Below are 113,416 nucleotides of genomic sequence, written 5' to 3' on the forward strand. Positions count from 1 at the left end.
CCCGGCTCACTCCTCGCGCTCACCGGGCACCCACCCTTGGGGCCGTCGCCAGCCGGGCCACGTCCCGCAACACCTGGTCCAGGCTGCCCGCGCCGGCCCAGCGCACCACGGGCACACCGTGCTCCCGGAGTTGCCCGATCATCGTCTCCCGGTCCAGTCGCCACAGGCGGTACGCCACCTCGGCCCACCCCCGGTCCTTCGGCGGAGTCAGGTCGGCCGGCAACGTGTCGACCGCCACCACGAAGCGGCCGGCGCGCGCCAGCCGTGCCAGCATCTGCGCCGACCGCTCGTCCAGCAGCGGGGTGAGGACCACCACCAGCGCGTCCGAGGAGAGCAACTGCGGACCGAAGACCTGGTCGTATGGCTCGTGCTGAGCCGCCTCGGCGCGTACGTCGAGCAGCCATTCCAGCACCGTCAGGTACTGCCGGCGGCCGGCGCCGGGGCGCAGTCGGCGGGCGCCCGGCCCGTACTCGAGCAGCGACACCCGGTCGCCCCGGTGCAGGTAGTGCTCGGCGATCGCGGCGGTGGCCCGCACGGTGGTGTCCAGTACGGACGCGGCGCCGTCCACACCGCCGGAACGGCCCGCCTCGGCGAGCAGGTCGAGCAGCACCACCACCTCGGCGTCGCGGTCGGACAGCGTCGCCGCGACGTGCAACTGCCGGGCGCGCAGCGACACCCGCCAGTCGACGCGGCGGAGTCGGTCGCCCGGGGCGAAGACCCGCACTCCGGCCAGCTCACCGCCCTCTCCGGGACGGCGGGAGTGGTGCGCGCCCACCAGACCGGCGGCGCGGGGCATCGCCTCCACCGCCTCGAACGGCTCGGTACGCGGGTAGACCCGTACCCCGACCGGTTCGGTGATCACCGCCCGGGACACCAGCAGGCCGCCCGCCGCGGCGACCCGCGCCCCGGCCGGGCCGACGGGGTGCCGACCCCACCGCAGAGCCCGCCCGGCCAGTTCCAGGTCCACCGCCGCGCCGCTGGGCACCGAGGTCACGAACGGCCGGTCGGCGGCCGAGCGTCCCCGGCCGGGGGCGGGCGAGGTGGCGGTGGCTGGCGGCGCGGCGACGGGTTCGACACCGGCGAAACCGGCACGGGCGATCCGCAGCCACGGCGAGACCCGCGACCGAACCACCACAAGGTCGTAGTCGACCGTGTCCGGGTTGCCGACACTCACCGCCGCCGCCACCTCACCGCCCTCGACCAGCGGTCCGTCCTCGGCACTGGTGATCCAGACCTGCGGCAGCGCGGTGGGCCGGCGACGCAGCGCGTACGCGGTACCCAGCGCGAGCGGCGCCGCCAGCACGACGAGGTCGACCCGTCCCAGCAGCACCCCCGCCACCAGCAACAGGCCGGCGAGCAGCACGGCGCGGCCGAGCGCGGGGGTGGGCGCCCAGCCGGCGCTCGATTCCGGCTCGGTGGATCGCGGCGCGGACGCGGTCGGACCGGTCATCAGTGCCGGGGCCCGCCGGCGGCGTAGCTGGGCAGGGCGCCGCTGGCCGGAGCCGGCGTCCCCTCCAACACCTCTCCGACCACGAACGCCGGGTCGACGCGGCGCAGCCACATCTCGGGGCGCAGGGTGATCCGGTGGGCGAGCGCGGGGGCGGCGACCGCCTTGACGTCCTCCGGCACCACGTAGTCCCGGCCGTCGAACACCGCGCGTACCCGGGACAGCAGCAGCAACGCCAACGAGCCACGCGGCGAGGCGCCGACCAGCACCGACGGGTGTTCCCGGGTGGCCGCCGTGAGCGCCACGATGTACCGGCCGATCGAGTCCTCCACCACCACGTCCTCCAGGGCGGCCTGCATGGCCCGCAGGGTGGCGGCGTCCACCACCGGTTTGATGTCCGCCTCCTCGCGGCGGCGGCCCATCCGGCGGCGCAGCACCTCCCACTCCTCCTCCTGGTGGGGGTAGCCGAAGGAGACCCGGAGCAGGAACCGGTCGAGCTGCGCCTCGGGCAGCGGGTACGTGCCCTCGTACTCGATGGGGTTGGCGGTCGCCAGCACGTGGAACGGCTCGTCCAGTTTGTACGTGACGCCCTCGACCGAGACCTGCTTCTCCTGCATGGCCTCGAGCAGCGCGGACTGGGTCTTCGGCGGCGTCCGGTTGATCTCGTCGGCGAGGAGCAGGTTGGTGAAGACCGGCCCGGCCCGGAAGGTGAAGTCGCCGTTGCGCTGGTCGTAGAGGAAGGAGCCGGTGACGTCGGCGGGGAGCAGGTCGGGGGTGAACTGGAGGCGGCGGAAGTCCAGCCCGAGCGCCTGCGCGAAGGAGCGCGCGGTCAGCGTCTTGCCGAGGCCGGGCAGATCCTCCAGGAGCACGTGCCCACCCGCCAGGATGCCGGCGAGGACCAGTTCCAACGCGTCGCGCTTGCCGACCACGACGGTGCCGACCGCGTCCAGGACGGCCCGCGCCAGGCGACCGACCTCGGTGGCGGGCATGCTCCGGTCCACGTCGTTCATCAGATCTTCTCCAGTTCGGCGACGATCACCGCGAGATCGCGCGGCGACGGGGGGCGTCGGGGCGGGGTTTCCAGGAACGTCCACAGCCGGTCGCCCAGCAGGGCGCGGGCGCGGACCGGATCCGACTCACGGGTCACGGAGTGCTTCAGGCGAAGCCGCTCGTCGGCCAGTTCCGCGAGCCGGGGCAGGATCACCCCGGTGAAGCGTTCGGGTCGCGTGGTGGACCAGTCCAGCGGCAGTTCCCAGCCGTTGATCGCGGCGCGCAGCGCGTCCCGGGCACCCCAGTTCCAGGTGCCGTCGTCGTCCTGGGCGAGCCGGGTGCGGGACCTCGCCGCGGGTGGCGGTGCGAGCGCGGCGGCGACCCGGCGTACCGCGGACACGGCGAACACCCCGGCGATCAGGATCGCCAGGGAGATCTGCAGGCCGACCGCCCGCAGACCGACGACGAGGACGGCGACCAGGGCCGCGTTGCCGAGAAGGGCCCGGAACACCCGCCCGGCCCGGCCACCGGACCGCCCGTCGTCGTGCCTCGGCCGCTCCTCCTCGAAGGTGAGCAGGTCGTCGATGCTGGCGCTGCCACTCATGCCGGCACCTCGGGCGGGCCAGTCGTCACGATGGTGAGTTCGCCACGCAACCGCCGCAGCGCGGCACGGGCCTGGTCGCGGGTGCCCGCGCCGACCTCACGCGTGGCGTACCGGGCCTCGCGGTAGACGTGCGCGAACTCGGCCAGCACGTCGGCGCTGACGATCGCCGGGACACCTGTCGACTCGTCGCCCCGCAGCAACCGGGTGACCAGGTCGGTCGGTGTGTCGCCGAGATGCCGGGGCACACCGGCGGCGGAGGCGGCCTCCTCCAGACGTACCCAGCAGGCGATGACCGCGACCCGCGGATCGGTGGACTGGTCGTCCAGCTCCACCAGGCCGGCGTCCAGGGCGGCGACCACCTCGCGGGCCGTGCCCTCGGCCGTACGCCGGGCCCGCTGCGCCGGTAGGACCCGCGAGGTACGACGCAGCGCGCCACGCAGCAGGATCCAGGTCAGGTAGCCGAGCACCGCGAGGATCGCCAGCCCGAGCAGGGCCATCGCCACAGTCGCGATCCACTGCGGGATGTGCGCCTGGGTGGCCTCGCCGGCGTCCCTCGGTTCGACGGGGATCGACGGCGACGGCACGTCCGTCGGGTATTCCGGTACCCACGGCACGTTCGAGGCGGCCGGCGGGATCCGGCTCGCGCCGATCGACGAGTGGGCGGACGCGAGCGCGGCCGCCGCGAGCAGGGCCGCCACCACACCCACCGGCCACCAACGGCGCAGCAGGCCGAGCACCGGGCGGACCACACCCGATCCGGCGGGCGGCGACGGCGCGGGCGGGCGTGTTCCGGTCGTCATCGCCACCACCCCACGCGTCCTCAGTCCACTTCGGCCAGCTGCTTGGCCCGGCCGAAGACGTCGTCCAACATCCCCGGTGTCAGCCGCCCGGTGAAGGTGTTCTGCTGGCTGACGTGGTAGCAACCGAGCAACTCCGGCACGGCCGCGCCGGACCAGTGTGCCCCATGGCCGAACGCCGGTCGCGGGCTGGGCGGGCGCTGCCCGTACACGTGGCGGAGCACCGGCCACCACGCGGCCCAGGCGAACGCGCCCAGCGCGACCACGACGCGCAGGGTGGGTCGGATCAGCGTGACCTCACGGTGCAGCCAGGGCGCGCAGGTGTCCCGTTCGTCCGGGGTGGGCTTGTTGTCCGGCGGCGCGCAGCGGACGGCCGAGAAGATCCGGGTGTCCCGCAGGGTGAGCCCGTCGTCGGCGGCGACGCTGGTCGGCTGGTTGGCCAGGCCGGCCCGGTGCAGGGCCGCGAAGAGCACGTCGCCCGAGCGGTCGCCGGTGAAGATCCGGCCCGTGCGGTTGCCGCCGTGCGCGGCGGGCGCGAGGCCCAGGATGGCGATGCGCGCGTCGCCGGGCCCGAATCCGGGCACCGGCCGACCCCAGTACTCCTGGTCGCGGAAGGCCGCCCGCCGGGTGCGGGCCACCTCCTCCCGCCACCCGACCAGCCGGGGGCAGGCGAAACAGTCGCTGACCGCGGCGTCGAGATCGGCCAGGTCCGCCGCCCGCGCGGCACGGGCGACGACCTGATCGGGGGTACGGGACTCAGCCAAGCTTGGCCCGGAAGAGTTCGAGGGTGCGCGCCCACGCGCTGGAGGCGGCGCGCTGGTCGAACGCCTCCGGCCGGTCGTCGTCGAAGAACCCGTGCGAGGTGCCCGGGTAGTCGTAGAGCTGGCAGGTGCCGCCGGCCTCTTCGACGGCGCGACGTACGGCCTGCACACCCTCGTCGGTGGAGGTGCCGTCCTGATCGGAGCAGTGGACGATGGCCGCCTTGCCGGCGTAGTCGACCCAGTCGGAACGCATCGACTCCCCCGACAGGGCGGGATAGAAGCCCGCGGTGGCCACGATCCGCTCGGAGCGGGTCGCCGACTTGAGAGCCAGGCTGCCACCGGCGCCGAACCCGACCGCGCCGACCTTGCCGGTGACCTCGGGACGCCCGGCGAGGTAGTCGGCGGCGTCCGCGACGTCCTTCGCCGCCTCGGCCACTCGCGTCGCCAACTCGTGCTGCGCCTCGGCCGCCTGGTTGGTCTCCGTGTCGTGCCGGAAGTTCGGGACGAGGGCGACGAAGCCGGCCTCGGCGAACCGGTCCGCGACCGACCGGATGTGCGGGACCAGGCCCCACGACTCCTGCAGGACGATGACGGCCGGGCTGGCCGTGCCGCTCGCGGGTATCGCGAGATACCCCTCGCTCGTGCCCCCGTTGCTGCGGTAGCTCACCATGTCGCCCATCGGCCGTCCTCCTAGCGGTCAGTCATCGTTGGCTGGTCGCCCAGTGGTCCTACGTGCCGGTAGCCTGCCACGCCGTGACCCCGGCCGGGAAGACGTCGGAACAGTGGCATTTACCTCCCGTTCGCCGGGCGTTGACTGCGGGTACGCCGACGGCGGCGGGGAATGTTCCCCGCCGCCGTCATCGGTGCTTCAGGCGTGTTATCAGGCCTTCTTGGTCAGGCAGAGCACGTAGCCCTTCTTGCCCGACTCGATGCTGTAGAAGACGTACCCCTCCTGGCCTTCCTTGAAGAACTCGTTGCAGGTGGTCTCGGACTTGGCCTGGGTCTCGGTCTGCCCGTCGAGCCGACCGACCACGTTGTATGCGGCGTCGGTGGAGGTGCACTCGACGACCTTGGCGCCGTCGACCTTCTCCTCCTTGTCCCCCTTGATCTCGGGCAGCTCGGCGATGCAGTCGCCGGCCTTCGCGTCAGCGGTCTCGTCCTTGTTCACGAAGTTGCCGATGGCCGTGCCGAGGCCGAACTTCAGGCCGGCGATGACGAGGAAGATGACGATCGCGCCGATGATGCCGAGCGCCTTCTTACCGCCGGACTTACCCTCCGGCTCGGCCGGCGGCGGCGTCTCGACGGCCGGCTGGGCCGGCGTGCCGACGGCCGGCTGGGCCGGCGTCTCGGCGGCCGGCTGGGCCGGCGCTGCGTCGGACGCGGGGGGCGGTGCGACCTGCTCTGACACGGGGGTTCCTTCCGAGGGATGAATGAGCAGACGACACCGTAACGATCATTGATTTCCGGTGCCGTCCCGCTCGCCTCGTCCGTTCAGCTATTTCCCAGCATCGCGTGCATGATCTGGTTCACATCGCCCCTCAGCTCGTCGGGGTCGGGGTCGGCTCGTCACTCGGCGTCGCGCTCGGGCTTGCCGGCGCTGCGCTCGGGCTTGCCGGCGTCACGGTCGGGGTCGGCGTGCCGGTGGGTGACTCGCTGGCCGACGGCGTGCTGGTCGACGCCTCGGGCAGTCGCGGACCCCGGGGCCCGAACGGCGGCCGGTCCGGGCAGTACGGGTACGGCCGCAGCAGCGGGTTGCCGTACTCGTCGACGCGGCCTTCACAGTCCGGGTAGCCCAGCCGGATCGGATTGCCGTTCTGGTCGAAGAGCCGGGCGTTCTCCACCAGCCGACCCTCGCTGTCGTAGACGAAGACGTCCCGCACCTGGCTGTACGGGTCGTTGATCGACGTCGGATCGATGCCGTAGTCGCCGTACCGCATCCGGTCCTCGGCCTGCATGAGAGCGGAGAGCGCGAAGACGACGAGCACCGCGCTGCCGACCTGCACCGCCGAGCGCGGCCAGCGGGTGAGCTGGGCCGAACGGCGGCCGAGCCAGATCGAGGCGAGCACGAAGCCCACCAGCATGATCAGACCGGCGAGCAACTCCCCACCGAAGCGGGGCAGCACCCCGAAGCTGCCGCCGGTGCTGATCACGGTGAGCAGCATCGCCGCCAGGTAGCCGCGCAGCACCCACCAGGCGGGGCGCAGCAGACGGAGGAATTCGCTCGCCGTCGCGTACCCCAGGGGTGGGCCGAGCCGGGAGTCGAGCGCGCGCAGGCGGCTGCGGACCCGGACCACGGCGGCGGCGACCCGGTGGTCCAGGTTGCGACCGCCGCCGACACCGACGCCGGCAGCGGCGCGCAGCTCGGCGGCGTACGCCTCCGGCTCGCCCAGCCGCTCGACGAGGGTGCCCTCGGCCTCGGCGGCGACCTCCGTGAGGTGGTCGGCGAGGTCCTCGGTCAGCTCGGTGCGGCGATCCGGCGGCAGGTCGGCCAGTGCGGCCCGGACCCGCGCCACGTAGTCGGTGATCTCCTGCTCCATGACGGTCATGCCGCCAGCCCCCGATCGTCGAGCAGCGTGTCCATGGTGGTGGCGAACGAGCGCCAGAGCTTGCCGGAGCGGGTCAACTGGTCACGCCCGGCGGCGTTGAGCGAGTAGTACTTGCGGTGCGGCCCGGTCTCGCTCGGCACGACGTAGGTGGTGAGCAGACCGGCGGCGAAGAGACGGCGCAGGGTGCCGTAGACCGAGGCGTCGCCGATCTCCTCCAGGCCGGCCTCGCGGAGCCGGCGCAGGATGTCGTAGCCGTAACCGTCCTCTTCGCGCAGGACGGCCAGGACGGCCAGATCGAGCACGCCCTTCAACAATTGTGTGGTGTCCACGCATTGCACACTAGTGTGCAATGCGAAGTAGCGTCAACGACTCGCCGATGTGTGGGTGTCGATCAGCATCAGACGGGTTGGAGGCTCCAGGCGATGCCGTCGAGGATGTCGTGCTCGGACGCCACCACCGAGGGCATGCCGGCCCGCTCCATGATCACGCGCAGCACCAGCGCCCCCGCACCGATCACGTCGGCCCGTCCCGGATGCATCACCGGGATCTCCAGCCGCTGCGCGCTGGTCCGCTCCAGCAGGTCCGCAGTCACCCGCGCCACCGCCTCGTACGACACCCGGGCGTGGTGGATGCGCTCCGGGTCGTACTCCTGAAGGTTCTGAGCGATGGCGACCACGGTGGTGACCGAACCGGCGAGGCCGATGAGGGTGGCCGCCTCGCGGCCGGGCACCGCCGCGAGCGCCCGGTCCACGACGGCGGCGACGTCGGCCTCCGCCGCCGCGACCTGCTCCGGCGTCGGCGGGTCACCCGCCAGGTGCCGTTCGGTCATCCGGACGCAGCCGATGTCCACCGAGATCGCCGACCGCACACCGGCCCGGTCACCGACCACGAACTCGGTCGAGCCGCCGCCGATGTCGACGACGAGGAACGGCTCCTCGGCGTCGGCCGGCAGCCCGCGCACCGCCCCCGTGAACGACAGCCGGGCCTCCTCGTCGCCGCTCACCACCTCGGGCGCGACGCCGAGGGTCTGCCGCACCATCTCGGTGAAGTCGGCGGCGTTGGCAGCGTCCCGCGAGGCGGAGGTCGCGCACATGCGCACCCGCTGGGCGCCCAACTTCTCGATGTCGGCGGCGTACGACGCGAGCGCCACCCGGGTCCGCTCGATGGCCTCCGGGGCGAGCCGGCCCGTCCGGTCCACCCCCTGACCCAGCCGGACGATCTCCATCCGCCGGGTCACGTCGGTCAGCGGGGCCTGCGGCCCGGCCGACTCCTCCGGCAGGTCGGCGACCAGCAGTCGGATCGAGTTGGTCCCGCAGTCGATGGCCGCCACACGCGTCGTCACCCGGCAACCCTACGACAGCCCGCCACCGACGCCGGGGAGCCAGTCTCCGATGAGCGTGATGCCGGTGAGTCATCTTGATGACTCACCGGCATCACGCTCAACCGAGCGGTCGGCGCCCGACATCTCGACGCCGACATCTCGGCGTCGACAGCTCGGGGTCGACGGTGACTACAACCGCAGCAGCATCCGGGTGTTGCCCAACGTGTTGGGCTTGACCCGCTCCAGGTCCAGGAATTCCGCGACACCCTCGTCGTACGAGCGCAGCAGCTGCTCGTAGACCGGCTGCGGCACCGGCGCGCCGTCGATCTCGCGGAAACCGAACGAGCCGAAGAACTGGGTCTCGAAGGTCAGCACGAAGATCCGTGCCACACCCAGCTCCCGGGCCGCGGCGATCAGCTCGCCGACCAGCCGGTGCCCGATGTGCTGACCTCGACAGGACGGATCCACGGCCACCGTACGGATCTCGGCCAGGTCCTCCCACATCACGTGCAGCGCCCCGCAGCCCACCACGACGCCGTCGTCGGCCCGGACCGCGACCCGGAACTCCTGCACGTGCTCGTACAGGGTCACGGTGGCCTTGCTCAGCAGCCGCCGGTCGTTGGTGTACGTGTCGACCAGCCGACGGATACCCCGCACGTCCCCGGTGCGGGCACGCCGCAGCAGGATCTGCCCCTCGGCCTGGGTGGTCATTCGCTGTCGGGCACGTCCACGCACGGCCCCGCCGTCCACCAGGGCTCGACCAGCGCCAACGTCTCGTCGCCGAACGGGTTCACGCCGGGGCCGGCGCCCAGGGCGTGGCCGAGGTGCACGTGCAGGCACTTCACCCGGCCCGGCATCCCACCGGCCGAGATGCCGGCGATCTCCGGCACCTCACCGATCGCGTCCCGGCGGGCGAGGTAATCCTCGTGCGCCGCCCGGTAGTGGGCGGCCAGCTCCGGATCGGTCGCCAACCGGTCGGCCATCTCCCGCATCAGCCCCGCCGACTCCAGCCGGCTGCACGCCGCGGTGGCCCGGGGGCAGGTCAGGTAGAACAACGTCGGGAACGGGGTGCCGTCGGCGAGGCGGGGCGTCGTCTCCACCACGTCGGGCAGGCCGCACGGGCAGCGGTGGGCCACCGCCCGGGTGCCCCGGGGCGGGCGGCCGAGCTGCGCGGCCACCGCGGCCAGGTCGGCCTCGGTCGCCGGTTCCCGCTGCGGCAGGGGTACGGAATCCGCCGCCGACTCCGACGGGGGTACGACAGTCACGGTGCTCGTCTCTCCTGGTGTGCTGGTCGGTGGATCACTTGCCCGGCTGCTGGCTGTCCGCCGCGCGCACGCTCGACCAGAGGGTGTCGTACCAGGTCGAAGGCCCGGCCGGGGCACCCGAACCGGCCGGCTTGCCGGCGTCGCGGGCCGCGCCCTCGGCGTCGTTCATGACCACCATCATCTTCTCGCCCGGCCGGCCCATGAAGAACCGCTCCCGGGCCTTGGTCTCGATGAACTCGTCGTCCTGCCACTTGGCGGCCTCGGCGGCGAGTCGGGCGATCTCCTTCTCCTGCGCCGTCTGCGCGGCCTCCATCCGTTCGATGTCGGCCTGCTGGTCGAGGTAGACCCGCACCGGGTAGGTGTACGCCAGGGCGAGCGCGATCAGCACCGCGAACAGGACGGTGGCCCGCCCGGTGAAGCGACGGGGATGGGGTGCGGCGAGCCGCTTGACGGCACCGCCACCGGCGGCGGTACGCCGGGCGGCGGCCGGACGACTCGCGGAGCGTCCACCCTCGGCGCCCCGGACCGTGCCCGGTGCGCGACCGGCGGCGCCGCGCGGTTCGGCGCGTACGCCGGCGTCCCGGAGCGACCCGCGGGCGGCCCGCCCGGCACCCGGCCGGCCAGCCTGACCCGGTCGGCGGGCGGGCCGTTGACCACCCGGTGTGCGGCGCTGCATCGTCACACCCCTCCCCCGAGGCTACGTCTGTCGCGTACGTGCGCCGGGAGGCCCCACCTGGGGCCTCCCGGCAACCCCACTCAGGCCGAACGGTAACGCGGGAAAGCACCCGCGCCCGCGTAGCGCGCCGCGTCGGCCAGCTCCTCCTCGATCCGGAGCAGCTGGTTGTACTTGGCGACCCGGTCCGAGCGGGCCGGAGCGCCGGTCTTGATCTGACCACAGCCGGTGGCGACCGCCAGGTCGGCGATGGTGGTGTCCTCGGTCTCGCCGGAGCGGTGGCTCATCATGCACTTGAAGCCGGCCCGGTGGGCCAGGTCCACCGCGTCCAGGGTCTCGGTCAGCGAACCGATCTGGTTGACCTTCACGAGGACGGCGTTGGCGGCCTTCTCCGCGATGCCACGGGCGATGCGCTGCGGGTTGGTCACGAACAGGTCGTCACCGACGATCTGCACCCGGTCGCCGATCGACGCGGTCAGCGTCTGCCAGCCGGACCAGTCGTCCTCGGCCAGCGGGTCCTCGATCGACACGATCGGGTACTCGTCGGCGAGCTTGGTGTAGTAGGTGCTCATGTCCTCGGCGGACTTCGCGGCGCCCTCGAAGGTGTAGGTGCCGTTCTCGAAGAACTCGGTGGCCGCCACGTCGAGCGCGAACACGATGTCGGTGCCGAGCCGGTAGCCGGCCTTCTCGACCGCCTCGGCGATCAGGTCCAGGGCAGCCGCGTTGGTGGGCAGGTTCGGCGCGAAGCCACCCTCGTCACCGAGCCCGGTCGACAGGCCCTTCTTCTTGAGCACCGACTTCAGCGCGTGGTAGACCTCCGCGCCGGAGCGCAGCGCCTCGCGGAAGGTGGGCGCGCCGATCGGCGCGATCATGAACTCCTGGACGTCGACGTTGGAGTCGGCGTGCGCGCCACCGTTGAGGATGTTCATCATCGGCACCGGCAGCAGGTGCGCGTTCGGGCCGCCCAGGTAGCGGAAGAGGCTCAGCTCGGCGCTGCTGGCGGCGGCCTTCGCCACCGCGAGGGAGACCCCGAGGATGGCGTTCGCGCCCAGCTCCGACTTGCTGTCGGTGCCGTCGATGTCGAGCATCTTCTGGTCGATGAGCCGCTGCTCGCTGGCCTCGTAGCCGATGAGCTGGTCGACGATCTTGTCTTCGACGTTGGAGACCGCCTTCTCCACGCCCTTGCCCTGGTAACGGTCGGCGTCACCGTCGCGCAGCTCGATCGCCTCGAACGCGCCGGTGGAGGCGCCGGAGGGCACCGCGGCGCGGGCCACCGTGCCGTCGTCCAGGCCGATCTCGACCTCGACCGTCGGGTTGCCCCGCGAGTCGAGAATCTCCCGCGCGACGATTCCCTCGATGGTTGCCACTGAGTCGCTCCTCGTTGTTGTGATCCGGTCCGTGGGTGGGCCGCGACGGTGCGGCTGAGGCAGGTGTTGAACGCAGCGTATCGGGCGACGAGATCGGGCACGGCGTCGCCCGCACACCCGAGTCGCCCCGCAGTGACGGACATTCCCGTATTTCCGGGCGTCAACCGGCAACGGGTTTGCGCTGCGCGGACTAGATCCACCAGGCTGGTCGCCATGCCCGCCGCCACGACCACCCTCCGCATGCTCGCCGTGTCGGTCATCGCGTCGCTCACGGTCACCGGCTGTCAGACATTCGAGGACGCCGGCAGCGCCATGGGTCGCTCGGATCTCGTCAACGACCTCGCCGCCCGCCTCGACCGGGCACTGGAGTTGACCTACACGGCCGACTACCAACTGCCCGGCGGCCAGACCGCCGCGATCGTCCAGGCGCAGGACCCGGCCCGCTCCGCCTACACCTACCCGGGTGGGCGGCTCACCGTCACCCCCGACGCCGTCACCCGCTGCACAGCGACCGGCGGTCGGATGGCGTGCACGCTCGTTCCGCCACCCACCCCCGGCAGCAAGCCCACCGTGGCCCTGTTCGACGAGGCGAACCAGCAGGGTCTCGTCACCCCGCCCGTGGTGGTCGGCCTGCTGACCGCCGCCGCCCTCGACCCGCAGGCGGTGATCAAGCAGAGCGACACCACCGTCGCCGGGCACCACGCCGCCTGCGTCGAGGTACAGCGCTCGGACGGCGACTTCAGCGCCTGCGTGACCACCGAGGGTGTGCTCGGCAGCTTCCTCGGCTCGGTCGACGGCAAACCAATGGAGCTGGCGTTGAGCGACTACTCCGAGTCGGTCGAGAAGGACGCGTTCGACCCGCCCGCCGGAGCAGGCGTCGTCGACAACCGCCCCGGCGGCTCCTGACGTCGTACCCCCGGCTCCTGCTGGCTGTGCCGGCGCGACGGGTGACCGTCCGACGGCCCGGCGGGCGTCAGACGCCGAGCAGGGCGCGCAGGTGGCGCGGCGGCGGGCAGTCGTGGGCGAGCATCGCGTCGTGCCAGTCGCGCGCCGACACCCCCTGCGGGCGGGCGGCGGCGATCTCGGCCACCTCGCTGTACCCGACGAAGTACGTGGAGAGCTGCGTCGAGGTGAGCAGGGACCGGCGCCACTTGCCGGCGGCCTCCCCCTCCTCCTGGAAGCCACGACCGGTCATCAACGCCATGGCCTCGGCCTCGGGCAGCTCCTCGGCGTGCACCAACTGGTCGAGCAGCGCGTTGATGGTCATGCGGAGCTGCATCTTGAGCTGCTGCATCCGCACCGGCAGACCGCCGAAGCCGAGACCGGCCATCAGCTCCTCGGCGTACACGGCCCAGCCTTCGACGAACGGGCCGGAGCGGGCCAACGCCCGCACCCGCGTGCCGCCGACGTGCCGCCGGGCGTGGGCGAGCTGGAGGAAGTGGCCGGGCATCGCCTCGTGCACGGTCAGGTTACGAACCATGTGATCGTTGTACTCGCGGTAGAAGGAGTCGACACGCTGCGCCGACCAGTCCGCCGGGGTGGGCGCGATGCAGTAGAACGTCGGCACCGCCGCGGTCTCCAACGGGCCGGGCGAGTCGCAGTACGCCACCGCGACGCCCCGCGCGAACTCCGGCATCTCCTGGATCACGCACCGGTCGTCGACCAGGGTGACCAGGTCGTGCAGCCGGACGAAATCGGTCGCCTCGTCCAGGGTCACACCGGCCAGCTCGACGATCGTCGAGTCGTCCGGGTGCTCGGCGGCCAACAGGTCCAGCGCCCGGCGTACCGTCTCGTCGTCGGCCGGACCACCGACCAGCTCGACGGCCGCCGCGCGGATCTCCTCGGTGACCCGGTCCAGGTTGGCCCAGGCCCGGCGCTGGATCTCGGCGGCCCCCAGCTCGGTGTCGAGGGTGTGCCAGAGCCGCGCCTCCCAGCGGCGGCGGCCCAGGCGCGGGTCGCGGCCGGGCCCGGCGTCGGCGGCCAACCGGACCCGCAGCCAGGCGACGAACTCGTCCAGCGCGGCGATCGCGGCGGTCGCCGCCGACTCGACCCGCTCGAAGCCGCCCGGCACCTGCGCGATCAGGCCCGGTAGCTCGTCACGGATGAGCGCGGCCGTGCCGGTGAACTGCCCGACCGCCGTCTCCGCGTGGATCCGCGGCATGTCCCGCAGCGTCGCGCGTGCGGTGGCGAGGGCATCCGGTACGGCGGCGAGCCGACCGACGAGCTGGGTCAGGCGCACCTCGGCCGGGGCGTACGGGCGGGCCAGCAGGGGGTGCAGCAGCGGGCCGGGGTTGTGGAACAGGGGGTCCCACTCGTGCGACCGGATCTCGGTGAGCTCGAACAGCTCCCGGTCGACGAAGGAGGTGAGCAGCGCGTGGTCGACCTGCTCGTCGACGTCGAGCGCGTCCGGGTCCAGTTCGGAGAGTGCGTTCGCCGCGTCGGTGAGCATCACCCGGTCGGCGGCCAACGCGTCGGCGGACAGGTCAGGAAGCCGATCGTCGAACCGATGATCGCCAGCCGAGGTGGCAACCCCCGGCCGCGCCTCCAGCAGTGCCTCGACAACCCGCTCAGCCAGTACCCCAAACGCTTCCACCGGACAACCCTACCGACCACCCCGCACCCAGCCGTGTTGATCAAGAGGTTCGCGTCAGATACGAGCCGGATCCTGACGCGAACCTCTTGATCAACCTCGTTCGGCGGCGCGGATGGATTCGGCGTGGGTCAGGGTCGCGCGGCGCAGGGCTGCCTCTGGGTCGAGGTTGGCCCTGCGGGCTTCTGAGACCAGGGTCAGGAGGGTGGCGCCTAGGCGCTCCTCCTCGTCCAGCCCCGTGTCGGGGGACGGGGTTTCGACGGTCAGGTTGGCGCGGTCGGCGCGGTCGAGGATCTGCGCGGCCAGGGACAGGGCGGGTTGGCTGAACGCCACGCCGTCCAACACCGAGTCGCGCGCCTTCTCGACCCGCTTGATCCGCTCCCAGTTGGCGGTGATCTCCTCCAGCGTGCCCGCCTCCGCACCGGCGAAGACGTGCGGATTGCGCCGGATCATCTTGTCGACCAGGCCACCGGCCACGTCGTCGATGTTCCACCGCTCGCCCTCGGGCAGCTCCTCGGCGAGCCGCGCGTGCAGCACCACCTGGAGCAGCACGTCGCCCAACTCCTCGCGGAGCGCGTCGGTGTCGTCGGCGCTGATCGCGTCGTACGCCTCGTAGCTCTCCTCCAGCAGGTAACCCGCGAGGCTACGGTGCGTCTGCGCCCGCTTCCACGGGTCACCGCCCGGCGAGGCCAGCCGGTCCAGCACGGCCACCGCGTCGAGCAGCCGTGCCCCCGGCGGATCCCACGAGCCGTACATCAGCTCCATCTCGGCGAGCCCCGGCTCCCGGGCCAGCCGCAGACCCAACTCCCTTGCCAACGACTCGTCCCCGGCCGGTCCGGCCAGCCAGACCGCCGTACCGTGCGCCGCGACCATGTCCAGCAACGCCTGCGTGGCCGGGCCGGCCACGACGGTCACCTCGGCGCCCGCCTGCCGCACGGCCGTGGTCAACTCGCTCTCCGCGCCGGTCAGCACCGGATGCTGGCGTACGACGTCCCAGGCGGCCGAGGTCAGCAGGCCGGCCGGCAGCCGGGGCGAGGTGACCAGCAGGACGATCTGTGCCGTCATGCTCAGCTGGCCGTACCCTCGGCGTCCGGGTTGGGGCTCGACGGCGACGGCGACACGTCCGGGGTGGAGACGTCGGTGACCGTGCTGCTGGCCCGGTCCAGGTAGGGCAGGTCGTACAGAGCAGTGCCCTGGTTCGGCACCTGGAACAGGGCCGGAATCTCCAACGACGAGTAGCGCGGATTGACGGTGACGTCCTCCCGCTTGACCTCTTCCTTGAAGGCCGTGCTGAGCGCCACCACCGCGTTCACCTGCGGAGCGATCTCCGGTGCCCCGAACCGCTCGCGCTGCTCCTCGACGGACCAACCGGCGGAAGCGACCCCGCTCTTCACCAGAGCGTCGTAGATTGCCGAACGCTCGTCGTCGGTCAACTCGGCCGGCGGCAGACCCGCCTGCAGGGCGGAGAAGTGGTTGTACCAGTCGGCCGCGAGCTTCGCGTACTCGGAGCCGGGGACCTGGAGGCTCTGACCCAACTCGTCGGCCTTGATCTGGTCCTTGACCGTGATGTTCTTCTCCGCGACCACTCGCTTGGCGAGGTCGAGGCCGACGAGCAGGTTGAGCATGTCCTGCCGGGTCGCCTTGAAACGCAGCTGATCGGGCGAGGGAGTTGCCGACGGGCCGTTCTGCTGCGCGAACGCCGCTCGGGCGTTCGTCTCGTACTTCGCCTGCGCCTCCGCGAAGAGGGTGTCGACCCGGTCCACCGAGTAGGTGGTGTCACCGACATAGGCGGCGACGCTCGGCGCGGATCTGCCGCAGGCAGCGAGGGAGAGGGCAGCCAGGGCCGCGACGCTGGCGGCGACGATCACACGGCGAGCACGCATACCGGTCACTCTCTCATGCCCTCTCCCACGCTGTGACGGCCCCCACCTCACCGCGCCGACGTCGCGGCCACAACCCGGCTCGCGTACGCGCCTCGCCCGCGTACGGGACCGTCACGCGGGCGCGGCGGCGAGCGGCGCGGGGGCGCCCAGGACGTCAGAGAGCAGTTGCGCACACCATTCGAGCAACGCCTGGTCGCGCAGCGGTTCGCCACCGATCCGACGGGTGCTCGGCCGGGGCACGCTGACCTGGTCGGTGGCCTGCTTGTAGACCGCGTCCGGGTGGTAGCGCTTGAGCCGCATCTGCTTCGAGTCCGGCAGCGGCAGCGGCCCGAACCGGATGTGCTTGCCCTGCATGGTCACGTCGGACAGGCCGTACCGGCGGGCCAGCAGGCGGAACCGGGCCACCGCCACCAGGTTCTGCACGGGGGCGGGCGGCTCGCCGTACCGGTCGGTCATCTCGGCGACGACCTCGCGCAGGCGGTCCTCGTCGCGCGCCTCGGCGAGCTTGCGGTACATCTCCAGGCGCAGGCGTTCCACGCCCACGTAGTCGTGCGGCAGGTGCGCGTCGACCGGCAGGTCGATCTTGACGTCGGTCTCCTCCTCCTGGCGCTCGCCCTTGAACGCGGAGACCGCCTCGCCGACCATCCGCACGTACAGGTCGAAGCCGACGCCCTCGATGTGCCCGGACTGCTCACCGCCGAGCAGGTTGCCGGCACCCCGGATCTCCAGGTCCTTCATGGCCACGTACATGCCGGCGCCCAGCTCGGTGTGCTGCGCGATGGTGGCCAGCCGCTCGTGGGCGTGCTCGGTGAGCGGCTTCTCCGGCGGGTAGAGGAAGTACGCGTACGCCCGCTCCCGGCCCCGGCCGACCCGACCCCGGATCTGGTGCAGCTGGGCCAGCCCGAGCAGGTCGGCCCGCTCGACGATCAGGGTGTTGGCGTTCGGGATGTCGATGCCCGACTCCACGATGGTCGTGCAGACCAGGACGTCGAACTCCTTTTCCCAGAAGCCGACCATGACCTTCTCCAGGGCCTCCTCGCCCATCTGCCCGTGCGCCACGGCCACCCGCGCCTCGGGCACCAGCTCGCGCAGCCGCCGCGCCGCCCGGTCGATCGACTCGACCCGGTTGTGCAGGTAGAAGACCTGCCCGTCGCGCAGCAGCTCGCGGTGGATGGACGCGGCGACCTGCCGGTCGTCCTGCGCGCCCACGAAGGTGAGCACCGGGTGCCGCTCCTCCGGCGGGGTGGCGATGGTGGACATCTCCCGGATGCCGGTGATCGCCATCTCCAGGGTGCGCGGAATCGGGGTGGCCGACATGCTGAGCACGTCCACCGAGGCGCGCAGCGTCTTCAGGTGCTCCTTGTGCTCGACACCGAACCGCTGCTCCTCGTCGACGATCACCAGCCCGAGCTGCTTGAACCGCGTCGCCGTCTGCAGGAGCCGGTGCGTGCCGATGACGATGTCGACGGTGCCGTCGGCGACCATTTCCAGCGTCCGTTCGGTCTCCTTGGCGGTCTGGAACCTCGACAGCTGCCGGATCTGCACCGGGAACTGGCTCATCCGCTCGGCGAACGTGTTGTAGTGCTGCTGCACCAGCAGGGTCGTCGGCACGAGCACCGCCACCTGCTTACCGTCCTGCACGGCCTTGAACGCCGCCCGCACCGCGATCTCGGTCTTGCCGTAGCCGACGTCGCCACAGATCAACCGGTCCATCGGGACGGTCTGCTCCATGTCCCGCTTGACCTCGTCGATCGCGGCGAGCTGGTCGGGCGTCTCCTGCCACGGGAAGGCGTCCTCCAACTCCCGCTGCCACGGGGTGTCCGGGCCGAACGAGTGGCCCTTGGACGCCTTGCGAGCGGCGTAGAGCTGGATGAGCTGCGCGGCGATCTCCCGGACCGCCTTGCGGGCACGGGCCTTGGACTTCTGCCAGTCCGAGCCGCCCATCTTGTGCAGGGTCGGCTGCTCACCGCCCACGTAACGGGAGAGCTGGTCGAGCTGGTCGGTGGGGACGAACAGCCGGTCGCCGGGCTGGCCGCGCTTGCTGGCCGCGTACTCGATGACCAGGTATTCCCTGCTGGCGCCGTTGACGGTGCGCTGCACCAGCTCGACGTACCGACCGATGCCGTGCTGCTCGTGCACCACGTAGTCGCCGGCCTTGAGCTCCAGCGGGTCGATCGTGTTGCGCCGGCGGCTCGGCATCTTGCGCATGTCCCGCGTCGAGGTGCCCCGGCCACCGGTCACGTCGTTACCGGTCAGCAGCACGAAACGGGACGCCTCGTCGACGAATCCGCTGGTCAGCGCGCCACAGGTGACGACCAGGTCGCCGGGGGCGGGTGCGGTGGGCACCTCCTCGGTGAGCCGCGCGCCCAGGCCCGCGTCGCGCAGGACCTCCACGGCACGCTGGGCGGGGCCGTGCCCCTCAAAGACCAGCGCGATCGACCAGCCCTCGCCGGCCCAGCGCTTGAGGTCGTCGACGACCCGCGCGGTCTCGCCGTGGTAGAGCGGGGCGGGCTGGGCGGCGAGGGTCACCGCGATGGCGTCGTCCGGGGTGACGCTGGCCTGCTCGGGCGCGTCCTCCCAGGGCTGCCGCGCCTCGGCGGTCTCCGCCTCGACCAATCCGAACGGGGACAGCGTCCACCAGGGCTGGCGGAGCGTGCCGGCGGTGGCGCGTACCTCGGCCAGGGTGCGGAAGGCGGCGGCGCCGACGTCCACCGGGGCCTGGCCGCCGACCGCGGCGGCGGCCCAGGAGGCCTGCAAAAACTCCTCAGAGGTACGCACCAGATCGTGCGCCCTCGTGCGAATGCGCTCCGGGTCGCACAGCAGGACGTGGGTGCCGGCCGGCATCGCGTCCAGCAGCAGCTCCAGCGAGTCGGGGCCGACCAGCACCGGGGCCAGCGACTCCATCCCCTCCACCGGGATACCCTCGGCCAGCTTGTCCAGGATCTCGGCCAGCTCGGGGTGCTGCTCGGCGAGCGCGGCGGCCCGCTCGCGCACTGTTGGGGTCAGCAGCAGCTCCCGACAGGGCGGCGCCCACAGCAGCGGCACCTGCTCGATGGTGCGCTGGTCGGCGACCGCGAAGGTGCGGATCTCCTCCACCTCGTCGCCCCAGAACTCGACCCGGGACGGGTGCTCGTCGGTGGGCGGGAAGACGTCCAGGATGCCGCCGCGCACCGCGAACTCGCCGCGTTTGGTGACCAGGTCGACCCGGGCGTACGCCATGTCGGTGAGTCGGCGGACGACCACCTCAAGGTCCGCTTCCTCGCCGGCCGCGAGCTGCACCGGTTCCAGGTCACCGAGGCCCTTGAGCTGCGGTTGCAGCAGCGACCGGACCGGGGCGACCACCACCCGCAGGGGGCCGGTCCGACCGTGCGCGTCGGCCGACTCGGGGTGCGCGAGGCGGCGCAGCACGGCCAGCCGTCGGCCCACCGTGTCCGATCGGGGGGAGAGCCGTTCGTGCGGCAGCGTCTCCCAGGAGGGGAAGACCACCACCTGCTCCGGCGGCAGCAGCCCGCCGAGCGCGGCGGCCAGGTCGTCGGCCTCGCGGGTGGTGGCGGTCACGGCCAGCACGGGTCGCCCGGCCCCGCCGGTGTCCGCGGCGACGGCCGCGACGGCGAACGGGCGCAGCGCGGCAGGAGCGGTGATGTCGAGGCCATCGACCTGGGCGGCACCGGAGCGCGCCAGGTCACGCGCCCGGGCCAGCCCGGGGTCGGCCAGGGCGGCGGAGAACAGACCGGTGAGCAAGGGAGTCCTTCCAGGGGAGTCGACGCACACGACGGCGGGCCCCTCGCCCAGTCGGACGGGGGGTGCGCACCCCACAAGCCTATCCCCGTCCACCGACACCCACCCCGTTCCGCCCAGGTCCCACGCCCTCGCGTCGCCCGCCCTCGCGCCCTCGTGCCCCGTGCCCTCGTGCCCCGCTCCGCCCCGCGCCCCGCGCCCCGCGCCCCGCGCCCCGCGCCCCGCGCCCCGCGCCCCGCGCCCAAGATCCTCACAACTTCGGGGATACTGCTGCTTCAGACGCGTCGGAGACAGCAATAACGGGGAAGTTGCGCGGATCTTGCCCGGCGCCCGCGATCTTGCCCCGCGCCCGCAGACTTGCCGCGTGCGCATGCGCTACAGCGCGAGCCGATGCGTACAGCGCGAGCCGATGCGTACAGCGCGAGTCCGCGCGGATCTTGACCGGGGCGGGACGCCGTGGTCGAGTGCGGGGATGGGTGAGCAGTGGCGGGCGCAGTTCGACGCGGAGGTCAGCTTCGCCAACGGAGGCGGGCTGCGGACCGAGGGGTTCCGGCTGGACATCCCTGGGCCGGAGATCACCGATGACGATCTGGCCGCGCTCTTCGTCCGGCATCTCGGGCTGCTCATGGTCGCCGAGGTCCGGATCAGCGCGAAAACGATCATCGAGGAACCGCACAAGGGTGGCCGCGCCGTCGCCCCGACCGGCGGCGGTCGCCGGCTGGTGGAGTTGAGCCACGTCATCAGCGACGGGATGACCACCCTGCCCGGGTGGCCGGGTCCGCGGGTCACCGACTGGCTGACGTACGCGGCGTCCCGGGAGCGGTACGCGCCGGGCACCGAGTTCCACGTGGCCCGGATCGACATGATCGCCAACACCGGCACGTACGTGGACACCCCCGCCCACCGCTGGGCCGGTCGCGAGGATCTGACCGGGGTGTCGTTGGACCGCCTCGCCGACCTGCCCGGGGTGGTGGTCCGGGTACCGGCCGACACCCGAGCCGTGGATCGGCTGCTGCTGGCACCGTACGAGGTGGCCGGGCGTGCGGTGCTGCTGCACACCGGGTGGGACGCGCACTTCGGCGCCGAGCGGTACGCCGCGCCGGAGGCGCCGTACCTGAGCGAGGACGGCGCGCGGGCACTGGCCGACGCGGGCGCGGCCCTGGTCGGCATCGACTCGATCAACATCGACGACATGAGCCCGGCGGCGAACGGCGTACGCCCCGCGCACAGCGTCCTGCTCGCCGCCGGCATCCCGGTCGTGGAGCACCTGACCGGCCTGGGCGCGCTGCCGCCGACCGGGTTCCGGTTCACCGCGGCGCCGCCGATGGTGGCCGGGATGGGCACCTTCCCGGTCCGCGCCTTCGCCGTGGTCGAGAGCTGAGGTCGAGAGCTAGGGCCGAGAGCCGTGGTCGAGAGCTGTGGTCAAGAGCTGAGGCCGTGACGGTCACGGAACGCCGTGCGGTGCCGAGCAGGTCGGGAGTCGGGGGATGCTGTGCCCGCTGAGGGATTCGGTAGTGATCCGCGTCGGCACACCACCCCGGCCCGTTGGCGGGTGCTCGGGCACCCGGACGGGATGCTGATCTACCAGGTGCGCTGCATCGTCGAGAACCACGGGTGGACGGAGACCGTCACCCAGGACCGTCACAAGATCATGCTGGGCCGGTCCGGGGCGTACCGGCGTCGGCTCAACGGGCGGGTCGAGCTCTCCGACGCCACCTCGGTGCTGCTCACCCGGCCCGGGGACGACATGGCCGTGGCGCATCCGTTCGGCTGCGGCGACTCGTACACCTGCCTGGAGATCGATCCGTCGGTGCTGGCGGACCGGCCGGACGCCCAGCGCTGGATGGACCGGAGCGGCTGGGCGGGCACCTCGGACGCCACGCTGGACCTGGCGCACCGGCTGCTGGTGGCCGAGTTCCGGCGCGGGCTCGACCGGTTCGAGATGGCCGAGCGGCTCCAGCGGTTCCTGGCCCGCCTGCTGCACCACAGCGACCTCGCCGCGGACGAGGTGGACGCCGAGGTCGAGCGGGCCGTCCGCCGACGGCCGGCGACGCTGGCCGCGCACTGGCGGCTCGCCGACCGGGCGCGCGAGGTGCTGGCCCACTCCGGCTTCACCCTCGGCCTGGGTGAGGTGGCCCGGGAGGTGGGCAGCTCACCGCACCACCTCAGCCGGGTGTTCCAGCGGGTGACCGGCAGCAGCCTGACCGCCTACCGCAACCGCCTTCGGGTGCGCGCCGTACTGGACACCCTCGCCGAGCCCGACGGCCGTCCGCTGGGCGCGCTCGCCACCGAGTACGGCTTCGCCGACCAGGCGCACCTGACCCGGGTGGTCCGCGAGCAGGTGGGGCATCCACCCGCGCGCCTGCGTCGACTGCTCGCCCCCGCCGGGTCGGACCCGAGCGTCAGCGCCTGACACCGGACGCGGTGGAGGTGCCGTACCTGGGGCGTACGGCACCTCCCTGGGCGCGGGTCCGCACCGGGCTTCGGGCCTCCCCGAACAGGCCCGCGGGCTCCGGGTCGGCCACCCTGGGCGGGGGACCTCCGGACCGACGAGAACCATCGTCGCCGCGCCACCTTGAACAGGTCTTGAAGAAAATTGCTCGTCTGCGCCGGATGGCGGTCAGGATCGGACGCCCACCGGCAGAAAAGCCCCAAGCAGAACAAACCGCACCCTAGGCTGGCCTGGTGGACGAGTCGCCGGAGGTCCGGATACGCGACCAGATTCCTCGTACCGCCGGACTGCTGCTCGGCACCCTGGCGCTGGCCGTCGCGTTCATCGCCGCGTACGTCGGCGCCCTGCACCAACCCCACCCCCGCGACGTGCCGGTCGGCGTGGCGAGCGGCGACCAGGTCGCACGAATGGTCCTGACCGCCGTCCGCGACCGGACCAACACGATCAAGGCCATCGAGTACGCCGACCCGGGCGCCGCCGACGACGGTCTGACCAGCCGCGAGGTGTACGGGGTACTCGGCTCCACCCCCGACGGCGGGTTCGTCCTGACCACCGCCAGCGCCAGCGCGCCGGCCGCCACCGAGGTCGTCGTGCAGGTCCTCACCGCCGCCGCCGAACAGGCCCGGATGCCACTGCGGGTGGCCGACGAGGTGCCGGTCGCCGACACCGACCCGCGCGGTCTGGTCCCGTTCTACCTGGCGATCGGGTGCGTCCTCGGCGGGTACCTGGCCTCGACCGCGCTCGGCATCTCCGTCGGCACCACGCCGCGCACCCTGCGCCGCGCGGGCGTACGGATCGGCGCGCTCGCCGTCTACAGCGTCGTGCTCGGCATCGCCGGCGCGGTGATCGTCGGCCCGGTGCTGGACGTCTGGCACCACGACCTGCCGGCCGTCGCCGGCAGCGGCATGCTCGCCGCCTTCGCCGCCGCGATGGTGGCCGCCGCCGTGCAGGGCTGGTTGGGCGTACTCGGCACCGGACTGGTGATCCTGCTGCTGGTGGTGCTCGGCAATCCGGGTTCCGGCGGCATCTACGCCCCGGAGTTCCTGCCCACCTGGCTGCGCGGCATGCACCGGTGGAACGTGCCCGGACTCGCCACCGATCTGGTCAAGTCGGCGGTGTACTTCGACCGACGGTCGATCGGCTGGCCCCTGACCGGGCTGGCGCTGTGGGCGGTGGTCGCCCTGGCGGCCCTGCTCGCCGCGACCGTGGTGCGGGGAGGCCGGGCAGGCACCCGCGCAAGACCCTGAGGTGATCTCCGGGGTGTTCCGTCTCACGACGCGGCGCGCCCGGAGCCCCTCCTGCCGGAGGGCCAGACGCGGATACCATCCAGGGAGTCGGACAGCGCTGTCCTTCGTACTCACGTAAGGAGCGCATCGTGACCGACCAGCACGACCACGACGGCCCGGACGCCGCGCTGCGCGCCGACATCCGCCGGCTCGGCACCCTCCTCGGCCAGACCCTGGCCCGCCAGGAGGGCCGCCCGCTCCTCGACCTCGTCGAGGAGATCCGCGCCCAGGTACGCTCCGACGTCCCGGCCGCCGCCCAGCGGCTCGGCGGGCTCGACGTGACCACTGGGACCAAGCTGGCCCGCGCCTTCTCCACCTACTTCCACCTGGCCAACATCACCGAGCAGGTGCACCGCGCACGGGACCTGCGCCGCCGCCGCGCCGTGCAGGGCGGCTGGCTCGACCAGGCAGCCAAGATGATCGCCGAGCGCGGCGTGCCGGCCGAGGAGATCGCCGCCGTCGCCCGCCGGCTGGCGGTCCGGCCGGTCTTCACCGCCCACCCCACCGAGGCGGCCCGCCGCTCGATCCTGTCGAAGCTGCGGGCCATCGCCGACGAGTTGGACACCGAGACCGCCAACGCGATCCTCTACGGCGCGAGCGACGAGGGCCCGGCCAACCGCCGGCTGGCCGAGCTGCTGGACCTCATGTGGCAGACCGACGAGCTGCGGCTGGACCGGCCGGACCCGACCGACGAGGCCCGCAACGCCATCTACTACCTGCGGGACCTGTACGCCGAGGCCGCGCCGCAGGTGCTCGACGACCTGGCCGACACCCTGCGGACCCTCGGCGTGGAGACGTCGCCGACGGCCCGCCCACTGAGCTTCGGCACCTGGATCGGCGGCGACCGCGACGGCAACCCGTTCGTCACCCCGGCGGTCACCCGCGAGGTGCTGACCATCCAGCACGAGCACGGCATCGCCGCCACCGAGAAGGCGATGGACCACCTGATCAACGAGGTTTCGGTCTCGCGCCGGCTGCGCGGGGTGTCGCTCGACCTCTCCGCCAGCCTCGCCGCCGACCTCGACGCGCTACCCGAGGTGGCGGCCCGGTTCCGCCGGGTCAACGCCGAGGAGCCCTACCGGCTCAAGGCGCGCTGCGTGAAGGCCAAGCTGGCCAACACCCGGCAGCGGCTGCGCCAGGGCACGGCCCACGTGCCGGGTCGGGACTACCGGGGCTCGGCCGAGCTGATCGCCGACCTGGACCTGCTGCGCGCGTCGCTGGCCCGCAACTCGGGGCAGCTCACGGCCGTCGGCCGGCTGGCCTCCACCATCCGGACGGTGTCCGCGTTCGGCCTGCACCTGGCGACCATGGACGTCCGGGAGCACGCCGAGAAGCACCACGAGGTGCTCACCCAGCTCTACGAGGCGGTCGGCGAGGTGCCGGACTACCCGGCGTTGAGCCGGTTGGAGCGCACCAAGCTGCTCGCCGACGAGCTGACCGGCCGGCGACCGCTGTCCACCCTGGACACCCCGCTGACCGAGTCGGCCCGCAAGACGTTCGACGTGTTCAGCACAATCCGCGAGGCGCAGGACCGGTTCGGCGCGGAGGTCATCGAGTCGTACATCATCTCGATGACCCTGGGCGTCGACGACGTGCTGGCCGCCGTGGTGCTCGCCCGCGAGGCCGGGCTGGTCGACGTGCACAGCGGCCGGGCCCGCATCGGTTTCGTGCCGCTGTTGGAGACCCCGGCCGAGCTGAACGCCGGCGGCGAGATCCTCGACGAGCTGCTTTCACTGCCCGCGTACCGGGCGCTGGTCGCGGCCCGTGGCGACGTGCAGGAGGTCATGCTCGGCTACTCCGACTCCAACAAGGAGGCGGGGATCACCACCAGCCAGTGGTCGATCCACCGGGCCCAGCGGGCGCTGCGTGACGTGGCCGCCCGGCACGGCGTACACCTGCGGCTCTTCCACGGTCGCGGCGGTACGGTCGGGCGCGGCGGTGGCCCCACCCACGAGGCGATCCTGGCCCAGCCGTACGGCACGCTGGACGGCGCGATCAAGGTGACCGAGCAGGGCGAGGTCATCTCCGACAAGTACACGCTGCCGTCGCTGGCCCGGGAGAACCTGGAGCTGACGCTCGCCGCGGTGCTCCAGGCGACGCTGCTGCACACCGCGCCCCGGCAGCCGGCCGAGATGCTGGAACGCTGGGACGCGACGATGGACGTGGTGTCCGAGTCGGCCTTCCGGTCGTACCGGTCGCTCGTCGAGGACCCGGACCTGCCGGCGTACTTCTGGGCGTCCACCCCCACCGAACTGCTCGGCGCGCTGAACATCGGCTCCCGGCCGGCGAAGCGTCCCAACACCGGCGCCGGCCTGTCCGGGCTGCGGGCCATCCCGTGGGTGTTCGGGTGGACGCAGACCCGACAGATCGTGCCGGGCTGGTTCGGCGTCGGCTCCGGCCTGGCCGCCGCCCGCGAGGCCGGGTTGGCGGACGTGCTGGCCGAGATGCACCGCAACTGGCACTTCTTCCGCACGTTCCTGTCGAACGTCGAGATGATGCTGACCAAGACCGACCTGAGCATCGCCCGTCGGTACGTCGAGACGCTGGTGCCGAAGAAGCTGCACCCGATCTTCGAGAAGATCGAGCAGGAGTACGAGCTGACCAAGCGCGAGGTGTTGGCCGTCACCGCCTCGCCGGCCCTGCTGGAGAACTCCCCGGTGCTCCAGCGCACCCTGGCCGTGCGCGACACCTACCTGGAGCCGCTGCACCACCTCCAGGTGGCGCTGCTGCGCCAGTACCGGGAGTCCGGCGCGGCGGGCCGGGCGGTCGCCACCGCACCGGGTGGTCGACGCGCTCCCAGCGACGGCACGGCCCTGGAACGGGCGCTGCTCACCACCGTGAACGGCATCGCCGCCGGCATGCGCAACACCGGCTGACCAGACAGCACGGCAACGGGCCCCGGTCGAGTCGACCGGGGCCCGTTTCGTATGTCGCTCAGCGCTCCGCGCCCGTCACCAGTCACCACCGCCGAAGTCGCCGCCGCCGAAATCGCCACCACCACCGAAGTCGCCGCCACCGAAACCGCCGCCGCCGAAGTCACCACCGGCATAGTCGCCGCCGCCGAAGTCACCCGCCTGGTCGCCACCACCGAAGTCGCCGCCCTGGTCGCCGTAGTCGCCGCCCTGGTCACCAGCGTCGCCGCCCTGGTCGTCGGCGTAGTCGGCGCCGTCGCCGAAGCCCTCCTGGTAGCCCTGGTCGTAGCCGTACCCCGGATCGGCGAAGGCCGGCGAGAACAGCGCGTCGGCGATCAGCATGCCGCCGAGCACGCCGGCGCCCGCGCCCAGCGCGGTCTTCCACCACGGCGTCGAGTACCAACCGGCCGGCACCGGCCGACCCTGGTACCGCCCACCCGGGTAGTAGTAGGGCGTGTCCCGACCGGGCTGCGGGCCCGCCCGGAAGGTCTGGCCCTGCACGTCGACCTCGCGCTCCTTGGTGAGCTGCCCGACGCCCCGCGCGGCGGCCAGCGCCGGCACCTCGGGGCCGGGGTCGATGCCCAGCGCCGTCCGCGCCGCCCGGATGTACGCCAACCCCTCCAGCGCGGTCTCCCGGGCGAGCGCGAACTGGTTCGGCGTCCGCGCCTGCTCCAACTGCGAGCCGGCCGCGTTGTAGCGCTCCCCCGCGTCGGCGAGCGCCTGCCGGACGGCGGGCTCCTCACCCTGCAGGGTCATCAACTGGCCGCCGAGGCGCTCGTACCACCGTTGCGCCTCGGCGCGGGCGTCGCCGAGCGCGACACGCCGCTGGGCGTTGGACCGGGAGTAGGCGAGCAGGCCGGCACCCACCACGGCGGCGGCGACGACCACCAGGCACAGCAGAGCTTCCATGTCAACGAACGTACCCCCGGGTGTCACGTCGCACCCGTCTGGCAAGCTCCGGTGATGGACGTCTCGACGTTGCTGGTGGTGGTCGTCTGCCTCGGTGCCGGCGGGGCGGTGGGTTGGTACGCGGCCCGGTCCCGGTCGGCGGCCGACATCGCCCGGCTCGACGCCACCCTGACGGCCACCCGCGAGGGCGAGGGGCGGCTGGAGCAGTCCATGCGGGCGTTGAGCTACGAGGCGACGGCGCAGTCCCAGGAGGCGGTGGCCCGAGCCGTGGCGCCGTTGCACGACAGCCTGCGCCGCTACGAGCAGCGGGTAGCCGAGCTGGAACACGACCGCGTTGACGCGTACGCCGAGCTGCGCGAGCAGGTCCGCTCGATGAACGTCGTCTCCGGTGAGCTGCGCACCGAGACCAAGCAACTGGTGGCCGCGCTGCGCGCGCCACAGGTGCGGGGCCGCTGGGGCGAGCACCAACTGCGCCGGATCGTCGAGGCGGCCGGCATGCTGGAGCACTGCGACTTCTCCGAGCAGGTGACCGCCGCCACCGACGATCAGGTCGTCCGCCCGGATCTGGTGGTACGCCTGCACGGCGGCCGGTCCGTGGTGGTGGACGCGAAGGCGCCCTTCGACGCGTACCTGACGGCCATGGAGGCCCGCGACGAGCGCGGCCGGGACACCTACCTCGACGCGCACGCCCGACACCTGCGCGGGCACGTCGACGCCCTGGCCGCCAAGTCGTACTGGTCGGCGTTCGACAGCTCGCCCGAGTTCGTGGTGCTGTTCGTCCCGGCCGACCCGTTCCTCGACGTCGCCCTCCAACGCGATCCGACGCTGCTGGAGCACGCGTTCGCCCGCAACATCGTGCTGGCCACGCCGGCCACCCTGGTCGCGCTGCTGCGCACGGTGGCCTACTCGTGGCGGCAGGAGGCGCTGGCCCGCAACGCGGTGGCGGTGCACACCCTCGCCCGGGAGCTGTACGGCCGGCTCGCCACCCTCGGCGACCACGTGGGCAAGCTCGGATCGTCGCTGACCGGCGCGGTGACCGCGTACAACCGGGCGGTCGGCTCGCTGGAGGCGCGGGTGCTGGTCAGCGCCCGCAAGCTCGCCGAGCTGGGCGTCTCGGACGAGGAGCTGGCGGCCCCCGCCCAGGTGGAGCTGACCCCGCGCCAGCCGCAGGCTCCGGAGCTGCTCAACGACGCCGACCGCTGACGGGGGGGCCGTTTCCCTAACGCCGGTTGGCGCTCTCGACGACGAACGGGATGCCCTGCTGGCAGGTGGTCATCGTGCCCTTTTCCACCCGGCCGGTGACGGTCACCCGGGCACCGGCGGTCAGCACGTCCCGGGGCCCGCCCACCAGCAGGTACCCGTCGAGGAGAACGCAGTTCGGCTCCACTCCGGCGGTGATCGTGCCGGTGAGCTCGGTGGCGCCGACCGGCGGCGGGACGGTGGGCCCGCCCGGCGACTTGATCGGCGGGGCGGGGGTGCTGGGCGACTCGGGGCTGCTGGGCGACGCGGGAGTGCTCGGCGACGCGGAGGCGGGCTGCCCGGTCGTCGCCGACGGTCCGCCGGGGGTGGCGGGACCGCCGGTTTCACCGCAGGCGCTCAGCGCCGCGCAGACGACCAGAGCGGGGACGACGAGCCGAAATGTCCTCATGCCGTCTTCGACGTACGGGACGGGCCCGGCGTTCCGCCGCGCTGGCGCTGGATCGTGTCAGCCGCGGGCCGCGGCGGCCTTCATGTCCCGCTTCAGCTCCTGCGGAAGCGAGAAGGTGAGCCGTTCGTTGGCGGTGGTGATCTCTTCGACGTCGGCGAAGCCGCGCTCGGCCAGATGTGCCAGCACATCGCGGACCAGGTCCTCGGGGACGCTCGCGCCGGAGGACACGCCGACCGTGCGGGCGTCGGCCAGCCAGGCGTCGTCGATCTCGTGGGCGAAGTCGATGAGGTGACCGGCGCGCGCGCCGGCGTCCAGGGCGACCTCGACCAGGCGGACCGAGTTGGACGAGTTCGTCGAGCCGACGACGATCACCACGTCGCACTCCGGTGCGATCTCCTTGACCACGTGCTGCCGGTTGGAGGTGGCATAGCAGATGTCGTCGCTGGGCGGGGACTGGAGCAGTGGCAGCCGCTGCTTGAGCCGGGCGACCGTCTCCAGGGTCTCGTCCACCGAGAGCGTGGTCTGGGAGAGCCAGACCACCTTCTCCGGGTTCCGCACGGTGACCTTGTCGACGCCGTCCGGGCCGTCCACGAGCTGGATGTGCGCGGGCGCCTCACCGGCGGTGCCGACGACCTCCTCGTGCCCCTCGTGGCCGATCAGCAGGATGTCGTAGTCCTCGGCGGCGAACCGCTTCGCCTCCTGGTGCACCTTGGTGACCAGTGGGCAGGTCGCGTCGATGGCCTTCAGCGAACGCTCCCGCGCCTGCTCGTAGACCTCGGGCGCCACGCCGTGCGCGGAGAAGATGACGGTCGAGCCCTCCGGCACCTCCTCGTTCTCCTCCACGAAGATCGCGCCCTGGGACTCCAGGGTCTGCACGACGTGCTTGTTGTGCACGATCTGCTTGCGGACGTAGATCGGGGCGCCGTACAGCTTCAGCGCCTCCTCGACGGTCTGCACCGCACGGTCCACACCCGCGCAGTAGCCACGAGGCTTGGCCAAAAGCACGCGCTTACCAGTCCGGAGATCAGTCACCCCCCCATCGTACGTGCCGCTGATCCCCCCGCACCCGCGCCCAAATCCCGGTGATCAAGAGGTTCGCGTCAGAAACGCGCCCGGATCCGACGCAAACTTCTTGATCACCGAGGGCCTCCGTAGGGTTGGGGGGTGAGTGGGGTGAGTGGTGTGGGTGGGGTGGGTGGTGGGGGCAGTGAGGGCCGGAGCAGCGCTGAGGAGCCTTGGCCTGTTCGTGTCGTCTCGCAGAAGGTCGGGGCGTGGATCGCCAAGCTGGGCTGGGTGTGGGTGGACGGGCAGGTAGCGCAGATCAGCCGCCGTCCCGGGGCCACCACCGTCTTCCTGACCCTGCGTGACCCGTCCGCCGACCTGAGCCTGACCGTCACCACCAACCGGGACGTGCTCGACGCCGGCGCGCCGGAGCTGCGCGAGGGTGCCCGGGTGGTGCTGCACGCCAAGCCGGAGTTCTACGCCGCCCGGGGCACGTTGAGCCTGCGGGCCGACGAGATCCGCCAGGTGGGTCTCGGTGAGCTGCTGGCCCGGCTGGAGAAGCTCAAGAAGCTGCTCGCCGCCGAAGGGCTGTTCGACCGGGCCCGCAAGCGTCGGCTGCCGTTCCTGCCCGGCCGGATCGGTCTGATCACCGGCCGGGCGTCCGCCGCCGAGCGGGACGTGCTGACGAACGCGCGCCGGCGCTGGCCCGCCGTGGAGTTCCGGACGGTCAACGTGGCCGTGCAGGGACCGTCGGCCGTGCCGCAGATCGTGGACGCGCTCAAGGTCCTGGACGCGGACCCGAGCATCGATGTGATCATCATCGCCCGGGGTGGTGGCGGCATCGAGGACCTGCTGCCCTTCTCCGACGAGGCACTGTGCCGGGCCGTCTTCGGCTGTCGTACCCCGGTGGTCAGCGCGATCGGCCACGAGACGGACACGCCGCTGATCGACTACGTCGCCGACCTGCGGGCCTCCACCCCGACCGACGCGGCCAAGCGGGTGGTCCCCGACCTCACCGAGGAGGTACGCCTCATCGGTCAGGCCCGGCACCGGCTCCAGCGGGCGGTGCGCAACCTGGTCGACCGGGAGTCGCACCGCCTCGACAGCCTGCGCTCCCGGCCGGTGCTGGCCCGGCCGCAGGTGATGGTGGAGCACCGTGCGACCGAGCTGGCCGCACTGCGTCAACGCGCCGGGCGCTGCCTGGACCACCGGGTCGCGGCCGCCGACGACGACCTGCGGCACACCCTGGCCCGACTGCGCGCCCTCTCCCCCGCCGCGACGCTCGACCGGGGGTACGCGATCGTGCAGCGCGCCGACGGGCACGTCGTCCGGGCGGCGGCCGAGGTCGGCAAGGGCGACCCGCTCCGGGTACGCCTCGCCGAGGGCGAGCTGGCCGCGACGGTCGACGGGGACGTGGCGACGAAGTGACACCGACCGGGGTGTGCTGAGATGGACGCGATGACTGACGACACGAAGGCCGGGCCGGACGAGCGGCTCAGCTACGAGCAGGCCCGCGCCGAACTGGCCTCGGTGGTCGAGCGGCTGGAGGCCGGCGGCACGTCCCTGGAGGAGTCGCTGGCGCTGTGGGAGCGCGGCGAGGCGCTGGCGGTGATCTGCCAGCGCTGGCTGGACGGTGCGCGGGCGCGAATCGACGCCGCCCGTCAGGAACCGTCCGCCTGACCGTCGGGTGGGATGGCCGGAGCCACCCCACCCGTACGACGGTCAGTTGAACAGGCTGTACAGCTCGGCGGGCGCTTCGACGACCTGGTCCGCCGGCGGCTTCTGCGCCGGGGTGGCGGAGCCGTAGTCGGAGTACGTCATCTTGATCTCCTGGGCCGTGGTCTGGCCGGAGGCCGGGAGTTGCAGCGCCAGCTCGCTCAGCCGGCCCTGCGGGTCGACCTTCGCGGTGAACGGGACCGTCTTCGCCTGGGTGCCCAGCGCGGCGATCGTGGCGGCGTTCAGCGAGCCCGCCTCGGCGGCCTTGGTGACGTCGATGGTGCCGGCGTACGTGCCGGTGCCGGTGCTGCGGACCTCGGTGATGCCCTGGGTCAGCACCGCGCTGCCGGCCGGGTCGACCTTGTCGAAGTCGAAGCCGAGGTTCTTGTTGCCCTTGACGCGGGCCTGGTCGAGGTGCTGGTACTTACCGAGGTTGAGCTGCTTGATGGCGGGCAGGCTGTCGGCGGTGGGGCCGGTCAGTTCCAGCTTCACCCAGCTGTCCGGCTTGGCGTGGATCACGTCGAGCTTCATGGCCAGGTCGGAGGAGGGGCCACCGATGGCGAACTTCAGAGCGGCGCTCTGACTCGGCTGGTGCACCTGCCCCTCGGCCGTGGACCCGGCGCCGGAGAGGGTGAACCGGAAGTTGCCGTCGCTGATCGCCTTGGTGGAGTCGAGCAGGGCCTGCTTGGCGTCGCCGGACACCGGCGCACCGCCGGACTGGCTCGGCGCCCCGGACGCGCTCACCGTCGGGGACGCGGTTGACCCGGCCGTGCCGGTCGTGCCACCGGCGCAGGCGGCCAGGGCGGGCGTGAACAGGGCGGCGGCTACCAGGCCGGCACCCAGTCGTCGAACAGTCATACGTGTCTCCCAAGGGGGTCACCCGACTACCTGGTCGGCGCCGGAAACCGGGCGACGCGGCAGCCCTTCGGCCACGTCGCACAATCCGGGCCGAGCGGCGCGCCCGGATCGCTCTCTTCTTGTTCCCTGTCGACGCGTCGGACAATCACCCTTGTTGTCCGGTTGTTTGCGGGCAACCGGTGCCGAACAGAGCGGGCCGGGGTGACCTCTGGTCGCCCCGGCCCGCCGTGCGGCTTACTTGAACATCTCGTACGTCTCCGCCGGGGCTTCGACCACCTTGTCCGCCGGCGGCTTCTGGGCGCCGGTCCCGGCGCCGTAGCCCGCGTATCCGATCTTGATGTCGTGCGCGGCGGTCTCGCCGGCGGCCGGCACCGAGATGACCAGCTCGGTGAGGCGACCCTGCGGGTCCAGCTTGGCGGTGAACGGCAGCGACTTGGCCTGCGCGCCCAGCGCCTTGACCACGTCCTCGTCGAGGGCGACCGACTCCGCGGAGGCGCTGATGTCGATCTTGCCGGCGTAGCTGCCCTCGCCGGTCTTCTGCACCTCGGTCACGCCCTTGACCAGGGTCTCGCTGTCGACCGGGTCGAACGTCTCCGGGTCGAGCTGGAAGTCCTTGATCTCCTTGGCCTTGGTCTTGTCGAGGTGCTGGTACTTGCCCTTGTTCTTCGCCAGCTCGGGGACCATGGCCGCCATTTCGCCGCCGAGCTCCATCTTCACCCAGCTCTCCGAGTCGATGTAGATGAGGTCCATCTCCATCGACACGTCCTGGGAGGCGTCGCCCATCTTCATGGTCAACTGCGCGCTGTTGCTGGGCTTGTGCACCAGGCCACCGCCGGTCAGGTCGGCGCCCGCAATGGTGAACGTGAAGTCGCCCTTGGCCATCTCCTTCGTGGAGGCGAGCAGCGCCTCCTTCGGGTCGGCCGGTACGGCCGGAGCGGAGGCGCTCGGGGCGGCGGCCGGCTCGGCAGCGTCGGACTTGCACGCGGCCAGGCCGGGGACGAGCAGGGTGGCGGCGAGGAAGCCGAAGCTCCACCGTCGAATGTTCACTGAGTTCTCACTTCACAAAAGGGGACATGGTCCGGCCACCGCGTGCGGGCCGGACCGAGCCGAGGGAGCGTACCGGACCGGCCCCCTCGGCGTGCGCCTCCTCGACTGTGGACTCCTCAGCCCAGCGCGCCGGCCAACTCCCGCAGTTCGTTGTCCCGCGCGTCACCGATCACGAGCACCGTGCGGGTCGGCTCCAGCAGGGCCAGCGCCTGCTGGTTCCCCCGGGCCGTGTACCGCTGCCACGTGCGCCCACTCAACTCGGTCGGCCCCTGTGGCTGCCCCTGGTCGGTCAGCTCGGCCGGCAGCAGCCGCTCGGCCGGCACGCTGCTCTGCACGAGCTGCACACCCCTGCCCTCCGGCGTCAGGTAGCCGATCCGCAGCGTCGCGCCACCCTCGACGCTCTGGTAGCGGGCGCTGACCGTACGCCATCCGGAGCCGAGCCCGTGTGGCTCGCTCACCGGGACCGCGTTCGCGGACCGCGCCTGTTCGATCGCCGGGGCGGGGTCGACGGTGGTGGCCTCGTCGCCGCCCAGGAAACCCCGGTAGAACGCCAGCAGCAGGGCGATCGGGACGAGCAGCACCAGCAGCGAGATCGCCATGTCCTTGGGTGACCGCTCGGACTTGCCCGCCGTCGCGGCTGCCCGGGGCGGCGACGGCCGGGCCGCCGGCCCCGGTCCGACGTGGGCCGGCTCGGCCACGGGGGTCGCCTCGTCGGCGACCAGGGCCGGCTCGCCGGTGGTCGGTGCCGTCGGATCCACCGGGCCCGTCGCGGCGGGCCCGGCGCCGGGGGCGTCCGGGAGGTCGGCCGGCGGCTGGCCGTCGGGCGGCGTCTGGTCGGCGGGTACGCGGTCAGCAGGCTGTGCGGGTTCCACCCTGCCATCTTCGCAGCCGCCCGACCGGCGGTATCCGGCCCATCACCGCCCCGCACCGGCGCTCGGTCGGCCATCGTGTGAGGATCAGCGACAAAGCCGGCAGCGACGCCACTTCGCCGCCGGCCGTCCCCGCACCGTCGCGAGGAGGAGCAGCCGTCATGACGAACACCAGGACCCGGATCCCACAGGATCTCGACCGCAACCTGGCCCTCGACCTGGTCCGGGTCACCGAGGCCGCGGCGATGGCCGCCGGCCGCTGGGTCGGCCGGGGTGACAAGGAGGGCGGCGACGGCGCCGCTGTCGACGCCATGCGCAAACTGATCAACTCGATCCAGATGCGCGGCGTCGTGGTGATCGGCGAGGGTGAGAAGGACAACGCCCCGATGCTCTTCAACGGCGAACACGTCGGCGACGGCACCGGCCCGGAGGTGGACGTCGCGGTCGACCCGGTGGACGGCACCACGCTGATGAGCAAGGGCATGCCGAACGCCCTCGCGGTGCTCGCCGTCTCGGAGCGAGGCGCGATGTTCGACCCCAGCGCGGTCTTCTACATGGAGAAGCTCGCGGTCGGTCCCGCGTACGTCGACGTGATCGACATCAACGCCGGGGTCAGCGAGAACCTGCGCCGGATCGCCAAGATCAAGGGCACCGACGTCTCCGAGGTGACCGTCTGTGTGCTGGACCGCAGCCGCCACGAAGACCTGGTCACCCAGATCCGCCGGACCGGCGCGGGCATCAGGTTCATCTCCGACGGCGACATCGCCGGTTCCATCCTGGCGGCCCGCGGCGAGTCGGACGTCGACGTGCTCATGGGCATCGGCGGCACCCCGGAGGGCATCATCTCGGCCTGCGCGCTCAAGTGCATGGGTGGCGCCATGCAGGCCAAGCTGTGGCCGCGCGACGCCGAGGAGCGGGAGAAGGCCCTCGCCGCCGGGCACGACCTGGACCGGGTGCTCGGCACCGACGACCTGGTCACCGGGGACAACTGCTTCTTCGTGGCGACCGGTGTCACCTCCGGTGACCTGCTGCGCGGGGTGCGGTACCGGGCCGGCGGCGCGTACACCCAGTCGATCGTCATGCGCTCGAAGAGCGGCACCATCCGGGTCATCGACTCGTACCACCGGCTGGAGAAGCTGGCGCTCTACTCCGCGGTCGACTTCGACGGTCGCCCGCTAGCCGAACAGGAGTGAGCGGCACCGGCACCGCGGCTCCGCCGACCCTGCCAGCCACCCGCCGGATCATCGGTGTCGCGCTGGCGTCGGTCGCCGGGGTCGCGGTGGCGGCGCAGTCTCGGATCAACGGCGAGCTGGGCGTACGCCTGGCCGATGGTTTCGCCGCCGCGGTGGTCTCCTTCGGGCTGGGCCTGGTGGTGCTGCTGGTGCTGGTGCCGGCAACCCCTGGCGGGCGGCGAGGGCTGCTCGCCGTACGGCGGGCCCTCACGGCCGGCACGCTGCGCCCGTGGCAGTGCCTCGGGGGAATGTGCGGGGCGTTGCTGGTGGCCACGCAGGGGCTCACCATCGGCTCGCTGGGGGTGGCGGTCTTCACCGTGGCGGTGGTGGCCGGCCAGTCCGGTAGCAGCCTCGCCGTCGACCGCGCCGGCATCGGCCCGACCGGTCGGCAGCCGGTCACCCGACAGCGCCTGGCCGGCGCGGTGCTCACGGTGCTCGCGGTCGTCCTGGCGGTCGGTGACCGGCTCGGCGATCCGGGCGGGCTGGCGCTGGCGCTGCTGCCCCTGCTGGCCGGGGTGGGCATCGCCTGGCAGCAGGCGGTGAACGGGCAGGTCCGGGGGGCGGCCGACAGCGCGTTGACCGCCACGCTGGTGAACTTCGCCGTGGGCACGGCAACCCTGCTGGTCGCGTTCGCGGTCGACATCGCCGTACGCGGCTGGCCGACCGGTCACGCGCCGAACGAACCGTGGCTCTACCTGGGCGGCCCGATCGGCATCGTGTTCATCGCGATCGCCGCCGCGATCGTGCGGACGACAGGTGTGCTGCTGCTCGGCCTGGCCACCATCGCCGGCCAGATCGTGGGGGCCGTACTGCTGGATCTGGTGCTGCCCACAGCGGCCTCGCACCCCAGCGTGAACAGCCTGCTCGGGGCGGCACTGACGTTGGTGGCCGTGCTGATAACCGCCCTGGCCCCACCCGCCGCCCAGCCGTGACCGTTGGCAGCTCGATCCACTCTGGTTCATCGAAACCGCGCTGTCCCACCGCCTCCGACGCCCCGATGTTCAAGAACCCGAGTGGATCAAGGCGCAACCCGGTAGGGCGGGTAGGGCGGCGAATCGCGCCGGTTCTCTTCGCGGGCCGGGTCGGCCAGCCTCGCGAGCCGGACCGCCAGCAGCAGGCCCGGCACGGTGGCCAGCCCGGCCAGCGCGACGGCCACCCAGGTCTGCCCGAGTGTGCCGTTCACCCAGCCGGCCAGCGGTAGCGAGGCCAGGATCACGGTGAGCAGCAGGTCACCCACGGCCAACCCGACCCAGTGTCCCGGAGCAAAGTTGAGCCACGCGACGAGAAGCAGCGCGCCCGCCGCCAGCGCGCCCAACGGCACGACCAGGAACAGCACCGTGACCACGACGCTCGTCGCGTCGACCCGGGGCCAGCTGGCATCCAGCACGAGTCCGGCCAGCACGATCGTGACGGCACCGGCGATCCCCCACCCGCGACCGCCACCGCCACGTCGGATCGCCAGATGACCGGCGAATACGGTGACCACGCAGCCGAGCAGCAACGCGAGCCCGAACGCGAGCCAGACGTCGACCCCGCGTTGGACCCGCCCGCCGTCGCGCAGCGGGGGCAGTTCGGGCGGACCAGTCGCGGACGGCTGCTCACCGAGGAACCCGACGCGCCGCCACCCGCCGTCCGACAGGCGACGCAGGAAGCCGTCCCGACCGTTCGCGACCAGCACCTCGTGGCCGCCGCCCAGGTGTGGATAGACGACCAGTTCCCGGGAGGAGAAGTGACGGCGGGCGTCGCCGGGGGCCGGATAGCGCTGGGCCAACGCGTCGCGCCGCGGGTCCGGCACCTCCCAGGCAACCTGCCAGGTCACGCCGGCGTCGTCGCTCTGCTCCACCCGAAGGTGCCCCGGTATCACCCGGTAGCAGCGCGGTGGGTCTTCCGGCGCACACGCCCGCTGACGCGGGGAGTCCTGGCTGTTCAGCCGTCCCGTCTCGTCAACGGTGGCGTTTCGCCAGGTCACCGCCCCGTCGTTGCTGACCGCCCACTGGCCGTCGGCCGGGTCGTCCGGCCAGAACGACGCGTCTTCGGAGCCCTCGCCGACCGAGATCGCCGGACGGCCGTCAAGCATCGTCGTACCCAGCGCGTACGGAAACCAGGCCGCACTGGTGGCGGCCACCGCCAACACCGCCGGTGGCAGGACCACCAGCAACCGGACCAGCCGGGCCGTCCGGTGCCGCACGGGTCGCCTCCGCGCCCGCGTCCAGCTCCACCATGCCAGGCCGAGTGCCGGCAGCGTGAACAGGTCGGTCCGGTCGGCCCGGACCAGTGACGGTCCCGCCAGTGCGGTCCAGGCCGAGGAGGCCAGCTCAGCGGCGTACCCACTGGATTTGACCACCGCGAATCCGGCGCCCACCGCGACCAGGCCGACCAGCGCGGCCCTGCGGGCCGGCAGCCGCGGCGCCAGCAGCGTGAGCAGCACCGCGACCAGCGGCGGAGCGAGCACCAGGCCCGCCAGGTCGCTCAGCTTGCCCGTCACCAGGCCCGGATACGCCGCCTTCCACAGCCGGTCGTTGAGGACCAGGAGGACGAGCGCGAGCAGAGTCGTCGGGTGGCAGAGCCAGGCCAGCGTCGTGGGTGCGCCATCACGTGCCTTCCCGGTCCCCGTCATTCCCTCAGGGTCCATTCGACCCGTCTCGAACCGGACACGAACCGGTCAGTGTGCGATACCGACCGTCAGCCCACGTCGGAGGAGTGCCCGGGGAACAGGTGCGCGCTCGGGTCGATGGCGACCGCCGCGTTGTTGACGGCCGTGGCGGCCTCGCCGAAGCCGGTGGCGATCAGGCGCACCTTGCCCGGGTACTCGGTGATGTCGCCGGCCGCGAAGACCCTCGGCAGGTTCGTCGCCATCGCGCTGTCCACCACGATGTGCCGGCGGTCGAGCCGGAGCCCCCATTCGGCGAGGGGGCCAAGGTCGGCGGTGAAGCCGAGGGCGGCGACCACCGTGTCCACCGGCAGGGTCTCGGCCGCGCCGCCGCGCACGGTCACCTCGGCGCCGGTCACCTCAGCGTCCCCGATCAGGCGGGTGACCTCGGCGTTCACGATCACCCGCACCGGCAGCGACAGCACCCGGGCGACCGTCGAGGCGTGCGCCCGGAACTTCTCCCGACGGTGCACGAGGGTCACCGAGCGGGCCAGCGGTTGCAGGGCCAGCGCCCAGTCGAAGGCCGAGTCGCCGCCGCCGACGATGAGCACGTCCCGGTCGGTCAGCTCGGCCGGGTCGGTCACGAAGTAGACGATGCCGGCACCGGGGGCGCCGTCGGCGCAGGGCAGCGGCCGTGGGCTGAAGCTGCCGAGCCCGCCGGTGACCACGACCGCGCCGCAGCCGAGCTGCTCACCGCCGGCCAGGCCGAGCACCGGCCGGTCATCGGTGTACGACAGCTTCTCGGCCCTCGTGCCGAGCAGGTACCGCGGAGCGAAGGGCGCCGCCTGGGCGACCAGGTTGGCGACCAGGTCACGACCCTTGACGGCGGGGAAGCCGGCCACGTCGAGGATCAGCTTCTCCGGGTACATGGCGGTGACCTGGCCGCCCGGCTCCGGAAGGGCGTCGATCACCGCCACGGACAGGCCCCGGAACCCGGCGTAGTACGCGGCGAAGAGGCCGGCGGGACCGGCTCCGATCACGGCGACATCGACCTCGCGCATGGCGTACCGTCGCTTTCCGCTCGCGGATCAACGCGTGCTGATCTCGACGGTAGGCGGGGCGCGGCGGTCGGGCAAGCATGTCCCAGGGGCGCGCCGACAAGCAGGTCAGGGCAGGCTGAGGGTGGATCCCGAGTAGTCCGGACCGTCCACCGTGGGTCGGCGGCGGCGGAACAGGATCGCGGCCACCACGCCGCCGAGCAACCCGAACAGGTGCCCCTGCCAGGAGATCCGCTCGTCGGTGGGGAGGATGCCGACGAGCTGCCAGCCGTAGAGCAGGCCGACGAGCAGGAAGACGGCGAAGTTCCACCAACTGCGCTCGACGATGCCGCGGGTGAGCAGGATGCCCAGGTAGCCGAAGATCACCCCGCTCGCGCCGACCACCACCGAGTTGGGTGAGCCGGTGAACCAGACCCCGAGGCCGGAGACCAGGATGATGACCAGGGTCGACCACAGGAACCGCCGGGCGCCGGCGGCCAGCACGAAGGTGCCCAGCAGGATCAGCGGGATGCTGTTGCTGTAGAGGTGGTCGAAGCCGTGGTGCAGGAACGGCGAGAAGAAGACACCGTCGAGGCCGTCGATGCGGTGCGGGATGATGCCGGCGGTCGCGTCCAGGCCGAACGCGAGCCCCTGGTCGATCGCCTCGATGAGGAAGAGGAACGGGACCACCGCGCACATGGCGACGAAGGCCCGGCCGAGGGCGGCGTAGAACGCCTCGGTGCCGAACCGGAACGGGTCGCCGCTTGGCGGATGCAGGCTCACCCCCCAACTGCTATCAGCAAAAGGGGCCGACCGCCACTCACGTCCTGACCGGGGTTACGCGCGACGGCGGGGCGGGTGGTCGCCCACCCGCCCCGCCGTCGTACGTCGTCAGTAGTGGTTGTTGTTCTGGAAGTAGGTCCAGGCGCCACAGGGCGTCTTGTACTTGCCCTTGATGTAGCCCAGGCCCCAGATGATCTGGGTGGCCGGGTTGGTGCGCCAGTCGTCGGCGACCGTGCCCATCTTGCTGCCCGGCAGTGACTGCGGAATGCCGTACGCGCCGATGGGGTTGGCGGCCTTGTGGTTCCAGCCGCTCTCCTTGGTCCAGAGCTTCTCGAGGCAGGGGAACTCGGCGATGCCGAAGCCCTTCTCGAGCATCAGCGCACAACCGATCTTGCGGTTGCCGCTGTACTCGGCGCAGGAGGCCGGGATCGGCCCGTCGTACGGCTTGGCGGCCTTCTCCGCCTCTTCCCGCTCGCGCTTGCGCGACGCGGCGGCGGCCTCGGCCCTGCGGGCCCGCTCAGCGGCCTCCTTGGCCGCCTGGGCCGCCCGCAGCTTGGCCTGGTACTCGGCGGCCCGCTGCCGCGCGAACGCGACCTGGTGGCTGGCCTGGCGCTCGCGCTGGTAGGCGAAGTCGACGCGGTCGACCTCGACGCCGACCTGCGCGGTCAGGCCCTGCTGCTGAGTTTCCCGGTCTTCGCCCAGGTAGAAGCCACCGGCGACGCCCACGGAGAGCAACGCGACAGCGGCCGTACGGGCACCCAACCGGCTCCACAGCCGACTCACGAAGTGGTCCCTTCGTCGGGGGCAAGGACACGGCGCGGCGCCGGGCCACGTCAGCCCTCAGCCGTGCCGTGAGCGCCCCGACCGGTGAGCCGGTCGCGCCGACGCACCGATCGCCACTGATGCCGCCCTGACCTCGGGCGAGCGATCACCGACGATGCCTGTGGTGCGTGGGCGCTCGTGGGACACCATCGCGCACAGTGAGGCACATGGGAAACCGACCGCGCCGTTTGTGATCTGCGCCACACTTAGAATAGGGACGAAATGCTACAAAACCCCCATCACTGCGGGATGTCCTCGAGAAGATCGGTCACCATGGCGGCGATCGGCGACCGCTCCGAACGGCTGAGCGTGACGTGGGCGAAGAGCGGATGGCCCTTCAACGCCTCGATCACCGCGGTCACACCGTCGTGCCGGCCGACCCGCAGATTGTCCCGCTGGGCCACGTCGTGGGTGAGCACCACCCGGGACCCCTGCCCGATCCGGGACAGCACGGTGAGCAGCACCCCGCGCTCCAACGACTGGGCCTCGTCCACGATCACGTAGGCGTCGTGCAGGCTGCGCCCCCGGATGTGGGTCAGCGGCAGCACCTCGAGGATGCCCCGCGAGGTGACCTCCTCCAGCACGTTCTCGTGCACGACCGCGCCGAGCGTGTCGAAGACCGCCTGCGCCCAGGGCGACATCTTCTCCGACTCCGACCCGGGCAGATAGCCCAGCTCCTGACCACCGACGGCGTAGAGCGGGCGGAAGACGATCACCTTCTTGTGCCGGCGACGCTCCATCACGGCCTCCAGGCCGGCGCAGAGCGCCAACGCCGACTTGCCGGTGCCGGCCCGGCCGCCCAGCGAGACGATCCCGATCGTCTCGTCGAGCAGCAGGTCGAGGGCGATTCGCTGCTCGGCCGAGCGGCCGTGCAGCCCGAACGCCTCACGGTCGCCCCGGACCAGGCGGACCGACTTGTCGGGCAGCACCCGCCCGAGCGCCGAGCCGCGCGCCGAGTGCAGCACCAGCCCGGTGTGGCAGGGCAGCCCGGCCGCCTCGTCCAGGTCGAGCGTCTCGCCCGCGTACAACTGGCCGATCTGCTCCTCGCCCAGCTCCATCTCCGACATGCCGGTCCAGGTCGGGTCGCTGGCCTGACCGTGGCGGTACTCGTCGGCGCGCAGACCCACCGAGGCGGCCTTGACCCGCAGCGGCATGTCCTTGCTGACCAGCGTGACGTCCCGCCCCTCGGCGGCGAGGTTGAGCGCCACCGACAGGATCCGGGCGTCGTTGCTCTCGGTGCGGAACCCGGGGGGCAGTACGCCGTCGTCGGTGTGGTTCAGCTCCACCCGCAGCGTCCCGCCCGCGTCGTTGGCGGGTACCGGTCGGTCGAGGCGGCCGTGCCGGATGCGCAGTTCGTCGAGCATCCGCAACGACTGCCGGGCGAACCAGCCCAGCTCCGGATGGTGCCGCTTGCCCTCCAACTCGGTGATGACCACCAGTGGCAGCACCACCTCGTGCTCGGCGAAGCGGTGGAACGCCGCCGGGTCGGACAGCAGCACGGAGGTGTCGAGAACGAAGGCCTGCCCCGCTGGTCGGGGCTCCTTGTTCTCGGCCGGCGCGGCGTCCGCCGCACGGCGGCTCCGGGCGGCGCGGCGGGTCGTGGCAGTCGCGGCCGGGGTCTGGTCGGCACCGGCGGTGGTACGGCGAGTCGTCACAGGCCTGCTCCGACGGATGGGCACCCGGCCACCCGTTTTCCGCCTCGTCCGGTGCCCGGAGGGGTCGGATGCGGAACCCCGTGCGCGAGGTCGCAGATCCGGGTGGACCGGCTGGCTCGGGAGAACCCCGCGCCATGCCTAGACGCTAGCGGCGCAGGACCGTCCCGGCTAGGGGCGATCGTGGATCTCTGGAGACGGCCGTGTGAACAGCGCCGGACCGACGAGCCGGCGCGGGACGACGCGCGACGTGCGGCACCGTGGCGGCCGGGCGCGGCGAGCCGGCCGGGATGCATGCCCCCTGCGCGCATCCCGGCCGGCGGGGCCGCCGCCACCGGTCTGACGTGGCCCCGACGGTGCGTGTCCGCCGCGGACGACGCACCGCGTTCCCGCGTGCCGGTCGGCGGGACGCTCGGAGGCGACCCGCCAGCCGGCTCAGCCGGTTCGTCGAACGAGCGTGCCGGTCGGGTGCCGCCCGGTGATCGGGGCAGCCGGCGCGGTGAACGACGAGCCGGTGTAGGTGGTGCCGGGGCGGGTCACCGCGTCGGGGCGGACGACCGTGCCGGCGGAGCGGACGGCCCCCGGGGAGGAGACCGACAACGCGGAGGCGATCGCCGCCTGGGCGTCGCGACGGCGGCGGTTCCAGGCGCCCCGGTCCCCGTCGAAGTAACCCTGGCGGTAACCGAAGCGATAGCCGATGCGGTAGCTGAGCTGGCCGTGCAGGCGACCGGCGGCGTAGCTGGTGGCACCGAGCACCAGGACGAGGAAGACCACGAGGAACGGGCTCATCGGGCGCCCCCCGCCCGGCCCGGACGCCGGCTCATCGCTCCTCCGGCTCGACCGTGGTGGGGTCGGCCGTGGGGTCCGCGACCAGCAGCCGGTCCAGGTCGTCGGTGCTGACCTCCTCGACCAGCTCGACGGTGATCCGACAGCCGTCCAGCACGACCTCGGCGACCGAGGATCGACGGATCTCCCCGCCGGCGTCGTAGACCCGGACGCTCAACTCGGGGCAGCCGAGGTGGGTACGCCAGGCGTTCCACTCGGTGCGGTCGCCGACGCTCAGCGACAGGTATCGGCAACCTCGGGCAAGGTAGAGGCGCCACGGGGCACTCAGCCCCGCTGCCACTCCCTCGGCGATCAGCCCGAAGGCCTGGGCTCGGGTGGCGAGCTCGGTCACCACACCCCCTCGGCACCGGGGGCGTGACGCATGTGAGCACCAGTCGTCTCATGCACGTGACACACCGTAGATTGTCCCATGAGCGTGACAGTATCAGCTTTTCGTCCCCTTACATTCGCCACGACGGGCATCTATTCTGCCCGGGTGACACCCCTCGAAAGCGGCGCTGGATCGTTGGTTACGAATCCGAGAGTGCCGTCACGTCCGCGTGACAGCAGCGTGCCTGGGCAAACATCCGCTGACGGCTGGTCGTACCGTCACGGGGTGACCGAGACGGCCAACGCGCGAAAAATCGCCTTCGCCACCTTCGTTCGGCGCGCCCTCGACGAGGCGCGGGCCACGCGCGCCTGGAGCGGCACCGAGGTGTCCCGGCGTACCGGCGTCTCCCGGCAGACCATCAACCGGTGGGTCCGTGGCGACTGGGCCAGCGACCCCGAGGCCGAACGGGTGGTCGCCTTCTGCGAGGGCCTGGGGCTGAACCCCGCCGCCGCCTTCGCCGCGCTGGGTTGGGACCGCACCGCCAGCGGCCCGCGCGCCGGACAGCCGGCCCCTCCGATGGACCCGGACGTGGAGGCCCTGCTGCGCCGCCTGGTCGACCCGAACGTGTCGGACGCGGAGAAGTTCCACATCCGCGAAACCATTAGATACCTCGCATACCGCCCAACGCTGCCGGTCGATGTCCGAAATAGAGGCAATCAAGCCGGGTAGTTCCTCAGATGGCGAAAGAACGCCTGGTCAGGTTCATTCGTTTCGCTCCGGGGCAGGAACGGGCACGCTAGCGTCCCTATTCGTACTGCTTGGGCTCGTCATCGGCGGGGGGACGGGACAAGGCCGAACCTAGCCCTGCGGGACAGAAGGAGGGGTCTGTCCATGACCCTGAAGTGGTGGGGAGTCGTGGTCGCCACGGTGTCGATGACACTGTGGGCGACCGGCAACGTGGTGACCCTCGCGGTCAACGGTGGGCAGCTGCCGCTGCTCGTCAACCTTCTCGCGCTCACCAGCGCCGGTACGGCGGTCATCCTGGCCGTCGTCGCGGAACTGCACGAGCGGCTCAACGACCGGCTCAGCGCGCTCACCGAGTTCCTGGTGGCACGCCTCAACGAAATCGAGACCCACACCGGGGATCGAAACACCGGGTTCGTGGAGGGCTACCTGCTCAGCCACGGACAGGAGGCGGCGGTGGTGCCGTTCGGACGCCGTGGACGAGGAGCCGCCGAACGCTGACCGAGCGCCGCCGGGTGGGTCCGCTCGGCCAGGAATGAGCCTCCAACGCCGGGGTACGCTGACGCGCGTGCCGCCGTTGAATCTGGGCAACCACCAGCCGAGGACCCCGTTGAACGCCGACCAGGCCTGGCAGATAACCGCCGGCCGGGCCGATGGGACCGTGCTCTTCTTCGACTTCGACGGCACCCTCGCGCCCGTCGACGACGATCCGACGGCGGTCCGTCCCGCGCCGAACGCGCTCGCCGCGATCGAGGCGCTGGCCCCGGTGGTGCGGCGGATCGCGATCGTCTCCGCGCGGCCCGTCGAGTTCCTCCGCGACCGCCTCGGTGAGCTGAGCGGCGTGGACCTGTACGGCCTCTACGGCCTGGAGCACAGCCACTCCGGTGGTGAGACCGTCACCGAGCCCACCGCCCTGCCCTGGGTGCCCACCATGGCCGAGTTGGCCGACCTGGCGCGCGAGGAGCTGCCACCCGGCGCCCTCGTCGAGTTCAAGCGGCTCTCCGTCGCGCTGCACTGGCGTACGGCCCCGCAGCTCGGTGCGACGGTGCAGCAGTGGGGTCAGGCGCAGGCCGACCGCCTGGGGCTGCGGGTGCAGGCCGGTCGGATGGTGCTGGAGCTCAAGCCACCGGTCGACCGGGACAAGGGAATGGTGATCGGCGAGGTGGTCCAGAGCGCCAGCGGCGCCTGGTACTTCGGCGACGACGTCTCCGACATCAAGGCGTTCGCGGCGCTACGCGCCCGCGCCGAGGGCGACCCGGACTTCTTCGGTGTCTGTGTGGCCGTGGCCAACCCGGAGACCGGCCAGGAGGTGGCCGACGCGGCCGACCTGACCATCGAGTCACCGGCCGCGCTGGGGGACTTCCTGACCCGGGCCCTGGACCAGCTCCCCTGAGGCCGTCAGGCGCCGTAGCGGCGCTGACGGGTGGCGTACGAGCGCAGCGCCCGCAGGAAGTCGATGTGCCGGAAATCCGGCCAGTTCAGCTCGCAGAAGTAGAACTCCGAGTGCGCGGACTGCCACAGCATGAACCCGGACAGTCGCTGCTCCCCACTCGTACGGATGACCAGGTCGGGGTCGGGCTGGCCACGGGTGTAGAGGTGTTCGGCGATGTGCTCGACGTCCAGCACCTCGGCCAACTCCTCGAGGGTGCCGCCGGATGCGGCGTGCTCCAGCAGCAGCGAGCGGACGGCATCGGTGATCTCCCGCCGGCCGCCGTAGCCGACCGCGATGTTGACCTCCGCGCCGCCGCTGCGGTCCCGGGTACGCTCCTCGGCGCCCTTGAGCGCCGCGGCGGTCTGGGCGGGCAGCAGGTCGAGCGCGCCGACGATGCGCAGCCGCCAGGGGTTGCCCTCCTCCGCCAGCTCCACCACCAGGTCCTCGATGATCTGCAGCAGCGGGTCCAGTTCGCTGGCCGGGCGGCGCAGGTTGTCGGTGGCGAGCAGGTAGAGCGTGACGTGGCCGATACCGGCCTGGTCACACCACCCGAGGACATGCTTGATCTTCGCCGCGCCGACCCGGTGCCCGTCGTTCGGGTCGACGTAGCCCATCTCGCGGGCCCACCGGCGGTTGCCGTCGCACATCACCCCGACGTGCCGGGGCACCGGCTTGCCCGCGAGCTTCGCGGTGAGCCGGCGCTCGTACACGGAGTAGATAAGGTTCCGCAGCGTCATCACCTAGCAGCGTAGCGACCCGCCCGCCGGATCACCCCTTCGGAGGGCGATCCCCGCCGGACAGTTCGATGCCGATCATGCCCAGCGTACGGGCGGTGAGCCGCCCGTCGCCAAGCCCCAACTCGACCACGTCGTCGAACACCCGGTCGTCCCGACGGGCCGCCCGGACCGCGGCGTCGACCACTCGTCGCCGCCGCGCCAACCAGGCGGCCACCGAGCTGTGGCGCAGGTGTGTGCCGAGGCGGCGACGCAGACCCGCAGCGTAGCGGCGAGCCGCCGCCTCCGGTTCCCGAGCCGCAGCGGCCCCGGCCAACGCTCCGGAGAGCAGCGCGTAGAAGATGCCCTCCCCGGTGAACGGATTGATCAGCGACAGGGCGTCGCCGGCCAGCAGGGTGCGGTCCCGACCCGGCGCCGGCCGGTGCGTGGACAGCGGCAGGTGGTGGGCGCGCAACGCGGTCACCGTCGACAGGTCGGTGCCGGGCAGCAGCGCGGCCAGTCGATCCAGCAGGTAGGCGCGGCTCAGCGGCTCGCCGCGCAGCACCTCCCCGTACCCGACGTTCGCCCGCCCGTCGCCGATCGGAAACGACCAGGCGTACGCCGGCCAGCGCGCCTTGGAGGTCACGATGAGCTGCTCGGGTGGGCCGGGCAGCGCGGGCGCGTACCCACGGATGGCCAGCGCGAGGTGCCGGTCGGGGTTGACGGGGTGGCCGAGGGCCCGGCGCACCACCGACCCGGCGCCGTCCGCGCCCACCACCACCCGGCCGGACAGCTCTCCGTCGAGCACCACCCGGTCGCCACGCGGCTGGACCCGGCGGACGCTGTGCCGACGCAACTGCGCGCCGGCGGCCACCGCCGCGGCCACCAGCCGCGCGTCGAAGACCTCCCGGGGCACGGTGTACGCCGGCCGGGGCAGCGCCCGAGCCACCGCCTGGCCGCCCGGAGCGACCATCCGCAGCGCGGGCAGCGGGGCGTACCCGGCCACCGCCTCGGTCACGCCCAACTCGTTGAGGACGTCCACCGAGTGCGCAGCGATCCCGTCGCCACACGCCTTGTCCCGGGGAAAATCGGCACGGTCCAGCAGCAACACGCTGGCACCCGCCCGGCGGGCCGTCAGGGCGGCGGCCGCCCCGGCCGGCCCGGCACCGACCACCACCACGTCGAACTCGTCGCTCACCGCGCGCCTCCCTCCGACCGGGGCGGCACGGCTCGTACCCGTCCCGCCCGGCGATCACCTGGGCCGTCGACACCGGCCACGGTGACCGACGTCACCCGTCATCCTGCCCCCTGACCGCCCGCCCACACGGCCGCCGCTCTGCCGCCCGCCCACACGGCTGCCGCTCTGCCGCCCGCCCACACGGCTGCCGCTCTGGCGCCCGCCCACACGGCTGCCGCTCTGCTGCACCGCTGCCGCCCGCCCAGCCGCCCGCTGCCACCCAGACGGCCGCCGCCCGCCCACACTGCTGCCGCCCGCCCACACTGCTGCCGCCCGCCACACACCGCTGCCGCCCGCCCACGCGGCTGCCGCTCTGCCGCCTGCCCGCCGACGCGTGGACCGGCGGATCGGCTCCGGCACCCGTGCCGTCTACTGCGCTGCCTGTCGAGCTGCCCCATAGATGGGGCAGGGGCTCCGATGGCTCGACGGCGCGCTGCCGCCGAGGCTAAGCCGCACCGCCGGCGACCCATATCCGGGGCAACTCGACAGGGCTCACACCAACCCCGCCAGCCCCGCGCCTCCGATGGCTCGACGGCGCGCTGCCGCCAGGGCTAAGCGAGCGCCGCCGGCGGCCCATATCCGGGGCAACTCGACAGGGCTCACACCAACCCCGCCAGCCCGACCGGCCAGCCCCACCGACCGGCCAGCCCCACCGACCGCTTCGCCGGCACGCCCGCAGGCTCTCAGGCGGGGATGGCGGCGTCGGATGCCCGCGCCGCCCGGCGTAGGCCGTAGAGGGCCAGGGCCGCGGCGGCCACCAGCGGGGCGCCGTCGCGGATCAGGCCGTCCAGGCCCAGCAGCCACCAGCACAGCGGCAGGTCCACCGCGAGTACGCCCAGCGTGACGACGATCAGCAGGCCCCGCGCCCAGTCCTTGCCGCGCATCAGGAACGCGGTGCAGAACAGCACGGCGTAGCTGGCCGCGATGCCGGCGCCGAACCAGAACAGCACGGCCGGCACGGCGGAGAGGCGATCGTCCAGGATCGCACCCCCGGCCACCAGCGCCGGCACCAGCATCAGCGGGCTGTAGGTGAACGCCGCCACGCGGCTGGTCAACAACCACGCGCTCGCCTGCGGCCGGCGCGGCGGCGTCTCCCGCCACGAGATGCCGGTCTTGTCGATGACCAGTCGGGGCCGGTGCCGAACCAGGTGCCCGGCGAGCGCCGACGAGCGGTAGAGCAGCCAGACCACCGCCACACACAGCGCGCTGAGCGCGGCGAAGCCGAGCAGTCCCGGCAGCGGCGGCACTCCCTGCCGGGGCACGATCAGCCGGCCAACGGCGAAGATCGTGGTGACCGCGAGGATCAACCCGAACGGGCGGGCCACCGTCCGGCCCCTGCGCACGTGCCCGATCAGCAGCAGAAAGCCGAACGAGCGCAGCATGGCCCAGCCGGTGCGTACGGCCAGACCGAAGCCCTGCTCCGGGGCGTACCACCAGTTGAGCAGCTCGACCACGACGGTGGCCGCCGCTGTCGTCGCGAGCAGGAGGGTGAGCGCGCGGACGGCGGACGGCCGCCGGACCTCGGTCTCGGCGGCCGTCCTCATGGGATCCGTTGTTGCCCGCGGCGGGCGATGTTCACACCTGGCGCTGGGGCTGTACCGCGTCCAGTCGGGCGCGCAGCGCGTCCAATTCGGCCCACAGCACGCCGGGCAGCTTGTCACCGAACTTCTCGAACCACTCGGTGATCATCGGCAGCTCGTTGCGCCACTCGTCCGGGTCGACCTTCAGCGCGATCCGGACGTCCTCCGGGGTCATGTCCAGTCCCTCGACGTCGAGCGCGTCCTGCGCCGGGACCATGCCCACCGGGGTCTCGACCGCGTCGGCCGTGCCCTCGATCCGCTCGACGATCCACTTGAGCACCCGGGAGTTCTCGCCGAAGCCCGGCCACAGGAACGAGCCGTCCGGATCCTTGCGGAACCAGTTGACGTAGTAGATCTTCGGCAGCTTGGCCTCGTCGCCGTCGGCGCCCTTGCCCATCTCGATCCAGTGCCGGAAGTAGTCGCCCGCGTGGTAGCCGATGAAGGGCAGCATGGCCATCGGGTCGCGGCGGACCACACCCACCGCGCCGGACGCGGCGGCCGTCGTCTCGGACGAGAGCGTCGCGCCCATGTAGACGCCGTGCACCCAGTCGCGAGCCTCGGTCACCAGCGGAATGGTGTCCTTGCGGCGGCCACCGAAGAGGATCGCGTCGATCGGTACGCCGTTCGGGTCGAAGTACTCGTCGGCGAGGATGGGGCACTGCGTGATCGGGGTGCAGAACCGGCTGTTCGCGTGCGAGGAGAGGCTGTCGCTCTCCGGCGTCCAGTCGTTGCCCTTCCAGTCGATCAGGTGCGCCGGGGGCTCCCCCATGCCCTCCCACCAGACGTCGCCGTCGTCGGTGAGGCCCACGTTGGTGAAGACCGAGTTGCCGCGGTCCAGCGTGCGCATGGCGTTGGCGTTGGTCTTCCAGTCGGTGCCGGGCGCGACGCCGAAGAGGCCGTACTCCGGGTTCACCGCGTAGAGCCGGCCGTCCGGGCCGAACCGCATCCAGGCGATGTCGTCGCCGATGGTCTCGACCTTCCAGCCCGGGATGGTCGGCTCCACCATGGCCAGGTTGGTCTTGCCGCAGGCGGACGGGAAGGCCCCGGCGATGTGGTGGACCTTGCCCTCCGGCGAGGTGATCTTGAGGATGAGCATGTGCTCGGCGAGCCAGCCCTCGTCCCGGCCCATCACGCTGGCGATACGCAGCGAGTAGCACTTCTTGCCGAGCAGCGAGTTGCCGCCGTACCCGGAGCCGTACGACCAGATCTCGCGGGTCTCCGGGAAGTGCGAGATGTACTTGGTCTCGTTGCAGGGCCACGGCACGTCCTGCTGGCCCGGAGCGAGCGGGGCGCCGATCGAGTGCAGCGCGTGCACGAAGTCCGCGTCGTCGCCCATCGCCTCGAGGATCGCCGCGCCCATCCGGGTCATGATGCGCATCGACGCCACCACGTACGGGCTGTCGGTGATCTCGACACCGAACATCGGGCTCTCGGCCTCGACCGGGCCCATCACGAACGGGATGACGTACATGGTGCGACCGCGCATCGAGCCGCGGTACAGCTCGGTCATCGTCCGCTTCATCTCGGCCGGCGCCATCCAGTTGTTGGTGGGGCCGGCGTCCGCCTCGTCGACAGAGCAGATGTAGGTGCGCTCCTCGACCCGCGCGACGTCGGACGGGTCGGTGCGCGCGTAGAACGAGTTCGGCTTCTTCTCCGGGTTCAACCGGATGAGGGTGCCGGCCTCGACCAGCTCATCGGTGAGGCGGCGCCACTCCTCGTCGGACCCGTCCACCCACACGACCCGGTCGGGGGTGGTCAGTTCCGCGACCTCACGGACCCAGGCAAGCAGTTTCGGATGGGACGTCGGGGCCTGATCGATACCCCGCACTACAGCCGGAGCAACCATGACACATCTCCTTGTGGTCGACGCTGACCGATCTATGGGATGCACGAGTCTCAGCGACGCGAAGCGCCGCCTTCGTGGAAACCTGGGATTGGGCTCAGCGTAAACCGGGCAGCCTTCCGAGTCAGTGGGACTGGTTGTGAAGAACTGCACAAGGTACGGCCACGCTGCGGCATCACGATCTGATACCCGCTTTCCTGCGCAGTTTCACGCAAATCTTGTTGTGCACCCCCGGTCGACGCGTGTTGCGGTCGGGCCGTCAACCCACCCTGCCGACCGGTTCGCGGATTCCCGTTCCGAGCCGCGTCAGTCCTCCCTTCTGGTTACGCTGCGTTCAACGGCGGCACACCGACTGACAGGGCCGCCATAGGCGACGATGTCCCCCTCGCCGTTGCTCCCCCGCCGACACGTCCACAGCCGGTAGGCTCGCCCCGTGGCCGCCACGATGACCGGGGAGCAACCGGGCCCCCGGCAGACCCGACCGGGTCTGGTCCGCGCACTGCTCGACCGTTTCGGTCACCTCGTGCGCGAGTTGAGCAAGTTCGCCACGGTGGGCGGGATTGCCTTCCTCGTCGACTTCGCGCTCTTCAACTACCTGACGACCGCGCGCGGCATGGAGCAGGTGACGGCGAAGACGATCTCGACCGTGATCGCCGCGACCTTCGCCTTCCTGGGCAACCGCTTCTGGACCTGGCGGCACCGCCAACGCAGCAACCCGGCGCGGGAGTACGCGCTGTTCTTCTTCTTCAACGCTGTCGGCCTGGGGATCGCGGTGGGCTGCCTCGCGATCAGCCGGTACGGGCTCGGCAGCATCTGGCCGGCGGTGTTCCAGACGCAGCTCGCCGACAACATCGCCAGCTTCGTCGTGGGCACCGGCCTCGGGACGCTGTTCCGATTCTGGTCCTACCGGCGGTTCGTCTTCGTCGAAGCGGGAACACCGGTCGTTCCGCAGGTGGAACACGACCGGGATCACGGGGCGTGACCTGCCGCCCACCTCGTCCGGCCGGTGATCGCCGGCTTCACCGACTGCCCTAAGGTGTTTCGCATGCGTCTTGTCCGTCTGCTGCCTGAGCGCTGGCAGAAGTTCATCCACGAGGCGCTCAAATTCGGCATCGTCGGCGGTGTGAACACCGTCATCAATTACGCCGTGTTCAATGTCCTTGCACTTACCGTTTTCGTCAACGGTCAGTTGAAGGCGAACGTGATCGCGACCCTCGTCGCGACGATCACGTCGTACCTGATGAATCGTCACTGGACGTACCGGGATCGCCCGAAATCGGCGCTTCGCCGGGAGTACGTCCTGTTCTTCCTGTTCAACGGTGCCGGCCTGCTCATCGAACTGGGCGCGGTGGCCGCAGCCAAGTACGGCCTCGGCGTACACGGCCTGCTGGCGCTGAACGTGGCGAAGACCGCCGGTGTCCTGCTGGGCACCCTGTTCCGGTTCTGGTCGTACCGCACCTTCGTCTTCCAGCCCGTCGCACCGGCCGCGGACGCCACGAAGACCGAGCCCACCTGGCACGACATCCCGCGTGACGAGTGGGACACCATGGCCGAGATGGACCCGGTCGCCGAGCTGGCCGAATCGGTTTCCGAGCTGGAAGAGGCGCAGTCCGCCGACCGGCCCGGCCCGACACCCGGCCCGACCGGCGCCGCTCCCGTGCAGGGGCGGCCGATGACCGCCGACCTGGACGCGGAACTCGCCGCGGAGCTGCACGCCGGCACGCGTCGCGCACCCCGCCGGTGACGGCTCCCGCCCCCCGCTCCGGCACCGGAGCGGCCGCCGAGCTGTTCTTCGAGGACCTCGTTCCGGGGCTCACCGTCGACCTCGGGACGGTGACCGTGGACGGCGACGAGATGCGGGCCTTCGCCCGGCGCTTCGACCCCCAGTGGTACCACGTCGACCAGGAGCTGGCCGAGGCCAGTCGGTACGGCGGGGTGATCGCCAGCGGCTTCTACACGGTCAGCCTGTTCATGCGGGCGTACGTCGATCACCTGCTGTCCCGCGCGGCGGCGGACGCCTCCCCCGGCCTGGAGGAGTTGCGGTGGCTCGCCCCGGTCCGGGCCGGTGACCGTCTCGCCGTCCGGGTCGACGTGATGGGCGCCCGCCCCTCGGACGCTCGCGCGGGGCTCGGCACCGTCATCCTCACCGGCACCATGCTCCGCCTCGGCCCGGACAACCAGCCCGAGCAGGAGGTGCTGCGGACCCGCTTCCGTGGCTGGTTCGCGCTACGGCCGGTCGAGACAGACCCCGAGGCCGGGCCGTCCTCGACCGATCCGGCTCCCGCTCCGCCAGAACAGGCTGGGGCAGAGCCGGCTGGAGTAGAGCCGGCTGCGGCGGAACAGGCTGCGGCAGGGCCGGCGGCGGCCGGGGCAGGTCAGCACACCTGACCACTCCGACCCGTCCTCGGGCCGGAGTGGTCAGCGCCGATCGGCTCAGCTCGTGGTGTCGCGCAACGGCTTGCCCTCGCGCATGTCGGCGAGGATGTCGCGCATCTCCCCGTCGCCCAGCGAGTGCTTGTCGTGCTGCGCCTCGACCAGCTCGTAGAGGGTGGTCTGCACCCGGCCGACCCCCGGTACGTCCTTGAGCACCGACTGGCCGCGTTCGCCGGCGGACTCGATGGTGAGGGTGCCGCAGCCGAGCATCCGCTCGAAGAAGTGCTGGTTCATCGAGTGGTCGTTGATCCGGGTGAGCGGGAGGTCCCGCCGGTCCCGGGAGAACACACCCTGCTGCAACAGCACGCGCTCGTTGGTGAACAGGTAATGGGTGGTACGCCAGACCAGGAACGGCCACAGACCGAGCCAGAGGACCGCGACCAGGCCGATCGCGCCGATCACGGCCAACGCGATCGAACCGCCGGAACTCTCGGGCAGCAGGAGCACGCCGACCACCACGGCGGCGATGGCGAGGACCAGCACCAGGATCGGCCGGACCAGAGCCTTCCAGTGCGGGTGTAGGTGCAGCACGACGTGCTCGTCCTTCGTGAGCACGTCTTCGGGGAACGCCACGACAACCTCCAACGCCTTTTCTTTGACGCGCCGACCGTAATCCCCGAAGGCCACTCGGCGACATCCGCCACGCGGCCCCACCCGAGCTTCCGCGATCTTGCACTTTCGGTCGCCGTTACGCGGCCTTGAGCCCGATACGCCACGACAGAAAGTGCAAGATCGCCGCGCCGGGAGGGCTAGCGCAGGTGCAGGACGTCTCCGGCGGCGATGGATCGGGTTCCGGTGGGGGTGGTTAGTTGGAGTTGGCCGTCAGCGTCGATGCCGGTTGCGGTGCCGGTTTGGGTCTCGCCGTTGGGCAGCAGGACCCGTACCTCGCGACCGATCGTCGCGCAGGACGCCAGGTAGGCGTCGCGCAGGCCGCTCGCCTCGGCGTCCCCGCCGGCGGTGCGCCAGCGGTCGTACCAGTCCGCCACCGAGCGCAGCAGCGCCCGGAGCAGCGGATCCCGGTCGGTGGCCGCCGCGCCGGCCAGTTGCAGCGAGGTGGCCGGCAACCCGGTCGGGTTCACCGGCAGTTCGTCGGCCCGCAGGGTCACGTTGAGGCCGATGCCGAGGACGATGGCGGGCGGTTGGGCCGGCGAGCGCCCCGGCACCGCCTCGGCCAGCACACCGGCACACTTCGCGTCGCCGATCAGCAGATCGTTGGGCCACTTCAGAGCGGCGTCCAGCTCGGCCAGCCGGGCCACCGCCTCGACCAGCGCGACGCCCGCGAGAAGCGGCAGCCAGCCGTACCCCGTGGGTGGAACCGCCGCCCAGTCGCGGTCCGGCACGGCCTCGCCGGGCCGCAGCAGGACGCTGGTGGCGATGCCCGCGCGCGGCGGCGACTGCCAGACCCGGCCGCGCCGACCTCGCCCGGCGGTCTGCCGCTCCGCGACCACGACCAGCCCCTCCGGCTCGCCCGTGGCGGCGGCCTCGGACACGTCCGCGTTCGTGGAGCCCGTCTCGGCGTGCAGCTCCAGGCGGGCCCACGGTCCGTTCGGCGCGACCAGCGCGCGCCGCAGCCGGGCCGCCGACAGCGGCGGTCGGTCCAGATCGGTGTACGGGGAGCCCGGCATCCCGTCAGCCTACGGCGGCGAGCGGTGCCGGCGTTGAGGCGTACTGCACAGACGCTCCCACCTGAACCATCGTTATATTCCCTGGGTGACTACCGAGACCGGGACCAACATCCACAGCACTGCCGGCAAGCTGGCGGACCTGGAGCGCCGGGTCGACGAGGCGGTGCACGCCGGGTCGGCGCGCGCGGTCGAGAAGCAGCACGCCCGGGGCAAGAAGACCGCCCGCGAGCGGATCGACATGCTGCTCGACGAGGGTTCCTTCGTTGAGCTGGACGGGCTGGCCCGGCACCGGTCCACGGCCTTCGGGCTGGAGCGCAACCGCCCGTACGGCGACGGCGTGGTGACCGGCTACGGCACGGTCGACGGCCGGCAGGTGTGCGTCTTCGCCCAGGACTTCACCGTCTTCGGCGGCTCGCTCGGCGAGGTCTTCGGCGAGAAGATCGTCAAGGTGATGGACCTCGCCATGAAGATCGGTTGCCCGGTGATCGGCATCAACGACTCCGGCGGCGCCCGCATCCAGGAGGGCGTGGTGTCGCTCGGCCGGTACGGGGAGATCTTCTTCCGGAACGTGCGGGCGTCCGGCGTCATCCCGCAGATCTCGCTGGTGATGGGGCCCTGCGCCGGCGGCGCGGTCTACTCCCCGGCGGTCACCGACTTCACCGTCATGGTCGACCAGACCTCCCACATGTTCATCACCGGCCCCGACGTGATCAAGACGGTCACCGGCGAGGACGTCGGGATGGAGGAGCTGGGCGGGGCCCGTACGCACAACACCCGCAGCGGCAACGCGCACTACCTCGCCAACGACGAGGACGACGCGGTCGACTACGTCAAGGCGCTGCTGTCGTACCTGCCGTCGAACAACCTCGACGAGCCGGTCGTCTTCTCCGTTGACGCGGATCTCGACGTCACCGACGAGGACCGTGAGCTGGACACGCTCATCCCGGACTCGGCCAACCAGCCGTACGACATCCACACCGTCATCGAACACGTCCTGGACGACGGGGAGTTCCTCGAGGTCCAGCCGCTCTACGCGCAGAACATCGTCATCGGCTACGGCCGGGTGGAGGGCCGCCCGGTCGGCGTGGTCGCCAACCAGCCGATGCACTTCGCTGGCACCCTGGACATCGCCGCCTCCGAGAAGGCAGCCCGGTTCGTGCGCACCTGCGACGCGTTCAACATCCCGGTGCTGACCTTCGTCGACGTGCCCGGGTTCCTGCCCGGGACCGGCCAGGAGTGGGACGGCATCATCCGCCGGGGCGCCAAGCTCATCTACGCGTACGCCGAGGCGACCGTTCCCAAGGTCACCGTGATCACCCGCAAGGCCTACGGCGGGGCGTACGACGTGATGGGCTCGAAGCACCTCGGCGCGGACCTGAACTTCGCGTGGCCGACCGCGCAGATCGCCGTGATGGGCGCGCAGGGAGCGGTGAACATCCTCTACCGCTCCGAGCTGGCCGGCGCCGAGGACCCGGCGGCGGTCCGGGCCCAGAAGATCGCCGAGTACGAGGACACCCTGGCCAACCCGTACGTGGCGGCCGAGCGCGGGTACGTCGACTCGGTGATCGCGCCGCACGAGACGCGTACGCAGATCGTCCGGGCGCTGCGCGTCCTGCGCACGAAGCGGGAAACCCTGCCCCCGAAGAAGCACGGCAACATCCCGCTCTGACCCTGGCGCCCGGTCGCGCTCTGGCGTCGTCGCGCTCCGGCGTGGTCGCGCTTGATCCGCGCAACTTCGGGGAAACTGCTGCTTCCCGGCGGCGGGAGGCAGCAACATCGCCGACGTTGTGCGGATCTTCGCCGCGCGGCCGGCAGTCAGCAGGCCGGGTTGGCGGCGGCGCACATCCGGCGAGCGGCGACCTCCGCCAGGCGGCGCAGATCCAGCTCGGTGCCGGCCTGCCCCAGTCTGAGCACGGTGATCAGGTCACCAACCCGAACCACGGCGGTGGTGTCCGGGCGGGGCGCCGAACCGATCGGCTCGCCCGTCTTCTGGTCGACGGGCTGCGTACCGGTGTGCCGCAGCAGCGCGGCCCCGTCGCCGGCGAAACCCCGCTGGACCACCGCCCAACGGTGCGTCGCCGTCCCGCTGCCCGTTGCGCCATCCACCTTGTACTCGCCAACGCTGGTCCACTCGGCGCACGGGGCGACCATGTCGTCCAGCGTGGCGAGAAGCTGGATGGCCGCGTCCGGGGTCAGCCGGAACAGATCCTGCGTGATCAGGCCATCCGATTGGGTGAGGATCGGCGCGGCGCGTCTGGGCACCAATGTCTGTGAGCGGGACACGATGGAAAACTCCCAGCCATCGGAGCGCCCCTGGCTCGTCCGGCAGGCGCCGAGGATGGGATCCAGCAGGACCGGCTCGCCCAGCCCCGATTGGCTGAGCTGCACCTCGACCTGCTGGGACAGGTCGGCCGGCTGCAGCAGGGCGTCGGTAGTGATCTCGTGCCGGGTCGGCGAGGCGGAGGGGGCGGCGGCCGGCGGGGACGGCGGCGGAGACGTCCTCGGGGCGGCGACCGCCACGGCAGAGACCCCGGCGAGAGCCAGTACGACGCCGGCCACCACGATCCTGCGCTGGCTGCGGCGACGGGCTCTGCCGCGGATCTCCTCCGGGGCAGGCCAGCGCACGTCCCGCAGCTCCCGCTGGATCTGTTCGACGAACGTCGGGTCGTCACGCATCGGTGGCCTCCTCCAGGTCAGAGACGGCGAGCAGGCCGGCGAGCGCGGTACGCCCCCGGGAGAGACGGGCCTTGACGGTGCCGACCGGGGCAGCGGTCTCCCGCGCCACCTCGGCGACCGGCATGCCGACCAGGTAGTACAGGGCGATGGCGACGCGCTGCTCCTCGGGCAGCCGGCGCAGGGCGGCGACCACCTCGACGGTGTCGGTGCCCGGCCCGGGGACGGTCTCGGTCGCCCCGTGCCGCAGGTACGCGCGGGCGCGACTACGCAGGCTGCGCCACCGGCTGACGGCGATCCGGCTGGCCACCACCCGTACCCACGCCTCCGGGTCGTCGTACCCGCTGATCGTCGACCACCGCTGCCAGGCCCGGATGTACGCCTCCTGCACCGCGTCCTGGGCCTCGACCCGGTCGCCGGTGAGGGCGTAGACGAAACCGAGCAGCCGCTGTCGGCTCCCCCGGTAGAACTCGTCGAACCCGTCGACGTCCGGCACCCGTTACCTCCCCGTGTCGGTCGCAGGGAACACGCGCCGTGCGGGGCCTCCGGTTGCCCGGTTCAGGCGATCATCTTCTCCAGCTCGGCGAGCGGGAACGCGCCGGCCGCGATCTTCTCCCGGCTGGCCAGTCGTACCGCCCGCTGCACAGCCACGTTCGCTGGCGTCGGTACGCCGTGCAGCCGGCCGAGTAGCGCGATCTCCCCGTTGAGGTGGTCGACCTCGGTCGAGCCGGTGCCCCGGGCGAGGCTCTGCCAGGTGGAGCCGCCGGACCGGTCGGCGCCCCCGACCGGGCGCTGCTGGACCAGGTCGCCGCGCTCGGCCCGCTCCTGGGCCGGGGAGGTGTGCGGGATGCGGGCGGCGGCGAGCGCGGCGACGCCCTCGGCGCGTACCCGTTCGACGAGGGCGTCCGGGATGTCCTCCCCGAGCAGCGCCTGAAGGCCGTTGCCGAGGTTGCTGAGCAGCTTGCCGTACTTCCAGCTCAGTACGTCCTCGCGGACCGGCGCGACGAAACCGGCGGCGGTCAGGTCGGCGGCGATCGCCCGGTCGGTGTCGTCGGCGCCGCGCGGATAGCGGCCGATGTGGAGCATCCCGGGGTGCGGATGTCCGTTCGCCACCACCACGCCCGGATCCAGGTGGGTGGCCGGCAGCCAGACGCAGACCGGATGCACGTCGGCGAAGAGCCGCAGGGCGGCCCGCTCGTTCGCCACCCCGTTCTGCGCGGTGACCAGCGGCAGTCGCTCACCGGCCGTCCCGCCGCCGGCGACGGGAGCGTCCACCCACGTCGCCAGCGCCGCCTCGGTGTCCTGCGACTTGACGGTCAGCACCAGCACCGTGTCGGCGGGCAGCGGCCGGTCGTCCGGGCCGTCGACGGCGGCGAGCCGGGCGGTCACGTCGCCGTCGGGCTGCCGCAGCGTCAGGCCGCGCTCCCGGATCGCGTCCAGGTGCGCGCCGCGGGCCACCAGGGTCACGTCCCGGTCGGCCTGCGCCAGCCGTACGCCGATGGTTCCGCCAACCGCGCCCGCCCCGATGATCACGTATCGCATGGGCCCATTCTGCCCGCCGCCCCGCGGCACCCCGTCGATCATGGAGTCATGGTGCCCGAATGCATAAGGATTGCGGCTTTGGTGGCCCACCACAACTCCATGATCGACGGGGAGGGGGCCGGGGACGGGGCCGGTGTCAGAGGGTTAGGCCGGCGTCGGTGAGGATGGGGCCAGCTAGCAGCAGGGCGCCGGCTATTAGGGCGACCAGGTTGACCAGGGCGAAGAACGTGACCCAGAAGAATGCCGGGAACGGGGTCAGCCCGGCGAGTTGGTCGGCGTCGGAGGCGGGCATCCGGCCACGCGCACGCAGGCGTTGCAGCTCCACCACCGGCCGCACCCCGCCGAGCAGCAGGAACCACACCCCGGTGTATGCGAACGCGGCCTGCACCTGCGGCGTCGCGTACCAGGAGACGGCGAACACCAGCGCCCCGGTGACCAGCAGCGACACCACACCGAACGCGTTTCGGATCATGACCAGCATGGCGAGCAGCAGCACCACCGCGACCCAGAGCAGGAGGGTGATCCGGTTACCGCCGAGCAGCCACGCGCCGGCCAACCCGATCAGCGGCGGGGCGACGTACCCGGCGAGCAGTGTCAGGATCATGCCCGGTCCGGTGGGCCGACCGGCGGAGAGCGTCAGCCCGGACGTGTCCGAGTGCAGCCGGATGCCACGCAGCTTGCGACCGGTGAGCAGAGCGACGAGCGCGTGCCCGCCCTCGTGGGCGATGGTGATGGCGTTGCGAGCGATCCGCCAGGGCAGCCGGGTGGACACCACCACCAGCGCGACGGCCGCGGTGATCAACACCAGCAACGGGGGCGGGTCCGGCTGCGCGCCGAACAGCGTGTCCCACATCTCGCCCAGTCCGTCGATCGACATCATGGGGCGCGAGCCTACCGGCGGCGTTCCGGGTCGCTGCCGAGGCACCGGCTCGTATCCTGTGAGACTGATCGGGTGGCGAGTGAAGCGGGAGGTGAGGGCTGATGAGCGCGGAACCCCTGGGACACCACGTCGGGCTGATCCTGGCGGTCTGTTGGTCTATGAGGCGATCAACGTCCGGCTCGACGTCGACCGGGTCGTCATTCCGGATCTCGTCGTGACCGACATCGACGACGATGGCGACTTTCTGGACGCCGAGCGGGTGACCCTCGTCGGCGAGATCGTCTCGCCGGGCAACGCTGCCGCTGACCGCCTGGTCAAGATGCAGCTCTACGCGATCGCGCGAATCCCCTGGTACCTGCTGGTCGAGCAGGACGGTGACGGTCATTCGCTGCGTCTGTACCGGCTCGACGGCGAGCACTACGTCGAGGATCAGGTCGCCAAGGCCGGCGAGACGTTGAGCATCGCGAAGCCGTTCCGCTGGCAGCTCGACCCGGCCACGCTGCGCTGATCCGTTCGACTCCCGCCACCGGACGATCGCAGCCCATCGATGAAAGTTTTCTCTACAGCTATTGCGATCAAGGGCACTTAACTCCAAAGATGGGCGTCAATAGACCGGCGTCCCTGGAGGCACTCATGGCCCGTACCCGATCATCGCTGCGCCGCGCGCTCGCCGCCGGCCTCACCGTCCTCGCCACCGCGGCGGCGACCCTGGTCGCGACCGCCGGCCCAGCGGCGGCGGCCACCACCGCCGGCGTCGACGTGTCCCACTACCAGGGCAGCATCAACTGGACCAGCGTCCGGAACGCGGGCATCGAGTTCGCCTTCATCAAGGCGACCGAGGGCACCAGCGTCAAGGACTCCGCCTTCAACGCGAACTACGTCAACGCCTACAACGCCGGGGTGATCCGCGGGGCGTACCACTTCGCCCGGCCCAACATCTCCGCCGGCTCGACCCAGGCCAACTACCTGGCCTCCAACGGTGGCGCGTGGTCGGCGGACAGCCGCACCCTGCCGGCCGCGCTGGACATCGAGGCGAACCCGTACAGCGGCGGCTACTGCTACGGGCTCAGCACCACCGGGATGCGCAACTGGGTGCAGGACTTCCTGAACACCTACCGCTCGCGCACCGGCCGGTACGCGGTCATCTACACCACCACGAGCTGGTGGAACCAGTGCACCGGCAGCTGGACCGGCCCGTGGGCCAACCACCCGCTCTGGCTCGCCCGCTGGTCGAGCACCCCGGGCGCCCTGCCGGCCGGTGCGCCGGTGTGGAGCTTCTGGCAGTACACCAGCAGCGGCGCCGTCTCCGGGATCAGCGGCAACGTGGACCGCAACTACTGGAACGGTGACCGGAGCCGACTGATCGCGCTGGCCAACAACACCTGATCGGGCGGTTGGCGGCAGCGGGATCGACGGTCACCTCACGGTCGACAATCGGTCCGGCTGCCGCCACGCCACCGCGTACGGGTCAGGCCCGCCGTCGGCTCATCGCCGGCACCATCACCGGAGCGTCCTCGCGGACGACCGCATCCCGCCGGCTGAGCCGCCGGACGCCCACCGCACCAACGGCGATGGCGACGACGCCGAACAGCGCGACGAGTACCGGAAGCCCAACGCTGATCAGCAGCAGTGCCACATCCCCGAGTGCGACGAGCATCCACAGTGCCAGCCGGGGCCGGGCGTTCCTGTATCGGTAACCCATGTCGCACCTCCCTCCGTCGTTGGAGATCAGATACCCCGAACGACGCAAGAACATGCGAGAGAGGTTCGTGCAGGTGCGGAACGCCGGTCAGTTGACCCGGTCGGGCTTGAAGCCCTTGACGATCTGGTCGAAGTTGGCGAGGTTGGCCTGCCAGTCCTTCTCCGCGATCTCCCACCGGATGGCGTAACCCCGGTTGCTGGCGGTTACGAAGCCCCGGTTGCGCACGTGGACGCGGGTGTTGTTCCGGGTCTCCAGCCACTCCCAGTCGGCGCAGGTCCGGTACCAGTCGCAGGCCTTGATGCTGCCCACCAACTGGTAGTTGGTGACCAGATTCCGGCGGTACGGTTCCTTTTCCTTCCAGTCGGCGACCGCGTCCTTCAGCGGGGTGGGAGTCCACTGGACCAGCATCTTGCCGGGCCCGCCGGACTGGTTGAAGATGGCCGTGTCCGAGCCGGTCTGACCGCCGCTCCAGCCGGGTGGGAGCGGGATGGAGAAGGTCGGCCCCTCGTACAGCTTCCAGCCGGCCGGCAGCACGTTCGGGTCGGCCGACGGCGTGGCCGAGGGCGTCGCACTCGGTGCGCCCGTGGTGGGCGGAGGCGCCGCCGGAGCGGAGGACTGCGCTGGCGCCGACGTCACGGCCGCCCCGGTCGTCGGGCCGGCCTGCGGGCTCTCGGTGTCGTCGCCGTTGGTCAGCATGGGCACGATCACCACGAGGCCGACCAGCAGCAGGGCCACCAGCGCACCGATCAGCACGTTCCGGCGCGTGTTGTTCGACTTCGTACCGTCGAACACCGGCACCGCCGCGCGCCCGGCCGGACCCACCGGCGGCATCACCGACGTGGGCGTCGAGGGCTTGCGCTGCTCCGGCGCCACCGGCGGACCGTCGACGGCCGTCGGCTCGTCGTCGCCTGCCGTCGTACCGTCATCGGGTTTGTCGTCGGCGGCCGGCACCGTCGCGGTCGGCTCAGCCTCGGACGGGCGGTCGATCTTCGCCGTCGGTTCGGCCGGCACCGTTGCCGTCGGCTCGGCGTCCGCGCCGGCCGGCACGACCTCCGTCGGCGTCGCGTCGGCCACCGCCGGCCCGGCCGCGGCGGCGGCTACCGGCGGCGGGGTACGCGGAGCCGGTGGCGACACCGAACGATCGGCGACCTCCTCGGCCGGCCGTGGTGCCGGTACGAGCGGCGGGCGCGGCTCCCGTGGACCGTTCGGCCCCGGCCGGCGTACGCCATCGAGCAGTGAGATCCCGCGCGCCCGCTTGCCCCCGGCGCGGCGCAGCAGCCGCTCGGCCACCTCCGCGGTGATCCGCTCGTTCGGGTCCTTCTGGAGCAGCCCGGTGAGCACCGCCTTGAGCGGGCCGGCGTTCTTCGGCGGCGGCATCGGCTCGGTGGCCAGCGCGGCGAGCGTGGCGATCGCGGACGGCCGCGCGTACGGCGACTTGCCCTCCACCGCCGCGTAGAGCGTCGCGCCCAGCGACCACAAGTCGGCCTCTGGGCCGGCGGTGCCCTCCCGGGCCCGCTCCGGCGAGATGTACGCGGGCGAACCGAGCACCATGCCGGTACGGGTGACGTTCGGGTCACCGGGGATCGTGGCGAGGCCGAAATCGGTCAACACCACCCGGCCGTCCTCGCCCAGCAGCACGTTGCCCGGCTTGACGTCGCGGTGCATGACGCCCGCCTTGTGCGCCGCGTTCAGCGCGCCCAGCACGCCCAGGCCGATCTCGATCGTGCGGGCCACCGACACCGGCCCGTCCTCGGCGAGGGTGTCCTGCAACGACCTCGACGCCACGTACTCCATGACGATCCACGGGTCGCCGTCGGTCCGCAAAACGTCGAAGATGCGTACCACGTTGACGTGGTTGAGCCGGGCGATGGCCCGCGCCTCGCGCAGCGACCGCTCCCGCATCTCGCGGCGTTCCTCGTCGGTGAGGCCGGGCGGCGGCACCAACTCCTTGATGGCGACGTCCCGGTGCAACACCTCGTCGCGCGCCTTCCACACCCGACCCATGCCACCCTGGCCGAGCGGCGACAGAAGCCGGTATCGGTCAGCGACGAGTTGGGGAAGCGCGTTCGACATCGCTGAGACGGTACCCGGACCCGCCGACGGTCACACCGCCGGCACGCCACTGTGCGTGTGACGTGACTTCGGGCCGCGTACCCTGGCGGCATGCCTGCCGAAGAGCCGCTGTTCCGGGTCGTCCGCGGCGTGCCCACCGCCGAGGAATTGGCCGCCCTGGTCGGGGCGATCATCGTGCGGTCCCGACCGGCTACCGCACCCGCGCCGACGGCCACGTCCGCCTGGGCGCGCAGCGGCCGGCCCGCCCGCCCCGACACCTGGCGGGCCTCCGGCCTGCCTCGCTGACCCCGGTTCCCATTCCGGGGGCTGCCAGGATGGCGCGTAGCCGTTAACCTCACTGAGGGAAACGGTGCGGTGACGGACAGGGAGGGTCGATGATCCCCGAAGAGGACCAACCGGCGCCCTGGCTGCACGGCTACGGCGGCATCGAGGCCGACATCCGTCAACTCCGCGAGTTCGCCGACCGGCTCGCCGCCGAGGTCGAGAGCAACTACGCGCCCCACCTGCCGTACATCGCCGAAGACATGTCCGCGAAGGTGCCCAACCCCTGCGACGCGTTCGTCGAACTGGTCACCTTCCTGCACGCCCACCACGAGACGCAGCAGGCCACGACCGACATGGTGTACGCCGTCCGCGGCGCCACCGGCCACCTTGCCGCCGTCGCCGACCGCGTCGCCACCCAGTACGCCGACAGCGACGCCTTCTCCGCCGCCCGCGCCGTGGACGTCCAACACGCCCTCGCCGACCCGGGAACCGTCCTGCCCGGCAGCCGGACGCCGACGCTGAGCGACCCCACCGGCCCCGACAGCGAAAGGCCGGTGGTCCTCCCGTGATCGAGCGTGGTGGCGGCCGCACCTCAAGCCAGACCGACTGGCACTTGATGGACCTCAACAGCATGTGGGCGTGCCTCCAGGACCACGACACCACCAACCACTGGAAACAGGTCGCCGGCTGGCGCAAGGTCTGCGACCTCGCCCAGATCCACCTCGGCCGACTTCAGGAGTACCGGCGGGGCCTCGCCGAGGCATGGCCCCCCGAAACCAGCGCCGCCTCCGGCACGTACCTCACCCAACTCGACGACCTGATCGCCAAGGTGCGACACACCCACGACGCCGCCGCCGCCAACTACACCGCGCTGTCCGCCGCCACCCAGGCCATCGGCACCACCCGCGCCGAGCTGCGCAAGCTCCACGAGGAGTACGCGACAAAGCTCCAACAGAAGCGGGCGTACGAGGCCACCGCCGCCGACCCCAAGGCGGTCATGGGCAATCGGGTCGTGGACGCGCCCGTGACAGATAGCGACCTGGAACGGCTGAACGTGCAGGCGCGGGCAATGATGTTCAACCTCAGTGGCGAACTACAACAAGCCCAAGCCACCCTTCGTCAGCCTCCACCCAGACCGGCCCCTCGGGTTGATGATCTAGTTACGGGGACGGTCTCGGATACGGCACCGGCAATCCCTCCGATAATTCCCGCACCTATCGCTGTATCGCGAACACTGCCGGTGGTTCAGCGATCTGAAAATGACTTCCGGGCTGGGCGCTTGCCCACAGAGGCAGGCATAGGCCCTGTGCTCGGCGGCAACGGCGCTCCGAATACTCCACCAATCCAGGACTCACCGCGAACCACGCAGCCTATCGCTACTTCGAATTCCCCTATCGGAGGGCCACCAACGCTGGGGCCAATATCTACGGCACCTCTCGCCACACCTCAATCGCCAATCGGCAACGGTAGGACAATCGGCGAGTCGGTATCCGGGCCAACCAAGGGCGGCCCTTTCTCATCCCCTCGATCGATGCCTCCGGGCGGTTTGATTGGAGCGCCACCTGGTGTGGGGCTCGGCCAGCCCGGCGCAAACGCTAGTCCTACCCGCCGGGTCAATCCGGTCGGAGGCGTTATTGGTGGTGGCGGCGCCGGAACCGCGCCGGCCGGAGGCGCAGGTTCTAGGCCAGATGCCCGGCGCGGCTTGAACGGCTTGAACGGCGTCCCTCCATTCAGTCCACCCGCCAATAACAGCAATCAGAGTTCAGGATCCAGCCCCGGTCGACCGGCACGCCAGGCCACGGGTCACACCAATGATCGAGCGACAGAATGGGACCCAGATCACCCTTGGAAAACTGATCAAGGCGTTCCACCCATTGTCATTCCACCAGATGAAAACGGGCCAATCGATCCTGGTCCCGCCATTGGCTTCCGTCGGTGATCCTCAAATTCACTCTTCAAATACTAGCAGCATTGGCATTTCCTGGAATCAGTCAGCAAGTGCCGCCCAGCTACCCGCACACGAACCATGGAGAGCAATGGCACCTGCCGAGCCTCGGGATTGCCGCTGCTCAGGAAATCAGCCAAGGCGACGGAGTTATTGTGGCCGTACCCGACAGCGGGGTTAGCCTTCATCCAGACTTGCAGGGTAGCGTCCTTGCAGGCATCGACGTTATCACAGGCGGCGGCGACGGACGTGCCGATAAAGACGGCCATGGAACTGGAATGGCCGGTCTAATAGCAGCCCACGGCACTGGGACCGACGGCGCAATCGGAATAGCTCCGAAGGCTAAGATCCTACCAATCCTCTGCTCGCCGGCGGGTCAGGATGGCGAAACAGATACATTGGCGGCAGCCATCGAGTTCGCTGTAAATAATCGGGCCGATGTCATCAGCATTTCAATTGTTGGGGGCGCTAGCGTTCGCCTGCAACGAGCGATTGAGATGGCCTTGGCGGCCGACGTTTTGGTGATAGCAGCCGCAGGGAACACGCCCAGGTCGAATGTTGTGGGTTATCCGGCACGTCATCCCGGAGTGGTAGCGGTTGGTGGCATCGATCGAAGCGGAAGCCATGCAGCAGTCTCGGTAACGGGGCCGGAAATTGACGTCGTCGCACCGGCAGTAGACATATACAGCACCAGCATCAACGGCACGTATCGCAGGGGCACCGGCACCTCCGATGCTGCGGCGATTGTGGCCGGGGCGGCGGCGTTGATCAGGTCGAAGTATCCCTACCTGCCGGCGCAGGAAGTGGCCCACCGGCTTACGGCAACGGCCATCGACAAAGGCCCGCCTGGCCGGGACGACGAGTACGGGTACGGCGTTATCGATCTTGTCGCGGCGCTAACGGCAGACGTACCCCCGTTAGGTTTTGAATCGGTGAGCGCGCCCGCCGGCGGTGGCCCGACCACGGCGGCCGATGCTCGGCCGGACGAGGATGACGGCTCGGCGGTTCGGGGCCTTGCCACCCTTGGCGTGATCGTCGCCGTTGGGGTTGGGTGGGCCGTCGTGGCACGGCGTCGGCGGCGCGGTGATGATCCGCCGCCCAGAATCAGCCGCTAGGCGTGCCCGGCGCCTCGATCGACTCGGGTTCCTTGAGGTTGGGGTGTCTGGTGGCTTGGGATGCCGCGGTTTGCTGGAAGCCGAGTGGATCACGGCGGCGGGCGTCCTTGATGGCGCGATATCGGCGATCGGGAGTCGATCAAGGACGCGGCGCGGCGCTGAGGGCCGGGAACGGGTGTCGGGCGTGGCGGGCCGGTAACGTCGGGCCGGTGTCTGACACTCTGCCGCTCCGCCTCGTGCTGGCCTCTGCCAGTCCTGCTCGCCGAAAGTCGCTTCGGGCCGCCGGCATCGACCCGGACGTGCTGGTCAGCGGGGTGGACGAATCCCTGGTGGTGAGCGATCGGGCTGAGGATCTCTGCCTCGAGTTGGCCCGACTCAAGGCCGAGGCGGTGCTCGCCCGGCTGAATCCGACCGCCACGGCGAACAGCTCAACCACCAACGCCAAGGACACCACCAACAGCACCAGCGCCAGCACGGACGCCGCCAACAGCACCAGCACGGACACAGCCCGTCAGCGCACCCTGGTCATCGGGTGTGACTCGGTGCTCGAGTTCGACGGGGAGATTCTTGGCAAGCCGGCCGACGCGGCGGACGCGACCCGTCGTTGGTTGCGGATGCGGGGGCGCAGTGGGGTCCTGCACAGCGGACACTGCCTGATCGACAGTGTCGCCGGGCGGCGGGCGGAGGCGGTCGCCTCGACGGTCGTCCACTTTGCCGACATCAGTGACGACGAGATCGCCGCGTACGTCGCCACGGGCGAGCCGTTGGCGGTGGCGGGCGCGTTCACGATCGACGGGTTGGGTGGGCCGTTCGTGGAGCGGATCGAGGGTGACCCGGGGACCGTCGTCGGGTTGTCGATGCCGTTGCTGCGTCGGCTCCTGGCGGAACTCGGTCTGGAGATCACGGACCTGTGGACAAAGGTCGCGCCGGGCGGCCAAACGGTCGAGCCGCTCGGTAACGTCCATTCATGACCACGAAGTCGATCCCGCTCACCGACGAGTTGCACGCCTACCTGGTTGCGCACGGCGCACCGCCGGACGAGATCATTCGAGATCTGGCCGAGGAGACCCGCTCGCTGCTGCCGGAGCACGCCAGCATGCAGGTGGCGCCGGAGCAGGCCGCGTTCCTGACGTTCCTGACCCGGCTGCTCGACGTACGGCAGGCCGTCGAGGTCGGCACGTTCACCGGCCTGTCGGCGCTGGCCATCGCCCGGGGGTTGCCCGAGGGAGGGCGGCTGACCTGCTTCGACATCTCCGAGGAGTACACCGGGATCGCCCGGCGTTACTGGTCCCGCGCCGGGGTGCAGGACCGCATCGACCTGCGGATCGGCCCGGCCGGCGACACGCTGCGGGAGCTGCCGCAGGAGCGCCACCTGGACTTCGCGTTCATCGACGCCGACAAAACCGGGTATCCGGTCTACTGGGCCGAGCTGGTGCCGCGAATGCGGCCGGGCGGGGTGATCGCCGTCGACAACGTGCTGCGCGGCGGGCGGGTGATCGCGCCGCAGGATGTCAACGACCGGGCGATCGCGGCGTTCAACGACGAGGTGCTGGCCGACGTACGGGTCGACCCGGTGATGCTGCCCATCGCCGACGGCCTCACCCTCGCCCGGGTGCGCTGAGCGGCGCTCTGAACCACTCGGGTTCCTGGAAATCGCGGCATCCCCGGCGGTAAGACACCCCAACTTCCAGGAACCCGAGTCGATCAAGCCGGGCTCGCCCCGGGGCCAGGCCGGCCCCGGGGCGAGCGTCAGCGGACGCTGCGGGCGAACTGGCGGGCGGCCCAGAAGACGCCTAGCGCGGCGAGGACCGCGGTAATGGTCAGGCCCTGCCAGACCTTGTCGCTGCCCAGGTCACCGGCGAACAGCGCCCGGGTGCCGTCGACCGCCCAGGAGAACGGGTTCCAGTCGGCAATGCCCTGCAACCAGCCGGGAGCGAAGGTCAGCGGCAGCAGGATGCCGGAGAGCAGCAGCACCGGCTGCGCCACGGTGTTCATCAGCGGGGCCAGCGCGTCCTCGCTCTTGACCTTGAGCGCGACGCCGTAGGAGACGGCCGAGGTCATGAGCGCGATGAGGGCGAGCATCAGGTACGCCAGCAGGAGGTCACCGATGAAGACCCGCAGGTCGAACAGGAGCGCCAGCAGGGTGATGATGACGGCCTGCACGACGAGTGAGACCACGTCGCGCAGGGAGCGCCCGAGCAGCAGTGCCAGGCGGCTGATCGGGGTGACCCGGGAGCGTTCGATGACGCCGGCCCGCAGTTCGGCGATCAGGCCAAAGCCCTGGAACAGGCCGCCGAAGATGGCCAGCAGCACCAGCAGGCCGGGTACGAAGATCTTGTAGGCGGCGGCCTGGGTGGGCGCGTTCAGGGCCGGCTTGAGCAGGGGGGCGAAGAGCAGCAGGTACATCACCGGCTGGAACACGCCGACGAAGACCCAGACCGGGTTGCGCAGCAGGAGCTGGATCTGCCGCTGGAAGATCAGCCACGTGTCGCGGGCGAATTTCATGAGTCGTCTCTCCGGGGGTCAGGACTCGCGCAGCGAGCGGCCGGTCTTGGTCAGGAAGACGTCGTCCAGGCTGGGCCGATGCAGCTCGATCGAGCGCAGCTCGAGCCCGGCCTGGTCGAGGCGGCGTAGCACCTGGGGAATGGCGGTGGCGCCCTCGTCGACGTAGAGGCGCAGGCCACCCTCGTCGACGGTCTCCAGCTTGTTGACGTACGGCTCGCCGTCCAGCGCCTTCGCCGCCTGCGGGGTGGCGGCCACGTCGAGGCCGACGAGCACCACGTCGCCGGAGATCTCCCGCTTGAGTTCGGCCGGTGTGCCCTCGGCGACGACCTCGCCGTTGTCCATGATCGCGATGCGGTCGCAGAGTGCGTCGGCCTCGTCCAGGTAGTGCGTGGTGATGAAGACGGTCATCCCGTCGCTGCGCAGTCGCCGGATCTCGTCCCACATGTGGGCGCGGCTCTGCGGGTCGAGGCCGGTGGTCGGCTCGTCCAGGAAGACGATCTTCGGCTCGTGGATGATGCCGAGCGCGATCTCGACCCGTCGACGCTGGCCACCGGAGTAGGTCTTGCACTTGCGGTCGGCGTACTCGGTGAGCTGGAAAGCCTCCAGGGCGCGGACGGCGCGCTGCTGCGCGTCGGCCTTGCCGATGCCGTACATCCGGGCGTGCAGGACCAGTTCCTCGCGGGCGGTCGACTCGTCCCAGGTGCTGCCGCCCTGCGGCACGTACCCGATCCGGCGGCGGACCTCCGCCGGGTCCTTGCGGAGGTCCGCCCCGGCGATGGTGGCCTCGCCGCCGTCGGGCTCGATCAGCGTGGCGAGCATCCGCAGCGTGGTGGTCTTGCCGGCGCCGTTCGGGCCGAGGAAGCCGAAGATCTCGCCCTCGGCGACCTCGAGGTTGACGCCGCGCACGGCGTCCACCGTCTTCGTCTCTCGACCCGCGCGGGAGCGGAACGACTTCCGCAGCCCCCTGGTCTCGATCATTTCTGCTCCTGGTCGGTCGGGCCGGCCGCGCCGGCCGTCATGTGTCGGTCGGACCGGTGGGCCGGCCGTCGAGTGGGACGACGCCGGACGGCGCACTCCCCCGCTGTGCCGACAGCAGGCTAACGCGATATAGCGCTTGTAGTCAACGTTGATTATTTCGCGTTGCGATTGAACCGCTCCTCGCCCTCCCGTGGGCCCGACCAACCCTCGGCGTCCGCCAGTTCAGCAGGCAGGTACGACACACCGGACTCGATCCGCTCCGCGATGCGCTCACACCAGCCGAGCTCCGCCTCCGCCCGCGCCGACCACAGCTCGAACATCCAACTGACGTGCACCGGCTTGGTGTTACGCACCCAGTCCGACTGAAGCGAGGCGCGCATCGACTCCATGCCGGCCCGCAGCAGGTTGGCCCGGTTGCGCAGCGCCGCCGCCGCCTCGGACCGGGGCATCGCGGGCAGGAACGAGAAGGCCGCGGTGAAGGGGTCGACGGGTTCGGTGAAGTTCCACCAGAAGTTGCGCAGCAGGGTCTCGAACTCGTCGTCCCCCTTCGGGGTGACCTCGTAGGTCGTACGCGCCGGACGGGCGCCGACCTGCTCGGTGGCGACGGCCCGCAGCAGCCCCTCCTCGGTGAGCTTGCGCAGCGCGTGGTAGATCGAGCCGGGCTGCACGTTCGCCCACTTGTCGGCGCTCCAGCTCAGCAGCTCGCGGCGCACGTCGTAGCCGTGCACGGGCTGCATCCACCGCACCAGGCCGAGGATCATCATTCGAGTCGCAGACACCAGACAAGCGTAATAGCCAAGTTTGACTAAACCAGTGCCCCATCCCACACTGAGCGATCGTTAGGGGCCGCCCGGGGCGGCCGATACACTCCCCGTCAGTAACCTGCCGGGAGGAGCCACGAAGGTGCGCAAGGTACTGATCGCCAACCGCGGCGAGATCGCCGTCCGGGTCATCCGCGCCTGTCGTGACGCCGGCCTGGGCAGCGTCGCCGTGTACGCGGACTCCGACCGCGACGCCCTGCACGCCACGCTCGCGGACGAGGCGTACGCGCTCGGCGGAGACAGCGCGACCGACACGTACCTGCGCATCGACAAGCTGCTCGAGGTCGCCGCCCGGGCCGACGCCGACGCCGTGCACCCGGGCTACGGCTTCCTCAGTGAGAACGCCGATTTCGCCCAGGCCGTCATCGACGCCGGGCTGACCTGGATCGGTCCGACCCCGCAGGCGATCCGCGACCTGGGCGACAAGGTGACCGCCCGGCACATCGCCCAGCGCGCCGGCGCGCCGTTGGTCCCCGGCACCCCGGACCCGGTGGGCAGCCCGGACGAGGTGATGGCGTTCGCCGTCGACCACGGCCTGCCGGTCGCCATCAAGGCGGCCTTCGGCGGCGGCGGTCGGGGCCTCAAGGTCGCCCGCACCATGGAGGAGATCCCGCAGCTCTTCGAGTCGGCCACCCGCGAGGCCGTCGCGGCGTTCGGTCGGGGCGAGTGCTTCGTCGAGCGCTACCTGGACCAGCCCCGCCACGTCGAGGCGCAGGTCCTCGCCGACCAGCACGGCAACGTGATCGTGGTGGGCACCCGGGACTGCTCGTTGCAGCGCCGGCACCAGAAGCTCGTGGAGGAGGCTCCCGCGCCGTTCCTCACCGACGCCCAGCGCGCCCAGATCCACTCCAGCGCCAAGGCGATCTGCCGCGAGGCCGGCTACCACGGCGCCGGCACCGTGGAATACCTGGTCGGCAAGGACGGCACCATCTCCTTCCTGGAGGTCAACACGCGACTCCAGGTCGAGCACCCGGTCACCGAGGAGACCGCCGGCATCGACCTGGTCCGCGAGCAGTTCCGGATCGCCGACGGCGAGAAGCTGCGGATCACCGAGGACCCGACGCCGCGCGGACACGCCATCGAGTTCCGGATCAACGGCGAGGACCCGGGCCGCAACTTCCTCCCCGCGCCCGGCACGGTCACGGCGCTGCGCCTGCCCAGCGGCCCGGGCGTGCGGGTCGACACCGGCATCTCGGCCGGCGACGTGATCGGCGGCAACTTCGACTCGCTGCTCGCCAAGGTGATCATCGTCGGTGAGACGCGCACCGAGGCGCTGGAGCGCGCCCGCCGCGCCCTCGACGAGATGGTCGTCGACGGCATGGCCACCGCGCTGCCGTTCCACCGGCTCGTCGTGCGGGACGAGGCGTTCACCGCCGAGCCGTTCACCGTGCACACCCGGTGGATCGAGACCGAGTTCCACAACACCGTGCCGCCGTTCGCCGCCGCCGCCGGCACCGCCGACGCGCCGGCGGAACGCGACACCGTCGTGGTCGAGGTCGGCGGCAAGCGCATCGAGGTCAGCCTCCCCGCCGGCTTCGGCGGGAGTACGACCACAGCCTCAACCGCCTCCCGCAAGCCGACCCGGCGCGGGGGCGGGGCCAAGGCCGGCTTACCGGTCGGCGGCGACGCGCTCACCTCCCCGATGCAGGGCACCATCGTCAAGATCGCGGTCGCCGACGGCGACACGGTGGCCGAGGGCGACCTGGTGGTGGTGCTGGAGGCGATGAAAATGGAGCAGCCGTTGCACGCCCACAAGGCGGGTACGGTCAGCGGACTCGCCGCCGAGGTCGGTGCCGTGATCACGGCGGGCGCGCCCATCTGCACCATCTCCTGAAAGGAAGGGCACCTTGTTATCGCCTCGTGTATAAGAAGGGGCCCTTCCTTACGTTTGTCCGGGCGGGCGGGGCTCGGTGGGGGTGGTTTGCCGCACCGAGGTGGGCGCGGGCGGCCATGGGCGGGAATGATGGCCGGGTGCGGTTTCTTTCCGGCGCGGCCCCCGCGCACGACCTGACCTACACCGACGTCTTCATGGCGCCGGCCCGCTCCGACCTCGGCTCCCGCCTAGACGTGGACCTGTCCACCGGCGACGGCACGGGCACCACCATCCCGCTGGTGGTGTCGAACATGACGGCGGTCGCCGGCCGGCGGATGGCCGAGACGGTGGCCCGTCGGGGCGCGATCACGGTGATCCCGCAGGACATCCCCATCGAGGTCGTGGCGAACGTCGTCTCCTGGGTCAAGCAGCGGCACCTGGTCTACGACACGCCCATCACCCTGGGCCCTACCGAGACCGTCGGCGACGCGATCCACCTGCTGCCCAAGCGGTCGCACGGCGCGGTGATCGTGGTCGACGACGCCGGCCGGCCGGTGGGCGTGGTCACCGAGGCGGACACCGTGGGAGTGGACCGGTTCGCCCAGCTGCGACACGTCATGTCGACCGAGCTGCACACCGTGCCGGCCGACGCGGACCCGCGTACCGGCTTCGACAGGCTCTCCGCCGGCCGGCGTCGGCTCGCTCCGGTGGTGGACGCTCACGGCCGGCTGGTCGGGGTGCTCACCCGACAGGGCGCACTGCGAGCCACCCTCTACACGCCGGCCGTCGACGACCGGGGTCGGCTGCGCATCGCGGCGGCGGTCGGCATCAACGGGGACGTCACCGGCAAGGCCGCCGCGCTACTCGAAGCCGGGGTGGACACGCTGGTCGTGGACACCGCGCACGGCCACCAGGCCCGGATGATCTCGGCGTTGCAGGCGGTCCGCAAGCTGGACCCGGGCGTACCGGTGGCGGCCGGCAACGTGGTCACCGCCGAGGGCGTACGCGACCTGGTCGAGGCCGGCGCGGACATCATCAAGGTCGGTGTCGGCCCGGGCGCGATGTGCACCACCCGGATGATGACCGGCGTGGGCCGGCCGCAGTTCTCCGCCGTCCTCGACTGCTCGACGGCCGCCCGGCAGCTGGGCCGGCACGTCTGGGCCGACGGCGGTGTACGTCACCCCCGCGACGTGGCGCTCGCGCTCGCCGCCGGCGCGTCGAACGTGATGATCGGCTCCTGGTTCGCTGGCACCTACGAGTCCCCCGGTGACCTCTACACCGAACCGGACGGGCGGCGGTACAAGGAGAGCTTCGGGATGGCCTCGGCGCGGGCGGTCAGCGCCCGTACGGCCGACGACAGCCCGTACGACCGGGCTCGCAAGGCCGTGTTCGAGGAGGGCATCTCCTCGGCCCGGATGTACCTGGATCCGCACCGCCCCGGCGTCGAGGATCTGATCGACGAGATCATCGCCGGGGTACGCAGCGCCTTCACCTACGCCGGTGCCCGCAACCTGACGCAGTTCCACGAGCGAGCGATAGTCGGCGTCCAGAGCGCCGCCGGCTACACCGAAGGAATGCCCCTCCCCACCAGCTGGTAAGAACCCACCGGTCCGCGCTCGCGCGGCTCATGACGTCATTGCCACGACACGCCACTTGGGGTCAACGGGGCTGCCCCCAAGATCGGCATGGCCGGGCTCGACGGTCAAGCGCGTTTGCGCTGTTTTCTGGGGCGCTGTTCAGGAGTTGGTGATCTGCTTTCGGTGACGCTGTAATCGGCCTGGCGGTGCGTCGGGGCTCCTGATGAGGGAATGCGTGCCGCGTCGGGGTGCCAGCTGGCGCTGGTGATGCTCATGGAGTCCATCCGTGCCGTTGTGTAGCTGATGGCTCGCTGGTCGACATTGCTGTTGCCGTACTGGATGGCCGGCGTGGCGGCGGTGGGGGCGTAGCTCGGGCCGGCGGGGTTGAAGGCGGGACCTGCGCTGTCGGCGTATTGGGTGTAGTTGGACTCGTAAGAGGGCGCATAGGTGGGCGCGTAGGCGGACTCGTAAGAGGGCGCATAGGTGGACCCGTAATTGGGCGCGTAAAGGGTCGGCTGGTTGACGCCGTAGGACGCGCTCGTGTCGTATTGAGCCGGGTACTGACTGACCTCGGGCAAGGGGTAGGGGTCCTGGGGTGTGAATGATGACTGAGCCGCTACCGAATAAAGGTTGGTGTTCTGGGACATCGGCTCTGACCCTGGTGCGGGTGCGACGGCGTAGTACGGGGGTGCTGCGTCGTGGGTGTACGGCCCGGAGGGCGTCGAGTAGGAACGGGCGGGGCTGCCTGGGGCGGGCAGCCGCTGTGGCGGGTCGATGACCTGTTCGTTCTGGTGCGCCTCGACGGGTACCCTCGGTCGCCATCCCTGGGGCAGTGGGATCCTGCCGGGTGCCGCGATCTCCGGGTCGCCCACGGCGGGCAAGCGGTCGGGGTTCGGCTGCAGGACGGAGCTGTTGCCGTATACGTTCAGGATGAACGAACGTCTGGGCAGTCCGTGGGCATCGGTGAAATCGTTCACCACCGCCAGGCTCAGAAGCCTGGCGTTGGGATTGGCGAGTCGGCCGGTGGCGCCAGCCCAGGCCGCGATGAGTGAGTGATCGACGATGGCGGGGTTGTCGATGACCTCCTGGTAGGCCACCGGTACGAACAGTCGCGGGGGCCAGCCGGCGGGCGGGTCGATTCGCTGAGCTGCCGCGGCCCTCGGGTCGGCACCGCCGGGGGCAAGATCAGGATGGTTCGCCAGGAAATATTTCGCGCCAAGCTGCTCAGACGTGTAATAGCCGGCGGGAAGCCCGTGCGACCGGGCAAAGTCATCCAACACTCCCGGGCCCATAACAGCGAGGCTGGTGGCGGTAGGTGCCATTCGGTCTGTCGCATGCGTCCAGGCCACCACGATACGGGGATCGGCGATGCCCGGGTTGTCGATGACCGCCTGATAGGCCGCCGGGGTGAACACTCGCGTCCAGCGGGCGGGCGGGTCGATTCGCTGAGCTGCCGCGGCCCTCGGGTCGGCACCGCCGGGGGCAAGGTCAGGATGCTTCCCCAGGAAATACTTCGCGCCATCTGACTCGAGTGTGTAGTAGCCGGCGGGGAGCCCGTGCGACTCGGCAAATTCCCCCAACACTGCCCGGCTCAACTGACCGAGGTGATCGGAGCTACGCGCAAGTCGACCTAACCTGTGTGCCCAGTCCAGCACGAGGCTGGGATCGGCGATGCTCGGGTTGTCGATAACCGCCTGATAGGCCGCCGGTACGAACACTCGCCCCCAGCGGGCGGGCGGGTCAATTCGCCGAGCTGCCACGGACCTCGGGTCGGCACCGCCGGGGGCAAGATCAGGATGCTTTCCCAGAAAATATGTCGCGCCATCTGACTCAAGTGTGAAGTAGCCGGCGGGGAGCCCGTGCGACCGGGCAAAGTCCCCCAACACTCCCCGGCTCAACTTGGCGATGTGATCGGAGCCGCGGGCGAGTCGACCTGACTTGTGTGCCCAGTCCAGCACGAGGCTGGGATCGGCGAGGCCCGGGTCGTCGATGATCTGCTGGTAGGCCATCGGCGTATAAGCGGGGGCGGATTCGCGTCGTCGGGGCATGCTTCTGGTCCTCTCGCGTGGATGACCGCTGTCCAGCTCCCCAACGGGGCATCCACGACCAAGGTTCAACACGAAACGGGCCTACCCGAATCGGTGCCCGCCCCAACTCCGCACACGGCTCTGCCGCGTCACTCTCGACCTCGCCGTCAGCCACCGCTACACCACGACCCACCCCACGCCGCTTCGCGACGCGGGATGCTGCCGCGTGTCTACCCAGTTAGGCGGCCCAGGACTTCGCGGGCTGCGTTGCCGGGGCTGCCACCTACGCGGTCCGGTAGTGCGCCGGCCAGCCACAGAGTGGCGAATCCATGGGCGATGGACCAGGCGGCGAGCGAGTCCAGGCCGGTGTCGCCGGATGCGCCACGGGCGGCCACCCCCGCGCGGAGTGCCGCGCCGGCCCGCTCGCGGGCGGCGGTCAGCTCGGGGTCGTCGACCCGGTGCAGCTCGGGCCGGAACATCACCTCGAAGTAGGCGCGGTGCGACACCGCGAAGTCCACGTACGCGACGCCGGCCGTCAGCAGGTCGTCGCCGGCGGCGACCAGCGCCTGCGCCAACCGGTCGAAGCCCTCCGTGGCGAGAACGGTGAGTAGCCCCGCCTTGTCACCGAAGTGGTGCGCGGGCGCGGCGTGCGAGACACCGGCCCGACGAGCCAGGTCGCGCAGGCTCAGCGCGGCGGGTCCGACCTCCTCGATCGCCTGCAGCGCCGCGGCGAGCAGGGCGCGGCGAAGGTCGCCGTGGTGGTACGGACGCGTCTCGGTCATGCCCGAATCCTAATCTTGCCATTGACAAGATGCCACCGACCACCGCAATCTTGTCACCGACAAGTTTCCCCGAGGAGGACTCCGATGGCACCCCTGATCGTCCTGATCGCCGGCAGCGCACTGGCCCGCCTGGCCGGCCTGGCCGGCGTCTCCGCGCTCGACGGCTGGCATCCCGCGCTGCGGGTCGGACTGGCCCTGATGTTCGTGCTGACCGGCGTTGCGCACTTCGTGGGCCGACGCCGCGCCGACCTGATCGCGATGGTTCCGCCCCGACTACCCCGGCCGGACCTGCTGGTCACCCTCACCGGCGCACTGGAGCTGGTCGGGGCGGTCGGGCTGCTGATCCCGACGACCGCCCGCCTCGCCGCGGCCGGGCTCGGCCTGCTCCTGCTCGCGATGTTCCCGGCGAACGCCTCAGCCGCACGCCGGAGGCTGACCCTCGCCGGACGCCCGGTCACCCCACTGGGTCAGCGCGCGATCCTGCAACTCGTGTTCGTCGCCACCGCCGCGGCTATTTCGTTTGGCCCCTGACTATCAGGGGGCTAATCTGCTCTCGTGGAACTCATCACCCTCCAGGATGTGCCGCTGGGACGACTACTGGTCGTGGCCGGGCACCTCGTCGGGCAGCGCTGGAACCGCTTCCTCGCCGAGGAGCACGGCCTCACCCAGGCCGGCATGATCACCCTGATGACGCTCGCCCGGCACGGCGAGCTGCCCCACCGCCAGGTCGCCGAGAAGGGGTTCGTCCGCCCGGCAACACTGACCGGCATCGTCGACACCCTCGAACGCGACGGCCTGGTCGAGCGCCAGCGCGACGACAGCGACCGGCGCAGCATCCGACTCGCCATCACCCCCGCCGGCCGGGAACGGGTGGCCGCGCTCGGCGCTCTCATGCACTCCGGACGCCCGCTCACCTCGGTCGACGCCGACCCGGCGAAGGCCCAGGTGATCCGGGAGTTCCTACTCGAAGTCATCGGCAGCGGCCACGACCCGCAGATGACCGGACGACCCACCGACGCGGAGGAAACGTCGTGCTGATCCGACTGTTACGCGGCCAACTGCGCCCGTACTCCAGACCGCTAGTGGCGGTGGTGCTGCTCCAGTTCGTGGGCACCATGGCCTCGCTCTACCTGCCCAGCCTCAACGCCGACATCATCGACAAGGGCGTGGCCCGGGGCGACACCGGCTACATCGTGCACACCGGCGGCTGGATGCTGCTGGTCAGTCTGATCCAGATCGTCTGCTCGATCGCGGCCGTCTACCTGGGCGCGCAGGTCGCCATGGGCTTCGGCCGGGACGTCCGCGCCCGGCTGTTCTCGCACGTCAACAGCTTCTCCGCCCGCGAGGTGGCCCGGTTCGGGGCGCCGTCGCTGATCACCCGCAACACCAACGACGTCCAACAGGTGCAGATGCTCGTACTGATGAGCTGCACCATGCTGGTCGCCGCACCGATCATGAGCGTCGGTGGGGTGGTCATGGCGCTGCGCGAGGACATCGGGCTGTCCTGGCTGATGCTGGTCAGCGTGCCGGTGCTGGCCGTCGCGCTGAGCGCGATCATCCGCCGGATGGTGCCGGGCTTCCGGCTGATGCAGACCCGGATCGACACGGTCAACCGGGTGCTGCGCGAGCAGATCACCGGCATCCGGGTGGTCCGCGCGTTCGTCCGCGAGCCGTACGAGACGGAGCGCTTCGGTGTCGCCAACGCCGACCTGACCGCCACCGCCCTGCGTACCGGACGGTTGTTGGCGTTGATCTTCCCGGTGGTCATGCTGGTGCTCAACGTGTCCAGCGTGGCGGTGCTCTGGTTCGGCGCGCAGCGGGTCGACTCCGGCGCGATCCAGATCGGCGCGCTCACCGCCTTCCTGGCCTACCTGATGCAGATCCTGATGGCCGTCATGATGGCCACCTTCATGCTGATGATGGTGCCCCGGGCAGCCGTCTGTGCCGAACGCATCGTCGAAGTGCTGGACACCGACTCCTCGGTGGTCCCCGCCGCCACCCCGGTCACCGAGCTGCCCAGCCGGGCCGAGTTGGAGCTGCGCGGGGTGCGGTTCCAGTACCCCGGGGCGGTCGAGCCGGTGCTGCGGGACATCTCCTTCCGCGCCACCGCCGGCACCACGACGGCGATCATCGGCAGCACCGGCGCCGGCAAGACGACCCTGCTGTCGCTCGTCCCGCGCCTGGTCGACGTGACCGACGGCGCGGTGCTGGTCGACGGGGTCGACGTACGCGAGTTGGAACCCGACGAGCTGTGGCGACGCATCGGGTTGGTGCCGCAGCGGCCGTACCTGTTCACCGGCACGGTCGCCAGCAACCTGCGCTACGGCAACCCGGACGCCACCGACGAGGAGCTGTGGGCGGCGTTGGAGATCGCCCAGGCCCGGGACTTCGTGGCCCAGATGCCCGGCGGGCTGGACGCGCCGATCGCACAGGGCGGCAGCACCGTCTCCGGCGGGCAGCGCCAACGCCTGGCCATCGCCCGGGCACTGGTCCGGCAGCCGGAGATCTACCTGTTCGACGACTCGTTCTCCGCGCTCGACCTCGGCACCGACGCCCGGCTGCGGGCGGCGCTACGGCCGATCACCGCGCAGTCGGCGGTGGTGATCGTGGCCCAACGGGTGTCCACCATCGTCGACGCCGACCAGATCATCGTGCTCGAGAACGGAGGGGTCGTCGGAGTGGGACGACATGCCCAGTTGTTGGAGACCTGCCCGACGTACGCCGAGATCGTGGCCTCCCAGCAGACGGCGGAGGTGGCGGCGTGAGCGAGCGGAACGAGCCGCGCGCCGCGGCCGTACCCAGTCAGAAGCCGGCCGGCGACCCGCGGACGCCAACCGGCGACGCCGAGCAGCCCGGCGGCGGCGCCACGCAGCAGCCCGGCGGCGACGGGCAGACGCCGAAGCGGCTGCCGGCGGGCCGACCGGGCGGCGGCCCGCCCTGGATGAGCGCGGGAATGCCCGCCGAGAAGTCGATGAACTTCGGACCGTCGGCGCGACGGTTGCTCGGCCGGCTGCGCCCGCACCGGCTGCACCTGGGCGCGATCATCACCCTGGCCGTGGTGAGCGTCGGTTTCAGCGTGGCCGGTCCGAAGATCCTGGGCCACGCCACCGATCTCATCTTCAGCGGGGTGATCGGTCGGCAACTGCCGGCGGGCACCACCGCCGACCAGGCCGTCGCGGCGGCGCGGGCCAGCGGCAACGAGAGCTTCGCCGACATGCTGTCCCGGATGGACGTGGTGCCCGGGGTGGGCATCGACTTCGACGCGCTGGGCCGGGTGCTGCTGTTGGCGCTCGGGCTCTACCTGGCGTCGAGCGTGCTGGCGTGGTGGCAGGGCTGGCTGCTCAACGGGGTGGTCCAGCGCACGGTGCTGCGGCTGCGCGCCGAGGTGGAGGAGAAGCTCAACCGACTGCCGCTGCCCTACTTCGACCGGCAGCCCCGTGGCGAGCTGCTCAGCCGGGTCACGAACGACATCGACAACATCTCCACCAGCCTCCAGCAGACCCTCAGTCAGCTACTCACCTCGCTGCTGACCGTGATCGGCGTGCTGGCCGTGATGTTCTGGATCTCGCCGCTGCTGGCCCTGGTGGCACTCGTCGCGGTGCCACTGTCGGTGCTGGTCACCCAACGCATCGCCAAGCGGTCGCAGAAGCAGTTCATCGCGCAGTGGACGCACACCGGCGCGTTGAACGGCCAGATCGAGGAGGCGTACACCGGGCACGAGCTGGTGAAGGTCTTCGGCCGGCAGCGCGAGGTGGAGGCCGCCTTCCACGCGAAGAACGAGGAACTGTTCCGGGCGAGCTTCGGCGCACAGTTCATCTCCGGGATCATCATGCCGTCGATGATGTTCATCGGAAACCTGAGCTACGTGGCGATCGCCGTGGTCGGCGGTCTGCGGGTGGCCTCCGGGGCGATGAGCCTCGGTGACGTGCAGGCGTTCATCCAGTACTCCCGCCAGTTCACCCAGCCGCTGACCCAGCTCGCCTCGATGGCCAACCTGCTCCAGTCCGGGGTGGCGTCGGCCGAGCGGGTCTTCGCCGTGCTCGACGCCGACGAGCAGAGCCCCGACCCGGCCCAGCCGGCCCGGGTCGTCGACCCGCACGGCCGGGTCGAGTTCGAGCACGTCTCGTTCCGGTACGCGCCGGACAAGCCGCTGATCGACGACCTGTCGCTGGTGGCCGAGCCGGGGCACACGGTGGCGATCGTCGGCCCGACCGGCGCCGGCAAGACCACCCTGGTCAACCTGATCATGCGCTTCTACGAGCTGGACGCCGGCCGGATCACGCTCGACGGGGTGGACGTCACCACGCTGCGCCGCGACGACCTGCGTGGCCGGATCGGCATGGTGCTCCAGGACACCTGGCTGTTCGGCGGCACCATCCGCGACAACATCGCCTACGGCCGACCCGACGCCACCGAGGAGGAGATCGTCGCCGCGGCCCGAGCCACCTTCGTGGACCGGTTCGTGCGCAGCCTGCCCGACGGCTACGACACGGTCATCGACGAGGAGGGCAGCAACGTCAGCGCCGGCGAGAAGCAGCTCATCACCATCGCCCGAGCGTTCCTCGCCGAGCCGTCCCTGCTCATCCTGGACGAGGCCACCAGCTCGGTGGACACCCGTACCGAGGTGCTGCTCCAGCGGGCGATGGCGGCGCTGCGCTCGGACCGGACGAGCTTCGTCATCGCGCACCGGCTCTCCACCATCCGGGACGCCGACCTGATCCTGATGATGGAGGAGGGTCGCATCGTCGAGCAGGGCACCCACGAGCAGTTGCTCGCCGCGCACGGCGCGTACCACCGGCTCTACCGCTCACAGTTCACCGGCGCGGCGGTCGACGAGGAGCCGGCCACCGCCGCCCAACCGGCGTCGGTCTGAGGGCGGCCGGTCGTGCACACAACCGGATCGGCGGGCGGGTCAGCCCGGCGGGAGCAGATCGGCCGCGCGGGCGGCGACCTGCCCGCCGATCAGGGCGAGCGCGGCGTCGGCCGGCATCGGAGCCAGGGCACGGCCGTCGCGCAGCCGGAGGGCGAGCGCGCCGGCGGCGGCCTCGGAGGCACCCAGGACCCCGAGGTACGGGACGCGGCGGCGGGCCGCGCCCCGGACCCGGGCGCCCAGCGAGCCGGCGGCGTCGACCTCGACCCGCAGCCCGGCGTCGACGGCCCGCCGGGCCAGGTCGGCAGCCGCGTCGGCCTGCCCGTCGTCCACCGGCAGCAGCACCAACTGGACGGGCGCGTACCAGGCCGGGAACGCGCCCTCGTGCGCCTCGATGAGGTACGCGAACAGCCGTTCCATGCTGCCGACCAGGCTGCGGTGCAGCATCACCGGCCGACGCCGGCCGCCGTCCGAGTCGGTGTACGACAGGTCGAACCGCTCCGGCTTGTCGAAGTCGACCTGGATGGTGGAGATGGTCGACTCCCGGCCGGCCGCGTCGACGATCTGGATGTCGATCTTCGGCCCGTAGAAGGCGGCCTCGCCCGGCGCCTCGACGTACTCCACCCCCGCCAGCGCGCCCCGCAGCAGGTCCTCGGCGCGGGCCCACTGCGCGTCGTCGCCGACGTACTTCCCGCCCGGTCCGCGCAGCGACAGCCGGAACCCCGCCGGGCGTACGCCGAGCGCGGCGTGCGCGGCGCGGATCAGCCCGAGGATCTCGGCGACCTCCGCGCCGACCTGCTCGGGAGCGCAGAAGATGTGCGCGTCGTTGAGGGAGATGGCGCGTACCCGGGACAGACCGCCGAGCACCCCGGAACGCTCCGCGCGGTACATCCCGCCCAGCTCCGCGACGCGCAGCGGCAGCTCCCGGTAGGAGCGGCCCCGGGCGCGGAACACCAACGCGTGGTGCGGGCAGAGCGCCGGCCGGAGCACGAACTCGTCGTCGGCGCTCAGTCGCAGCGGCGGGAACATGTCGTCGGCGAAGTAGCCGAGATGGCCGGAGAGCTCGAAGAGTTCCCGCTTACCGAGCGGCGGCGAGTAGACGTGCCGGTGGCCGGAGCGGCGCTCCAACTCCCGGACGTACTCCTCGACGGCGTGCCGGGCGGCGGCGCCGGCCGGCAACCAGATGGGCAGGCCGGCACCGGCCAGCGGGTCGGAGACGAACAGGTCCAGCTCACGGCCGAGCCTACGGTGGTCGATCATGTCGGGCTCCTGGATCGGGTACGACCCGGAGGCGACCTGGACACCGAACGCCGAACGGCCCTCGGGGGCGGATCGCCCCGGGCCTGGTCGACGGTGGTTACGTCAGCGCGGCACGCCGGGGACACCCGGCGTCGTCGTCAGTTTCGCGCTGCGCATGCCGCGACGCTACCCGTCGGGCGGTCGGGGACGCACCCGGATTTGCGGCGGCGGGAAGAGGGACGGGCCGCCGGCGCGGGACCCGCCGGCGGCCCTGAGCGGCCCGCATCGTCAGGAACGGGGGACCCGGCGTGCTGGGCCGCGCCGACCACGGTACGCCGACGCACGCCGATCCGGCGACCACCTCAGGCCGCGCTGGGACCGTCACCAGCGGGACGCCTGCCTCGTTGGAACAGGGTGGCCCTGTGGTGTCGGCGGTCACGACGCCCCGGGCCCCTCCACCGTGACGCCGGCCATGCCGTCAGGCTCAAGACACCCAATCGGCCGCATCCGGCGAGGTGGCAGGCGTGCCCGAACTACTGACTGACGTCGCGTCGCCGACGTGGGCGTACCTGGTGCTGCTCGGGCTCCTCGTCGCCGACGCCTTCGTACCCGTCATCCCCACCCAGATCGTCATGATCACCAGTGGCGCGCTGACCGTGTACGGCGGCCTCAGCCTGCCGGTCACCATCGCCGTGGGCGCGCTCGGCGTGTTCGCCGGTGATCTGGCCTGCTACCTGCTCGGCCGGCTCGCCCCGGACCGGCGGGCACCCCGGCACGCGGAGCTCAGCCGCGCCCGCCGCGTCGCCAGCCGGGTCACCCAGGGCCTCCGACAACCCGGCCCGCTGGTCATCCTGCTCTGCCGGTTCGTGCCGGGCGGACGGATGGCGGCCTGCTTCTCGGCCGGCCGCAGCCGCTACCCGTACCGGCTGTTCGCGCTCTACGAGATGATCGCCGCGTTGGGCTGGGCCAGTTACGGCGCGTTGATCGGACACCTGGGCGGCACCGCGCTCACCGAGTCGGCCTGGCGGCTGGCCATCATCGCCGTCGCCGCGGCGGCCGGTTTCGCGGCGGCCGGCTGGGCGATGACCCTGGTCAGCGCCCGCCACGCCCGCGCCGCCGCCGAAGTCCCCGTCGACTGAGTGCACGCTCTCCGCTCTCCACTCTCCACTCTCCGCGATCTTGCACTTTCGGTCGCGGCAATTGTGGCGGATAACCGCATAACGGCAACCGAAAGTGCAAGATCGCGAGGGCGAGGGCGAGGGCGAGGGCGAGCGCTGGGGCGGGGGCGAGGGCGAGGGCGAGGGCGGACCGGCCTCTAGGGGTGGGTTTTGGGGGCCAAGTCGGTGGCGGTCCCGGATCTGGCTGGGGTGTTCGCGGCGACAGGCTGAGGCATGCCTGGAACCCGGAGCACCGGCCTGCTGGCCCTCGGCGGGATCGCCGTGGCGGCGCTGCTCACCGTGATCGGCCACCTGGAAGTCAACGACGACCTCAACCCGTGGGCGCTGACCATCAGCGACTTCGCCGTCTCCGACCGGGGCGGTGTCATCGACGTCGCCATGGTGGTGCTGGCGCTCGCCACCGTCGCGGTGATGTACGGGCTGCGTCGTACCGGCCCGCCGCCCGGCCGAGCGGCCGAACTGCTGCTCGTCGCCTGGGTCGCGGGGCTGCTGCTGGCCGCCGTGGTGCCGACCAACGAGCCGGGCACCGCCATGACCGCATCCGCCTACGTGCACCGGTACGCGTCGGTGGTCGCCTTCCTGGCTCTCCCCGTCGGCGGTTGGCTGCTCGCGCGTCGCCCCGACCTGACGCCCACCGCCAGGACGCTACGCGCCCTGGTCGTGCTCAGCCTGGCCCTGTCGGCCGCGATGGTCTGGTCCGCCTACCCCGGCGACCGCCTGCTCATCGGCCTGGCCGAACGCCTCCTGATCCTCACCGAGGTAGCGGTCCTGGCGACGGTCGCGGTGACCCAGGTCCGGCGTGCACCCGTCGATCATGGAGTTGTGGTGCCCCACGAAAGGGGTGGAACGCCGCATAACGGCCACCACAAGTCCATGATCGACGAGGATGGGGCGCGGGCGCTTACTCCAGCTCGTGGAGCATTAGCTGGCGGGCCGACTCGGTGATGGAGCCGGAGAGGCTGGGGTAGATGGTGATCGTCTGGGCCAGCTCGTTGACCGTCAGATTGTTCTCCACGGCCATGGTGATGGGCAGGATCAGCTCGCTGGCCTTCGGGGCGACCACCACACCGCCGATCACCTGGCCGCTGGCGGGCCGGCAGAACAACTTCACGAAGCCGTCGGACAGGTCGTCCATCTTGGCCCGGGCGTTGCCGGACAGCGGCAGCATCACCTGCCGGGCCGGCACCTTGCCCGCGTCGACCTCGTCCTGCGAGACGCCGACGGTGGCCAACTCCGGGTCGGTGAAGACGTTCGCGGCGACGGTCCGCAGCCGCAGCGGGCGGACGGCCTCGCCGAGGGCGTGCCACATGGCGATCCGACCCTGCATGGCGGCCACACTCGCCAGCAGCAGCACGCCGGTGCAGTCACCGGCGGCGTAGATGCCGGGCACGTTCGTCCGGGAGACCCGATCGACCGTGACGTAACCGCCCCGGCCCAGCTCCACGCCGTACTCGGCCAGGCCCAGGTCGGCGGTGTTCGGGATCGAACCGACCGCGATGAGAGCGTGCGAACCGGTGACCCTGCGCCCGTCGGACAGCTCCACCTCGACCCCGTCGGCGGTTCGCCGCACCGCGTCGGCCCGGGAGTTGTTGAGGATGTTCATGCCCCGGTTACGGAACACCCGCTCGATGGCCGACGCCGCGTCGGCGTCCTCGTGCGGCATCACCCGGTCGCGGCTGGAGACCAGGGTGACCTCCACCCCCATCGCGAGGTACGCGCTGGCGAACTCGGCGCCGGTCACGCCCGAGCCGACCACGATCAGGTGCTCCGGCAGCTCCGACAGGTCGTACACCTGACGCCAGGTCAGGATGCGCTCGCCGTCCGGTACGGCGGTGGGCAACTGCCGGGGCGTCGAGCCGGTGGCGACCAGCACGGTGGAAGCGTCGATCGGGTACTCCTCGCCGCCGTCCGCGGGCGTGACGATGACGCGGTGGGTGTGCCCGAGCGCGTCCTCGCCGAGGCGGGCGGTGCCGGCCACGAAGGTGACACCCGCCTTGAGCAGCTTGGCGTGGATGTCGGCGGACTGCGCCAACGCCAGCCGCTTCACCCGCGCGTGCACGGCCTGCGCGTCGACGGTCACCGCCTCCAGGCCGTCCGAGTGCACCCCGAACTCCTCGGTGTCCCGATAGCCGGTGACCACCTGGGAGCTGGCGATGAAGGTCTTCGACGGTACGCAGTCGGAGAGCACACAGGCCCCGCCCGCGCCGTCGGCCTCGACCACGGTGACATCGGCGTCCAGTTGGGCGGCGACCAGTGCCGCCTCGTACCCGGCCGGCCCACCGCCGATGATCACGATCCGGCTCACAGCGCCATCCTTTCGCTCGCGACTGCGGGGCTCCGCCGCGCTGCACTCCTCGCGCTCACCACGTTCGCCCTTCGTTGGTGCTCACAGTGACTTTCTTCTCCCGAGCGCATCCGACACGCACAGTCGTATTCTCCCCCACCCATTCGCCGGGCTATCGTCATCGCCGTGGGTCATCACGCCGCCTACGGCTCAAACCTCGATCCGTCCCGGATGCGGGCCTACTGCCCGCACTCCCCGATGGTCGGCACCGGCTGGCTGGAGGGGTGGCGGCTGACCTTCGCCGGGGAGGACGTGATCGGCTGGGAGGGCGCGGTGAGCACCGTCGTCGAGTCCCCCGGCGACCGGGTGTTCGTGGCGATCTACGACATCCACCCGTACGACGCCGCGCAGCTCGACGAGATCGAGGGCGTGACCGCCGGCACCTACCGCAAGCTGCACATACGGGTCTCCACCCTCGACGGCGACGTCACGGCGTGGATCTACGTGTTCGACGGGTACGAGGGCGGCCTGCCGACGTCGTGGTACCTGTCCGAGATCGCGAACGCCGCCGAGAAGGCGGGCGCGCCGGACGACTACGTCACCGAGCTGCGGTCCCGCCCCACCGGCACCGCGTCCCCGTAGCGCGCATCCCACGGCCCCAGTCTGCAACCGGCGCCGATCCCGACGCCCGTCGGGCCCGGCCGGGGTCGTCAATCACACACCGGCGGCCGGGACGACCCGCTCGTACATGTCGGTCCACCCGGTCTCCCGCAGGCCCACCGAGCGGTAGAGCGACACCGGGGCCGTCGGGTTGGTGAGGTCCACGCCGAGGCCGGCGAACTGCCGACCCTTGTCGGCGTAGCGGGCGAACGCGCGGCGCAGCAGCGCCGCACCGACACCCCTGCGGCGGTACGCGGGCAGCACCGACAGACTCTTCACCCAGCCCTCCTGCTGGTCGAGCGCCTGGTCCGAGGATTGCAACGCGCCGGCGAGCACCCCGTCGACCTCGGCGACGAACCACTCGTCCCAGGCGGTCACGTCACCGATGCGGGCCCGCCACCGCTCGTACGACAGCGGCTCGTGGTCCGGGGTGTCGCCGAAGGCGGCCTCGTGGATCCGGTGAAACTCCCGCAGCTCGGCCTCGTCGTCGGAGCGGACCGGCCGCACCGTCACACCGGGCGGGGTGGCGGGCTCGGCGGGCAGGTCGGCCAACGTGCGGCGCATCCGCACGTACCGCTTGGCCAGGGTGAAACCCGCGGCCCGCAGGTCCCGGTCCCAGTCGCGCTCCGGGGCGAACACCGCGCAGCGGGCGGTGAGCGCCGGCAGCCCCCGCTCCGCGGCGCGCTCGGCGACCCGGTCGAGCTGGCGGGCGAGCAGCGGCGCACGGAGGGTGGCGGCCCGCTCGGGGTCGACGTAGACCTCCACGAACTCCCGGCCGACCCCGGTCGGGTTGTCCACCGTCGCCCAGGCGACGACGGTGTCGTCCGGGTCGAGCGCCAGCCAGGAGTCCCGGCTCGGGTCGAAGTGGGGCGCGGTCAGCGCCTGCTCGACATCCTCGGCGTCGAAGTCGGGATGGCCGATGGCGAAGGTGTCGGCGGCGTGCACCACCGCGAGGATCGCCGGCACGTCGTCGAGGGTGGGCCGGCGCGTAGTCCAGCCGGCGGGAAGGGTCACGGCAGGAGATCCTGGCAGCCGTCGGCCCGGAGCGCCGCCCATTTTCCGTGGCGGCGGCGTTGGCCGACCAGTCGATCAGTTCTGGCCGGGGCTCGCGACGGGCAACCCTGCTTCCTTGGCGCAGTCGAGCAGTCGGCGATCGTAGGTGACGAAGGCGACGAGTGCGGTGCCGGACTCGTTGGTCAGGACCTGGGCGGTGGCCAGGTGGATGGCATCGAGACTGCGGAGCACGGGTTCGGCGAACGCGGCCGCGGTGGCGCGGATCGTACTGTCTATCTCCAATCGAAAGAGCCGTCCGACGGCTGCGGGCACCCCGATCAACGCTTGCGGAGCGGATCGGCGCAGGGCCCTGGGCACCTCCACCTCGACGAGGGCGGAGGACACCAATGGCACGTCGGGGTGGGTGTTGAGCCAGGAGACGAGGTCGGCGCTGCACGCCTCCTGCCTGACCAGCTTAACGACGGCGGCGGAATCGAGATAGATCACCAGCGCTCCTCGTCACGCATGGCGCTGAGGTCGGCGGCCACATCGACCGCCTCGTCACCCAGCTTTGGCGGAAGCGGCATCGGACCGCCGCCGGTAGGGGCGACGGCCCGCCCGGCCGCTACCAGCTTGGCCAGCATCGACCTGTCGTCGCTGACGGGTACGAGTCGGGCGATCGGGTGACCGCGATCGGTGATCTCGACCGTCTCACCTCCACTTACCCGCGCCAACACCTGACTCGTGTTCTGGTTGAGTTCGCGAACACCGATGCGCTCCATACGAACAAGTGTAGAACCAGATGTTCTACACTTCCATCGCTTCTGACATCGGCGTTGGCCGGGGCGTTCACCCCAGGCCGGCGCGGGTGTGGTGCAGCAGCTCCACCAGCTCGGTGCCGTCGGCCGGGCCGAGCGCCGCGAACGCCGGCGCGGCCAGCCGGTTGGTCACCGCCTCCGCCCACAGCCGCCGACGCACCAACGGCCCGACCGCGGGGTACGGCGGCGGCCAGCCGCACGCCACCGCGCCGGCCTCGCCCTCCGGCCCGGCCAGCACCGCCTCCAGCGGGGTCATGCCGGCGGCCCGTACCGCCAGCAGGTAGGCGCCCGTGAAGTGTTCACGCAGCAGTCGCAGCCCGGCCGCGCTCCGGGCGCCCGGAGAGTGGTCCGGCAGCGGCATGGCCCGCCACGCGGCGAAGAGCGGCATGCCGCTGGTGTCGGCGGCGGCGACCGCCCGCTCGACGAGGTCGGCCAGGCGCTCGATCCCGGGTAGCACGCCCAGCATCTCCGTCCCCCACCGGCAGCACTCGGCGAGACTCGCGGCGGCCACCTCGACCGGCGGCAGGACCCGGGCGGCGGCGTCCCAGCCGTCCGCGACGGCGTCCGGCGCGACGAAGCCGATCGCCGCGGCGGCCGTCTCCGCGCGTACGTCGCCGAGCGCCCCGGCCCGACCGCTGATGTAGAAGGCCCAGCCGGAGATGCCGAGCAGCCGAGCCCGACGCAGCGTGCTCGGACACCTGCTGAACCCGTCGCCGAGGTCGAGGACGGCGGGTTTGCTGGCGGCGGCGAGCTGCTCCGGCGTCATCCGGACGCCACCCGCGCTCGCGGCTCGGGGACGGCCGCCCGCAGACGGCGCACCCACTCGTCGTCGTCCATCGATGTCAGTCTGCCGCCCCGCCGCCCGCGTCCGCATCCCCCTCTTCGGCCACCAACGCCTCGACGGCCGCCTCGACCTCGCCCGCCCGGCGGCGGGCCACGGTCACCGCCCGTTCGGCCGCACGCCGGGCCAGCTTCGCCCGGCTCAGGTCCTGTTCCGCCACCGCGCGCCGACGTTCCAACTCGGCCAGCTCCGTCTCGATCCCATCGAGTACGGCAACCCCGTCGCGCTCCTGCCCGACCGCCTCGGCCAGCTCGTCCTCGGCCCGCTGTTGGTCGGCGCGGGCACGGTCCAACTCGCGGTCCAGGGCCCGACGGCGGCGGGCCCGCTCGGCCCGAGCCGTTCGCTGCGCCGCCCGCTCGGCCTGCGCGGCACGCTCCCCGGCCCGGTCGGTACGGCGGTTCGGCTCCGGGCCCTCGCGCTGGGCGCCCGGCCGTCGAGCCGGCGGCTCCTCCTCGTCGCCGGTGACCAGTCGCAACTGCGGTCGGGGCACCTCGCCGAAGCCGGCGTAGGTGGCCGAGCGGAGCAGACGCCCCGCGCGTACCTGCTCGGCGACGTCGGCGTCGGAGAGCGCGGCGTTCAGGGTCGCCTCCACCTCGGCCAGTGGCAGCCGGCCGGCCGGTGGCGCCTCGGGCTCCGCCGCGGCGAGCGTACGGACCTCGGCGACCAGGGCCGCGACCACCGCACGGCGCTGGGCCGACAACTCCCGCAGTCGGGGGCCGCGCAGCTCCCGCTGGGCTGCCCGTAGCGCGTCGGCGAGACCGACCAGGTCGTCCACCAGCTCGGGTCGTTCGATGGCGAGCAGGTTGACCAGCCAGGCGGCGACGGTGGGGCGACGCAGCCGGGCCAGTTGCCGGGCGGTGCTCGGGTCCCCGGCTCGCCGGGCCTCGGCCACCGCGGCGTCCCGGGCGGCCACGAACCGGTCCGGTGGGGTGCGGTAGAGCTGCCGCACCAGCTCCGTGGAGGGGCCGGGCATCGCGTCAGACGTCCACCCGGGTGCCGGGCTCCAGACGCTGGTACTCGGTGCCGGACAGCGCCGCGTACTGCCGGTTGAGCACGCCCAACCCGTTGTGGTTGAGCAGGGCGTCGTGCACGGCGTACGCGCGGCGCGGGGCGACCGCCCGGATGAAGTCGAGCACCTCGGCGAACTTCGACCAGGGTGCGTGGATCGGCGCGAGGAGCGTGTCGACAGGCGTCTCCTGCGGTACGACGAGCGAGTCGCCGGGGTGGTAGACCACGTCGTTGATCAGGTAACCGATGTTGTCGACCACCGGGATGTCGGCGTGGATGACCGCGTGGCGTCCCCCGTACGCGCGGACCGCGACCCCGGCGGCGGTGAACGACTCGCCGGGCTCGACGGGGCACAGCGCCTCCGCCGCGTCGCCCAGGGTGTCGGCGAGCGCGCCGGGCCCGTAGATCGGGAACGGCCGCCGGTCGAGCTGGAGGCGCACCGCGGCCGGGTCGAGGTGGTCCGGGTGCTCGTGGGTGACGAGCACCGCGTCCGCGCCGTCGAGCGCGGTCGCGGGATCGCTGAACACTCCGGGATCGACCACGAGCACTCCGCCGTCGTGTTCCACCCGGACACAGGAGTGGGCGTACTTGGTGAGCCGCATCGTGACTCCTCGACTTATCGAATCGTGATGTCCTCAGCGCAGTCTGCCGGAACCAGCGGGTGGACGCGTCGCGTCCGAACTATCGCCACTGAAGCTGACGACGATGGGAGCGGGGATGGACGGACGGACAGGGCGACGCCGGTGGGCACTCCTGGCGGCGGGAACACTTGTGGCGGCGCTGGCCCTCGCGGGGTGCAGCGCCGGCGACAGCGGATCAGCGGATTCGGCGGGTACGGCGGCCGAGGCCCCCCAGGCCGCGCTCGACAAGGGCAGCGGCGCGCAGGCAGCGGGGACCGCCGGGGCGGGCGCTCCGGATCTGCGGGTCGACCAGCGGGCGATCATCTACACCGGATCGATGCGGGTGCAGGTGACCGATGTGGACGCGGCGGCCCGCGAGGTAAGCGCGGTGGTCACCCGGGCGGGTGGTTTCGTCGGCGGGGACCAGCGGCGCAGCGCCGAGGCCGACGCGGTGGCCGAGTTGGAGTTGCGGGTACCCGCCGCCAAGTTCGGCGCGGTGGTGGAGGAGGTCGCGAAGCTCGGTCGACAGCAGAGCCGCGAGATCAACACCCAGGACGTCACGGAGGAGACCGTCGACCTGGAGGCCCGGATCATCACGCAGCGGGCGCGCGTGGAGAGCGCGCGACGGCTGCTCGCCCGCGCCAACTCGATCTCCGACCTGGTGTCCCTGGAGAACGAGCTGGGTCGCCGGGAGGCGGACCTGGCCTCGCTGGAGGCCAAGAAGCGTCGGCTGGCCGACCTGACGGCGCTGTCCACGATCACGGTGTCGCTGGCCGGGCCGGCGGCGAAGGCCAGCGAGGAGAAGGCCGAGACCGGCTTTCTGGTCGGGCTCAAGGGCGGCTGGGAGGCGTTCGTCACCTCGATGACCGTCCTGCTCACCGTTCTGGGCGCGCTGCTGCCATGGCTGGTGGCGGTCGGCGTACCCCTGGCGGTCCTGCTGCTGGCGCTGCGCCGGCGACGCCGGTCGCCGGCACAGGTCGCCGAGGTCAGCGCGCCGCCGCCAGTGCCCGCAGCGCGGTCTGCGCCATGACGCGTACGCCGGCCGGGATGGCCCGCTCGTCCACGTCGAAGGACGCGCGGTGCAGGTCGACGTTGGGGCCGATCCGGCCCACGCCGAGGCGGGCGAGGGCGCCGGGGACGTACTCCAGGTACCAGGAGAAGTCCTCGCCGCCCATGCTCTGCGGCGTCTCGGCGACGCCGTCCGGGCCCAGCGCCGCGCTGGTGGCGGCGGTCAGCACCTGGATGGCCCGCGAGTCGTTGCTGACCGGCGGTCGGCCGCGCAGGTACTCCAGGTCGACGGTCGCGCCGGTCGGGGCGATCACGTCCCGCACCACCTGAGCCACGATCTTGGGAGCCTGCTCCCAGGTGTCCCGGTCCATCACCCGCAGGGTGCCCGAGGCGCACGCCTCGGAGGGAATGACGTTGTAACGGGTGCCGGCCGAGGCGTGGCCGAACACCAGCAGCAGCCCGCTGTTGGCCGGCACCCGACGGCTGACCAGGGCCGGGACCTCGGTGACCAGCCGGCCGAGCGCGTCCACCAGGTCGACGGTCAGGTGCGGACGGGCGGTGTGCCCGCCCGGCCCGGAGAGCCGGACGGTGACGTTGTCGGCGGCCGCCGTGATCGGGCCGACGCGCAGGCCCACCTGGCCCACCGGCAGGTTCGGGTCGCAGTGCAGCGCGAAGATCTGCACCACGTCGTCCAGGCCGCCGGCCTCGATGACCTCCAACGAGCCGCAGGGCAGGATCTCCTCGGCCGGCTGGAAGATGAGCCGGACCCGGCCGTCCAGCTCGCCGAGGTCGGCGAGCTGGGCCAGCAGCATGCCGACGCCGAGCAGGATCGAGGTGTGCACGTCGTGGCCGCAGGCGTGGCAGACGCCCTCGACGGTGGAGCGGTACGGCACGTCCTTGGGATCGTCGAGCGGCAGGGCGTCGATGTCGGCGCGCAGCGCGATGACCGGGCCGTCCGGACGACCGTTGACGTCACAGATCACGCCGTTGCCCTTGGGCAGCAGCCGGGGGTTCAGGCCCGCCAGCGAGAGTTCCCGGGCGATCAGGGCCGCCGTCTCGAACTCCGTACCGGACAACTCGGGGTGCGAGTGAAGGTGACGGCGCGTGGCGATGAGCCCGGGTACCCGTAGGGCGAGCAGGTGGTCCAGGTCGCGGGGCAGGGGCTGGGCCCCCGGCGGGGTCTCCAGCCAGGACGACGCCAGCTGGCCGCCGGTCGGCAGCGTCAACGCACTCGTCACGTCGAATTCTCGATCACTAGAGATGGATGGATCATCGGGGACAGCAGACAGCCTAGACCTCCGACGGTGACGCTGCGCAACCTCGTTACGGTGATGATCAGACCGCGTAGCGTCACGTATGCCCTGCTGAGCGCGCTCGTCGAGGTGCGGGACCGCAGGTAGATCGCGTTCGAACGCCGCCATCCGCCCCCTCACCTCCTACAACGCGTAACCAAGCGGAGTGTCCGGGAGTCGCGATACCACCCCTGGACCTACGCTGCGAATTGTCGCATTAGTCGGGGTGATGAACTGACACTCCGACAATAAGACGACCACGCTCCGCAACGGGCCGGACAAGGACGCTCACATAATCTCGCCGACGCCGACCGCACACCTTGTGCGTTCCGGCCCACCTGTTGCCGTACCCCCGGAGCCGGGCGGACACACCCGAGGGCGGTCGCGTCAGAACCGGGCCGGTCGCGTCAGAACCGGTCCGTGGGCCGGTACTGCCCCCACACCTCGCGCAGCGTGCCGCAGACCTCGCCCACCGTGGCCCGGGCCCGCAGCGCCTCCCGCATCGGGTACAGCACGTTGTCCGAACCCTCGGCGGCGGCCCGCAGGTCGGCCAGCGCCCGCGTCACCGCGTCGGCGTCCCGGCCGGCGCGCAGCCGGGCCAACCGCTCGGCCTGCGCCGCCTCGATCGTCGGGTCGACCCGCAACGGCTCGTACGGCTCCTCCTCGTCGACCGTGAACCGGTTGAGCCCCACCACCACCCGCTCGCTGGAGTCAATCTCCTGGGCGATCCGGTACGCGGACTGCTCGATCTCCCGCTTCTGGAACCCGGCCTCGATCGCGTCGACCGCCGAGCCGTGGTCGGCCACCCGCTCCATCAACTCCACGGCGGCGGCCTCGATCTCGGCGGTCATCGCCTCCACCACGTACGAGCCGGCGAACGGGTCGACTGTCGCGGTCAGGTCCGTCTCGTACGCCAGCACCTGCTGGGTGCGCAGCGCGAGCCGGGCCGCCTTCTCGGTGGGCAGCGCGATCGCCTCGTCGAAGCTGTTGGTGTGCAGCGACTGCGTGCCGCCGAGGACCGCGGCCAGGCCCTGCACCGCGACCCGGACCAGGTTCACCTCCGGCTGCTGGGCGGTGAGCTGCACACCGGCGGTCTGGGTGTGGAAACGCAGCATCATCGACTTCGGATCCCGGGCGCCGAAGTCGTCACGCATGAGCCGGGCCCAGATCCGCCGGGCGGCGCGGAACTTCGCCACCTCCTCCAACAGCGTGGTGCGGGCCACGAAGAAGAACGAGAGCCGGGGCGCGAAGTCGTCCACCGCGAGCCCCGCGGCCAACGCCGCCCGCACGTACTCCACGCCGTTGGCCAGGGTGAACGCGATCTCCTGCGCGGGCGTCGCGCCGGCCTCGGCCATGTGGTAGCCGGAGATGGAGATCGTGTTCCACTTCGGCACCTCCTTGCGGCAGTACGCGAACGTGTCGGCCACCAGGCGCAGCGACGGCTTCGGCGGGAAGATGTACGTCCCCCGGGCGATGTACTCCTTGAGGATGTCGTTCTGGATGGTGCCGTTGAGCGCCGAGCCGGCGACCCCGTTCTCCTGGGCGACGAGCTGGTAGAGCAGCAGCAGCACCGAGCCGGGAGCGTTGATGGTCATCGAGGTGGAGACCCGGTCCAACGGGATGTCGGCGAAGAGCAGCCGCATGTCCTCGATGGAGTCGATGGCCACGCCGACCTTGCCGACCTCGCCGTGCGCGATCGGGTCGTCCGAGTCGTACCCCATCTGGGTCGGCAGGTCGAAGGCGACGGAGAGACCGGTCGTGCCCGCCCGCAACAGTTGGTGGTACCGCGCGTTGGACTCGGTGGCGGTGCCGAAGCCGGCGTACTGGCGCATGGTCCACGGACGGGAGGTGTACATCGTGGGGTACACCCCCCGGGTGTACGGGAACTCGCCCGGGCCGCCCAGCCGGGTGTCCAGGTCCTCCGGAAGGTCGGCCGCCGTGTAGACGCCCTTGATCGGATAACCGGACTCGCTTGACCGCCGTTCGCTCATCCTTCGGATGGTAGGTCGCCCCGGCTCAAGGTCGGGTGAGGGATACCGCACAGTGCGTCCCGACCGGTCGACGGGAGGTGAACGCTCGGGCACGATCTGTCGACTTCGGTAAACGTCCGCCGCGTCGGCTTTCGCATCGGGCGTCGGAACCAGCAAGATAGGGGGGTTGTGTCCCAGCCCCCCTCGATTTCCCCCGGTGGCTTTTCTGTGACTCAGATCCCGACGTGGAGCGGCGGACAGGTAAGTCCCGCCAGCGGACGAGCAGCGCCCGGCACCACCATCGGTGACCGGTACTCGCTGCGGTCCGCGGTGGGCAACGGCGGCATGGGCACGGTGTGGCGTGCCACAGACACCCTGCTGCGCCGCGATGTGGCGGTGAAGGAGGTCGTCCTGCCCCCGGGCCTGGCGCCCAGCGACCGCGACGCCATGTACGAGCGGACGCTGCGCGAGGCCCGCGCCGCCGCCGCCATCCAGCACCCCGCCGTGGTGCAGGTGTACGACGTGGTCACCGAGGCCGGTCGGCCGTGGATCGTGATGGAGCTGCTGGACGCCCGCAGCCTCGCCGACATGGTCATCGAGGACGGCCCGGTCGCGCCCCGCGCGGTCGCCAAGATCGGCATCGCGCTGCTCGGCGCGCTGGAGGTCGCGCACGCCATCGGTGTCCTGCACCGCGACGTCAAGCCGGCCAACGTGCTGATCTGCTCCGACGGCCGCTGCGTGCTGACCGACTTCGGTGTGGCCCGGATGCCCACCGACGTGCAGCTCACCACGCCCGGCATGGTGCTCGGCTCCCCGCACTTCATCTCACCCGAGCGGGCCATGGGCCAGGAGTTCGGTCCGCCGAGCGACCTCTTCTCGCTGGGTGTGACGCTCTACACGGCCGTCGAGGGGCGTCCGCCGTTCGACAAGGGCGACCCGATCGAGACGATGCACGCCGTCGTCGAGGACCCGCCGGCCCCGCCGCAGCGCAGCGGCCCGCTGACCCGGGTGCTGATGGGCCTGCTGGAGAAGGACCCGGCCCGTCGGCTGGACGTACACACCTCCCGGGGCATGCTGCGGGAGCTGCTCGCCGGCCCGTTGGGCAGCACCGCCACCGCCGTGCACTCGGTCACCGACCCGTACGCCGTGGTGCCGGTACAGCAGCGTCCGGCCCCCGTCCACCAGCCGGCCCAGCCGGAGTCGAAGTCGGACAACCAGATCGGTGGCCGGGCCATGCTCGCCCCGGACGAGTCGCTGACCGACCGGTTGGCCGCGCTACGCCGGGGCGAGCGTCCCCAGCCGGCCGGTTCGAGCGCCGCCGCAGCCCTCGACGAGACCAGCGCGGACGCGCTCGCCGGCCCGCTGCACACCCCCACCGGCGCGATGCCCGGCGCGGGTCGCCCCGCCACCGGGCGCACCTACGGCGGTGGCGCGGACGCCACCCAGCGGGTGGACGCCGGGGCGCACCCCGACGCGACCCAGCGGGTCACCTACGGCAACCGGCCCGACGCGACGCAGCCGGTCGGCTACGGGGCGCCCGAGGCCACCCAGCGCATCGGCGGCACCTACGGCGGCGGCAACCAGTGGTCCGTTCCGGGCACCGGCCAGCCCTGGACGACAACGCCACCCCCGGCCGCCGGCGGCGGCAGTGCCCTGGACAAGGTCCGCGCGACCGGTGGTCAAGTCGTCACCACGGTGAAGGGCTGGCCGCGCAAGGTCCAGCTCGCCGCAGCCGGCGGCCTGGTCGTGCTGCTGCTGATCAGCATCGTGGCGCTGTCGGGCGGGGACGACCCCGCGCCGAGCACCCCGCAGGCGCAGCCGACCCCGTCCGCCCCGGCGGGCCCGGCCGTCGAGATGCAGGAGCACACGGCCCGCGGCATCCAGGTGATGGTGCCGAAGGGTTGGAAGAAGGCCACCGGCGGCTCGTACACCGACTACATCGACCCGGAGGACGACGGTCGCAAGATCCGGATCCTCACCGAGAAGTGGACCGGGACGCCCACCCGCTGGGCGGAGAGCGCGCAGAACTTCCTCCGCACCAAGAGCACCAACTGCAAGAAGCCGTACGAGCAGGTGGCCATCGCCGAGCAGCAGTTGGCGGGCAGCCCGGGCGTCGAATTCGAGTACACCTGCGGCTCCGGTGGCGAGATGCGCCACGGGGTGTGGCGCGCGGTCGTCAAGGACGGCAAGTCGTACTCGTTCTACCTCTCCGCCACCGAGGACGCGTTCGCCGAGAGCAAGCCGATCTTCGACGAGATGGTGAAGACGTTCCAGCTCACCGGAAACGGCTGAGCCGGAGGGAACCGGCAGCGGTGATCCGCCGTCGTGCTATCAAGGGGCATGGCGGCGGACACCACTGACATCGACGACATTCGCGAGCAAGCTCGGCGCTGGCTGGCCGACGATCCCGACCCGACCAGCCGGGACGAGCTGACGGCGGTGCTCGACGGGCTGCCGGCGAGCGCCCCGGAGCTGGCCGACCGGTTCGCCGGCCCGCTGACCTTCGGCACGGCCGGCCTGCGCGGTCCGCTGCGCGCCGGTCCGAACGGCATGAACCTCGCCGTGGTCACCCAGGCCGCCGCCGGCCTGGTCACGTGGCTCGCGGCCCAGGGCGGCACCGGCCCGCTGGTGATCGGGTACGACGCCCGGCACGGCTCCCGCCAGTTCGCCGAACGCACCGCCCAGGTGGCGACCGGTGCCGGCCGGGCGGCGCTGCTGCTCCCCCGCCCGCTGCCCACCCCGGTCCTCGCGTACGCGGTGCGTCAACTCGGCGCGGTGGCCGGCGTGATGGTCACCGCCAGCCACAATCCACCCCAGGACAACGGCTACAAGGTCTACCTCGGCGCGGAGCTGGGTGGTGAGCTGGGCGCCGGGGCGCAGATCGTGCCGCCGGCCGACGCCGGCATCGAGGCCGCCATCCGGGCGGTCGGCCCGCTGACCCAGGTGCCGCTGGGGCGGGCCGGCGAGGTGCTCGGTGACGACCTCGTCGCCGCGTACGTCGAGCGGGCCACCGCCGTGATCGACGCGGACGGGCCACGGGACCTGTCCGTGGCGTACACCCCGCTGCACGGGGTGGGCGCGGCGGTGCTCACCGCGACGTTCGCGCGGGCCGGTTTCCCGGTCCCCGGCGTGGTGCCCGACCAGGCGGAGCCCGACCCGGCGTTCCCGACCGTCTCGTTCCCCAACCCGGAGGAGCCGGGGGCCGTCGACCGGCTGATCGCGCTGGCCGACTCCACCGGCGCGGATCTCGCCATCGCCAACGACCCGGACGCCGACCGCTGCGCCGTGGTCGTCCGCGCGGCCGGGGCCGGACAGGGCTGGCGGATGCTGCGCGGCGACGAGGTGGGTGTGCTGCTCGCCGACCACCTGATGCGACGCGGCGTGACCGGGCTGTACGCCACCACCATCGTCTCGTCGTCGCTGCTGCGGGCGATGTGCGCGGCGCGGGGCCTGCCCTACGACGAGACGCTGACGGGCTTCAAGTGGATCGTGCGGGCGGGCGGCGGAAGCGCGCCGCTGGTCTTCGGTTACGAGGAGGCGCTCGGCTACTGCGTCGCCCCGGAGCACGTCCGGGACAAGGACGGCATCACCGCCGCGCTGACGGTGGCCGAGCTGGCCGCCGGCCTCAAGGCGCAGGGTCGGACGCTGACCGACCGGCTGGACGAGCTGGCCGCCGAGTTCGGCGTGCACCAGACCGACCAGCTCTCCGTCCGGGTCGACGACCTGCGGGAGATCGCCGACGCGATGGCCCGGATCCGGACGGCCACCCCGGGCACGCTGCTGGACCAGCCGGTCGACAGTGTCCGGGACCTGCTGCCCGAGTCGGACGTGGTGATCCTGCGTACCGCGACGGCCCGGGTGGTGATTCGCCCCTCGGGGACCGAGCCCAAACTCAAGGCGTACCTCGAAGTGGTGGAGCCGGTGCCCGACGGCGATGTCGCCGCCGCCCGGAGCCGGGCCGGCGCGGCGATCGCGCGGCTGCGGGCCGACGTCGCTGCCGCGCTCGGCATCTGACCGGGTGCGGGCCGACGGTCAGGCGCGCTTGCCGAGCGCCGCGTCGACCGCCGTGGCCAGGGCGGCGACGACCAGGCCGACCGAGGGGCGGACCACCGAGTCGTCGGTGCTCACCTGGCCGGAGAAGCCCGCCCCGGTGGCGATCTCCTCCAACCGGCGGCGGGCGGTGGCGGCCTCCTCGCCGCTGACGCCCAGCGCGGACTCCATCCGCAGCACGACCACCAGGGTGGCGAGGGCGGCGGTCCGCTCGTCCGGGGCCGCCGCGCCGGCCAGCGCGTCGGCGAGCCGTCGGCGGGTGTCCGCCTCGACGGAGGTGTCCACCACCGGGTAGCGGTGTACGTGGATGAAGCCCAGTTCGGTCTCGTCGACATCGCGGACGACACCCTGGGCGCACAGGTCACCGAGGATCTTGTCGCGTAGACCGTGCCGCAGGCGCTGCACCCACGAGGCCGGGGTGTGCGGGGTGTCGGCGGCGATCCGGGCGAGCACCCCGTCGGTGACCGGCTCGCCGGTGGGCGTCGCGTCGATCACGGTCAACGACCCGTCGGCGAACGCGATCCGGCCGGCCAGTGCCAGCTCGACCAGCACCGCGGCGGCCATGCCCAGGTCCAGGCTGATCCGCGGCATGGTCGCCTTGCCGGTCGAGTCGTCGTAGGCGAGGAGCAGCAGCTCCTCGGCGAGCGCAACACCAGTCATGGCCGGAGACGGTAGCGGGTCCGCGCACCACCGCGCGCGGACCCGCCGGACCCGGCACCGACCGGGTGCCACGCTCAGAACCGGGGCATGCCACCGAACTGGCGGTCGCCGGCGTCGCCGAGCCCGGGGACGATGAACATCTTGTCGTTGAGGCCCTCGTCGATCGAGGCGGTGACCAGGCGCAGCGGCAGGCCGGAGCGCTCCAGCCGCTCGATGCCGACCGGCGCGGCGAGCACGCAGAGCACGGTGATGTCGGTGCAGCCCCGATCGGCCAGCAGCCGACAGGAGTGCTCCAGTGAGCCGCCGGTGGCGAGCATCGGGTCGAGCACCAGCACCGGCAGGCCGGCCAGGTCCCGGGGCAGCGACTCCATGTAGGCGCGCGGCTCGTAGGTCTCCTCGTCGCGGGCCAGGCCGACGAAGCCCATCGAGGACTCGGGCAGCAGGCCGAGCGCGGCGTCCGCCATGCCCAGGCCGGCCCGCAGCACCGGCACCAGCAACGGCGGGTTCGCCAGCCGGGTGCCCTCGGTGCCGGTGACCGGGGTCTGCACCGGGTACCGCTCGACGGGGAAGGTGCGCGCCGCCTCGTACACCAGCATGGTGGTCAGTTCGTGCAGCGCCGCCCGGAACGTCGAGGAGTCGGTGCGCGCGTCCCGCATGGCGGTCAGCCGGGACTGGGCCAGCGGGTGGTCAATGACGTGTACGTCCACGATCGCTCAACCTACCCGTCCGGTCGGCGTGCCGGTGGGGGTGCGGGCGGACCGGCGACCTCGCTCACGCCCGCAGCCGCCGTGACCAAGATCACTCCGCGGTTCCGTGCGTAGACTTCTCGGCATGACGGCGACAACGACGTCGGCCCGGTCGGACCTCTCCGAGCTGGGACGATCCGAGACCGCTCTGCGGACCTTCCTGCACGGCCTGCCCGGCGTGGACCAGGTCGGCGCGGAGCAGCGGGCGGCACAGCTCGGCACCCGCTCCATCAAGACCACCGCCAAGGCCCAGGCGATCGACCTGGCGATCCGCATGGTCGACCTGACCACCCTCGAGGGCGCGGACACCCCCGGCAAGGTGCGCGCGCTGGCCGCGAAGGCGCTGCGCCCGGACCCGGCCGACCTGTCGTGCCCACACGTCGGCGCGGTCTGCGTCTACCCGGCGATGGTCCCGTACGTCGCCGAGGTGCTGGCCGGATCCGGTGTCCACCTCGCCAGCGTGGCGACAGCGTTCCCGTCCGGCCAGGCGCCGCTGGAGATCAAGCTCGCCGACGTCCGGGCCGCCGTCGAGGCCGGCGCCGACGAGATCGACATGGTGATCAACCGGGGCGCGTTCCTGGCCGGGCGGTACCAGGAGGTCTACGACGAGATCGTGGCCACCAAGGACGCCTGCGGTGACGCCCACCTCAAGGTGATCCTGGAGACCGGCGAGCTGGCCACCTACGACAACGTGCGCCGCGCCTCCTGGCTGGCCATGCTGGCCGGCGGCGACTTCATCAAGACGTCCACCGGCAAGGTCCCGGTCGCGGCGACGCTGCCGGTGACCCTGGTCATGCTGGAGGCGGTCCGCGACTTCCGCGCGGCCACCGGACGACAGGTGGGCGTGAAGCCGGCCGGCGGCATCAAGACCACCAAGGACGCGATCAAGTACCTGGTGATGGTCAACGAGACCGTCGGCCCGGACTGGCTCGACCCGGACTGGTTCCGCTTCGGCGCGTCCAGCCTGCTCAACGACCTGCTGATGCAGCGCACCAAGCTGACGACCGGCACCTACTCCGGTCCCGACTACTTCACCCTGGACTGATAGCCGATGTTCGAATACGCCCCCGCCCCCGAGTCCCGCTCGGTGGTGGACCTCAAGCCCGCGTACGGGCTGTTCATCGACGGCACGTTCGTCGACCCGACCAGCGGCGGCAGCTTCAAGTCGATCAACCCCGCCTCCGAGGAGGTGCTGGCCGAGGTCGCCGAGGCCGACGCCGAGGACGTGGAGCGTGCGGTCAAGGCCGCCCGTAAGGCGTACGACAAGGTTTGGGGTCCGATGCCCGGCCGCGACCGGGCCAAGTACCTGTATCGGATCGCCCGGCTCATCCAGGAGCGCTCGCGTGAGCTGGCCGTCCTGGAGTCGCTGGACAACGGCAAGCCGATCAAGGAATCCCGCGACGTCGACCTGCCGCTGGTCGCCGCGCACTTCTTCTACTACGCGGGCTGGGCCGACAAGCTCGGTCACGCCGGCTTCGGGCCGAACCCGCAGCCGATCGGGGTGGCCGCCCAGGTCATCCCGTGGAACTTCCCGCTGCTCATGCTGGCCTGGAAGATCGCCCCGGCGCTGGCGGCGGGCAACACGGTGGTGCTCAAACCCGCCGAGACCACCCCGCTGACCGCCCTGCTGTTCGCCGAGATCTGCCAGCAGGCCGACCTGCCGGCCGGCGTGGTCAACATCGTCACCGGCGCCGGCGACACCGGGCGCGCGCTGGTCGAACACCCCGGCGTGGACAAGGTCGCCTTCACCGGCTCGACCGAGGTCGGCCGGGCCATCGCCCGGTCGGTCGCCGGCACCCGCAAGAAGCTGACCCTGGAGCTGGGCGGCAAGGCCGCCAACATCGTCTTCGACGACGCCCCCATCGACCAGGCCGTCGAGGGCATCGTCAACGGCATCTTCTTCAACCAGGGACACGTCTGCTGCGCCGGCTCCCGCCTGCTCGTCCAGGAGAACGTCGCCGACCGCGTGCTGGAGTCGCTCAAGCGGCGGATGGCCCAACTCCGCGTCGGCGACCCGCTGGACAAGAACACCGACGTCGGGGCCATCAACTCGGCCGCCCAGCTGGAGCGGATCCGCGAGCTGTCCGACGCCGGCTCCGCCGAGGGCGCCGAGCGCTGGTCGCCGCCGTGCGAGCTGCCTGACCGTGGCTTCTGGTTCGCGCCCACCATCTTCACCGGCGTCACCCAGGCCCACCGAATCGCCCGCGAGGAGATCTTCGGGCCGGTGCTGTCGGTGCTCACCTTCCGCACGCCGGCCGAGGCCGTGGAGAAGGCCAACAACACGCCGTACGGGCTGTCGGCAGGCATCTGGACCGACAAGGGCTCCCGGATCCTGTGGATGGCCGACCGGCTGCGCGCCGGCGTGGTCTGGGCCAACACGTTCAACAAGTTCGACCCCACCTCGCCGTTCGGCGGCTACAAGGAGTCGGGCTACGGTCGCGAGGGCGGTCGGCACGGGCTGGAGGGGTACCTCAATGTCTGAGCGGGTCGCGGTACGCAAGACGTACAAGCTCTTCATCGGCGGGAAGTTCCCGCGCAGCGAGTCGGGACGGTCGTATCTCGTGCAGTCCTCGAATGTGTCACTGGCCTCCCGCAAGGACGCCCGGGACGCGGTGGTCGCCGCCCGCGCCGCCGTGAAGGGCTGGGCCGGCGCGACCGCGTACAACCGGGGTCAGATCCTCTACCGGGCCGCCGAGATGCTGGAGGGTCGCCGCGAGCAGTTCGTCGCGCTGGGCATCGGAGGCGACGAGGTGGACGCCGCCGTGGACCGCTGGGTCTGGTACGCCGGCTGGGCCGACAAGCTCGCCCAGGTGTACGGCGGCGCGAACCCGGTCGCCGGCCCCTACTTCAACCTCTCCGCGCCCGAGCCCACCGGCGTGGTCGCGGTGGTCGCCCCGGAACGCCCGGCGCTGCTCGGCCTGGTCAGCGTGATCGCCCCGGCGATCGTCACCGGTAACACGGTGGTCGTGGCGGCGTCGCCGTCCGAACCGCTGGCGGCGGTGACGCTGGCCGAGGTGCTGGCGACCTCCGACCTGCCCGGCGGTGTGGTCAACATCCTGACCGGCGCGATCACCGAGACTGCGCCCACGTTGGCCGCGCACCTGGACGTCAACGCGATCGACCTGACCGGGGTGACCGACGCGTCGCTCGCCAGCGAGCTGGAGGTCAAGGCGGCCGAGAACCTGAAGCGGGTGCTCCGACCGGCCCCGGCCGACCACGACTGGACCGCCGACCCCGGGGTGACCCGGATGACGGCCCTGCTGGAGACGAAGACGGTGTGGCACCCCAAGGGGGTGTGATCTGGCGGTTCGGCCTTGGGGTTTTCCGGGGGGGGAGCCCGCCCACTCCGGGCGGTCAGGCTTGATCCCTGCGTGGGCGGGCTCCCCCCGGAAAACCTGACGTGGGCCACGCCCGTCGGGTGGGTCAGCTTGCGGGTGCCGCCCGACGTTGAGTTGCCGGTCGGCGGGGTTGCTGCGGTCGAGGCGGCCAAGATCTGCGCAACTTTGGGGATGTTGCTGCTTCCGAAGCGCTGGAGGCAGCAACATCCCCGTTCTTGTGGGGATCTTGCGGTGGGTGACCAGCGTCCGGGCCGCCCGGGGGCGGGGTCTACTACCGGGGGTAGGATTGAGCTGTGACTCGGTTGGGCGATCTTGAGCGTGCGGTGATGGACGTGCTGTGGGACGTGGTCCCGGGCACGTCGGACGGTGTGACCGTGCGCGAGGTCGCCGACGCGCTCGACGGCCGCGAACTGGCGTACACGACGGTGATGACCGTCCTCGACCGGCTCGCCGGCAAGGGCATGGTGCAGCGTGAGCGGGAGGGCCGGGCCTGGCGGTACCGGCCGGCGGCCAGCCGCGAGGCGCACATCGCTCAGCTCATGCTGGACGCCCTCGACCTGGGCGGCAGCCGGGACGCGGCGCTGGTGCGCTTCGCCCGCTCGGTGACCGGCACCGAGGCCGAGGTGCTCCGGGCGGCCCTCGGCAGCGAGGCCGGGCTGACCGGGGCGGGCGCGACCCGCAGCGAGGCCGAGCTGACCGACCGCGTGGATCCGCCGGCGGGCCGCCGGCCGGCCGACGAGACAGCGGAGCGGTAGGCACGCCATGGCCTACGCCGTGCACTTCGCCGCCACCATGCTGGCCTGCTATCTGACCGCGCAGGTGCTGGCCCGTTCCACCTGGACGTGGCGCAGTCCGCGGGTGGCGATCGTCTGCTGGCAGGCCGTCGGGTTGGCGTTGGGCCTCTCCGCGATGGGGCTACCGATGGCGCTCGGGCTGGCCGCGTACGACCGGCCCACCGGGAGCGCCCTGCTCGCCCTGACCGGCGATCTCGCCCATGGCACCCTGCCGATCGGCGTGACGGCGCTGCACCTCGCCGGCGTCGGGGTGGGCTTCGGCATCGGCGCGGTGCTCGTCACCACGACCGTCCGCAGCATCCACGGCACGATCCGCGCCCAGCGCCGGCACCGGGACCTGCTCACCCTGGTGGCCCGGGACGACCCGGCCGCCCCGGGGGCGCTCGTCCTGGACCATCCGAGCGCCGCCGCGTACTGCCTGCCCGGGGTGAAGCCGCAGGTGGTGGTCAGTGCGGGCACGCTGAGCCTGCTCGACCGGGCCGAACTGGCGGCCGTGCTCTCGCACGAACGCGCCCACGCCCACGAACGGCACGACCTGGTGCTGCTGCCGTTCACCGCGCTCTGCCGGGCGCTGCCGTGGTTCGGCTGGGTCCGGGACGCGCACGAGCGGGTCGCCCTGCTGGTCGAGATGCGCGCCGACGACAAGGCCCGCGAGCTGCACGCTGAGGCTCCGCTGGCGGGTGCGCTGCGTCGCTTCGCGGCCGCCGGGCACCGGGTCACTCCGGCCGGCGCGCTGGGCCTGGGCGACCGCGATCTCGACGTACGCGTCCAGCGCCTCCTGGTCACCGACCGACCGCCCCGCGCCCTCGGCGCCACGGCCCTCGCGGTAGCCGCAACCCTGGTCTCCCTCCCCATAACCCTCTTCCTGACCTAACCCCCACCCCACCCCACCCCCACCCCCACCCCCACCCCACCCGCCCGGGCGCGGTGATCAAGAGGTTCGCGTCAAGAACCGCTCGATTTCTGACGCGAACCTCTTGATCACCGCCTTCGGGCGTCGGGATATGTAGCTAGACTACGTGTAGGGTTGCTATGACAAGGGAGCCAACAGCTAGGAAAGAGCCGGCCATGGACACGCTGCTCCTCGCTCGCCTCCAGTTCGCCACCACCACGTCGATCCACTTCCTGTTCGTGGTCGTCACGCTCGGCCTCGTCACCCTGCTGGTCGGCATGCAGACCGCCTGGGTGCTCACCGGCAATCCGAAGTGGGAGCGACTGACCCGGTTCTGGGGCCAGCTCTACGTGATCAACTACGTGCTCGGCATCGCCACCGGCATCGTGATGGAGTTCCAGTTCGGGCTGAACTGGAGCGGCCTGTCCCGCTACGTCGGCAACGTCTTCGGCGCGCCGCTGGCGATCGAGACACTCGTGGCGTTCTTCCTGGAGTCCACGTTCCTCGGCATGTGGATCTTCGGCTGGCACCGACTCGGCAAGGGCGTCCACCTGGCGCTGCTCTGGGGCGTGGCGCTCACCGCGTACGCCTCGGCCTTCTGGATCATGGTGGCGAACTCCTGGCTGCAACACCCCGTCGGGTACGAGGTCCGCGACGGCATCGCCCACCTCACCGACTTCGGCGCGCTGCTCACCAATCCCAGTCTCGGCATGGCGTTCGGGCACGTGGTCTCCGCCGCGCTCCTGGTCGGCGGGATGCTGATGGCGGCGGTCAGCGCGTGGCACCTGATCCGACGTACGCCCGACTTCGCGCTCTTTCGCACCTCGCTGCGGATCGGCCTGGTCACCTCGGCGTTGGCGATCAGCCTCGTGCAGGGCTTCGGGTTCGCCCAGTTCGGGCCGGTCGGCACGGTGCAGCCGACCAAGTTCGGCGGGAACAGTCCTGAGGCGCAGGCGCTGATCGGCGAGTGGACGACGCGGTTCGGCCCCGGCGACTACACCCCACCGGCCCTGGCCAGCGTCGGGCTGGGCTTCATGATCCTGATCGGCTTCACGCTCGGCTGCGTCTGGTTCCTGCTGCCGCTGCTCTTCCGCGACTGGGTGATCCGGCTGCGCTTCCCGCTCTGGCTGATCCTGCTCGGCGCGCCGCTGCCGTTCGTCGCGGTGATCCTCGGCTGGATCGCCCGGGAGGTCGGCCGCCAGCCCTGGGTGGCATACGGGCTGCTCCCCACCGAACAGGCCGTCTCCGGGGTCGGCGCGCCGGTGATGCTCACCTCGCTGATCGGCTTCAGCCTGCTGCTGGGCACCCTCGCCGTCACCAACTGGGTGCTGCTCGCCCGGCACGCAAGCCGCGGCGCTGCCGACCCGGCTCTCGGCCGTCCGCCGGCACCACCCACCGAACCGGCTCAGCCGGAACCCGTGCTCGCCTGAGGAGATCACCCGTGGACCTCGCCTGGTACGCCCTGCTCGGCCTCTTCTTCGCCAGCTACCTCGTGCTCGCCGGCTACGACTACGGCGTCGGGCTGCTGCTCGCCCGGGGCGGCGCGCCCGCCGGGCGACGGGCCGCGCTGACCGCCCTCGGCCCGTTCTTCCTCGGCAACGAGGTCTGGCTGGTCGCCGCCGTGGGCATCCTGTTCGGCGCCTTCCCGGTGTTGGAGGGCGAACTGCTCGCCGGCTGCTATCCGGCGGTCGCCGGCGCGCTGGTCGGGGTCGTCCTGGTCACCGCCGGGGTGCAACTGCGTAGCCGACCGGGCGACGAGCGGGTCCGCGCCCGCTGGGACCGCGTGATCGTGGTCGGGAGCGCGCTCGCCGCGCTGGGTTGGGGGGTGGTGCTGGCCGCGCTGTTGCAGGGCGTACCCCGCCAGGCCGACGGGCACGTCGCCGGGGTGTCGCACCTGGCCACCCCGTTCGCCGCCACCGCCGGGCTGGCCATGCTCGCCCTGGTCGCGGTGCACGGTGCGACGTTCCTCACGTTGCGCCTGCCGTCCGACGCCGCCGCCGTGGCCGGACGCACGGCCCGCCGGCTGGTGCCGGTGGCACTCGCCGCGGTCGGCCTCGCCACCGTCGTCGGCCTGCTCTCCGGCCGGGTACGCGACGCAGTCCAGCGACCGGCGGTGGCCGTACTCCTGCCGGTGTTGCTGGTGGCGGCGCTGCTGGCGGCCCGGACGGCGCTGGCGCGGCGGCGGCCGGGGTGGGCCCTGGTCGCCACCGGCGCGGCGCTGGCGCTGCCGGTGGCGCTCGTCGGCGCGGCCCTCTGGCCCTACGTGCTGGTGTCCACGGCCGACCCGGGCGCCTCACTGACGGTGGCCGACGCCGCCGCCAGTGCGCCGACGTTGCGGCTGCTCGGCTGGGTGGCGCTGCCGCTGCTGCCGGCCCTACTAGGCTTCCAGGCGATGTGCTGGTGGGTTTTCCGGGGACGGACCGACGGTAGGGCACCGGTGTACTGGTGAACCGCCGTCCGTTCGACCCGCGTCTGCTGCGTCGGGTCCCTGCGGCCCGGCGCGACCTCGCCGTGCTCGCGCTGCTCGGCGTGGCCGCCGCCGCGTTGATCGTCGCGCAGGCCACCGCCCTGGCGACGGTGCTGGCCACCGCCTTCGACGGGCGCCTGAACCGGCCGGCGCTGGCGGGTTTCGTGCTCGCCGTCGCCGCCCGTTCGGCGCTGGTCTGGGCGCAGGGCACGGTGTCCGCGCGGGTCGCCGCCACGGTCAAGGCCACCCTCCGGGCCGACCTGCTCGGCGCGGTGGGCCGGCACGGGCCGGGCTGGGTGGCGGGGCAGCGGGCGGGCGAGCTGGCCACCCTCACCGGGCGCGGGCTGGACGCGCTGGACGCGTACTTCACCGGATACCTGCCGCAGCTGGTGCTCAGCGTGACGGTGCCGGTGGCGGTGCTGGCGCGGATCGTCCTCGCCGACTGGAGCTCGGCGCTGATCATCGCGTTGACGCTGCCGCTGATCCCGGTCTTCGGCGCGCTGCTGGGCTGGCAGGCGCAGGCCGCCACCGAGCGGCAGTGGCGGCGGCTCGCCCTGCTGGGCGGGCACTTCCTGGACATGGTCGCCGGGCTGCCGACCCTGCGGGCGTTCGGTCGGGCCCGGGCACAGACCGAGGTGGTGCGCCGGATGGCCGACGGGCACCGGGTCGCCACCATGAAGACGCTGCGGATCGCGTTCCTCTCCGCGCTGGTGCTGGAACTCGTCGCCACCCTCTCGGTGGCCCTGGTCGCGGTGCCGGTCGGCATCCGGCTGCTCGGCGGCGGGCTGGCCCTGCACACCGCGCTGCTGGTGCTGCTGCTCACGCCGGAGGCGTACCTGCCGCTGCGGGCGGCCGGCAGCCGCTTCCACGCCAGCATGGAGGGGCTGACGGCGCTGGACGAGGCGCTCACCGTCTCCGCCGCGCCGGCCACCCCCCGCGCCGCCGAGGGCGCGGCCGTCCCCGACGGGCGCGGTGCGATCCACCTTGAGGCCGTGACCGTGGCGTACGAGCGGACCACCGCGCTGCGCGACGTGACCCTGACCATCCGGCCCGGCGAACGGATCGCCGTCATCGGGCCCAGCGGCGCCGGCAAGAGCACGCTGCTCGGTCTGCTGCTCGGCTTCGTGACGCCGACCGAGGGTCGGGTCACCGTGGACGGGATCGACCTCGCCACCGCCGACCTGGACGCCTGGCGTCGACAGCTCGCCTGGGTACCGCAGCGCGCCCACCTGTTCGCCGCCTCGCTGACCGACAACATCCGGCTCGGCGCTCCGGACACCCGAGCAGAGACGGTCGCCACCGCGGTGCGGGACGCGGCCCTGGACGACGTGGTCGCCGGCCTGCCCGACGGTCTGGACACACTGCTCGGCGAGCGCGGCCACGGACTCTCCAGCGGGCAGCGGCAGCGGGTGGCGCTGGCCCGGGCGTTCCTGCGGGACGCGCCGGTGGTGCTGCTCGACGAGCCCACCGCGCGGCTGGACACGGCCAGTGAGGCGGTGGTGCTCGACGCCACCCGCCGGCTGGTGGCGGGCCGGACCGCGCTGCTGGTCGCGCACCGACCGGCGCTGCTGGCCGACGCCGACCGCGTCCTGCGCGTCGAGGACGGGCGGGTCACCGAGCTGACGCTCGAGCCGACTCCGAAGGTGAGGAGATGAACACCGTGCCAGAGCCGGTGGACCCCGCGCCGGAGGCCGACGCCGTACCGACCGGGCGGGTCGCCGCGGAGCGTGCCGTGCTGCGGCTGGCCCGCCCGTACCTGGGTCGCCTGGCCGGCGCCGGGCTGCTCGCCGCCGCCACGGAGTTCGCGGGTCTCGCCCTCATGGCCACCGCCACGTGGCTGCTGATGAGCGCCGCCGGCCGGCCTCCACTGGACCGCCTCACGGTGGCGATCGTCGCGGTCCGGGCCCTCGCCATCAGCCGGGGTGTCTTCCGGTACGCCGAACGGCTCGCCGGGCACGACGCGGTCCTCCGCATGATCACCGACGTGCGGGCCCGGGTCTTCGCCACCCTCGCGGCCCGTCGCCACACCCCACACCGCTCGGGGGACGTCCTGAGCCGGCTGGTCTCCGACGTCGAGGCCGTCCAGGATCTGCTGCTGCGGGTCCTGGTGCCCGGCGCGGCGGCAGCCCTGGTCGGGGTGCTGGCGGTGCTCGGGGCGGCACTGATCTCCGCACCGGCCGCCGGGGTGCTCGCCGTCGGCCTGGTCGTCGCCGGTGTGGCGCTGCCGGCGCTGGCCACCGTGGTCACCCGTCGCAGCGCGGCCGAGGTGGCGCCGCTGCGTGGCGCGTTGGCCACCGACGCCGTCGACCTCACCCACGGCGCCGCCGACCTGGCCGCGTTCGGGGCGACCGACGCCGCGCTGCGCGCCGCCGAGCGGCGGGCCGGTCGGCTGGCTCGCCTGGAACGCCGGTTGGCGGTCACCGGCTTCGCGGTGGACGCGGTCGGGGTGCTGGTCGCCGGGCTGACCGCCGCCGCCGTGGTGCTGGTCGCGTTGGCCGCCGACGTACGGGGTGTCCTCGTCGGGGTGCTGGCCGTCGGCACCCTCGCCGCCGTGGAGGTGGCGCTGGCCCTGGTCTCGGCCGCCCGGCAGTGGACCCAGTTGCGGCCCGGCCTGGCCCGGGTCGCCGCTCTCCTCGACGCCGCCCCGCCCGCCCCCTCGCCCTCCGCCGCCGGGGTGGACCCGTCCGGCCCGCACGACCTGCGCTTCGTCGAGGTGAGCGTGCGGTACCGGGTCGGTGCCGCGCCGGCGCTGGACCGGCTGAGCCTGGACCTGCCCGCCGGCCGGCGCATCGCTGTCGTCGGCCCGAGCGGCGCCGGCAAGAGCACCCTGGCCGCGGTGCTGACCGGTGCGGTCCGCCCCACCGCCGGGCACGTCACCCTGGCCGACCGTGACCTGTCCGCGTACGGCGAGCAGGAGTTGCCCCGGGTCGTGGGTGGGCTGCTCGCCGAGGCGTACGTCTTCCACGCCACCGTCCGGGAGAACCTGCTGCTCGGCCGGGCCGGCGCGAGCGAGGCCGAGCTGACCGGGGCGATCACGGCCGCCGGCCTGCTGGACTGGGTCCACGCCCAGCCGGCCGGCTGGGACACCCTGGTCGGCGAGGAGGGCGGCCAACTCTCCGGCGGTCAGCGGCAACGGCTCGCGCTCGCCCGGGCCCTGCTCGCCGCGCCGCCGGTGCTGGTGCTCGACGAGCCCACCGAGGGCCTGGACCCGGCCGCCGCCGACGCGGTGCTCGCCTCCGCCCTCGCCGCCACCCCCGCCGGGCACTCGGTCCTGCTGATCAGTCACCGGCTCAGCGGGTTGGCCGGCCTCGACGAGATCGTCGTCCTCGACGGCGGTCGGGTGATCCAGCGGGGCCGGCACGCCGAGTTGGTCGCCGTCCCCGGCTGGTACCGGGACCAGTGGCTTCTTCAGACAGCGGCGGAGCGCGGGT

At 71.8% G+C, this 113,416-nt stretch carries 106 protein-coding genes (1 of these 106 running past the window's edge); 45 read left to right on the plus strand and 61 right to left on the minus strand.

The window, feature by feature from the left end:
- Window positions 1-19: 19 nt before the first annotated feature.
- The 14 genes from AB0I89_RS22795 to eno form a co-directional block, all read right to left on the minus strand.
- The gene (locus AB0I89_RS22795) at window positions 20-1,450 is read right to left on the minus strand and encodes a DUF58 domain-containing protein (RefSeq protein WP_357130102.1); all 1,431 of its coding nucleotides are present in this window, start codon (window positions 1,448-1,450) and stop codon (window positions 20-22) included.
- Window positions 1,450-2,457 carry a MoxR family ATPase gene (locus AB0I89_RS22800; protein WP_355048839.1) on the minus strand — a complete coding sequence of 336 codons (1,008 nt, stop codon included), beginning with the start codon at window positions 2,455-2,457 and terminating at the stop codon, window positions 1,450-1,452. Before AB0I89_RS22800 ends, AB0I89_RS22795 begins: the two co-directional genes overlap by 1 nt.
- Window positions 2,457-3,041 (minus strand): hypothetical protein, encoded by a 585-nt coding sequence (locus AB0I89_RS22805; protein WP_357130105.1) that lies wholly within the window; start codon window positions 3,039-3,041, stop codon window positions 2,457-2,459. Before AB0I89_RS22805 ends, AB0I89_RS22800 begins: the two co-directional genes overlap by 1 nt.
- Entirely contained in the window at window positions 3,038-3,841 is an 804-nt protein-coding gene (locus AB0I89_RS22810) for a DUF4129 domain-containing protein (RefSeq protein WP_357130108.1), read from the minus strand. The genes AB0I89_RS22805 and AB0I89_RS22810 overlap by 4 nt, the downstream gene beginning before the upstream one ends.
- A gap of 20 nt (window positions 3,842-3,861) precedes the next feature.
- Window positions 3,862-4,602 carry a uracil-DNA glycosylase gene (locus tag AB0I89_RS22815; RefSeq protein WP_357130111.1) on the minus strand — a complete coding sequence of 247 codons (741 nt, stop codon included), beginning with the start codon at window positions 4,600-4,602 and terminating at the stop codon, window positions 3,862-3,864.
- Window positions 4,595-5,278, minus strand: a complete 684-nt coding sequence (locus tag AB0I89_RS22820; protein ID WP_357130114.1) for a dienelactone hydrolase family protein — start codon at window positions 5,276-5,278, stop codon at window positions 4,595-4,597. The genes AB0I89_RS22815 and AB0I89_RS22820 overlap by 8 nt, the downstream gene beginning before the upstream one ends.
- A 201-nt stretch (window positions 5,279-5,479) precedes the next feature.
- The gene (locus AB0I89_RS22825) at window positions 5,480-6,007 is read right to left on the minus strand and encodes a hypothetical protein (protein WP_357130117.1); all 528 of its coding nucleotides are present in this window, start codon (window positions 6,005-6,007) and stop codon (window positions 5,480-5,482) included.
- Between the two features lie 130 nt (window positions 6,008-6,137).
- Window positions 6,138-7,145 carry a hypothetical protein gene (locus AB0I89_RS22830; RefSeq protein WP_357130120.1) on the minus strand — a complete coding sequence of 336 codons (1,008 nt, stop codon included), beginning with the start codon at window positions 7,143-7,145 and terminating at the stop codon, window positions 6,138-6,140.
- Window positions 7,142-7,474, minus strand: coding sequence for a PadR family transcriptional regulator (locus tag AB0I89_RS22835; protein WP_007455685.1), 333 nt, complete (start codon window positions 7,472-7,474; stop codon window positions 7,142-7,144). The genes AB0I89_RS22830 and AB0I89_RS22835 overlap by 4 nt, the downstream gene beginning before the upstream one ends.
- Before the next feature lie 68 nt (window positions 7,475-7,542).
- A complete protein-coding gene (locus AB0I89_RS22840) occupies window positions 7,543-8,475 on the minus strand; it encodes a Ppx/GppA phosphatase family protein (RefSeq protein ID WP_357130413.1) in 933 nt (310 codons plus the stop codon).
- Between the two features lie 180 nt (window positions 8,476-8,655).
- Window positions 8,656-9,177 carry an amino-acid N-acetyltransferase gene (locus AB0I89_RS22845; protein WP_357130123.1) on the minus strand — a complete coding sequence of 174 codons (522 nt, stop codon included), beginning with the start codon at window positions 9,175-9,177 and terminating at the stop codon, window positions 8,656-8,658.
- Window positions 9,174-9,731 (minus strand): DUF501 domain-containing protein, encoded by a 558-nt coding sequence (locus tag AB0I89_RS22850; RefSeq protein WP_357130126.1) that lies wholly within the window; start codon window positions 9,729-9,731, stop codon window positions 9,174-9,176. The genes AB0I89_RS22845 and AB0I89_RS22850 overlap by 4 nt, the downstream gene beginning before the upstream one ends.
- Before the next feature lie 34 nt (window positions 9,732-9,765).
- Window positions 9,766-10,407, minus strand: a complete 642-nt coding sequence (locus tag AB0I89_RS22855; RefSeq protein WP_357130129.1) for a septum formation initiator family protein — start codon at window positions 10,405-10,407, stop codon at window positions 9,766-9,768.
- 80 nt (window positions 10,408-10,487) lie between these two features.
- On the minus strand, window positions 10,488-11,771 hold the full coding sequence (eno, locus tag AB0I89_RS22860) for a phosphopyruvate hydratase (RefSeq protein ID WP_355048850.1): 1,284 nt from the start codon (window positions 11,769-11,771) through the stop codon (window positions 10,488-10,490).
- Between the two features lie 213 nt (window positions 11,772-11,984).
- Between eno and AB0I89_RS22865 the strand changes: the two genes are divergently transcribed.
- On the plus strand, window positions 11,985-12,677 hold the full coding sequence (locus AB0I89_RS22865) for a hypothetical protein (RefSeq protein ID WP_357130132.1): 693 nt from the start codon (window positions 11,985-11,987) through the stop codon (window positions 12,675-12,677).
- Between the two features lie 67 nt (window positions 12,678-12,744).
- Here the strand turns inward: AB0I89_RS22865 and AB0I89_RS22870 are convergent, their stop codons facing one another.
- From AB0I89_RS22870 to mfd, 4 genes are all read right to left on the minus strand, one after another.
- Window positions 12,745-14,364, minus strand: coding sequence for a DUF885 domain-containing protein (locus tag AB0I89_RS22870; protein ID WP_357130135.1), 1,620 nt, complete (start codon window positions 14,362-14,364; stop codon window positions 12,745-12,747).
- 90 nt (window positions 14,365-14,454) lie between these two features.
- Window positions 14,455-15,426 (minus strand): nucleoside triphosphate pyrophosphohydrolase, encoded by a 972-nt coding sequence (locus AB0I89_RS22875; protein ID WP_357130138.1) that lies wholly within the window; start codon window positions 15,424-15,426, stop codon window positions 14,455-14,457.
- Between the two features lie 2 nt (window positions 15,427-15,428).
- Entirely contained in the window at window positions 15,429-16,244 is an 816-nt protein-coding gene (locus AB0I89_RS22880) for a hypothetical protein (protein ID WP_357130141.1), read from the minus strand.
- Window positions 16,245-16,355: 111 nt separating this feature from the next.
- On the minus strand, window positions 16,356-19,985 hold the full coding sequence (gene mfd, locus AB0I89_RS22885) for a transcription-repair coupling factor (RefSeq protein ID WP_357130144.1): 3,630 nt from the start codon (window positions 19,983-19,985) through the stop codon (window positions 16,356-16,358).
- Window positions 19,986-20,454: 469 nt separating this feature from the next.
- Between mfd and AB0I89_RS22890 the strand changes: the two genes are divergently transcribed.
- The 4 genes from AB0I89_RS22890 to ppc all read left to right on the plus strand — a co-directional run bounded on the left by AB0I89_RS22890 (window position 20,455) and on the right by ppc (window position 26,596).
- A complete protein-coding gene (locus AB0I89_RS22890; RefSeq protein ID WP_357130147.1) occupies window positions 20,455-21,363 on the plus strand; it encodes a cyclase family protein in 909 nt (302 codons plus the stop codon).
- Between the two features lie 111 nt (window positions 21,364-21,474).
- Window positions 21,475-22,395 (plus strand): AraC family transcriptional regulator, encoded by a 921-nt coding sequence (locus tag AB0I89_RS22895; protein WP_357130150.1) that lies wholly within the window; start codon window positions 21,475-21,477, stop codon window positions 22,393-22,395.
- A 272-nt stretch (window positions 22,396-22,667) separates the two neighbouring features.
- Window positions 22,668-23,681 carry a hypothetical protein gene (locus tag AB0I89_RS22900; RefSeq protein ID WP_357130153.1) on the plus strand — a complete coding sequence of 338 codons (1,014 nt, stop codon included), beginning with the start codon at window positions 22,668-22,670 and terminating at the stop codon, window positions 23,679-23,681.
- A gap of 128 nt (window positions 23,682-23,809) precedes the next feature.
- The gene (ppc, locus tag AB0I89_RS22905; RefSeq protein ID WP_357130155.1) at window positions 23,810-26,596 is read left to right on the plus strand and encodes a phosphoenolpyruvate carboxylase; all 2,787 of its coding nucleotides are present in this window, start codon (window positions 23,810-23,812) and stop codon (window positions 26,594-26,596) included.
- Window positions 26,597-26,671: 75 nt separating this feature from the next.
- On the opposite strand, the gene AB0I89_RS22910 is transcribed toward ppc, so the two are convergent.
- The gene (locus tag AB0I89_RS22910) at window positions 26,672-27,541 is read right to left on the minus strand and encodes a hypothetical protein (protein WP_357130158.1); all 870 of its coding nucleotides are present in this window, start codon (window positions 27,539-27,541) and stop codon (window positions 26,672-26,674) included.
- A 54-nt stretch (window positions 27,542-27,595) separates the two neighbouring features.
- Between AB0I89_RS22910 and AB0I89_RS22915 the strand changes: the two genes are divergently transcribed.
- The gene (locus AB0I89_RS22915) at window positions 27,596-28,744 is read left to right on the plus strand and encodes a DNA recombination protein RmuC (RefSeq protein ID WP_357130161.1); all 1,149 of its coding nucleotides are present in this window, start codon (window positions 27,596-27,598) and stop codon (window positions 28,742-28,744) included.
- A 16-nt stretch (window positions 28,745-28,760) separates the two neighbouring features.
- On the opposite strand, the gene AB0I89_RS22920 is transcribed toward AB0I89_RS22915, so the two are convergent.
- Together AB0I89_RS22920 and AB0I89_RS22925 are read right to left on the minus strand one after the other, a co-directional pair.
- The gene (locus tag AB0I89_RS22920; protein WP_357130164.1) at window positions 28,761-29,189 is read right to left on the minus strand and encodes a hypothetical protein; all 429 of its coding nucleotides are present in this window, start codon (window positions 29,187-29,189) and stop codon (window positions 28,761-28,763) included.
- Window positions 29,190-29,246: 57 nt separating this feature from the next.
- Window positions 29,247-30,245, minus strand: a complete 999-nt coding sequence (locus tag AB0I89_RS22925; RefSeq protein ID WP_357130416.1) for a 4-hydroxy-3-methylbut-2-enyl diphosphate reductase — start codon at window positions 30,243-30,245, stop codon at window positions 29,247-29,249.
- Window positions 30,246-30,353: 108 nt separating this feature from the next.
- Between AB0I89_RS22925 and xseA the strand changes: the two genes are divergently transcribed.
- Together xseA and AB0I89_RS22935 are read left to right on the plus strand one after the other, a co-directional pair.
- Window positions 30,354-31,619: an exodeoxyribonuclease VII large subunit gene (gene xseA / locus AB0I89_RS22930; RefSeq protein WP_357130167.1), complete on the plus strand. Its 1,266-nt coding sequence runs from the start codon at window positions 30,354-30,356 to the stop codon at window positions 31,617-31,619.
- 30 nt (window positions 31,620-31,649) lie between these two features.
- Window positions 31,650-31,871 (plus strand): exodeoxyribonuclease VII small subunit, encoded by a 222-nt coding sequence (locus AB0I89_RS22935; RefSeq protein ID WP_355048864.1) that lies wholly within the window; start codon window positions 31,650-31,652, stop codon window positions 31,869-31,871.
- A 42-nt stretch (window positions 31,872-31,913) separates the two neighbouring features.
- Here the strand turns inward: AB0I89_RS22935 and AB0I89_RS22940 are convergent, their stop codons facing one another.
- The 3 genes from AB0I89_RS22940 to AB0I89_RS22950 all read right to left on the minus strand — a co-directional run bounded on the left by AB0I89_RS22940 (window position 31,914) and on the right by AB0I89_RS22950 (window position 34,684).
- Window positions 31,914-32,765 (minus strand): hypothetical protein, encoded by an 852-nt coding sequence (locus tag AB0I89_RS22940; protein ID WP_357130170.1) that lies wholly within the window; start codon window positions 32,763-32,765, stop codon window positions 31,914-31,916.
- Between the two features lie 234 nt (window positions 32,766-32,999).
- Complete coding sequence (locus AB0I89_RS22945) at window positions 33,000-33,812, minus strand: hypothetical protein (protein ID WP_355048866.1); 813 nt, start codon at window positions 33,810-33,812, stop codon at window positions 33,000-33,002.
- Between the two features lie 116 nt (window positions 33,813-33,928).
- Window positions 33,929-34,684, minus strand: coding sequence for a DUF4245 family protein (locus AB0I89_RS22950; protein ID WP_357130174.1), 756 nt, complete (start codon window positions 34,682-34,684; stop codon window positions 33,929-33,931).
- Between the two features lie 158 nt (window positions 34,685-34,842).
- Here AB0I89_RS22950 and glpX point away from each other — a divergent pair, with 158 nt between their 5' ends.
- On the plus strand, window positions 34,843-35,874 hold the full coding sequence (gene glpX, locus AB0I89_RS22955; protein WP_357130177.1) for a class II fructose-bisphosphatase: 1,032 nt from the start codon (window positions 34,843-34,845) through the stop codon (window positions 35,872-35,874).
- Window positions 35,871-36,845, plus strand: a complete 975-nt coding sequence (locus tag AB0I89_RS22960; RefSeq protein WP_357130180.1) for a DMT family transporter — start codon at window positions 35,871-35,873, stop codon at window positions 36,843-36,845. The genes glpX and AB0I89_RS22960 overlap by 4 nt, the downstream gene beginning before the upstream one ends.
- Window positions 36,846-36,931: 86 nt before the next feature.
- On the opposite strand, the gene AB0I89_RS22965 is transcribed toward AB0I89_RS22960, so the two are convergent.
- The 7 genes from AB0I89_RS22965 to AB0I89_RS22995 all read right to left on the minus strand — a co-directional run bounded on the left by AB0I89_RS22965 (window position 36,932) and on the right by AB0I89_RS22995 (window position 43,974).
- Window positions 36,932-38,530, minus strand: a complete 1,599-nt coding sequence (locus AB0I89_RS22965; protein ID WP_357130183.1) for a hypothetical protein — start codon at window positions 38,528-38,530, stop codon at window positions 36,932-36,934.
- A gap of 65 nt (window positions 38,531-38,595) precedes the next feature.
- A complete protein-coding gene (locus tag AB0I89_RS22970; protein WP_357130186.1) occupies window positions 38,596-39,564 on the minus strand; it encodes an NAD(P)/FAD-dependent oxidoreductase in 969 nt (322 codons plus the stop codon).
- A 105-nt stretch (window positions 39,565-39,669) separates the two neighbouring features.
- The gene (locus AB0I89_RS22975; RefSeq protein ID WP_357130188.1) at window positions 39,670-40,323 is read right to left on the minus strand and encodes a rhomboid family intramembrane serine protease; all 654 of its coding nucleotides are present in this window, start codon (window positions 40,321-40,323) and stop codon (window positions 39,670-39,672) included.
- 108 nt (window positions 40,324-40,431) lie between these two features.
- The gene (locus AB0I89_RS22980; protein ID WP_357130192.1) at window positions 40,432-41,106 is read right to left on the minus strand and encodes a lytic transglycosylase domain-containing protein; all 675 of its coding nucleotides are present in this window, start codon (window positions 41,104-41,106) and stop codon (window positions 40,432-40,434) included.
- Between the two features lie 278 nt (window positions 41,107-41,384).
- Window positions 41,385-42,800, minus strand: coding sequence for a PhoH family protein (locus AB0I89_RS22985; RefSeq protein ID WP_357130195.1), 1,416 nt, complete (start codon window positions 42,798-42,800; stop codon window positions 41,385-41,387).
- A 432-nt stretch (window positions 42,801-43,232) separates the two neighbouring features.
- Window positions 43,233-43,586 (minus strand): hypothetical protein, encoded by a 354-nt coding sequence (locus AB0I89_RS22990; protein ID WP_357130198.1) that lies wholly within the window; start codon window positions 43,584-43,586, stop codon window positions 43,233-43,235.
- A 31-nt stretch (window positions 43,587-43,617) separates the two neighbouring features.
- On the minus strand, window positions 43,618-43,974 hold the full coding sequence (locus AB0I89_RS22995; protein WP_355048876.1) for a hypothetical protein: 357 nt from the start codon (window positions 43,972-43,974) through the stop codon (window positions 43,618-43,620).
- A gap of 264 nt (window positions 43,975-44,238) precedes the next feature.
- Here AB0I89_RS22995 and AB0I89_RS23000 point away from each other — a divergent pair, with 264 nt between their 5' ends.
- The 3 genes from AB0I89_RS23000 to otsB all read left to right on the plus strand — a co-directional run bounded on the left by AB0I89_RS23000 (window position 44,239) and on the right by otsB (window position 46,090).
- Entirely contained in the window at window positions 44,239-44,682 is a 444-nt protein-coding gene (locus tag AB0I89_RS23000; protein WP_266248891.1) for an XRE family transcriptional regulator, read from the plus strand.
- Between the two features lie 162 nt (window positions 44,683-44,844).
- Window positions 44,845-45,198, plus strand: coding sequence for a hypothetical protein (locus AB0I89_RS23005; RefSeq protein ID WP_357130202.1), 354 nt, complete (start codon window positions 44,845-44,847; stop codon window positions 45,196-45,198).
- Window positions 45,199-45,265: 67 nt separating this feature from the next.
- Complete coding sequence (gene otsB, locus AB0I89_RS23010; RefSeq protein WP_357130205.1) at window positions 45,266-46,090, plus strand: trehalose-phosphatase; 825 nt, start codon at window positions 45,266-45,268, stop codon at window positions 46,088-46,090.
- A gap of 5 nt (window positions 46,091-46,095) precedes the next feature.
- On the opposite strand, the gene AB0I89_RS23015 is transcribed toward otsB, so the two are convergent.
- The 4 genes from AB0I89_RS23015 to AB0I89_RS23030 all read right to left on the minus strand — a co-directional run bounded on the left by AB0I89_RS23015 (window position 46,096) and on the right by AB0I89_RS23030 (window position 51,505).
- On the minus strand, window positions 46,096-46,866 hold the full coding sequence (locus AB0I89_RS23015; protein WP_357130208.1) for an isoprenyl transferase: 771 nt from the start codon (window positions 46,864-46,866) through the stop codon (window positions 46,096-46,098).
- A gap of 31 nt (window positions 46,867-46,897) precedes the next feature.
- Window positions 46,898-48,040, minus strand: a complete 1,143-nt coding sequence (locus tag AB0I89_RS23020) for a geranylgeranyl reductase family protein (protein ID WP_357130211.1) — start codon at window positions 48,038-48,040, stop codon at window positions 46,898-46,900.
- A 722-nt stretch (window positions 48,041-48,762) separates the two neighbouring features.
- The gene (locus tag AB0I89_RS23025) at window positions 48,763-49,623 is read right to left on the minus strand and encodes a hypothetical protein (protein ID WP_357130214.1); all 861 of its coding nucleotides are present in this window, start codon (window positions 49,621-49,623) and stop codon (window positions 48,763-48,765) included.
- Between the two features lie 31 nt (window positions 49,624-49,654).
- A complete protein-coding gene (locus AB0I89_RS23030; RefSeq protein ID WP_357130217.1) occupies window positions 49,655-51,505 on the minus strand; it encodes a phosphoenolpyruvate carboxykinase (GTP) in 1,851 nt (616 codons plus the stop codon).
- Window positions 51,506-51,935: 430 nt separating this feature from the next.
- On the opposite strand from AB0I89_RS23030, the gene AB0I89_RS23035 reads away from it, so the two are divergent.
- The 3 genes from AB0I89_RS23035 (at window position 51,936) to AB0I89_RS23045 (ending at window position 53,890) form a co-directional block, all read left to right on the plus strand.
- The gene (locus AB0I89_RS23035) at window positions 51,936-52,484 is read left to right on the plus strand and encodes a GtrA family protein (protein ID WP_357130220.1); all 549 of its coding nucleotides are present in this window, start codon (window positions 51,936-51,938) and stop codon (window positions 52,482-52,484) included.
- Window positions 52,485-52,547: 63 nt separating this feature from the next.
- Entirely contained in the window at window positions 52,548-53,246 is a 699-nt protein-coding gene (locus tag AB0I89_RS23040; protein ID WP_357130419.1) for a GtrA family protein, read from the plus strand.
- A complete protein-coding gene (locus AB0I89_RS23045) occupies window positions 53,243-53,890 on the plus strand; it encodes a MaoC/PaaZ C-terminal domain-containing protein (RefSeq protein ID WP_357130223.1) in 648 nt (215 codons plus the stop codon). The genes AB0I89_RS23040 and AB0I89_RS23045 overlap by 4 nt, the downstream gene beginning before the upstream one ends.
- 45 nt (window positions 53,891-53,935) lie before the next feature.
- Here AB0I89_RS23045 and AB0I89_RS23050 read toward each other — a convergent pair whose 3' ends face one another.
- The gene (locus tag AB0I89_RS23050; RefSeq protein ID WP_357130226.1) at window positions 53,936-54,508 is read right to left on the minus strand and encodes a PH domain-containing protein; all 573 of its coding nucleotides are present in this window, start codon (window positions 54,506-54,508) and stop codon (window positions 53,936-53,938) included.
- A 176-nt stretch (window positions 54,509-54,684) separates the two neighbouring features.
- Entirely contained in the window at window positions 54,685-55,560 is an 876-nt protein-coding gene (locus AB0I89_RS23055) for a biotin--[acetyl-CoA-carboxylase] ligase (protein ID WP_357130229.1), read from the minus strand.
- 85 nt (window positions 55,561-55,645) lie between these two features.
- On the opposite strand from AB0I89_RS23055, the gene AB0I89_RS23060 reads away from it, so the two are divergent.
- The gene (locus tag AB0I89_RS23060; protein WP_357130232.1) at window positions 55,646-57,229 is read left to right on the plus strand and encodes an acyl-CoA carboxylase subunit beta; all 1,584 of its coding nucleotides are present in this window, start codon (window positions 55,646-55,648) and stop codon (window positions 57,227-57,229) included.
- Window positions 57,230-57,375: 146 nt separating this feature from the next.
- Here the strand turns inward: AB0I89_RS23060 and AB0I89_RS23065 are convergent, their stop codons facing one another.
- The 4 genes from AB0I89_RS23065 to AB0I89_RS23080 form a co-directional block, all read right to left on the minus strand.
- A complete protein-coding gene (locus AB0I89_RS23065) occupies window positions 57,376-58,236 on the minus strand; it encodes a hypothetical protein (RefSeq protein WP_357130235.1) in 861 nt (286 codons plus the stop codon).
- Window positions 58,229-58,729, minus strand: coding sequence for a SigE family RNA polymerase sigma factor (locus tag AB0I89_RS23070; protein ID WP_357130238.1), 501 nt, complete (start codon window positions 58,727-58,729; stop codon window positions 58,229-58,231). The genes AB0I89_RS23065 and AB0I89_RS23070 overlap by 8 nt, the downstream gene beginning before the upstream one ends.
- Window positions 58,730-58,791: 62 nt before the next feature.
- A complete protein-coding gene (locus AB0I89_RS23075) occupies window positions 58,792-59,775 on the minus strand; it encodes a 2-dehydropantoate 2-reductase N-terminal domain-containing protein (RefSeq protein ID WP_357130241.1) in 984 nt (327 codons plus the stop codon).
- A gap of 136 nt (window positions 59,776-59,911) precedes the next feature.
- Complete coding sequence (locus tag AB0I89_RS23080; protein ID WP_357130244.1) at window positions 59,912-60,655, minus strand: M50 family metallopeptidase; 744 nt, start codon at window positions 60,653-60,655, stop codon at window positions 59,912-59,914.
- 151 nt (window positions 60,656-60,806) lie between these two features.
- On the opposite strand from AB0I89_RS23080, the gene AB0I89_RS23085 reads away from it, so the two are divergent.
- Window positions 60,807-61,163 (plus strand): Uma2 family endonuclease, encoded by a 357-nt coding sequence (locus AB0I89_RS23085; protein WP_357130247.1) that lies wholly within the window; start codon window positions 60,807-60,809, stop codon window positions 61,161-61,163.
- 125 nt (window positions 61,164-61,288) lie between these two features.
- The gene (locus AB0I89_RS23090) at window positions 61,289-62,041 is read left to right on the plus strand and encodes a GH25 family lysozyme (RefSeq protein ID WP_357130422.1); all 753 of its coding nucleotides are present in this window, start codon (window positions 61,289-61,291) and stop codon (window positions 62,039-62,041) included.
- An 82-nt stretch (window positions 62,042-62,123) separates the two neighbouring features.
- Here the strand turns inward: AB0I89_RS23090 and AB0I89_RS23095 are convergent, their stop codons facing one another.
- Both AB0I89_RS23095 and AB0I89_RS23100 read right to left on the minus strand, forming a co-directional pair.
- Window positions 62,124-62,357 carry a hypothetical protein gene (locus AB0I89_RS23095; protein WP_141907885.1) on the minus strand — a complete coding sequence of 78 codons (234 nt, stop codon included), beginning with the start codon at window positions 62,355-62,357 and terminating at the stop codon, window positions 62,124-62,126.
- An 87-nt stretch (window positions 62,358-62,444) separates the two neighbouring features.
- On the minus strand, window positions 62,445-64,430 hold the full coding sequence (locus tag AB0I89_RS23100; protein ID WP_357130251.1) for a protein kinase: 1,986 nt from the start codon (window positions 64,428-64,430) through the stop codon (window positions 62,445-62,447).
- Between the two features lie 90 nt (window positions 64,431-64,520).
- Between AB0I89_RS23100 and AB0I89_RS23105 the strand changes: the two genes are divergently transcribed.
- On the plus strand, window positions 64,521-64,715 hold the full coding sequence (locus AB0I89_RS23105) for an acyl-CoA carboxylase subunit epsilon (RefSeq protein WP_357130254.1): 195 nt from the start codon (window positions 64,521-64,523) through the stop codon (window positions 64,713-64,715).
- Between the two features lie 89 nt (window positions 64,716-64,804).
- Window positions 64,805-65,263, plus strand: coding sequence for a hypothetical protein (locus AB0I89_RS23110; protein ID WP_355048897.1), 459 nt, complete (start codon window positions 64,805-64,807; stop codon window positions 65,261-65,263).
- Between the two features lie 292 nt (window positions 65,264-65,555).
- On the opposite strand, the gene AB0I89_RS23115 is transcribed toward AB0I89_RS23110, so the two are convergent.
- Window positions 65,556-65,693, minus strand: a complete 138-nt coding sequence (locus AB0I89_RS23115; protein WP_357130258.1) for a hypothetical protein — start codon at window positions 65,691-65,693, stop codon at window positions 65,556-65,558.
- 936 nt (window positions 65,694-66,629) lie between these two features.
- Between AB0I89_RS23115 and mycP the strand changes: the two genes are divergently transcribed.
- From mycP to AB0I89_RS23130, 3 genes are all read left to right on the plus strand, one after another.
- Window positions 66,630-67,754, plus strand: a complete 1,125-nt coding sequence (gene mycP, locus AB0I89_RS23120) for a type VII secretion-associated serine protease mycosin (protein WP_357130261.1) — start codon at window positions 66,630-66,632, stop codon at window positions 67,752-67,754.
- 209 nt (window positions 67,755-67,963) lie between these two features.
- The gene (locus tag AB0I89_RS23125; RefSeq protein WP_357130264.1) at window positions 67,964-68,725 is read left to right on the plus strand and encodes a Maf family protein; all 762 of its coding nucleotides are present in this window, start codon (window positions 67,964-67,966) and stop codon (window positions 68,723-68,725) included.
- Complete coding sequence (locus AB0I89_RS23130) at window positions 68,722-69,375, plus strand: O-methyltransferase (RefSeq protein ID WP_357130267.1); 654 nt, start codon at window positions 68,722-68,724, stop codon at window positions 69,373-69,375. Before AB0I89_RS23125 ends, AB0I89_RS23130 begins: the two co-directional genes overlap by 4 nt.
- A gap of 128 nt (window positions 69,376-69,503) precedes the next feature.
- Here the strand turns inward: AB0I89_RS23130 and AB0I89_RS23135 are convergent, their stop codons facing one another.
- The 3 genes from AB0I89_RS23135 to AB0I89_RS23145 form a co-directional block, all read right to left on the minus strand.
- Complete coding sequence (locus AB0I89_RS23135; RefSeq protein WP_355048901.1) at window positions 69,504-70,259, minus strand: ABC transporter permease; 756 nt, start codon at window positions 70,257-70,259, stop codon at window positions 69,504-69,506.
- Window positions 70,260-70,277: 18 nt separating this feature from the next.
- Complete coding sequence (locus tag AB0I89_RS23140) at window positions 70,278-71,237, minus strand: ATP-binding cassette domain-containing protein (RefSeq protein WP_357130270.1); 960 nt, start codon at window positions 71,235-71,237, stop codon at window positions 70,278-70,280.
- Between the two features lie 152 nt (window positions 71,238-71,389).
- A complete protein-coding gene (locus AB0I89_RS23145; protein WP_357130425.1) occupies window positions 71,390-72,001 on the minus strand; it encodes a PadR family transcriptional regulator in 612 nt (203 codons plus the stop codon).
- Window positions 72,002-72,140: 139 nt separating this feature from the next.
- On the opposite strand from AB0I89_RS23145, the gene AB0I89_RS23150 reads away from it, so the two are divergent.
- On the plus strand, window positions 72,141-73,892 hold the full coding sequence (locus AB0I89_RS23150; protein ID WP_357130273.1) for a biotin carboxylase N-terminal domain-containing protein: 1,752 nt from the start codon (window positions 72,141-72,143) through the stop codon (window positions 73,890-73,892).
- Window positions 73,893-74,029: 137 nt separating this feature from the next.
- Window positions 74,030-75,469 carry a GuaB1 family IMP dehydrogenase-related protein gene (locus AB0I89_RS23155; protein ID WP_357130276.1) on the plus strand — a complete coding sequence of 480 codons (1,440 nt, stop codon included), beginning with the start codon at window positions 74,030-74,032 and terminating at the stop codon, window positions 75,467-75,469.
- A gap of 104 nt (window positions 75,470-75,573) precedes the next feature.
- On the opposite strand, the gene AB0I89_RS23160 is transcribed toward AB0I89_RS23155, so the two are convergent.
- Together AB0I89_RS23160 and AB0I89_RS23165 are read right to left on the minus strand one after the other, a co-directional pair.
- A complete protein-coding gene (locus tag AB0I89_RS23160) occupies window positions 75,574-77,457 on the minus strand; it encodes a hypothetical protein (protein ID WP_357130279.1) in 1,884 nt (627 codons plus the stop codon).
- 248 nt (window positions 77,458-77,705) lie between these two features.
- The gene (locus AB0I89_RS23165; RefSeq protein ID WP_357130282.1) at window positions 77,706-78,257 is read right to left on the minus strand and encodes a TetR/AcrR family transcriptional regulator; all 552 of its coding nucleotides are present in this window, start codon (window positions 78,255-78,257) and stop codon (window positions 77,706-77,708) included.
- Between the two features lie 84 nt (window positions 78,258-78,341).
- On the opposite strand from AB0I89_RS23165, the gene AB0I89_RS23170 reads away from it, so the two are divergent.
- From AB0I89_RS23170 to AB0I89_RS23185, 4 genes are all read left to right on the plus strand, one after another.
- On the plus strand, window positions 78,342-78,788 hold the full coding sequence (locus tag AB0I89_RS23170; RefSeq protein ID WP_357130285.1) for a DoxX family membrane protein: 447 nt from the start codon (window positions 78,342-78,344) through the stop codon (window positions 78,786-78,788).
- 24 nt (window positions 78,789-78,812) lie between these two features.
- A complete protein-coding gene (locus AB0I89_RS23175; protein ID WP_357130288.1) occupies window positions 78,813-79,295 on the plus strand; it encodes a MarR family transcriptional regulator in 483 nt (160 codons plus the stop codon).
- Window positions 79,289-81,022, plus strand: a complete 1,734-nt coding sequence (locus AB0I89_RS23180) for an ABC transporter ATP-binding protein (RefSeq protein ID WP_357130291.1) — start codon at window positions 79,289-79,291, stop codon at window positions 81,020-81,022. The genes AB0I89_RS23175 and AB0I89_RS23180 overlap by 7 nt, the downstream gene beginning before the upstream one ends.
- A gap of 188 nt (window positions 81,023-81,210) precedes the next feature.
- On the plus strand, window positions 81,211-83,130 hold the full coding sequence (locus tag AB0I89_RS23185; RefSeq protein ID WP_357130428.1) for an ABC transporter ATP-binding protein: 1,920 nt from the start codon (window positions 81,211-81,213) through the stop codon (window positions 83,128-83,130).
- Between the two features lie 39 nt (window positions 83,131-83,169).
- Here the strand turns inward: AB0I89_RS23185 and thrS are convergent, their stop codons facing one another.
- Window positions 83,170-84,387, minus strand: a complete 1,218-nt coding sequence (gene thrS, locus AB0I89_RS23190) for a threonine--tRNA ligase (protein ID WP_357130294.1) — start codon at window positions 84,385-84,387, stop codon at window positions 83,170-83,172.
- 503 nt (window positions 84,388-84,890) lie between these two features.
- Between thrS and AB0I89_RS23195 the strand changes: the two genes are divergently transcribed.
- Window positions 84,891-85,505, plus strand: coding sequence for a DedA family protein (locus tag AB0I89_RS23195; RefSeq protein ID WP_357130297.1), 615 nt, complete (start codon window positions 84,891-84,893; stop codon window positions 85,503-85,505).
- A gap of 252 nt (window positions 85,506-85,757) precedes the next feature.
- Entirely contained in the window at window positions 85,758-86,489 is a 732-nt protein-coding gene (locus AB0I89_RS23200) for a DUF998 domain-containing protein (protein ID WP_357130300.1), read from the plus strand.
- Here AB0I89_RS23200 and AB0I89_RS23205 read toward each other — a convergent pair.
- The gene (locus AB0I89_RS23205) at window positions 86,446-87,849 is read right to left on the minus strand and encodes an NAD(P)H-quinone dehydrogenase (RefSeq protein ID WP_357130303.1); all 1,404 of its coding nucleotides are present in this window, start codon (window positions 87,847-87,849) and stop codon (window positions 86,446-86,448) included. The genes AB0I89_RS23200 and AB0I89_RS23205 overlap by 44 nt on opposite strands.
- A 165-nt stretch (window positions 87,850-88,014) precedes the next feature.
- Between AB0I89_RS23205 and AB0I89_RS23210 the strand changes: the two genes are divergently transcribed.
- Window positions 88,015-88,470, plus strand: coding sequence for a gamma-glutamylcyclotransferase (locus AB0I89_RS23210; protein ID WP_357130306.1), 456 nt, complete (start codon window positions 88,015-88,017; stop codon window positions 88,468-88,470).
- A gap of 72 nt (window positions 88,471-88,542) precedes the next feature.
- Here AB0I89_RS23210 and AB0I89_RS23215 read toward each other — a convergent pair whose 3' ends face one another.
- From AB0I89_RS23215 to AB0I89_RS23240, 6 genes are all read right to left on the minus strand, one after another.
- Entirely contained in the window at window positions 88,543-89,502 is a 960-nt protein-coding gene (locus AB0I89_RS23215; RefSeq protein WP_357130309.1) for a GNAT family N-acetyltransferase, read from the minus strand.
- A gap of 75 nt (window positions 89,503-89,577) precedes the next feature.
- Window positions 89,578-89,988, minus strand: coding sequence for a type II toxin-antitoxin system VapC family toxin (locus AB0I89_RS23220; RefSeq protein WP_357130312.1), 411 nt, complete (start codon window positions 89,986-89,988; stop codon window positions 89,578-89,580).
- Complete coding sequence (locus AB0I89_RS23225) at window positions 89,985-90,263, minus strand: type II toxin-antitoxin system prevent-host-death family antitoxin (RefSeq protein WP_357130315.1); 279 nt, start codon at window positions 90,261-90,263, stop codon at window positions 89,985-89,987. The genes AB0I89_RS23220 and AB0I89_RS23225 overlap by 4 nt, the downstream gene beginning before the upstream one ends.
- Before the next feature lie 67 nt (window positions 90,264-90,330).
- Entirely contained in the window at window positions 90,331-91,065 is a 735-nt protein-coding gene (locus AB0I89_RS23230; protein WP_357130317.1) for a hypothetical protein, read from the minus strand.
- Between the two features lie 76 nt (window positions 91,066-91,141).
- Entirely contained in the window at window positions 91,142-92,113 is a 972-nt protein-coding gene (locus AB0I89_RS23235) for a hypothetical protein (protein WP_357130320.1), read from the minus strand.
- 4 nt (window positions 92,114-92,117) lie between these two features.
- Window positions 92,118-92,750 carry an MBL fold metallo-hydrolase gene (locus tag AB0I89_RS23240; protein WP_357130323.1) on the minus strand — a complete coding sequence of 211 codons (633 nt, stop codon included), beginning with the start codon at window positions 92,748-92,750 and terminating at the stop codon, window positions 92,118-92,120.
- A 94-nt stretch (window positions 92,751-92,844) separates the two neighbouring features.
- On the opposite strand from AB0I89_RS23240, the gene AB0I89_RS23245 reads away from it, so the two are divergent.
- Window positions 92,845-93,798: a DUF4349 domain-containing protein gene (locus tag AB0I89_RS23245; protein ID WP_357130431.1), complete on the plus strand. Its 954-nt coding sequence runs from the start codon at window positions 92,845-92,847 to the stop codon at window positions 93,796-93,798.
- Here the strand turns inward: AB0I89_RS23245 and AB0I89_RS23250 are convergent.
- Both AB0I89_RS23250 and AB0I89_RS23255 read right to left on the minus strand, forming a co-directional pair.
- Complete coding sequence (locus AB0I89_RS23250; RefSeq protein ID WP_357130326.1) at window positions 93,755-95,014, minus strand: amidohydrolase; 1,260 nt, start codon at window positions 95,012-95,014, stop codon at window positions 93,755-93,757. The genes AB0I89_RS23245 and AB0I89_RS23250 overlap by 44 nt on opposite strands.
- A gap of 461 nt (window positions 95,015-95,475) precedes the next feature.
- Window positions 95,476-97,059 (minus strand): methylmalonyl-CoA mutase family protein, encoded by a 1,584-nt coding sequence (locus AB0I89_RS23255; RefSeq protein ID WP_357130329.1) that lies wholly within the window; start codon window positions 97,057-97,059, stop codon window positions 95,476-95,478.
- Window positions 97,060-97,266: 207 nt separating this feature from the next.
- On the opposite strand from AB0I89_RS23255, the gene AB0I89_RS23260 reads away from it, so the two are divergent.
- Both AB0I89_RS23260 and AB0I89_RS23265 read left to right on the plus strand, forming a co-directional pair.
- Window positions 97,267-99,330, plus strand: a complete 2,064-nt coding sequence (locus AB0I89_RS23260; RefSeq protein WP_357130332.1) for a protein kinase — start codon at window positions 97,267-97,269, stop codon at window positions 99,328-99,330.
- A 48-nt stretch (window positions 99,331-99,378) separates the two neighbouring features.
- A complete protein-coding gene (locus AB0I89_RS23265) occupies window positions 99,379-101,052 on the plus strand; it encodes a phospho-sugar mutase (protein ID WP_357130334.1) in 1,674 nt (557 codons plus the stop codon).
- 18 nt (window positions 101,053-101,070) lie between these two features.
- On the opposite strand, the gene AB0I89_RS23270 is transcribed toward AB0I89_RS23265, so the two are convergent.
- A complete protein-coding gene (locus AB0I89_RS23270; protein WP_357130337.1) occupies window positions 101,071-101,748 on the minus strand; it encodes a GPP34 family phosphoprotein in 678 nt (225 codons plus the stop codon).
- Window positions 101,749-101,822: 74 nt separating this feature from the next.
- Window positions 101,823-102,455: a uracil phosphoribosyltransferase gene (gene upp, locus AB0I89_RS23275; RefSeq protein WP_357130340.1), complete on the minus strand. Its 633-nt coding sequence runs from the start codon at window positions 102,453-102,455 to the stop codon at window positions 101,823-101,825.
- A gap of 124 nt (window positions 102,456-102,579) precedes the next feature.
- Between upp and deoC the strand changes: the two genes are divergently transcribed.
- From deoC to cydC, 9 genes are all read left to right on the plus strand, one after another.
- A complete protein-coding gene (deoC, locus tag AB0I89_RS23280) occupies window positions 102,580-103,539 on the plus strand; it encodes a deoxyribose-phosphate aldolase (RefSeq protein WP_357130343.1) in 960 nt (319 codons plus the stop codon).
- A gap of 6 nt (window positions 103,540-103,545) precedes the next feature.
- Window positions 103,546-104,976, plus strand: a complete 1,431-nt coding sequence (locus tag AB0I89_RS23285; RefSeq protein ID WP_357130346.1) for an aldehyde dehydrogenase family protein — start codon at window positions 103,546-103,548, stop codon at window positions 104,974-104,976.
- Window positions 104,969-105,793, plus strand: a complete 825-nt coding sequence (locus AB0I89_RS23290) for an aldehyde dehydrogenase family protein (RefSeq protein ID WP_357130349.1) — start codon at window positions 104,969-104,971, stop codon at window positions 105,791-105,793. Before AB0I89_RS23285 ends, AB0I89_RS23290 begins: the two co-directional genes overlap by 8 nt.
- Window positions 105,794-106,125: 332 nt before the next feature.
- Window positions 106,126-106,587: a BlaI/MecI/CopY family transcriptional regulator gene (locus AB0I89_RS23295; protein WP_357130352.1), complete on the plus strand. Its 462-nt coding sequence runs from the start codon at window positions 106,126-106,128 to the stop codon at window positions 106,585-106,587.
- 7 nt (window positions 106,588-106,594) lie between these two features.
- The gene (locus AB0I89_RS23300) at window positions 106,595-107,500 is read left to right on the plus strand and encodes a M56 family metallopeptidase (protein WP_357130355.1); all 906 of its coding nucleotides are present in this window, start codon (window positions 106,595-106,597) and stop codon (window positions 107,498-107,500) included.
- A gap of 194 nt (window positions 107,501-107,694) precedes the next feature.
- Window positions 107,695-108,948, plus strand: a complete 1,254-nt coding sequence (locus AB0I89_RS23305) for a cytochrome ubiquinol oxidase subunit I (RefSeq protein ID WP_357130358.1) — start codon at window positions 107,695-107,697, stop codon at window positions 108,946-108,948.
- Between the two features lie 11 nt (window positions 108,949-108,959).
- Window positions 108,960-109,967: a cytochrome d ubiquinol oxidase subunit II gene (locus AB0I89_RS23310; protein ID WP_357130361.1), complete on the plus strand. Its 1,008-nt coding sequence runs from the start codon at window positions 108,960-108,962 to the stop codon at window positions 109,965-109,967.
- Window positions 109,964-111,640, plus strand: a complete 1,677-nt coding sequence (gene cydD, locus AB0I89_RS23315) for a thiol reductant ABC exporter subunit CydD (protein ID WP_357130368.1) — start codon at window positions 109,964-109,966, stop codon at window positions 111,638-111,640. Before AB0I89_RS23310 ends, cydD begins: the two co-directional genes overlap by 4 nt.
- Window positions 111,637-113,416: the 5' portion of a thiol reductant ABC exporter subunit CydC gene (cydC, locus tag AB0I89_RS23320; RefSeq protein WP_357130371.1), read on the plus strand. It continues 35 nt past the right edge of the window; 1,780 of the gene's 1,815 nt are visible here — the first part of the coding sequence; it begins with the start codon at window positions 111,637-111,639; its stop codon lies off the right edge, out of view. Before cydD ends, cydC begins: the two co-directional genes overlap by 4 nt.

This window comes from Micromonospora sp. NPDC049801 (genome assembly GCF_040656575.1).
In the GTDB taxonomy this organism is placed as follows: Bacteria; Actinomycetota; Actinomycetes; order Mycobacteriales; family Micromonosporaceae; genus Micromonospora.

What these genes read in the sequence shown, in the direction of transcription:
- AB0I89_RS22795 (WP_357130102.1), bottom strand. Translation starts at nt 1,450, where the DNA reads ATGACCGGTCCGACCGCGTCCGCGCCGCGATCCACCGAGCCGGAATCG.
- AB0I89_RS22800 (WP_355048839.1), bottom strand. Translation starts at nt 2,457, where the DNA reads ATGAACGACGTGGACCGGAGCATGCCCGCCACCGAGGTCGGTCGCCTG.
- AB0I89_RS22805 (WP_357130105.1), bottom strand. Translation starts at nt 3,041, where the DNA reads ATGAGTGGCAGCGCCAGCATCGACGACCTGCTCACCTTCGAGGAGGAG.
- AB0I89_RS22810 (WP_357130108.1), bottom strand. Translation starts at nt 3,841, where the DNA reads ATGACGACCGGAACACGCCCGCCCGCGCCGTCGCCGCCCGCCGGATCG.
- AB0I89_RS22820 (WP_357130114.1), bottom strand. Translation starts at nt 5,278, where the DNA reads ATGGGCGACATGGTGAGCTACCGCAGCAACGGGGGCACGAGCGAGGGG.
- AB0I89_RS22830 (WP_357130120.1), bottom strand. Translation starts at nt 7,145, where the DNA reads ATGACCGTCATGGAGCAGGAGATCACCGACTACGTGGCGCGGGTCCGG.
- AB0I89_RS22845 (WP_357130123.1), bottom strand. Translation starts at nt 9,177, where the DNA reads ATGACCACCCAGGCCGAGGGGCAGATCCTGCTGCGGCGTGCCCGCACC.
- AB0I89_RS22855 (WP_357130129.1), bottom strand. Translation starts at nt 10,407, where the DNA reads ATGCAGCGCCGCACACCGGGTGGTCAACGGCCCGCCCGCCGACCGGGT.
- AB0I89_RS22865 (WP_357130132.1), top strand. Translation starts at nt 11,985, where the DNA reads ATGCCCGCCGCCACGACCACCCTCCGCATGCTCGCCGTGTCGGTCATC.
- AB0I89_RS22875 (WP_357130138.1), bottom strand. Translation starts at nt 15,426, where the DNA reads ATGACGGCACAGATCGTCCTGCTGGTCACCTCGCCCCGGCTGCCGGCC.
- AB0I89_RS22880 (WP_357130141.1), bottom strand. Translation starts at nt 16,244, where the DNA reads ATGCGTGCTCGCCGTGTGATCGTCGCCGCCAGCGTCGCGGCCCTGGCT.
- AB0I89_RS22890 (WP_357130147.1), top strand. Translation starts at nt 20,455, where the DNA reads ATGGGTGAGCAGTGGCGGGCGCAGTTCGACGCGGAGGTCAGCTTCGCC.
- AB0I89_RS22910 (WP_357130158.1), bottom strand. Translation starts at nt 27,541, where the DNA reads ATGGAAGCTCTGCTGTGCCTGGTGGTCGTCGCCGCCGCCGTGGTGGGT.
- AB0I89_RS22915 (WP_357130161.1), top strand. Translation starts at nt 27,596, where the DNA reads ATGGACGTCTCGACGTTGCTGGTGGTGGTCGTCTGCCTCGGTGCCGGC.
- AB0I89_RS22920 (WP_357130164.1), bottom strand. Translation starts at nt 29,189, where the DNA reads ATGAGGACATTTCGGCTCGTCGTCCCCGCTCTGGTCGTCTGCGCGGCG.
- AB0I89_RS22935 (WP_355048864.1), top strand. Translation starts at nt 31,650, where the DNA reads ATGACTGACGACACGAAGGCCGGGCCGGACGAGCGGCTCAGCTACGAG.
- AB0I89_RS22940 (WP_357130170.1), bottom strand. Translation starts at nt 32,765, where the DNA reads ATGACTGTTCGACGACTGGGTGCCGGCCTGGTAGCCGCCGCCCTGTTC.
- glpX (WP_357130177.1), top strand. Translation starts at nt 34,843, where the DNA reads ATGACGAACACCAGGACCCGGATCCCACAGGATCTCGACCGCAACCTG.
- AB0I89_RS22965 (WP_357130183.1), bottom strand. Translation starts at nt 38,530, where the DNA reads ATGACGGGGACCGGGAAGGCACGTGATGGCGCACCCACGACGCTGGCC.
- AB0I89_RS22970 (WP_357130186.1), bottom strand. Translation starts at nt 39,564, where the DNA reads ATGCGCGAGGTCGATGTCGCCGTGATCGGAGCCGGTCCCGCCGGCCTC.
- AB0I89_RS22990 (WP_357130198.1), bottom strand. Translation starts at nt 43,586, where the DNA reads ATGAGCCCGTTCCTCGTGGTCTTCCTCGTCCTGGTGCTCGGTGCCACC.
- AB0I89_RS23005 (WP_357130202.1), top strand. Translation starts at nt 44,845, where the DNA reads ATGACCCTGAAGTGGTGGGGAGTCGTGGTCGCCACGGTGTCGATGACA.
- AB0I89_RS23015 (WP_357130208.1), bottom strand. Translation starts at nt 46,866, where the DNA reads ATGACGCTGCGGAACCTTATCTACTCCGTGTACGAGCGCCGGCTCACC.
- AB0I89_RS23025 (WP_357130214.1), bottom strand. Translation starts at nt 49,623, where the DNA reads ATGAGGACGGCCGCCGAGACCGAGGTCCGGCGGCCGTCCGCCGTCCGC.
- AB0I89_RS23030 (WP_357130217.1), bottom strand. Translation starts at nt 51,505, where the DNA reads ATGGTTGCTCCGGCTGTAGTGCGGGGTATCGATCAGGCCCCGACGTCC.
- AB0I89_RS23040 (WP_357130419.1), top strand. Translation starts at nt 52,548, where the DNA reads ATGCGTCTTGTCCGTCTGCTGCCTGAGCGCTGGCAGAAGTTCATCCAC.
- AB0I89_RS23055 (WP_357130229.1), bottom strand. Translation starts at nt 55,560, where the DNA reads ATGCCGGGCTCCCCGTACACCGATCTGGACCGACCGCCGCTGTCGGCG.
- AB0I89_RS23065 (WP_357130235.1), bottom strand. Translation starts at nt 58,236, where the DNA reads ATGCGTGACGACCCGACGTTCGTCGAACAGATCCAGCGGGAGCTGCGG.
- AB0I89_RS23075 (WP_357130241.1), bottom strand. Translation starts at nt 59,775, where the DNA reads ATGCGATACGTGATCATCGGGGCGGGCGCGGTTGGCGGAACCATCGGC.
- AB0I89_RS23080 (WP_357130244.1), bottom strand. Translation starts at nt 60,655, where the DNA reads ATGATGTCGATCGACGGACTGGGCGAGATGTGGGACACGCTGTTCGGC.
- AB0I89_RS23090 (WP_357130422.1), top strand. Translation starts at nt 61,289, where the DNA reads ATGGCCCGTACCCGATCATCGCTGCGCCGCGCGCTCGCCGCCGGCCTC.
- AB0I89_RS23095 (WP_141907885.1), bottom strand. Translation starts at nt 62,357, where the DNA reads ATGGGTTACCGATACAGGAACGCCCGGCCCCGGCTGGCACTGTGGATG.
- AB0I89_RS23100 (WP_357130251.1), bottom strand. Translation starts at nt 64,430, where the DNA reads ATGTCGAACGCGCTTCCCCAACTCGTCGCTGACCGATACCGGCTTCTG.
- AB0I89_RS23105 (WP_357130254.1), top strand. Translation starts at nt 64,521, where the DNA reads ATGCCTGCCGAAGAGCCGCTGTTCCGGGTCGTCCGCGGCGTGCCCACC.
- AB0I89_RS23110 (WP_355048897.1), top strand. Translation starts at nt 64,805, where the DNA reads ATGATCCCCGAAGAGGACCAACCGGCGCCCTGGCTGCACGGCTACGGC.
- AB0I89_RS23115 (WP_357130258.1), bottom strand. Translation starts at nt 65,693, where the DNA reads ATGACCGCCTTGGGGTCGGCGGCGGTGGCCTCGTACGCCCGCTTCTGT.
- AB0I89_RS23130 (WP_357130267.1), top strand. Translation starts at nt 68,722, where the DNA reads ATGACCACGAAGTCGATCCCGCTCACCGACGAGTTGCACGCCTACCTG.
- AB0I89_RS23135 (WP_355048901.1), bottom strand. Translation starts at nt 70,259, where the DNA reads ATGAAATTCGCCCGCGACACGTGGCTGATCTTCCAGCGGCAGATCCAG.
- AB0I89_RS23140 (WP_357130270.1), bottom strand. Translation starts at nt 71,237, where the DNA reads ATGATCGAGACCAGGGGGCTGCGGAAGTCGTTCCGCTCCCGCGCGGGT.
- AB0I89_RS23145 (WP_357130425.1), bottom strand. Translation starts at nt 72,001, where the DNA reads ATGATGATCCTCGGCCTGGTGCGGTGGATGCAGCCCGTGCACGGCTAC.
- AB0I89_RS23160 (WP_357130279.1), bottom strand. Translation starts at nt 77,457, where the DNA reads ATGGCCTACCAGCAGATCATCGACGACCCGGGCCTCGCCGATCCCAGC.
- AB0I89_RS23165 (WP_357130282.1), bottom strand. Translation starts at nt 78,257, where the DNA reads ATGACCGAGACGCGTCCGTACCACCACGGCGACCTTCGCCGCGCCCTG.
- AB0I89_RS23170 (WP_357130285.1), top strand. Translation starts at nt 78,342, where the DNA reads ATGGCACCCCTGATCGTCCTGATCGCCGGCAGCGCACTGGCCCGCCTG.
- AB0I89_RS23185 (WP_357130428.1), top strand. Translation starts at nt 81,211, where the DNA reads ATGCCCGCCGAGAAGTCGATGAACTTCGGACCGTCGGCGCGACGGTTG.
- thrS (WP_357130294.1), bottom strand. Translation starts at nt 84,387, where the DNA reads ATGATCGACCACCGTAGGCTCGGCCGTGAGCTGGACCTGTTCGTCTCC.
- AB0I89_RS23200 (WP_357130300.1), top strand. Translation starts at nt 85,758, where the DNA reads ATGCCTGGAACCCGGAGCACCGGCCTGCTGGCCCTCGGCGGGATCGCC.
- AB0I89_RS23225 (WP_357130315.1), bottom strand. Translation starts at nt 90,263, where the DNA reads ATGGAGCGCATCGGTGTTCGCGAACTCAACCAGAACACGAGTCAGGTG.
- AB0I89_RS23230 (WP_357130317.1), bottom strand. Translation starts at nt 91,065, where the DNA reads ATGACGCCGGAGCAGCTCGCCGCCGCCAGCAAACCCGCCGTCCTCGAC.
- AB0I89_RS23235 (WP_357130320.1), bottom strand. Translation starts at nt 92,113, where the DNA reads ATGCCCGGCCCCTCCACGGAGCTGGTGCGGCAGCTCTACCGCACCCCA.
- AB0I89_RS23240 (WP_357130323.1), bottom strand. Translation starts at nt 92,750, where the DNA reads ATGCGGCTCACCAAGTACGCCCACTCCTGTGTCCGGGTGGAACACGAC.
- AB0I89_RS23255 (WP_357130329.1), bottom strand. Translation starts at nt 97,059, where the DNA reads ATGAGCGAACGGCGGTCAAGCGAGTCCGGTTATCCGATCAAGGGCGTC.
- AB0I89_RS23265 (WP_357130334.1), top strand. Translation starts at nt 99,379, where the DNA reads ATGGCGGCGGACACCACTGACATCGACGACATTCGCGAGCAAGCTCGG.
- AB0I89_RS23270 (WP_357130337.1), bottom strand. Translation starts at nt 101,748, where the DNA reads ATGACTGGTGTTGCGCTCGCCGAGGAGCTGCTGCTCCTCGCCTACGAC.
- deoC (WP_357130343.1), top strand. Translation starts at nt 102,580, where the DNA reads ATGACGGCGACAACGACGTCGGCCCGGTCGGACCTCTCCGAGCTGGGA.
- AB0I89_RS23285 (WP_357130346.1), top strand. Translation starts at nt 103,546, where the DNA reads ATGTTCGAATACGCCCCCGCCCCCGAGTCCCGCTCGGTGGTGGACCTC.
- AB0I89_RS23290 (WP_357130349.1), top strand. Translation starts at nt 104,969, where the DNA reads ATGTCTGAGCGGGTCGCGGTACGCAAGACGTACAAGCTCTTCATCGGC.
- AB0I89_RS23300 (WP_357130355.1), top strand. Translation starts at nt 106,595, where the DNA reads ATGGCCTACGCCGTGCACTTCGCCGCCACCATGCTGGCCTGCTATCTG.
- AB0I89_RS23305 (WP_357130358.1), top strand. Translation starts at nt 107,695, where the DNA reads ATGGACACGCTGCTCCTCGCTCGCCTCCAGTTCGCCACCACCACGTCG.